91 protein-coding genes (1 of these 91 running past the window's edge) are annotated in these 115,343 nt (G+C 44.8%); 47 read left to right on the plus strand and 44 right to left on the minus strand.

The window, feature by feature from the left end; translation table 11 throughout:
- Nucleotides 1-531: 531 nt before the first annotated feature.
- A complete protein-coding gene (locus tag LZG73_RS12875; RefSeq protein ID WP_233849953.1) occupies nt 532-1,326 on the minus strand; it encodes a class I SAM-dependent methyltransferase in 795 nt (264 codons plus the stop codon).
- A gap of 217 nt (nt 1,327-1,543) precedes the next feature.
- Here LZG73_RS12875 and LZG73_RS12880 point away from each other — a divergent pair, with 217 nt between their 5' ends.
- The gene (locus LZG73_RS12880) at nt 1,544-2,686 is read left to right on the plus strand and encodes an acyltransferase family protein (protein WP_233849955.1); all 1,143 of its coding nucleotides are present in this window, start codon (nt 1,544-1,546) and stop codon (nt 2,684-2,686) included.
- Here LZG73_RS12880 and LZG73_RS12885 read toward each other — a convergent pair.
- The 4 genes from LZG73_RS12885 to LZG73_RS12900 form a co-directional block, all read right to left on the minus strand.
- Nucleotides 2,683-3,759 (minus strand): winged helix DNA-binding domain-containing protein, encoded by a 1,077-nt coding sequence (locus tag LZG73_RS12885; RefSeq protein WP_233849957.1) that lies wholly within the window; start codon nt 3,757-3,759, stop codon nt 2,683-2,685. The two genes, LZG73_RS12880 and LZG73_RS12885, sit on opposite strands and share 4 nt — an antisense overlap.
- A 27-nt stretch (nt 3,760-3,786) precedes the next feature.
- Entirely contained in the window at nt 3,787-4,461 is a 675-nt protein-coding gene (locus LZG73_RS12890; RefSeq protein WP_233851008.1) for a 2-C-methyl-D-erythritol 4-phosphate cytidylyltransferase, read from the minus strand.
- A gap of 83 nt (nt 4,462-4,544) precedes the next feature.
- Nucleotides 4,545-5,594: a tRNA preQ1(34) S-adenosylmethionine ribosyltransferase-isomerase QueA gene (queA, locus tag LZG73_RS12895; RefSeq protein WP_233849959.1), complete on the minus strand. Its 1,050-nt coding sequence runs from the start codon at nt 5,592-5,594 to the stop codon at nt 4,545-4,547.
- 194 nt (nt 5,595-5,788) lie between these two features.
- Nucleotides 5,789-7,294 (minus strand): acetyl/propionyl/methylcrotonyl-CoA carboxylase subunit alpha, encoded by a 1,506-nt coding sequence (locus tag LZG73_RS12900; protein WP_233849961.1) that lies wholly within the window; start codon nt 7,292-7,294, stop codon nt 5,789-5,791.
- Nucleotides 7,295-7,632: 338 nt separating this feature from the next.
- On the opposite strand from LZG73_RS12900, the gene LZG73_RS12905 reads away from it, so the two are divergent.
- The 3 genes from LZG73_RS12905 (at nt 7,633) to LZG73_RS12915 (ending at nt 10,722) form a co-directional block, all read left to right on the plus strand.
- On the plus strand, nt 7,633-8,706 hold the full coding sequence (locus LZG73_RS12905) for a hypothetical protein (RefSeq protein ID WP_233849963.1): 1,074 nt from the start codon (nt 7,633-7,635) through the stop codon (nt 8,704-8,706).
- A 309-nt stretch (nt 8,707-9,015) separates the two neighbouring features.
- The gene (locus LZG73_RS12910; RefSeq protein WP_233849965.1) at nt 9,016-10,287 is read left to right on the plus strand and encodes a pyridoxal phosphate-dependent aminotransferase family protein; all 1,272 of its coding nucleotides are present in this window, start codon (nt 9,016-9,018) and stop codon (nt 10,285-10,287) included.
- Between the two features lie 255 nt (nt 10,288-10,542).
- Nucleotides 10,543-10,722 (plus strand): histone H1, encoded by a 180-nt coding sequence (locus tag LZG73_RS12915; RefSeq protein WP_233849967.1) that lies wholly within the window; start codon nt 10,543-10,545, stop codon nt 10,720-10,722.
- 58 nt (nt 10,723-10,780) lie between these two features.
- Here the strand turns inward: LZG73_RS12915 and LZG73_RS12920 are convergent, their stop codons facing one another.
- From LZG73_RS12920 to LZG73_RS12930, 3 genes are all read right to left on the minus strand, one after another.
- Nucleotides 10,781-11,194 (minus strand): MaoC family dehydratase, encoded by a 414-nt coding sequence (locus tag LZG73_RS12920; RefSeq protein WP_233849969.1) that lies wholly within the window; start codon nt 11,192-11,194, stop codon nt 10,781-10,783.
- A 137-nt stretch (nt 11,195-11,331) separates the two neighbouring features.
- Nucleotides 11,332-11,709, minus strand: coding sequence for a ribosome hibernation-promoting factor, HPF/YfiA family (hpf, locus tag LZG73_RS12925; RefSeq protein ID WP_233849971.1), 378 nt, complete (start codon nt 11,707-11,709; stop codon nt 11,332-11,334).
- A gap of 229 nt (nt 11,710-11,938) precedes the next feature.
- Nucleotides 11,939-12,241 (minus strand): DUF4286 family protein, encoded by a 303-nt coding sequence (locus LZG73_RS12930; RefSeq protein ID WP_233849980.1) that lies wholly within the window; start codon nt 12,239-12,241, stop codon nt 11,939-11,941.
- Between the two features lie 107 nt (nt 12,242-12,348).
- On the opposite strand from LZG73_RS12930, the gene LZG73_RS12935 reads away from it, so the two are divergent.
- Entirely contained in the window at nt 12,349-12,768 is a 420-nt protein-coding gene (locus LZG73_RS12935) for a cytochrome B (protein WP_233849983.1), read from the plus strand.
- Nucleotides 12,769-12,821: 53 nt separating this feature from the next.
- Here the strand turns inward: LZG73_RS12935 and cysM are convergent, their stop codons facing one another.
- The 13 genes from cysM to LZG73_RS13000 all read right to left on the minus strand — a co-directional run bounded on the left by cysM (nt 12,822) and on the right by LZG73_RS13000 (nt 25,558).
- Nucleotides 12,822-13,694 carry a cysteine synthase CysM gene (cysM, locus tag LZG73_RS12940; protein WP_233849985.1) on the minus strand — a complete coding sequence of 291 codons (873 nt, stop codon included), beginning with the start codon at nt 13,692-13,694 and terminating at the stop codon, nt 12,822-12,824.
- A gap of 6 nt (nt 13,695-13,700) precedes the next feature.
- On the minus strand, nt 13,701-14,909 hold the full coding sequence (locus tag LZG73_RS12945; RefSeq protein ID WP_233849987.1) for a S9 family peptidase: 1,209 nt from the start codon (nt 14,907-14,909) through the stop codon (nt 13,701-13,703).
- Between the two features lie 77 nt (nt 14,910-14,986).
- Nucleotides 14,987-15,724 (minus strand): alpha/beta fold hydrolase, encoded by a 738-nt coding sequence (locus LZG73_RS12950; RefSeq protein ID WP_233849989.1) that lies wholly within the window; start codon nt 15,722-15,724, stop codon nt 14,987-14,989.
- Between the two features lie 115 nt (nt 15,725-15,839).
- Entirely contained in the window at nt 15,840-17,546 is a 1,707-nt protein-coding gene (locus LZG73_RS12955) for an AMP-binding protein (protein WP_233849991.1), read from the minus strand.
- A 142-nt stretch (nt 17,547-17,688) separates the two neighbouring features.
- On the minus strand, nt 17,689-18,198 hold the full coding sequence (locus LZG73_RS12960) for a GNAT family N-acetyltransferase (RefSeq protein WP_233849993.1): 510 nt from the start codon (nt 18,196-18,198) through the stop codon (nt 17,689-17,691).
- Between the two features lie 31 nt (nt 18,199-18,229).
- Nucleotides 18,230-19,621 carry a hypothetical protein gene (locus tag LZG73_RS12965; protein ID WP_233849995.1) on the minus strand — a complete coding sequence of 464 codons (1,392 nt, stop codon included), beginning with the start codon at nt 19,619-19,621 and terminating at the stop codon, nt 18,230-18,232.
- Nucleotides 19,622-19,701: 80 nt separating this feature from the next.
- Nucleotides 19,702-20,853, minus strand: coding sequence for a hypothetical protein (locus LZG73_RS12970; protein WP_233850004.1), 1,152 nt, complete (start codon nt 20,851-20,853; stop codon nt 19,702-19,704).
- Between the two features lie 97 nt (nt 20,854-20,950).
- A complete protein-coding gene (locus tag LZG73_RS12975; RefSeq protein WP_233850006.1) occupies nt 20,951-21,547 on the minus strand; it encodes a hypothetical protein in 597 nt (198 codons plus the stop codon).
- 21 nt (nt 21,548-21,568) lie between these two features.
- The gene (locus LZG73_RS12980; RefSeq protein WP_233850008.1) at nt 21,569-22,117 is read right to left on the minus strand and encodes a thermonuclease family protein; all 549 of its coding nucleotides are present in this window, start codon (nt 22,115-22,117) and stop codon (nt 21,569-21,571) included.
- 2 nt (nt 22,118-22,119) lie between these two features.
- Nucleotides 22,120-22,545 carry a hypothetical protein gene (locus tag LZG73_RS12985; RefSeq protein ID WP_233850010.1) on the minus strand — a complete coding sequence of 142 codons (426 nt, stop codon included), beginning with the start codon at nt 22,543-22,545 and terminating at the stop codon, nt 22,120-22,122.
- A gap of 19 nt (nt 22,546-22,564) precedes the next feature.
- Entirely contained in the window at nt 22,565-23,797 is a 1,233-nt protein-coding gene (locus LZG73_RS12990; protein ID WP_233850012.1) for a sulfite oxidase, read from the minus strand.
- Between the two features lie 215 nt (nt 23,798-24,012).
- A complete protein-coding gene (locus LZG73_RS12995; protein WP_233850020.1) occupies nt 24,013-24,804 on the minus strand; it encodes a ferritin-like domain-containing protein in 792 nt (263 codons plus the stop codon).
- 28 nt (nt 24,805-24,832) lie between these two features.
- On the minus strand, nt 24,833-25,558 hold the full coding sequence (locus tag LZG73_RS13000; protein ID WP_233850022.1) for a ferritin-like domain-containing protein: 726 nt from the start codon (nt 25,556-25,558) through the stop codon (nt 24,833-24,835).
- Between the two features lie 576 nt (nt 25,559-26,134).
- Here LZG73_RS13000 and LZG73_RS13005 point away from each other — a divergent pair.
- Both LZG73_RS13005 and LZG73_RS13010 read left to right on the plus strand, forming a co-directional pair.
- On the plus strand, nt 26,135-26,431 hold the full coding sequence (locus tag LZG73_RS13005; RefSeq protein WP_233850024.1) for a hypothetical protein: 297 nt from the start codon (nt 26,135-26,137) through the stop codon (nt 26,429-26,431).
- Nucleotides 26,432-26,562: 131 nt separating this feature from the next.
- Nucleotides 26,563-27,933, plus strand: a complete 1,371-nt coding sequence (locus tag LZG73_RS13010; RefSeq protein ID WP_233850026.1) for a sigma-54 dependent transcriptional regulator — start codon at nt 26,563-26,565, stop codon at nt 27,931-27,933.
- Here the strand turns inward: LZG73_RS13010 and LZG73_RS13015 are convergent.
- The 3 genes from LZG73_RS13015 to LZG73_RS13025 all read right to left on the minus strand — a co-directional run bounded on the left by LZG73_RS13015 (nt 27,921) and on the right by LZG73_RS13025 (nt 34,498).
- Nucleotides 27,921-30,461 carry a hybrid sensor histidine kinase/response regulator gene (locus LZG73_RS13015; protein WP_233850028.1) on the minus strand — a complete coding sequence of 847 codons (2,541 nt, stop codon included), beginning with the start codon at nt 30,459-30,461 and terminating at the stop codon, nt 27,921-27,923. The two genes, LZG73_RS13010 and LZG73_RS13015, sit on opposite strands and share 13 nt — an antisense overlap.
- Before the next feature lie 209 nt (nt 30,462-30,670).
- A complete protein-coding gene (locus LZG73_RS13020; protein ID WP_233850030.1) occupies nt 30,671-32,629 on the minus strand; it encodes a c-type cytochrome in 1,959 nt (652 codons plus the stop codon).
- Between the two features lie 24 nt (nt 32,630-32,653).
- Nucleotides 32,654-34,498: a family 16 glycoside hydrolase gene (locus LZG73_RS13025; protein ID WP_233850032.1), complete on the minus strand. Its 1,845-nt coding sequence runs from the start codon at nt 34,496-34,498 to the stop codon at nt 32,654-32,656.
- A gap of 195 nt (nt 34,499-34,693) precedes the next feature.
- Between LZG73_RS13025 and LZG73_RS13030 the strand changes: the two genes are divergently transcribed.
- From LZG73_RS13030 to LZG73_RS13060, 7 genes are all read left to right on the plus strand, one after another.
- The gene (locus LZG73_RS13030) at nt 34,694-35,458 is read left to right on the plus strand and encodes a DUF1080 domain-containing protein (protein WP_233850034.1); all 765 of its coding nucleotides are present in this window, start codon (nt 34,694-34,696) and stop codon (nt 35,456-35,458) included.
- Nucleotides 35,459-35,608: 150 nt separating this feature from the next.
- Complete coding sequence (locus LZG73_RS13035; protein WP_233850037.1) at nt 35,609-36,175, plus strand: hypothetical protein; 567 nt, start codon at nt 35,609-35,611, stop codon at nt 36,173-36,175.
- A 91-nt stretch (nt 36,176-36,266) separates the two neighbouring features.
- On the plus strand, nt 36,267-37,112 hold the full coding sequence (locus LZG73_RS13040) for a hypothetical protein (RefSeq protein WP_233850038.1): 846 nt from the start codon (nt 36,267-36,269) through the stop codon (nt 37,110-37,112).
- Nucleotides 37,113-37,260: 148 nt separating this feature from the next.
- The gene (locus LZG73_RS13045; RefSeq protein WP_233850040.1) at nt 37,261-37,416 is read left to right on the plus strand and encodes a hypothetical protein; all 156 of its coding nucleotides are present in this window, start codon (nt 37,261-37,263) and stop codon (nt 37,414-37,416) included.
- Between the two features lie 22 nt (nt 37,417-37,438).
- The gene (locus LZG73_RS13050) at nt 37,439-38,572 is read left to right on the plus strand and encodes a DUF692 family multinuclear iron-containing protein (RefSeq protein WP_233850042.1); all 1,134 of its coding nucleotides are present in this window, start codon (nt 37,439-37,441) and stop codon (nt 38,570-38,572) included.
- Between the two features lie 90 nt (nt 38,573-38,662).
- Nucleotides 38,663-40,309 carry an alpha-glucan family phosphorylase gene (gene glgP / locus LZG73_RS13055; RefSeq protein ID WP_233850044.1) on the plus strand — a complete coding sequence of 549 codons (1,647 nt, stop codon included), beginning with the start codon at nt 38,663-38,665 and terminating at the stop codon, nt 40,307-40,309.
- A gap of 77 nt (nt 40,310-40,386) precedes the next feature.
- Nucleotides 40,387-40,998, plus strand: coding sequence for a Uma2 family endonuclease (locus LZG73_RS13060; RefSeq protein WP_233850046.1), 612 nt, complete (start codon nt 40,387-40,389; stop codon nt 40,996-40,998).
- Here the strand turns inward: LZG73_RS13060 and LZG73_RS13065 are convergent.
- The 4 genes from LZG73_RS13065 to LZG73_RS13080 all read right to left on the minus strand — a co-directional run bounded on the left by LZG73_RS13065 (nt 40,995) and on the right by LZG73_RS13080 (nt 44,756).
- Nucleotides 40,995-41,903 (minus strand): sugar nucleotide-binding protein, encoded by a 909-nt coding sequence (locus LZG73_RS13065; RefSeq protein ID WP_233850048.1) that lies wholly within the window; start codon nt 41,901-41,903, stop codon nt 40,995-40,997. The genes LZG73_RS13060 and LZG73_RS13065 overlap by 4 nt on opposite strands.
- A 4-nt stretch (nt 41,904-41,907) precedes the next feature.
- Complete coding sequence (locus LZG73_RS13070; protein WP_233850050.1) at nt 41,908-42,615, minus strand: peptidylprolyl isomerase; 708 nt, start codon at nt 42,613-42,615, stop codon at nt 41,908-41,910.
- Nucleotides 42,616-42,620: 5 nt separating this feature from the next.
- On the minus strand, nt 42,621-43,214 hold the full coding sequence (locus LZG73_RS13075) for a hypothetical protein (protein WP_233850052.1): 594 nt from the start codon (nt 43,212-43,214) through the stop codon (nt 42,621-42,623).
- A 117-nt stretch (nt 43,215-43,331) separates the two neighbouring features.
- Complete coding sequence (locus LZG73_RS13080; RefSeq protein WP_233850054.1) at nt 43,332-44,756, minus strand: BamA/TamA family outer membrane protein; 1,425 nt, start codon at nt 44,754-44,756, stop codon at nt 43,332-43,334.
- A gap of 174 nt (nt 44,757-44,930) precedes the next feature.
- Between LZG73_RS13080 and LZG73_RS13085 the strand changes: the two genes are divergently transcribed.
- From LZG73_RS13085 to LZG73_RS13110, 6 genes are all read left to right on the plus strand, one after another.
- Nucleotides 44,931-45,161: a hypothetical protein gene (locus tag LZG73_RS13085; protein ID WP_233850056.1), complete on the plus strand. Its 231-nt coding sequence runs from the start codon at nt 44,931-44,933 to the stop codon at nt 45,159-45,161.
- A gap of 167 nt (nt 45,162-45,328) precedes the next feature.
- Nucleotides 45,329-48,709: a SusC/RagA family TonB-linked outer membrane protein gene (locus LZG73_RS13090; RefSeq protein WP_233850058.1), complete on the plus strand. Its 3,381-nt coding sequence runs from the start codon at nt 45,329-45,331 to the stop codon at nt 48,707-48,709.
- Between the two features lie 36 nt (nt 48,710-48,745).
- Nucleotides 48,746-50,389 (plus strand): SusD/RagB family nutrient-binding outer membrane lipoprotein, encoded by a 1,644-nt coding sequence (locus tag LZG73_RS13095; RefSeq protein ID WP_233850060.1) that lies wholly within the window; start codon nt 48,746-48,748, stop codon nt 50,387-50,389.
- A 79-nt stretch (nt 50,390-50,468) separates the two neighbouring features.
- Entirely contained in the window at nt 50,469-51,743 is a 1,275-nt protein-coding gene (locus LZG73_RS13100) for a hypothetical protein (RefSeq protein ID WP_409014336.1), read from the plus strand.
- 27 nt (nt 51,744-51,770) lie between these two features.
- Nucleotides 51,771-53,126, plus strand: a complete 1,356-nt coding sequence (locus LZG73_RS13105) for a PhoPQ-activated pathogenicity-related family protein (protein ID WP_409014337.1) — start codon at nt 51,771-51,773, stop codon at nt 53,124-53,126.
- A 65-nt stretch (nt 53,127-53,191) separates the two neighbouring features.
- Nucleotides 53,192-54,421 (plus strand): DegT/DnrJ/EryC1/StrS aminotransferase family protein, encoded by a 1,230-nt coding sequence (locus LZG73_RS13110; protein ID WP_233850064.1) that lies wholly within the window; start codon nt 53,192-53,194, stop codon nt 54,419-54,421.
- A gap of 36 nt (nt 54,422-54,457) precedes the next feature.
- Here LZG73_RS13110 and LZG73_RS13115 read toward each other — a convergent pair whose 3' ends face one another.
- A complete protein-coding gene (locus LZG73_RS13115; RefSeq protein ID WP_233850066.1) occupies nt 54,458-60,523 on the minus strand; it encodes an alpha-2-macroglobulin in 6,066 nt (2,021 codons plus the stop codon).
- A 277-nt stretch (nt 60,524-60,800) separates the two neighbouring features.
- On the opposite strand from LZG73_RS13115, the gene LZG73_RS13120 reads away from it, so the two are divergent.
- A complete protein-coding gene (locus LZG73_RS13120) occupies nt 60,801-61,868 on the plus strand; it encodes an efflux RND transporter periplasmic adaptor subunit (protein WP_233850074.1) in 1,068 nt (355 codons plus the stop codon).
- A 51-nt stretch (nt 61,869-61,919) separates the two neighbouring features.
- Nucleotides 61,920-65,027: an efflux RND transporter permease subunit gene (locus LZG73_RS13125; protein WP_233850076.1), complete on the plus strand. Its 3,108-nt coding sequence runs from the start codon at nt 61,920-61,922 to the stop codon at nt 65,025-65,027.
- Here LZG73_RS13125 and LZG73_RS13130 read toward each other — a convergent pair whose 3' ends face one another.
- The 4 genes from LZG73_RS13130 to LZG73_RS13145 all read right to left on the minus strand — a co-directional run bounded on the left by LZG73_RS13130 (nt 65,028) and on the right by LZG73_RS13145 (nt 69,461).
- A complete protein-coding gene (locus LZG73_RS13130) occupies nt 65,028-66,110 on the minus strand; it encodes an acyl-CoA desaturase (protein WP_233850078.1) in 1,083 nt (360 codons plus the stop codon).
- Between the two features lie 148 nt (nt 66,111-66,258).
- Nucleotides 66,259-67,539, minus strand: a complete 1,281-nt coding sequence (gene metK / locus LZG73_RS13135; protein WP_233850080.1) for a methionine adenosyltransferase — start codon at nt 67,537-67,539, stop codon at nt 66,259-66,261.
- 212 nt (nt 67,540-67,751) lie between these two features.
- On the minus strand, nt 67,752-68,630 hold the full coding sequence (gene lipA / locus LZG73_RS13140) for a lipoyl synthase (RefSeq protein ID WP_233850082.1): 879 nt from the start codon (nt 68,628-68,630) through the stop codon (nt 67,752-67,754).
- Between the two features lie 60 nt (nt 68,631-68,690).
- Nucleotides 68,691-69,461 (minus strand): hypothetical protein, encoded by a 771-nt coding sequence (locus LZG73_RS13145; protein WP_233850084.1) that lies wholly within the window; start codon nt 69,459-69,461, stop codon nt 68,691-68,693.
- 218 nt (nt 69,462-69,679) lie between these two features.
- Between LZG73_RS13145 and LZG73_RS13150 the strand changes: the two genes are divergently transcribed.
- Entirely contained in the window at nt 69,680-70,936 is a 1,257-nt protein-coding gene (locus LZG73_RS13150; protein ID WP_233850086.1) for a 3-deoxy-D-manno-octulosonic acid transferase, read from the plus strand.
- Nucleotides 70,937-70,977: 41 nt separating this feature from the next.
- On the opposite strand, the gene LZG73_RS13155 is transcribed toward LZG73_RS13150, so the two are convergent.
- Nucleotides 70,978-72,201, minus strand: coding sequence for an ROK family transcriptional regulator (locus LZG73_RS13155; RefSeq protein ID WP_233850088.1), 1,224 nt, complete (start codon nt 72,199-72,201; stop codon nt 70,978-70,980).
- A gap of 261 nt (nt 72,202-72,462) precedes the next feature.
- Between LZG73_RS13155 and rsgA the strand changes: the two genes are divergently transcribed.
- Both rsgA and mce read left to right on the plus strand, forming a co-directional pair.
- On the plus strand, nt 72,463-73,398 hold the full coding sequence (gene rsgA / locus LZG73_RS13160; protein WP_233850097.1) for a ribosome small subunit-dependent GTPase A: 936 nt from the start codon (nt 72,463-72,465) through the stop codon (nt 73,396-73,398).
- Between the two features lie 6 nt (nt 73,399-73,404).
- Nucleotides 73,405-73,809, plus strand: coding sequence for a methylmalonyl-CoA epimerase (gene mce / locus LZG73_RS13165; RefSeq protein ID WP_233850099.1), 405 nt, complete (start codon nt 73,405-73,407; stop codon nt 73,807-73,809).
- A 1-nt stretch (nt 73,810) separates the two neighbouring features.
- On the opposite strand, the gene LZG73_RS13170 is transcribed toward mce, so the two are convergent.
- From LZG73_RS13170 to LZG73_RS13185, 4 genes are all read right to left on the minus strand, one after another.
- Nucleotides 73,811-76,252, minus strand: a complete 2,442-nt coding sequence (locus tag LZG73_RS13170; protein ID WP_233850101.1) for a BamA/TamA family outer membrane protein — start codon at nt 76,250-76,252, stop codon at nt 73,811-73,813.
- Entirely contained in the window at nt 76,242-81,173 is a 4,932-nt protein-coding gene (locus LZG73_RS13175) for a translocation/assembly module TamB domain-containing protein (protein ID WP_233850103.1), read from the minus strand. The genes LZG73_RS13170 and LZG73_RS13175 overlap by 11 nt, the downstream gene beginning before the upstream one ends.
- A gap of 65 nt (nt 81,174-81,238) precedes the next feature.
- On the minus strand, nt 81,239-81,952 hold the full coding sequence (locus LZG73_RS13180; RefSeq protein ID WP_233850105.1) for a hypothetical protein: 714 nt from the start codon (nt 81,950-81,952) through the stop codon (nt 81,239-81,241).
- A gap of 277 nt (nt 81,953-82,229) precedes the next feature.
- Complete coding sequence (locus LZG73_RS13185; protein ID WP_233850107.1) at nt 82,230-84,659, minus strand: TonB-dependent receptor domain-containing protein; 2,430 nt, start codon at nt 84,657-84,659, stop codon at nt 82,230-82,232.
- 497 nt (nt 84,660-85,156) lie between these two features.
- Between LZG73_RS13185 and LZG73_RS13190 the strand changes: the two genes are divergently transcribed.
- From LZG73_RS13190 to LZG73_RS13205, 4 genes are all read left to right on the plus strand, one after another.
- Nucleotides 85,157-85,648, plus strand: coding sequence for a hypothetical protein (locus LZG73_RS13190; RefSeq protein WP_233850109.1), 492 nt, complete (start codon nt 85,157-85,159; stop codon nt 85,646-85,648).
- 87 nt (nt 85,649-85,735) lie between these two features.
- Nucleotides 85,736-86,767, plus strand: a complete 1,032-nt coding sequence (locus LZG73_RS13195) for a quinone-dependent dihydroorotate dehydrogenase (protein ID WP_233850111.1) — start codon at nt 85,736-85,738, stop codon at nt 86,765-86,767.
- 38 nt (nt 86,768-86,805) lie between these two features.
- On the plus strand, nt 86,806-89,331 hold the full coding sequence (locus tag LZG73_RS13200; RefSeq protein WP_233850113.1) for a DNA translocase FtsK: 2,526 nt from the start codon (nt 86,806-86,808) through the stop codon (nt 89,329-89,331).
- Nucleotides 89,332-89,425: 94 nt separating this feature from the next.
- Nucleotides 89,426-90,076 carry an outer membrane lipoprotein carrier protein LolA gene (locus LZG73_RS13205; RefSeq protein ID WP_233850115.1) on the plus strand — a complete coding sequence of 217 codons (651 nt, stop codon included), beginning with the start codon at nt 89,426-89,428 and terminating at the stop codon, nt 90,074-90,076.
- Between the two features lie 83 nt (nt 90,077-90,159).
- Here the strand turns inward: LZG73_RS13205 and LZG73_RS13210 are convergent, their stop codons facing one another.
- The 6 genes from LZG73_RS13210 to LZG73_RS13235 all read right to left on the minus strand — a co-directional run bounded on the left by LZG73_RS13210 (nt 90,160) and on the right by LZG73_RS13235 (nt 96,354).
- Nucleotides 90,160-90,627: a PA2169 family four-helix-bundle protein gene (locus LZG73_RS13210; RefSeq protein WP_233850117.1), complete on the minus strand. Its 468-nt coding sequence runs from the start codon at nt 90,625-90,627 to the stop codon at nt 90,160-90,162.
- Nucleotides 90,628-90,762: 135 nt separating this feature from the next.
- On the minus strand, nt 90,763-91,731 hold the full coding sequence (locus tag LZG73_RS13215; RefSeq protein WP_233850119.1) for a lipid A deacylase LpxR family protein: 969 nt from the start codon (nt 91,729-91,731) through the stop codon (nt 90,763-90,765).
- 29 nt (nt 91,732-91,760) lie between these two features.
- Nucleotides 91,761-92,861 carry a DNA topoisomerase IB gene (locus LZG73_RS13220; protein ID WP_233850127.1) on the minus strand — a complete coding sequence of 367 codons (1,101 nt, stop codon included), beginning with the start codon at nt 92,859-92,861 and terminating at the stop codon, nt 91,761-91,763.
- Nucleotides 92,862-92,984: 123 nt separating this feature from the next.
- The gene (locus LZG73_RS13225; RefSeq protein WP_233850129.1) at nt 92,985-95,264 is read right to left on the minus strand and encodes an ATP-binding protein; all 2,280 of its coding nucleotides are present in this window, start codon (nt 95,262-95,264) and stop codon (nt 92,985-92,987) included.
- A 3-nt stretch (nt 95,265-95,267) separates the two neighbouring features.
- Nucleotides 95,268-95,885, minus strand: coding sequence for a biliverdin-producing heme oxygenase (locus LZG73_RS13230; RefSeq protein ID WP_233850131.1), 618 nt, complete (start codon nt 95,883-95,885; stop codon nt 95,268-95,270).
- A 25-nt stretch (nt 95,886-95,910) separates the two neighbouring features.
- Nucleotides 95,911-96,354: a response regulator gene (locus LZG73_RS13235; protein WP_233850133.1), complete on the minus strand. Its 444-nt coding sequence runs from the start codon at nt 96,352-96,354 to the stop codon at nt 95,911-95,913.
- Between the two features lie 201 nt (nt 96,355-96,555).
- Here LZG73_RS13235 and LZG73_RS13240 point away from each other — a divergent pair, with 201 nt between their 5' ends.
- From LZG73_RS13240 to LZG73_RS13325, 18 genes are all read left to right on the plus strand, one after another.
- Nucleotides 96,556-97,119, plus strand: a complete 564-nt coding sequence (locus LZG73_RS13240) for a DUF4142 domain-containing protein (protein WP_233850135.1) — start codon at nt 96,556-96,558, stop codon at nt 97,117-97,119.
- A 259-nt stretch (nt 97,120-97,378) separates the two neighbouring features.
- The gene (locus tag LZG73_RS13245) at nt 97,379-98,887 is read left to right on the plus strand and encodes a sulfatase (protein ID WP_233851012.1); all 1,509 of its coding nucleotides are present in this window, start codon (nt 97,379-97,381) and stop codon (nt 98,885-98,887) included.
- 10 nt (nt 98,888-98,897) lie between these two features.
- Nucleotides 98,898-100,349: an NAD(P)/FAD-dependent oxidoreductase gene (locus LZG73_RS13250; protein ID WP_233850137.1), complete on the plus strand. Its 1,452-nt coding sequence runs from the start codon at nt 98,898-98,900 to the stop codon at nt 100,347-100,349.
- Nucleotides 100,350-100,359: 10 nt separating this feature from the next.
- Nucleotides 100,360-101,445, plus strand: a complete 1,086-nt coding sequence (locus tag LZG73_RS13255; RefSeq protein WP_233850139.1) for a formylglycine-generating enzyme family protein — start codon at nt 100,360-100,362, stop codon at nt 101,443-101,445.
- Nucleotides 101,446-101,469: 24 nt separating this feature from the next.
- Nucleotides 101,470-102,015: an alpha/beta hydrolase gene (locus tag LZG73_RS13260; protein WP_233850141.1), complete on the plus strand. Its 546-nt coding sequence runs from the start codon at nt 101,470-101,472 to the stop codon at nt 102,013-102,015.
- Between the two features lie 57 nt (nt 102,016-102,072).
- Entirely contained in the window at nt 102,073-102,681 is a 609-nt protein-coding gene (locus tag LZG73_RS13265) for a YceI family protein (RefSeq protein WP_233850143.1), read from the plus strand.
- A 77-nt stretch (nt 102,682-102,758) separates the two neighbouring features.
- Nucleotides 102,759-103,904, plus strand: a complete 1,146-nt coding sequence (locus LZG73_RS13270) for a glycoside hydrolase family 130 protein (RefSeq protein WP_233850145.1) — start codon at nt 102,759-102,761, stop codon at nt 103,902-103,904.
- A 223-nt stretch (nt 103,905-104,127) separates the two neighbouring features.
- On the plus strand, nt 104,128-104,682 hold the full coding sequence (locus tag LZG73_RS13275) for a fasciclin domain-containing protein (RefSeq protein ID WP_233850147.1): 555 nt from the start codon (nt 104,128-104,130) through the stop codon (nt 104,680-104,682).
- A gap of 278 nt (nt 104,683-104,960) precedes the next feature.
- Nucleotides 104,961-105,725, plus strand: a complete 765-nt coding sequence (locus LZG73_RS13280; RefSeq protein ID WP_409014338.1) for a DUF1080 domain-containing protein — start codon at nt 104,961-104,963, stop codon at nt 105,723-105,725.
- A gap of 39 nt (nt 105,726-105,764) precedes the next feature.
- Nucleotides 105,765-106,616, plus strand: a complete 852-nt coding sequence (locus LZG73_RS13285) for a sugar phosphate isomerase/epimerase (RefSeq protein WP_233850149.1) — start codon at nt 105,765-105,767, stop codon at nt 106,614-106,616.
- A 23-nt stretch (nt 106,617-106,639) separates the two neighbouring features.
- Entirely contained in the window at nt 106,640-107,704 is a 1,065-nt protein-coding gene (locus tag LZG73_RS13290) for a ThuA domain-containing protein (protein WP_233850151.1), read from the plus strand.
- Nucleotides 107,705-107,738: 34 nt separating this feature from the next.
- Complete coding sequence (locus tag LZG73_RS13295) at nt 107,739-108,566, plus strand: sugar phosphate isomerase/epimerase (RefSeq protein ID WP_233850153.1); 828 nt, start codon at nt 107,739-107,741, stop codon at nt 108,564-108,566.
- Nucleotides 108,567-108,648: 82 nt separating this feature from the next.
- Nucleotides 108,649-109,455, plus strand: a complete 807-nt coding sequence (locus tag LZG73_RS13300) for an alpha/beta fold hydrolase (RefSeq protein WP_233850155.1) — start codon at nt 108,649-108,651, stop codon at nt 109,453-109,455.
- A gap of 50 nt (nt 109,456-109,505) precedes the next feature.
- Nucleotides 109,506-110,573, plus strand: coding sequence for an aldose 1-epimerase family protein (locus LZG73_RS13305; RefSeq protein ID WP_233850157.1), 1,068 nt, complete (start codon nt 109,506-109,508; stop codon nt 110,571-110,573).
- A gap of 110 nt (nt 110,574-110,683) precedes the next feature.
- A complete protein-coding gene (locus LZG73_RS13310) occupies nt 110,684-111,898 on the plus strand; it encodes a class I mannose-6-phosphate isomerase (protein WP_233850159.1) in 1,215 nt (404 codons plus the stop codon).
- Between the two features lie 105 nt (nt 111,899-112,003).
- Nucleotides 112,004-113,065: a sugar phosphate isomerase/epimerase gene (locus LZG73_RS13315; protein WP_233850161.1), complete on the plus strand. Its 1,062-nt coding sequence runs from the start codon at nt 112,004-112,006 to the stop codon at nt 113,063-113,065.
- A gap of 20 nt (nt 113,066-113,085) precedes the next feature.
- Entirely contained in the window at nt 113,086-114,246 is a 1,161-nt protein-coding gene (locus LZG73_RS13320; RefSeq protein WP_233850163.1) for a Gfo/Idh/MocA family protein, read from the plus strand.
- 225 nt (nt 114,247-114,471) lie between these two features.
- Nucleotides 114,472-115,343, plus strand: the 5' portion of a protein-coding gene (locus LZG73_RS13325; protein ID WP_233850165.1) for a sugar ABC transporter ATP-binding protein. It continues 631 nt past the right edge of the window; 872 of the gene's 1,503 nt are visible here — the first part of the coding sequence; the start codon lies at nt 114,472-114,474; its stop codon lies off the right edge, out of view.

A 115,343-nucleotide genomic window follows, 5' to 3' on the forward strand; every position in this document is an offset into this window, starting at 1 on the left:
CAAAGACCATCTCAAAAGGATGGTCTTTTTTTGTGCCCTAGGCCTGGGCGGTGCCACGTTCGCTTCACCTCTTCCCAGGCTGGGCCGCACAGGCTAAGCGCCCCGTCCCGGAATAGAGAAGTTGAGCCCGGCTGCCTACGCAGGGCTGGCTAGGCCGGGGGCGCCCAGGTTGTTCGTAACCCCGGTCAGAACCGCCGATGATACTGCGCCGCACAGGCTTGGATCAAACCGGTAAAGTAGGTAGTCGCCACAATACTATTACAAAGCCTTACAGAAATGTTAGGCTTTTTTTGTGTTAAAATGACTCATGCTCACTTCCTAACGTCCGACACAGAGAAGTTAAGCGGGAATGTTTGAATCGGGGGGCGCCTAGTGCGCGACTTTCAGGCAATTGGCGATAAATAATTTGCTAAATCAAGCCATGTAAAGCAGTTTAGGTAGAATATCGACTTAAAACATTTATTTGAACAGGTTTTTAAATGTTAAGTCTTTTATAGTATACGTGATCACTCTACGCCTAACAACGAAGCATCACAATTGCAGCATTAGAATGCTTGTCCCGCCGATGTGTTTTAGATTTTTGAGTCTCAAGTCGTTGCTGTATAGTTCATTCATTGCCGCTCTTACGCCTTCCCAATTTGTATAATCATGCCAGATTATCAGTCCATTGGGGCGCATGATGCTTAAAATTTTCTCTGTGTCGTTGATGACGTAATCGTAGGCATGTGAACCGTCTATGAATGCAAGATCAATTGAATTTTTGTACTCATCAAAAGAAAATGTTGCAGAATCTCCAAAGACTTGCTTGATCTTATATGACATTGCGTGACCCATAAAGCGCTCGCCTGAGACCTCTTTGTCAACATACCTTACTTCTCCATCTTCTATTTCCATAAGCGTTGCCTTCAACTCCGATGCGGGAAGGTCCAGCGTGATTATTTCCGCATTCGCTTCGCAGTTGAGCGCCATATTGAGTGTTGTTCTTCCCTCAAAAGTGCCTATTTCAAAAATTCTCTGCGGATTAGCCTTCCTCACGAGATTGCTGATTACTTTCAATTCAAATTCTGTTGTATGCCCAAACCCACATTCATACACGCCTTCATACTCAGCATTATCGTTGCCAAACAACTCAAACACATCGGTCTTTGGAATAATGTAGGGATCGATTGGCGTGTGGTCGCTTGAATGATTATTCTTGTAATAAACATGATAAAGAGAAAGTAGCGAAGTTCGTCGGTCCGCATTGAGCATTCCCACTGTAAGTGTGTGGCTGATTCGTCGTAACACGCCAGCGTACAACCGAAAGTTGTTCATCAAGTTTTTCATATAGGGGATCTTTGAGTTTACGATGTTTCAAAATTCCATTAGTGAGTTCACAAAATCGGTCGCGTTGGTATCAGCAACATATTAAAGTTTCTTCGAATTATTTAATATTTACTAAGTATTATTAAAGTAATTATCCCGGCATGTCTACTGTCAGTCAGTTGATTATAGGTAAAAGAGGGATTAGTTTTACTTCTTCGTCTAATTGTCAATTGTAATTATGGAAACTGCCCGGGTTAACGTCACTACGGACGAGAAGAAGATTAACACCATCCATAGACTTGCGTCTATGGATGCGCTTCGTGGATTTGATATGCTGATGATTTCTGGTGGGGGAGCATTTATTTATCTACTTGGAGGCAAGACCGACATATCAGCTGTTGATGCTCTTTCAGCGCAATTCGTGCATCCTGAATGGCATGGTTTCACTTTCTTCGATTTTATATTTCCACTTTTCCTGTTTTTAGCAGGCACATCGCTGTCATTTAGTTTAACCGGAGGGCTGGTAAAAGGCATCTCACAATCTGAGCTGATCAGTAAGACATTCAAGCGAATGTTAATTTTGCTTGCTTTGGGCATTCTTGACAAGAATGCGCCAATAGATTTATTTGATCCAGCTCACATACGTTACGGAAGTGTGTTAGGAAGAATTGGCCTCGCCACTTTCATCGGAGCTATTCTTTACTTAAATATCTCTTTTACCAATAGAATTTGGATCGCGATCTCGGTGTTAATACTTTACTATTTAGCATTGATCCTAATTCCAGTGCCAGGTTACGGAGCGGGTGACTTCTCATTCGAAGGCAATTTGGTTGGGTGGATAGACCGAAATTTTATGCCGGGCAAATTAAAGCAGGGCACTTATGATGAGCTTGCGCTATTGACTCAATTTCCGGCTATTTGCCTGACACTATTCGGCACAATTGCTGGTGATATTTTGCTAAAAAACTGGCTGCCACGAAAGAAAGTCAACTGGTTGCTAATTTATGGTTTGATCAGCATTATCGCCGGACTGACTTGGAATCTTGCTTTTCCGATTAACAAACATCTCTGGTCCAGCTCATTTATCATGCTGACCTCCGGAATGTCTTTCATTATGCTCGCAATTTTTTATTGGATCATTGATGTGAAAGGATTAAAAAGCTGGGCTTTCCCTTTTCGGGTGATTGGCATGAACTCTCTCGTTATATATCTTGCCGTCCGTTTTATCGATTTCAACGCATCTTCTCGACTGCTCTTCGAAGGCTTTTACAAATACGCTCCGCAACCATGGCATGAAGTCTTCAATGCGCTCGGCGGTTTTATAATCGTTTGGTTGTTCCTTTATTTTTTATATCGAAACAAAATTTTTGTGAAGGTCTAATTTGATAACGTTGCGATTTTATCTAAGTAATGCCCGTAGTCTTTCGCCCTGGAAATGATCGCCTTCATCTTAGCATTGGTTATTTTCCCGAATGGAAAGATTTCAATCGAAATTTGATCCCTCTTTAAAGCCTTTTTCCAAAGTCCCTCTACTTTGCCGTTCACAACGATAGTTGGCATGAACATGCCATTATTGCCTGGGACGATTTTAGAAGCGTGCTGTGTGTCTAGAATCAATGTCCTGTCCGTGTAACCAAGCATATATTCGTCAAAGCCAGGCAGTAAGTAAGCCGATTCAAGCTCGCCCAATGGAGGGTGGTCAGGGTTAAGCCAAAAGATTTTGTCATTTAATTCAATCTTTTCGAGAAGGTCGGAAGCAGAATTCAAACCCAGGCGCGCATCTGAAATCCTGAGACCCGACCACCAGACAAAATCATTGAGCGTGGCAGGCCCGTGGCTCCTAAAATAACGCAATGCCAACTCACTCAAAGCCGCTTCCCCTTCAAGATTTTTAGAGCTGGGAATCCATTCATCCAGCAAAACATAGGTTGGTTGTTTGTCATTGTGAATGCCGTGACTTATGACTTGCTTCTGCGCGAGATGGTTTATAATGTGAATGCCGCGTTGTTCACCTGCTGAAATTCCATTTGCTTCCAACAATGCATAGACTTCGCTGCGCATCATTTGCTTGCCGCCTTCCAGAGCTCGGGTGATCACATCCCGACTTTTATTCAGCGCGTTTTCATCTAGTTCAAGTTGACGCCTGCGGCCTGCCGTTCCTGAAATGATCCTCGGCGTTAGCAGTTTTAATAACCATCGCACATCGTCCGCGGCAACGAAATGCAATGTGCCACGCATCGGCCAGGTTCTAACAATTGCTTTTTTGGCGATCGCGTCATCAATGTCGGTTTCTTTCTTTCCGGGCATTCTGAGCCCAATCGACCATTTCGCACCCGCATAATCCTGAGCTTGCATTGCACACATCCAGGATACGACCTGTTCAGGCGTTTCCGAGGGGTGATGCGAAATCTGCTGATTATAGAGTCGAAGCCGAAGTAACTCATCAATGGTCATGATTCGAGGCGACGGTTTAATGATTTTTTAACTAAATTCTTTCAAATAAATTTCTGCCCATCGCAGATCTTCCGGGGTCGTAATTTTAATGTTTTCATAAGCACCCGGAATAAGCTGGATTGGGAAACCAGCTGACTCGACTACACTGGCGCAATCTGTAAACGACGGATCATAATCTTTGTCAAATGCCTGCTGCATCCAGTCCAGGCGGAATGTTTGCGGAGTTTGTATCAGGTGAAATGTTGACCGGTCAACTGCCTTATTCCCCCCAGCTGCCACGCTTCTTATCGAATCTTTAAGCGGGACGCTAACCACGGCGCTGCCACTTTCGGCAGCTGTTTGGAAACTTGCCGCAATAATTTCTTGACTAATCACAGGCCTAACGCCATCATGAACGGCAACCAGACCAGCATTGGATTTTATGCTTTTTAACCCATTTTTTACTGAGTCAAAGCGTGTTTTTCCACCTGAAACCAATGCAAACATTTGCTGAAAAGCATATTTTTCGCAAAGTGCTATCCAATAATCAAATTGCTCCTGCGGGAGCACTAAGATGATTTTCAGGTCGGTGGAATATCTACGGAATGCAGAGATTGTGTGCATTAAAATGGGAAGTCCGTTAACCGGTAAAAATTGTTTCGGCACATCGCTGTTCATGCGCGTGCCCGAGCCTCCGGCAACTATAATGGCGTATTCTTGCATAAAGGTCATAAAAAAATGGTCATTCATGCATCAGGACATCGAATCCTTGAACATAAATGACCATTCAATCTGATGAATAAATCTTATATTATTAGCATTGCATCGCCATAAGTGAAGAATTTATATTTCTCCTTAATGGCAAGTTCATAAGCTTTCATAACCAAATCAAATCCGCCAAAAGCGCATGCTGACATCAGCAATATCGACTCTGGAAGTTGGAAGTTGGATAACAGCGCAGTTGCAATTTTGAAATCGTAAGGTGGGAAAACAAATCTGTCTGTCCATCCTTCAACGGCTTTAAGATGTCCGCTTGCTGAAACCGAAGATTCCACCGCTTTCAAAGAAGTTGTCCCAACCGCGCAAATGCGTTTTTTATTATTTATTGCAGCATTAACAATGTCAGCACTGCTTTGCGTGATCCGGTAATTTTCCGAATCCGTTTTATGTTTTGTCAAATCTTCCACATCAACCGTCCGGAATGTTCCGAGGCCGACGTGCAATGTTACAGGAGCGAAATTAACGCCTTTGATTTCAAGACGCTTCATTATTGCCTTCGTAAAGTGCATTCCTGCAGTCGGTGCCGCCACGGCTCCTACATGTTCTGCAAAAATCGTTTGAAAACGCTCTCTGTCTGATGTTTCAACTTTACGGCGTGAAATGATTTCGGGAGGAAGCGGCGTTTCGCCCAGTTCATCCACCAATTTCATGAAAGCGTCATTATCGCCGTCATAGAGAAACCGAATTGTACGTCCACGTGAAGTCGTGTTGTCGATCACCTCGGCAACCAGGTCGCTATCGCCGAAATAAAGCTTGTTTCCAACGCGAATTTTACGCGCAGGGTCCACCAAGACGTCCCAAAGACGCATTTCTCGATTTAATTCGCGCAAAAGGAAAACTTCAATTTTTGCACCGGTTTTTTCCTTTTGGCCAAACAAACGGGCCGGGAAAACTTTTGTATCGTTAATTGCCATTACATCACCGTCATCAAAATAATTGATAAGGTCAGCAAAGGTTTTATGTTCTATTTCTCCTGTTTTACGGTGAACAACCATTAAGCGGGATTCGCCGCGGTCTGAAGGATGAAGTGCAATTAAACTTTGGGGAAGATCAAACTTAAATTCGGATAGCTTCATAGCTGAATATTCTTGTAAATTTCTTTAGTCGTGTGACAAAAAGGTAATCGGTGTATTGCTTAAGAAAGAAATGATGTGGTCTGGATTACTTGCATAGCTTTTCCAAAATAGGTAATTTTTATGCAACCAACATTCCAAAAAATTAAGACCGCAAAAGTAGTCAATTTCCAGGAAAAATACAAGTGAGCCAGCGGTTAAAGATTATGGGTCCGGCGCAATTTCCACTTCGTTGCGTTATCCGATTCCGCCATTGTTTGGGATTCGTGATTTGATGTGGTTTCAAGCTGAATTTGAGCTGATATTAATGCTGCTAATGTGGCTGCATCTTTGTTTAAATCTGAATGCAGCATTTCTGGTTTAAAGTAAGTTGTGACAAAATTCGTGTCAAACGCGCCTGAGATGAATGCTGCATGATTCATTACAAAACGGCAAAAAGGGAGCGTTGTCTGCACACCTGAAATTTTGTATTCGTCAATGGCGCGCACCATTTTTTGGATCGCTTCGGCGCGGTCGGATCCATATGTAATTAACTTCGCGATCATTGGATCGTAATAAATTGGAATCTCCATTCCCAGTTCAAAACCATCGTCAACGCGCACGCCGTTTCCATCCGGCTTTACATAAGTGTTGAGCGTTCCCACATCCGGCAAGAAATTATTGGAAGCATCTTCTGCATAAACACGCACTTCGATTGCATGTCCGTGGATATATAAATCTTCTTGTTTCAATGTAAGCGGCTTTCCCTCAGCAATGTAGATCATTTGTTTTACCAAATCCACGCCAGTAATTTGCTCCGTAACAGGATGTTCGACCTGCAAGCGCGTATTCATTTCAAGGAAGTAAAAGTTGCTTTGCTCATCCAAGATAAACTCCACAGTTCCGGCACCATAATATCCGCAGGATCTTGCCACATCAATGGCGCAACGGCCCATTTCGGCCCTGATTTCATTTGTAATGGAGATGGACGGCGCTTCTTCCACCACTTTTTGATGGCGTCGCTGAATGGAACATTCACGCTCAAAAAGGTGAATGATGTTTCCATGCTGATCCCCCAGGATTTGTATTTCAATGTGCTTTGGCGATGTAATGTATTTTTCAATGAAAACAGAGCCGTCTCCAAACGAAGCCACGGCCTCGCTAACCGCCCGATCCATTTGTTCGTCAAACACTTCCTCGCTCTCCACGACACGCATTCCCTTCCCGCCACCACCTGCAGATGCTTTAATTAAAATGGGATAGCCAATGGCCCGCGCAGTTGTTTTGGCTTCTTCGCGGTCTGTAATGGCTGATTCTGTGCCCGGAACCATTGGGATTTGATAATGGCTCGCGGCTTGTTTTGCCGCTAATTTGCTTCCCATAATTTCGATAGCCTCGGGAGAAGGGCCAATGAAAATGATCCCTGCTTCCTGCACTTTTTTTGCAAAGCCAGCATTTTCCGACAAAAATCCATAACCGGGATGCACTGCGTCCACGTCAAGATCGAGACAAACCTGAATGATTTTTTCACTATTCAAATAAGAAGCCGAAGAAGGTGCCGGGCCAATGCAAACCGCCTCATCCGCGTAACGAACATGCGGCGACTTCCTGTCCGCCTCACTGAAAACTGCAACAGTCGCAATGTTCATTTCCCGTGCCGTCCGCATAATTCGCAAAGCGATTTCGCCACGATTGGCAACAAGGATTTTCTTTATTAATGACATGGGCATGGAGAGGATTAGTGAAACCTAGCGAGATAAAATAAGAAAAGCATTCTTTAACGCGCGTTACTCATGAAAAGTTAAGCATCTTTTTGCCGGGGAATAATTGATGCCAGCCGTTAAATTTTTAGGGCATTCACCGGTGAAAATGTTTATTGCATGTATCGTAATTTGGCTCAAAGCAGCTAGAAAGCACTTTCAATTGTTCCAAAATTACACATCACTATATGGTTGAGATGGCGTTCCGTTATTTCGCTAACTCGCTTGAGACTAAGAAAGGATCCGTTTTGGTCTCACTCGGTTTGTTCACTATTGTCCTAATGACGACCTACCCCATTTACGTGGAAAGTATCGTCTCGCCTGAAAAATATTCTTTTTTCTTTAATAAAATCAAGGCCCCGCTCCAAATCTCTGCCAGCCCACAACACACACATGCAGCAAAAGGAGCATTCAGGCTTACTATTCCGCTGATTGCCAGAGGACTTGACCTCGGCATAAACAAGGATGCCAGGAGGATTGTAATTATGTTTGTGATTCAATCTTTCCTTTTGTTGCCATTCTTTTATTTGTTGATAAACATTCTGAAAAGATATTTAAACAACATACAGACACTACTGTTCGTCTTAGGATTTGCTTTTGTTTATGTAAGCAAAGCTTTTATTTGGGATGCCGATTTTTGGTTTGATGGCTTTGCGTATTTTTTCTTGCTGCTGGGTATGTATTTCCGAAACCGTTCAGGAATTTTCCTCTCGCTAACTTGCGCGTCCTGGACAGATGAACGCGCATTTATCGCATTATCTTCTGTTTACCTTTTTCACCTACTTCACGAAAATAACTTTGATCTAGAGCGTCTAAGTCAAATTTTCAATATGCATTTTTTTCGAAAACTTTCTTTTATGCCCATTTTGGCAGGTTGCTGTTATTTGCTTTTGAGATTGTTTTTGGCAAAAAAATATTCGTTGCAAACGCCATACGGGGGAGGCGCAGGAGTCAGTATAGACATGATCCCGGACCAATTATCAAGCGGCCTGGCTGGAATATTTCTCGCTTTTGAAGGTTTATGGCTACTTTTCTTGATCGTTATCATTCATGCTTGTAATCATAAGAAATTCCTGATTCTTGTCTTACTTGCATTGATAGTTATGGTTCATATCGCCGTGGCTTATAGCGTTTTTGACTTTACGCGGAGCCTAACTTACGCGTTTCCGGTTTTAATCATAGCGGTGACTTACATTGCCAAAAACATCTCTCAAACAACAAACCAGATTTTCTTACTGACCACCTTACTTTGCCTTAGCATTCCTACGCAATACTTTATAAGTGTCCCCTATCAAATTCCCTGGCTAGTTCTGTCGTGGCACAAATTTGGTTCCGTAGTGCACTCCATCATTAGCGCACCGTATGTCAGCTTTTAATTTTTTAAGAGAAGTTCCTTTCGGCAAACCATTACAGCGCTTTCCCAATTAACTAGATGTTGCCAATTATTGTGAGCAACTGATTGCAAACAGACCGTTCTTATCCAAATCCTGTCCTTAAAACAGGATTTTTTGTTTGGTGGGAGAATACCCAAAATATAACGTTACTTGCAGGCGGATTTTTGTTATTTTACTAAATTACAGTTAACGACAAAAATATGATCGTATTAAAGTAACCGCAAAATTTTTTAATTTTGCATTTATCTAACATTTTTGTATTAATTGATTACCCACATTAAATAATAGCGAGTGGATATTTTCGAGAAATTGCGGAACAACTCAGGCCCCATCGGGACACCTGCCAAAATGCTGAATAGTCACCACTATTTTTCTTTTCCTATGCTGGAAGGGGAGTTGGGTCCGCGCATGAGATTTATGGGTCGTGAGGTGTTGAATTGGAGCCTTAATAATTATTTGGGGTTAGCCAATCATCCGGAAATTAGACAAGCTGATACAGAAGCAACTGCGAAATGGGGCTTAGCCTATCCAATGGGAGCCAGAATGATGTCGGGCAACTCCTCGCTTCATGAGACTTTTGAAAAGGAACTTGCTGAATTTGTTGGCAAAAAAGACGCTTTCCTGCTGAACTACGGATATCAAGGCGTAATGTCTGCCATTGAATGTCTCTGCGATCACCGCGATGTGATCGTTTATGATGCCGAATCACATGCTTGCTTGATCGATGGAATTCGCTTGCACAAAGCCAAATTGGGCGAGTATTACAAGTTCAACCATAACGACATGGCGAGCCTTGAAAAAAACCTGATTCGTGCCACCAAGCTGGCGAATGAAAAAGGCGGTGGCGTGCTTGTGATTACAGAAGGCGTTTTCGGCATGTCTGGTAAAATCGGTGATTTGAAAGCCATCGTTGAATTGAAGAAGAAATATGACTTCCGTTTGCTTGTTGACGATGCGCACGGCTTCGGAACAATGGGCGAAACAGGCGCGGGTGTTGGTGAGTTGCTAGGCGTTCAGAAAGAAGTTGACTTGTATTTCTCGACTTTTGCGAAATCAATGGCAGCAATTGGTGGATTCATTGCTTCCGACGATCCCGAGATCATCATGTTCCTGAAATATAACATGCGCTCGCAAACCTATGCGAAGGCGCTTCCGATGCCATATGTTGAAGGTTGCCGCAAGCGCCTCGAAATGGTTAAGACCATGCCCGAATTGCGTACAAAACTTTGGGAGAATGTCAAAGCAATGCAGGACGGCTTACGCGGAAGAGGGTTTAACATTGGTGAAACAGAATCACCCGTTACGCCTGTGTTCCTGCACAGCGAAGGAGGTGTTCCCGAGGTGACCAGAATGGTGCGCGACCTGCGTGAAAACATGGGTGTGTTTTGCTCGATCGTGGTGTATCCTGTTGTGCCGAAAGGACAAATCATGCTGCGCATTATTCCAACTGCCGCGCATACATTGGAAGACGTAGAATATACGCTGAACGCATTTACTACATTGGCTGACAAACTTAAAAACCGGGTTTATCAGATTGAGGACGTTCAGGAAGTTGTAGAATAGAAAATCTGCATTTTCTGCTTACAGAGGGCTTTTTTCAAAAAAGCCCTCTTTTTTTTGATTTTATATTGACGTTTTTCAGGCTGTTATATTATTGATTTACAGTGAGTTAGGTGTTTGCAATTAATTAATTGTATTTTAGAAGTGTTTTTTTTTGTTTTTTGGGTTGTGTAAATGCTTTTAATTACTAAATTTCGGTCATAACATGCGTTTTTAGCGTGTAGAAGGCATTTTTAAACTAAAAAACAAAACACAAACATGGCAAGATTTGATGAAGTTAAGGATCTGATCCTTTCACTGGAAGGCGATTTCGATAAGTTTTATGATAAAGGTAACCAAGCAGCTGGAACGCGCGTTCGTAAAGGTATGCAGGACCTTAAAACATTGGCACAGGACATCCGTGCTGAGGTTCAGAACAAGAAGAACACGACAGAATAGTCTGCGAAGAATTATAAGCGTAAAAAGCCCGGGCATTTCGAAATGTCCCGGGCTTTTTTTAGAACTTCTCTGTATTAATCATCGTCGCAACTCCTCTCGTCACAACCTTTTTAGTGTTCGCATCGACAATCTCCGTCGAAATCTCTGCAATGTGTTTATCTGCATTAATGGTTTTAATTGTAAACACAGCTTTGTAGTCCGTCTCCACAAACATTGGTCGCAGGAATTCAAGAGTTTGTTTCAGATAGATGGACCCGAATCCTGGAAATTGCGTTCCCAACACTTTGGTAAAAACCGTGGCACCCAACATGCCGTGAATGATTGGCTTCTTGAAAGAAGTTGTTGCCGCAAACTCGGCGTCGAGGTGAATGGGGTTGTTATCGCCTGTCAGGTCGGCAAAGCGTTGCACTTCTTCCTGTGTAAATTTAAATTGCTGCTCAAAACTACTGTCTACAACGGATTCAATGTTCATAGAATGCGGATTACTGTAAGAAATGCTCAAAATTCGCTCAATTATCCGATTGTTGCAAACTGCCTTTCTTAGTCTAGAAAAACAAAAAAGTCGCCCGTAACCGGACGACTTTCTTGCATTGAATGCTATATATGAGTTTATTCCTCAGTTTCCTCCGCTATAACCGTAACGCCATCTTCTAATGCAACACCCTCAATCACTTTCGGTGCCCTGGCATTGTTACGCTTGTCTTTGAATTTTTTAACCTGCATTTTTAAAGTATCAATCGCTAAGTCGGTCGCCTCTTCAAACGTCGTGCCCTGCTCTCTCACAAACATCGTCCCACCCGGAACATAAAGTTTAACTTCAAGAAGTTTGGTCTGTGTTTTGGCATTATCACTTTTATCCAATTTCAAAAACACCTCTCCACTGGTAATACGATCATAAAACGTGTCGAGTTTATCTAATTTTTGTTGAATGAAGCTCAACAACTTAGGATCGGCGTCGAAATGAATCGCTTGCATTTGCAGTCTCATAAGCACTTTGTTTTAAGGTAAAACATATTTAAAAACCGTTTTCACAACACATCCGTCGAGGAAAAGACTTTCAGTTTCGATCATCGCAATCCTAACTCCATTACGCGTTCCCAAGACGATTGTTGATCTTAACGATATATTAAATAAAAGGAAATAATGAGTTAATGTCAAGTAAACCCTGCTGTTTTTAAATTTATTTATTTCCCCTTAAAACAAGCAAAATACACCATTATGCCTCCTGCAAAAGTGTCCTGAAAGACACATATTGCCCGTTAAAAAGCTGATGGTGACGCTCCTGTATGTCTGCTTGAAAATGCGTTTGATAGGCCAGAAAATCTTCCATTGTGCGGAAAGAAAACTGACAAGTGTAAGTGGAGCCTTCGTTTTCTATTTCTGTCAGTAAGCGCAAAAGTTTGCATTCGATAGGCAGGGTCGTCGACAGGATTTCGGGAATCTGGACTGTCTTCATGTAATGCAGCCACTCTTTTTCCGCTGTATGACTGATGTTGACGGTGATGTTGAATATGATCATGATTTTTTGCTGTTCATGTTATGATTTGTTGTGCAAATATCAAGCATTATGCCCGATTGCGGGTTACATTTGCATGCTTTTACTTGTTAACCATAAACTGATTTGATATGAATGCGCTTATACGTGCCCACTCAGGCCTCCGTTATGTAGTGTTAGGGCTGTTGATTGCGGCAATATTTGTTGCTTATTCCAATTGGCAAAAGCGCTCGGAGGGCGACAGCAAAGTGTATTTATTTGCATTCATTGCAACCCACACGCAATTGCTGATCGGTTTGATCCTTTATTTCGTGAGCGCGAAAGTCGATTTTGATTTGGTAAGTGAGAAAGTGTTCCGGTTTTACACAATTGAGCACATTTTCATGATGCTTATCGCGATTGTGCTGATCACATTGGGACGGATCAGATCCAAGAAACTTACGGGTGCAGACAAGCACAAAACAGTGCTTTACTTCTATGCAATGGGGCTGATTATCATTCTGGCTGCCATTCCATGGCCTTTCAGAAATCTAGGAGCAGGCTGGTTTTAAGTCATATTTTCCAAGTCCGGACGTCTTGCCCGGACTCGGAAAATTCAATGTGATCACCCAAACAAGTCGCTTGAAAGATAACGGTCGCCGCGATCGCAAATAATGCAGACGATAACGCCTTGCTCCAATTCCTTCGCAAGCTCAATCGCCGCCCAGGTTGCCCCGCCGCTGCTCATTCCTGCAAAAATCGCCTCTTCCCGCGCAAGTTTCCGCGTCAACAGCACGGCATTGTCCTGCGTCACTTCGATGACCCGATCAACCCGTTCTTTTTCAAATATCTTTGGTAAATAAGCCACTGGCCATTTCCGGATGCCGGGAATGCTTGATCCGTCAGTTGGCTGGCAACCAACGATTTGAATGTCTGAATTTTGTTCTTTCAAATATCGCGAAACGCCCATAATGGTGCCGGTCGTTCCCATGGACGATACAAAATGCGTGATTTTCTGATCCGTGTCTTTATAAATTTCGGGGCCGGTCGTTCTATAATGCGCTTTCCAATTGTCCGGATTAGCAAACTGATTCAGCATAAAATAGCCTTCGCCTGCCGCCTTTTCTTCCGCAATGTCTCTCGCGCTTTCCATTGTTTCTGACAAAATCACCTTTGCACCATAAGCTTCCATGGTCAACACACGCTCCTTGGTTGAATTTTGAGGCATAATGATCTCAATGTCAAGGTCAAACAAGCGTGCAATCATGGCCAATGCAATGCCTGTGTTTCCACTCGTGGCCTCAATCAGCTTTTTCCCCGGCGTTATTTCGCCGCGGTCTAGCGCGCCTTTGATCATGCTGAATGCTGCGCGGTCTTTTACACTGCCGCCTGGATTATTGCCTTCGAGCTTGCCAAAGATCTTAACATTGGGATTCGGACTCAGTTTTTTTAATTCAACAAGCGGTGTGTTACCAACCAGATCAAGAAGTGAGGACATTTACTGCTATTTTGTATCGATAAAAAATTGACGGGTGCCTAATAAAAAGACGGACAATGAGCTTGAATGATCGCCTCCCGGAACTGTTATCAACTGCACATTTGCGCCCAAAGCCTTCATGGTCGTGTAAGCCTTTTCTGAATTAAAATAAAAAACCAGCTTGTCCGCATCGCCGTGATACAATTGCGTGGGCACTTTTGGTTTCCAGTTGTAGACGTCATTATCAGCAATGGCGGCAACAAAACCTTCGTCTTTTCCATCATTCAGATCTTTCTTGAAACTGTCATTCAGAATGGAATCAAAGCTTTGGTTTATAGGCGTGCTGATGCCCACGTCGGCAATGCTTTTTGCAAAAGGCTCTTTGAAATAATAAGATGCCGGACGGTTCAACTTGTAAATGCGGTCATACGTAAGCAAAACCCACAAATACAATGCATTGTAGGAAGCAACGCCGTGTGTTTTTGTATTGATTACATATTTCATGAAAGCCGTTTTGTCATACGCGCCAGCGCCACAGCTCGATGCCCTCAGGTTGAATTCCGATGAAGCTTCTTCCTCAATCATTTTTTGGAGAGACATTGTCGCATAACCGCCTTCACTGTAACCGGCAACATATAATTTTTCGTCCCATTTTACCGCAGTTTGGCCTTTTAAGAACTCTTTCGCCGCACGCAACATATCCAATGACGCCGATGCCAGACTGGCCCGGTGTTCATAAGGATGGGGGAGATCCTTGGAAGCGCCATATCCAATGTAATCAGGATAAGCAATAATGTAACCCATCGATCCGAACAATGCTCCGAATGAAGCGGCTTCGGCGCCGTCTTTAAAATTGGAAGGCGCAGACGAGTCGTCCCGGATCGTGCCATGCTGCACACTGATCATGGAAACCGCGTCTGTTGTAGCAGGAAGAATCAATGCGCCGGAAGCTGTGATTTCAGCTCCGTCAGTGTTTTTGGTTTTGTATGTGATTTTATAAACCTTGATGCCATTTTTTACATAACCGATAAGCAGTGGGCTTAGGGCGCCGGCTTTCTCGGCAACCTGCTCTTTAGTGAGTTCGGTGATGACATTGCTTTCTTCAAGATATTGATTCTCTTGCGGCGGGTCTACCGGATTTGGCTGGTCATCCTTGCAGGAATACAACAGCAGCAAACTCCAGACAAATAGGATCGTGTATCTTTTCTGAAATACTGCGAGCGTAAATTTTTGCATAATTTTTATTGGAAAAGGTCATCGTTCGAGTTTAGATAACGAACGATGACCTTTTTTCGATCACAAAAGCTTTGATTTTATGATTTAATTTTTCCCATATACCAGGCAATCATCCGCGCCGTGGCATCGGGCCGTTCAACCATTCCCATATGACCGGCCTCTGCGAGAATAAAAGGATAGCTCTGTTTCGGAAATTCAGACAAACTAATGAGGCTTTCGAAGGGAATGAGCTTGTCCATCATGCCAATGATAAATAACACGGGGAAAGTCATGCGCATGAACACCGCTGTTCGGTCGGGGCGATTGCGCATCGCGATGATTCCTGCAATAAGCGCCTCAGCGGGAAGCTTGCCATAGCGCACAATGTGTTCCTTGATTCGATCAGGATATAGCTCTTTGAATCGCTCCCCAAAAAGATTTCCAGCCGTATTTTTCAGAAATGCCTCGGTTCCATGGTTTTTTAGCAGTTCAATGGTCTGGTTACGCTGATGTTTTTTGGCTTCATCATCGGCATAGGCTGTGGAATGGAACAATCCGAAGCCTTCCAGCATGTCCATGTATTTATCTGCGAAAGCGAGTGCAATGTATCCGCCCATGGAATGCCCGATCAGGGTGCATTTCGTAATGTTGGCGTTGGTAAGAAAGCGGTGCAGCTCATCAGCATAGTCTTCGACAGACCGGCAAAATGTGAATAAGGAAATGTTGGGCCTTACTATTGTAAAATCCTCATTCAGCGCGGCATCAAGGTTGTCCCAAATCGTATCATCTATGCCATGCCCGTGCAGCAATACCAAAGTTTTACGGTGTAGATTCATATAGATTTGCGTTCAAGGTTGAGAACTTGTTTGGCTAAATATACATAAACCTTACGCTAAGCGCGCTTTTTTCGGCAATTGATTCAGTCGAAATGCCTTTGATCAGCGGTTATATTTAGGCCACTGCTTCCTCACGCAATGCCCGGCGGAGGATTTTTCCAACATTCGTTTTAGGCAATTCACTCCTGAATTCTATTTGTCGCGGACATTTGTAACCGGTCAGGTTTTCTTTGCAAAAAGCTTTTACGATTTCCTCAGTAAGCGCCGGATCTTTCTTTACAACATATATTTTTACCAATTCGCCCGACTTTTCATCCGGAATGCCGACGCACGCAACTTCCAGCACACCGGGACATTGTGCCACGACGTCTTCAACTTCATTGGGATATACATTGAATCCCGAGACGAGGATCATATCCTTTTTGCGGTCTACGATCTTGAAAAAACCGTCTGTATCTTCATAACCGATATCGCCTGTTTTGAACCATCTGCCGCTTTCGTCTTCAAAAATCACTTTCACCGTTTCGTCTGGGCGATTGTAATAACCGAGCATAATTTGTGGCCCTTTCGCACAGATTTCACCTTTCTCTCCCACCGATGCCCAGGTTTCATCATCACGCAGAATGCGCATTTCGGTGCTTGGGAATGGCAGGCCAATGGTGCCTTGCTTATGGCGCTCGTCCAATGGATTAACTGACAGCACGGGAGAGGTTTCGGACAATCCGTAACCTTCAACGAGCGGGCAGTTTGTGACTTTTTCCCAACGTTCGGCAACAACTTTTTGCAGAGCCATTCCGCCGGCAATGGTTATTTTGAGATCTGTAAAATCAACGGAAGCGAAATCAGGATTATTTAATAGGCCGTTAAACAGCGTGTTAAGCCCTGGAAATATGTTAAATCTATATTTTTTAATTTCCTTGATAAAAGCCGGAAGGTCCTTCGGGTTGGTGATCATCACATTAAGCGCTCCCCATTTTATGCCGCATAAGCCATTGATTGTAAGCGCAAAAACGTGATAAAGTGGCAAAGCTGCAATCAGAGTAAGCTGCCCTCTCGGAGGCGAAGTTCTTAATTTGGACATCAGCCATTCGTTAATGCCTTCAACATTGGCAATCAGGTTCCGGTGCGTCAACATTGCCCCTTTTGAAACGCCGGTGGTCCCTCCCGTGTATTGAACAAACGCAATGTCAATTCCTGAAATGTTAGGCCTCTTATATTCCCGACCCGCACCGATGGACAATGCTTTGGAAAATGAAACGGCTCCCGAGACTTGATATTTCGGGACCATCTTTTTCACATGCTTCACCACAGCATTAACGATCAGCTTTTTTGGAAAACCAAGCAGATCACCAATTTCCGTTATGATCACATGCTGAATGTTTGTATTTGAAATGATCCTTTCAAGATTCGCGGCGAAGTTTGCCAGGATTACAATGGCTTTTGCACCGGAATCCTTAAACTGATGCTGCATTTCCCTCGGCGTGTACAATGGATTGGTGTTCACAATCACCAATCCCGCCCGCAATGCACCCATCATTGCCACCGGATATTGCAGCACATTGGGCATCTGAATCGCTATTTTATCGCCCTGACTTAGTCCCAAACCTTGCAGATAAGCCGCAAAATTCCGCGATAATTCGTCAAGATGACCAAAAGTGAGCGCCTTGTCCATGTTCGTGTAAGCAGGCTTGGCAGCGTTCTCACGAAAGCTCGTCTCCATCATTTCGATGAGCGAGGAATAGGCGTCTGGATTTATTTCATAAGGAATGCCTTCGGGATAATTTTTCAACCATGGATATGTATCCTTTGATATCGCAATCATAGTATGGAAGAGTCAAGGGTGTAAAACGGGTGCTTTTTCAGTAAATCAAGATAATCATTAACGCTGCAAAGCTATTGTTTGAGTGCAATTATTTCTCAAAAAATAATAGTCTTTTAATGACAACGCAAAATTGCGCTGCGAATTATTTACGAGACACTTCCCAGCGCCAGAGCAGCCCGTCATCCGGATCGCTGACGTCTTCTGTTTGCTTAAAACCAATGCTTTCAAGAATGCGCACGGAGGCGTTTTCTTCTGCCAATGTATGCGCAGTAACTTTTTTCACAGCGCTATGAGCGAATGCATGATCGACCAGTCCCTTCGCTGCTTCCGCGCCGAGCCCTCTTTTTCTGTAAGCCGGAATAATTTCATAGCCGATCTCGACAACGCCATTTGCATCCGGCTCACCTTTGTAGCCGCAAGAGCCGATCAAAATGTTATCAGGGACATATATAATCAAATAAACCCACCAGTCTCTCAACGGAGGGTGGGCTTTCCAGCGATGGTAGGATGGCGTGAAAGTATCCCGGAAATCGGTCCACTTCTTTGGCACATTAACACCCATTACGCGGGCTAATGTATTGTTGCCCATGCGAATGGCATCAAAAAGCGTGTCGTCGCAAGGCACAATTCTTAATCGGGGGGTTATGATCATGGTATGAATTTAGCCCCCCAATTTAAGAACATTATGAGTTGTTTTCGTCAAATCGGTCAGTTATCGCTTTGCGGATGGCCTGGTGCGGGCGCATTCCAGAGCTCTTTGTCCGGGGCACGGCCCTGTCAGCAGATGCATTGGATTTCGCTCGCAAAGCAAGATTTGAAACGGATAAATGGCTGTTTCTCCAAGTGTCATATTCTTCTTCGCCCATCACATCGCGGCTCACTTGACCGTGCGCATAACCGTCGCCATAGGAATGGACCCGCGTGTCGGTAAGTGCTTTTCTGCGATCGGCTTCCAGGCTTTCGATCTCAGCTTTGATCTTGGCTTCTTCCTGTTTCAATTCCTCCAACGCGGGCATTAATGCAAGGTCATTTTCAAGAATGCTTTTTTGCGTCAAATGAGCGGTTAATGCTTGTTGCAGAGGCTCCATTTCTTTCAAAATGCGCTTTCTTCTGCGTCTTAACCGCCAAAGTTTCGGGTCAATCTGTAACCAGCGATACCAAAATCCCTGCAAAACCGGCAGCGCCATGCCCAACGAAACCGCACCTGCGATTGCGAAAAGCACGCCGCTAAGCACAAAAGAAAGCAACGCCCAAGGACTGTTCACCAGATCCAGATTCAATTGATCCGAGTTCCGAAGTGCTTCTTCAATTTTGTTCGTCAGTTCAGGACTGTTGATGGGGGCGCCCGTTAACGGATCAACCGCATTCAGTTGCAGATTTTTAACCGATTTGTTAATCGCTTCCTTCAACTTGTCTGTCCGGTAAGCTTCGTAACGGAACCAGCCGAGCACGACCAATGTAACAATCGCGAAGATGGACAGTGTGAGTTTGAAACCCGCATAACGCGATCTGGCTTTGGGCGTTTCGTTCTTATGGTAAGGCTCCTCAACCAAGCGGTCATAGGCCGGTTTTAGCAAAATAGATAACATGGCCAAGCCAATTGCAAATGCCCAGGCTTCATTCGAATTGCGAATGTTGAGCGCATAAGCCACAATTTCGTGTGAAATGATGAGGTCGCCTGCAATGAAAGAAATCCCGGCAGCCAAAAATATCAGCCCCGCAATCAATGAATAAGACGGCGCTTTGCTGCTCCGTTTTTCGCGGAGTTCCTCCGTTGTTGAATCAATGTCTGCAACAGAAGCTTCAATGTCCTGCATGCGCTTCGCGGCATTATTCAGACCCATCACTTCGGTTTGCAGCTTATCATAAGCGGTTTTATGCTCCTTAATCGTTTGCTGCTGCTTGTTTCTCACCGAAAAAAGCTCTTCCTTTTTCGTGTTTAGTCTTTCCATAACCCAGTCATGGTTCACATTACTGGATAAATATGCTTCATACACCTGGCGGTCGATGCCTTCAATTCCGCTGGAATAACCATGCTGAAAATCGCCGCCCTGATTTGGATTTTGCTCGTTCATGACGATTTATTTTTGTTTGATCAAAAATGAGTTCTTGGTAAATTATTAGGCATTAAGCGAAAAAGCCATGCCTGTGAGGGTTATTCCCTGCTTTTCCGGATCAGGTTAAGCTGTCTGCTCGTCAGCTCGTTTTTCATGCGACGGGCCAGATAAAATTCACTTTCAAAGAGTTTTACCAGCATATCCCTTTTCGCATTCAGCCTGTCGCGTTCGGTTTCGGCGGCGCTTTGCTCACGCAGGATCTGCCATTTTTTCACCCTAAGCTCGTCAATTTCCTGTTGCAAAGTCAGACATTCCGTTTCCCAGTTATAGTTGTTGTCTGTGAGGTTTTTGCTGTCCGTTTGAATATTAAGCCAAGCTTGCATATCGTTGCGAAGCACCGTAATGTTGCTCAGCAAAAGTTTTCCTGCGAACATGAAAAGGAAGAATACGAACACAAACAGCGCAAATGCCTGCCACCAGGTTTGGTGTGGGATGACATTGGCAAACACAAACAAGGCGGCAGCAAACGGAAGTCCGATTTCTTCCAATAACGATTTCCAGGTCACGCGCGATTCAGTGTCATGGAACAATGAGATTTTGCCAAACAAGCTGAACATTCCTGCCAGAAACACGCCCAGCGCAATCCATGAATTGTCATTGAACTCCGGTTTCAAAGATTCTCTGATCAGGAAGAAGTTGCCAATGCACATGGCAATGCAAAGCGTGATTCCGATCAATGTGCGGGGCAAGTGATGGACGCGTTCAGCGTTGGTGACTGGGCTTTTTAGTTTGTCCTTTAATTCCTCAATGCGGTCATTTTTCTGCCCTATAAAAAGGTTAAGTTCCTGAATGCGTTCGTTATGCTGCTCAATGTTGGCAATGTGTCCGGCTGTAAGGTTGGAGAAATATTTTTGAATAATATCGGTTTTCTCATTGGGGTCGGATTCCGAAAGTCCAAACAAAACGCCTTCGTCGCGCAATGTGTCTTCATCTTCCAGCCAATATGGAATGCTGACTTCTACTTTCTGGATTTCCGGCGTTTCTATGAAAACGGGTCGTTGCTGCGGCTGCGGTTGCGCCACAACAGGACGAAGTTCCTGAGCGGTTGAAGTGACGTTGTTTGGATAAGTAAGTTCGGGGGGAGAGTTAGGCGTTGTTTCATCTTCAACAGGCTCATCATCGTAGTATTGGTCCGTATCGGATGGCTTGGGGCGGAACCAGTTCGCAATCAGTTCAGTCAATTTTGACATAGTTTTTCATGGGTTAGCCTGCGATTATCCATGAAAACAGAGAAGATTGCTACATTATTGTGATGATCGGCCATTAAAAAAGCTAACATCCTCGCAATTAGGACATTTCAAACATCTTCTTTAAAGCCTGCCATAGTTTTTTCTTCAAATCACGATCTGCTTCAATGACAGGAAGCGGATCAGTCAAAAGGAACCAAACGCCTTCCACCAGTTTTGGTGTGTAAGGAATCAGTAGAAGGTCCAGATGGAGCTTGATGAGCGGGACGCCGAATGTGATAAAGAAATTGGTTTGCTTCTCGGACAGCACTTTTCTGGCGTCCGGGCCTTTCAGAAAACTGTAATTAATGATGTCAGCTTTGTCAATTGAATGTCCGACTGCTTTTAAAATATTATCCAAAAACACGGATTCAGACGAGTCAACCTGCTTTTGCTTCGGCTCATCGATCAAGATGAGAATGCTGTGCTGCAATGTTGGGAAAATCGCTGCTGGCGGCGGTGCGGGCGTTGGCTTGGAATCGGGTTGCAGAGTTGGATTGTCAGCGGTTAGGAGCGCGGGCGCCGTTTGCTTTGCCTGAGCTGGTTCTGCTGCAACCGTTTGCACTTCCGATTTTTCGCTGATTACGAAGTCTGAATCCAGTCGGAACAAAGTTTCGTTCTGGTAAAGAATTTGGTAAAGTGCAGCAGATGATGACATTAGGGAAAGTTTGATTAAATCTTAAAGCACACCAAAGATAGAAGTTGGCTGACTCCAAATGCCCACTTTTTGCTTTTTCGCCTGAATTTCCAAATTCGCGTATTCAATGCTTTTCGAATATTTCTTGAAATGAACGGCCAGTCCTTTCTTTACCAGTTCTTTATTCAAAATCCGTCCATTCGGCAGCACGACTTCGCCGAGTAACCTGCCATATTTATCAAAATCACCCGAATGCTTGATTGTCACCGTTTTACGAAAGCATAAGTCGCTGGTAAATTGTTTGGCGACTTTGTAATAAGGTTTGCCGCGCTCGGGGCAGTTTACATGCAAAAGTCTGATCCTGACTGGTTTTCCCATTCTATGACCGGCCTTTTTTCCGTTGAAAACAAATTTTAGTTCAATTGTATCACCATCCTGAATCCCAATCACTTCGGCCTTTAACGGGCTCGGTAACGTGTTGCTTTTCTGAATGATGTCATTTTGAAGACGAAGTGCATTGTTATTGGTAAAAGATGAAAGCGCGATAATCAGCGCAAGGGCAATCAGGCAATTGTATTTAACTCTACTCACTATTATTTTTCTTCAAGCTTGTACCATTTAATGTCTTTTAGCGGCTTTCTGCGCGCCGCTGAGGCGGTGGGGGCGTAATGTTTTTCGAGATAATCCAGAACTTGTTTTTCTGTTTCTCCCAAGTTCCACAGATTATGATTCGCCTGCATCCACCTGATTTTTTGCTTCCATCCGTCACGTGTAAAGCGGTTGGCAATAATCAGCTTGGATGAATGGCAGCTAATGCATTGCGCCTTGACCATATACAGGTTTTCATCTGCAACAAGTCCCGTTTCAGCATCCTTTTTGAGCGTGTCCGCCAGCATAGGAAGCGGCATACTTTGTTGTTGCGATTCCGGCAGATCGGCACGGAAAGCATTGGACATTAATCCTAATGACAGGAAAAGCGCCACGATGATGCCCACTTTTATATTTTTTATCAATTGCATTTCTTGGATTTTTACAAAACTAGCCCACTTTAACTGCAATGCGTTCGCAGGCATTGTTCAAATAACCACCCGGATTCCAGGTCGGAGTCACCATTGGCTGCGCATTGCCCTTATCGTCAGTCGCTTTTGCCCACACTTCGTAATAACCTTTGGAAGGGAATTTCAGTTTGGCAGACCATTGCTGCCAGGCCAGGCGGTTCGCGGGTGATTCGAGCTTACATTCTTTCCAGGTTGCGCCAAAATCAATGGAAACTTCCATTTTTTTAATTGAATGATCACCTGCCCACGCATGCCCACGCAAAGATAATTCTGCGTCAGTTGCAATCATTGCACCCGATTTCGGATAAGTGATCAATGACTTCACAGGCATTGATTCAATGATTTTGAAATATTCGTCCGTTTGCGGAACATCTTCACCCGGCGCAACCGGACTTTTCGGCATTTTGTAACTATGGCCTTCCATTTTCGCGCCGTCGTGCACTTTGTTACGCACCGAAATCCGGCTGATCCATTTTCCGGAAACCGAAGCAGGCCAGCCGCCGATTACCAATCTTAACGGATAACCGTGAAATTCAGGAAGATCTTTTCCATTCAATTGCCAGGCAAGCAATGTCTCGTCTTCCAATGCCTTTGCCATCGGCACACCTCTTGAAATCGCCTCTTTTTTCGGGTCTTTGCTCAAATGCAGATCTTTTCCGTGGTAACCAATGTAGACTGCGTCATCTTTAATGCCCGCATCGGCCAAAATATCTTTCAGCCTTACGCCCGTCCACTCCGCGCAATGCACCGCACCTTGTCCCCATTGATTTCCCGAAGCCTGCGGCTGAAATCCCGAACGGCCATTGCCGCCACATTCGAGCACCAGTTGATATGTGTGCGTTTTAAAGCGCTTTTTCAGATCTGCAAGCGTGTAGGTTTTGGTAGTTTTGACAGATTCGCCGTCAATCGTTAATGTCCAGGAACTCGCATCAATCTTTTCAGGAACGAGGCCATTGTTTCTGATAAACATTTTCTCAACCGGCGTAACTTTGTCATCCAGCAAATGCACGGGCGATTCCACATTCCAGGGCTTGTCTCCCTGCACGATCATTTCCGGGCTTTTGCCCTTCAACGCATCGTTCTCGTCCAAGAATAAAGGCACGTAGCCTTCCGGCATTCTGTCAGCAAACACAATGTTAGTCCCCAGTGCAGTGGCTAGCGCCGCAATGCTGCCTTGCTTCAAAAAGCCACGTCTGTTAAATGCAGAATTCATTTTTCGGTTCAGAAATAGTTCAGAATATCAACGGTCGAATTTACGTAAACGATATTGGTAAAGCATGTGAATGTCCCTATTTAAGGGATATTTAATAAAAAAGAGGCCGTCCACCGGACAGCCTCTCGCTTCACAATAATAGTGTGTACTGACACTTAGAACATTACGTTCACTTTAAAAAAGTGCATGCATACGTTCAACAGGGGAGAATCTACTTATGCCTTGATAAACGGACCTGCAATTGCAAGCACCGCTTCTTTTGTCAATGGTTCATCAAATGCTTCTGAAATAGCCGCATCCGATTTTGAAGCCAGGCCTTTCAGGTTCACACCGCCTTGCGTCAGGTTGTCTTCACCAGCGTAAATCGCTGGAACTGCGCCTTCTTTTCCTGTAATCCAGCCTTTCATAGCTGGGTTAGCAGTGACTGTTGCCGCCAATCTGCGTGCAATCGCCGCGTGGCGTGCTTCAACAGAGTGAACTTGCAATGCGTATTCCAAAATCTGCGGATCAGCAAGCAATTCGCCAGCTTGTCCTTTGTATGCACGCACACCTGTGTCTTCCAATGCGCTGGAAACGGTCACGAATGTTTTGTAATTGGTAAATACATCAGCAAATGCGCCGCCGTATTTGAAATCAAAAGTTGGTTTTTTGATCGCTTTTGCACCCAAAGCTTTCACAAGGAATGCAACGTGCTGTGTTTCGTGCTTGCCAATTTGTGTGAAAATCACTTTATCAGAAGCCGGGATCAAACCTGCGGCAGCGTTACCCGCTTTGTAAAATTCGTCTTCCAGATATTCGAGCGTCAAAGCGTAGTTCAACACGTCAACTGCCTTTGCAGACTGCGCATATGCTTTGTTTACGATCGAAGCAAATACAGTAGGGATTGCAACTGTTGCCAGTTTACTACCAATTCTGTTCATAAAATGACGGCGTGTGGCATATTCGATTCGGCCAGCTGCATCTCCGTCAATTTTTTGAAAATCATCTATTATTTTGAAAATATCCATTGTTTCTGAGTCAAAATTTGTGTTGAAATTATTTACCTACGTTCGCTCCTGTGATCGTATCTTTCACATAGCCCTTCACAGCTGCTAGAATGTCAGCAGGTGCAACAGCTTTGTCGAATCCGTCGCCGTTGATGATGTCATCACCAGCAAAATCAGCAGATTTAGGATTGATCAGGTCGCGAATAACCGCAGCGTGGCGCGCTTCTACGGAAACGATTTTTCCGGCAAGCAGTAAATATCCACCGTCTTTGATAAGCTTTCCTGCACCGTTATATGCAGCTACACCAGTATCTTCAAATAATTTGGCAGCGCCTAAAACCGCGTCGCGTTTTGTAAAATCAATGGCAGCAAAGTTTGGTGTCAGACCTTTAATCGCCTTGTCGCCCAATGCAGTTTTGAAAAAATCGCGGTGAATTACTTCGTGGTCACGGATGTCAGTAAGAATGGTCTTCTCAGCGTCCGTCATGCCAGCATATGGCGTTGCAATCACCTGTGTATAAAATGCAGCTTCCAATTGTTCAAGAGCGTATGCATAGTTCAATACACCAACATCTCCCGTTCCCAAGTCTACCGCATCGCCTGTTCCCGGGATCATTGGATCCGGATCGTCGTCGTTACAAGCAGCACTTAGTACGATTGTTCCCAGAGATGTGGCCAATCCGGCAGAACGCAAAAACAAACGTCTGTTGACTACTGACGTGATTTCTCCCGCTTTTTCTTCGGAGTTGTTTTTTGATTTCATTATTCTGTTCATAGCAATAAAGGTTTCTTAATGTTCCTTTCGTTTATCGAAAGATTTAACAGACCTACGACCTCATTTTTGCTTTAGATCAAAACAATTGAAAAAAGGAATGAAGAAGTTGCACTGGAGGGCAAACAAAAAGAGCCTATTGCTAGGCTCCTGATGCTTTCAGACTAATCGATATTTGATTAATAACGCTGAGTAAATAATGCTTGCAGAAAAATGAAAACCTATTGTTGACTTAGAGATGCTAATTTTGTCTTGTAGAATTTATTGTATATATGTTGTAGAAATAATCCTCTCAAATATAATGTAATTTGCGGGATACACGAAACATTATTGTAAAATAGTTCATATATATTTTTAAGTATTCCTGCCCGTTGTCAGGTTGATTTTCAGACTACATAGGCTCACAACTGACGCTTAATCGTACAGGTTGTAGAAATATTAAACAGCGAACTCTGAAACGGCGTTTATCATTCAATTTGTTAATATCTGATTATCAACTTAATTTGTCAATACTAAAAACACGTAATGCAGTGGTTCAATATTCATTTACACAGGCTTATAACGTATATTAATAAGATCATGAGAAAACTGATATTATCTGCAATGCTTTTAGGTCTGGCAGGAATTATAAAAATCAATGCCGCGCCCGTGACCATGACTGTTGTTGTGAAGCAAGATAAAGTCGCTGTGCGGCCCGATGATTTGCCCGAAGCTGTTAAGAATGCGTTGTCAAGCGACGCTTATTCCGGATGGCAGGTTACGAGCGCGTTTTTGGTCACCAGAGAGGACAATTCTCAATATTTTGAAATCAATGCAAAGAAGGCTGAGCAAACGACAGTCATTAATATGGATAAATACGGAAAGAAAGTTGATTGAAAGATTTCTGTTAATATTTGTTAGTTCAAAATGAAAAGCCGGAGAATTCTCCGGCTTTTTGGCGTTTGTTTTTATAATTTTACGTCCCCCGACTCGTTTATTAGTATTTATTTTTGATAATTTAAATTTCCATGGCTAACCTGCTCCTTGTTGAAGACGATACCACATTTTCTAAGCTGCTCAGTAATTTTCTCGGCAAGCATGGTCATCAGGTTAAAGTCTGCTCCAATATAAAAGAAGCCAGGGAAGCGCTCAGGACCAATGATTCCAATGAAGCTTATGAAGTGCTCATGCTGGATTATCGCCTGCCCGACGGCAACTCGGTCGATTTTCTAAAAGCACTCAGAAGCGAGGGCAACCGCACTGCCGCATTTATCATGACCAGCTTTCATGATGTCCGCACGGCCGTTACAGCCATGCAGATCGGCGCTTTCGATTACATTACCAAACCGGTGAATCCTGAGGAGTTGCTCATGGTGCTGCGGGAAGCGCTTAACAAGTCGGAAACAGGCAATGTCAAAGCCGCTCCGAAGTCCAAATCCAATGCGAAAGCAGACAAACAGGCATTGGAATTCATCGAAGGCAAGTCCAAGATTTCTAAACAATTATATGAATATGTCCGCCTGGTTTCCCCGACGGATATGTCCGTGATCATTCAAGGTGAAAGCGGAACGGGCAAGGAGCACGTCGCAAAATCCATTCACAGACTTAGCAAACGCAGCAGCGGACCTTTCGTGGCCATTGATTGCGGATCATTGTCCAAGGAACTTGCGGCGAGCGAATTATTTGGTCATAAGAAAGGTGCTTTTACAGGCGCATTGCAGGATAAGATCGGCCAGTTTGAAGCTGCTGACGGAGGAACATTGTTTCTGGATGAAATCGGAAACCTTGGTTATGACGTTCAAATCAAGCTTTTGCGGGCTTTGCAGGAGCGCATCATTGTCCCGATTGGGGCGACGCAGCAAATCAAAGTGGATGTGAGGCTTATTGCGGCAACCAATGAGGATTTAATGGTTAATGCTGCTAACGGCGATTTCAGGGACGACCTTTATCACCGTTTGAATGAATTTAAAATTGAAGTGCCGCCGCTTCGCAAGCGAGGTGAGGACCTGGGCATATTTATTCAACATTTTGTAGAAAAAGCGAACGAAGAACTGGGCCGCAATGTGCGGGAATTGTCAAAAGAAGTGATGGACGTTTTTCACAAATATGACTGGCCTGGAAACTTACGCGAACTGAACAATGTGATTAAACGCCTTGTGCTTTTGTCAAAAGAAGAGGTTGCGACGCTGAGTGCTTTGCCGGCAGAAATGATCACGGCAATGGAATATCAGCAAAAACCAACTGGCTCAGACCTCAAAGCATTGCAGGAAACACATGAAAAGGAAATGATTGAAAAAGTGCTTCAAGAAGTGCGTTACAATAAAAGCAAGGCCGCGAAGCTCCTGAACATTGACCGGAAAACGCTTTATTACAAAATCGAAAAGTATCACATTGAATAAGCAAGCGCTTTTTCTTCCACTTGCTCAATAACGGCAGCTGCGCTTTTGACAATCTGTTTCATCTCGGCTGCTGAAACTTTCGACGGATCTTCCCGCAATGCAATTTCAAACTGCCGGAATTTGTTGGAAAGCGCTCCTGCGCCAATCTGCCCCGTGCGACCCGCCATGCGATGCATGAGCTCCTGCACTTTATCGAATTCGTTTTGATCAATGTAAACATCAAGATCGGCGACGTCGTTTCTGGAATCTTTTACAAATTGTTCCAATATTTCCCTGAGCAGACTTTCATCGCCAAAAGTCATTTCGTTGAGTGTGGAAAAATCGAGCGCGGGCAAGTTATCAGATTGAGATTCTGTTAATATTGAAACATTAGAAGATGAAGCTTCGAGCAATTCAAGCAGCTCGTTAGAATGGAACGGTTTCATTAAAAGTCCGTCAAAACCCATCCCTAGCATCCCTTTTCGCTCTTCCGGCAGCGCCTGCGCCGTGATTACGAAAAACTTGACATCATCATTTGCTTCCTGACGAAGCCGCTTGCACAGTTCAGCGCCGCTCATGCCCGTCATGCGCATATCGGTCAATACGAACTTCACCTGCTGGTCCCAGGGGCGGCTAAGCACTTCCTCTGCTGAGGAGAAACATGTATGCGCGATGCCATTCATTTCAAGAACGGACGAGCACCATTTGAGAATAAACGCATCATCATCCACAAGCCAGACTTTCCCGGCAACGTGATAGTTTCTATTGTGGGTTTCGTCCGGCGCTATTTCAATTGTTTCCGCTTTTTTCATACGAACGGTTACAAAAAAAGTCGTGCCTTTACCTAATGTGCTTTTCACTTTAATATTCCCCGACATGCCTTCGACCAATGCCTTTACAATGCTGAGACCGAGGCCCGTGCCGCCATATTTTCGCGAAATGGATGGATCGGCCTGCTCAAACTGGTTAAACACACGCTGCACCTGATCGGGAGACAAGCCTATGCCCGTATCCGCAATTTGGAATTCAATTTCAAGGTCATTTTCACTTTCAAAATTGGTAACACGAAGCACAACTTCACCTGTTTCTGTGAACTTGATGGCATTGGTCAGCAGGTTATAGAGGATCTGTCGCAGCCGGAAGGGGTCCCCATTCAAATACAGATTTGAAGAAAGACTGTTTTCCATCGACAGTTTCAGCCCCTTCGAAGTTGCCGTAGGACGCAGCATTTGAATCACTTCATTGAGCAACGGCGTAATCGCAAATGTTCTTTCTTCGAATGTAAACCTGTCGGAAATGATGCGGCTGTAATCCAGCACTTCATTCACCAGATGCAGCAAATGTTCGGACGCAGAATGCAATGTTTCCAGATCTTGCCGTTTTGGCTTTTCATCCTTTTTCAGCGCTTCGGTGTAACCAATGATCGATTGGAGCGGCGTGCGGATTTCATGGCTCATATTGGATAAAAACCGCTGTTTGGCCATGCTGTGATATTCAGCTTCCTCTTTCGCTTCTTCCAACTGGCTTCTGTATTCATTGCTTTTGGAAATATCGGTGAAGATCAGATAAGCAAGCAGCGCAGTCAGGAAAAAGAATCCTAACATAATGTATTCCAATGTGTTAATGCTGCCGGCAACCAGATTTTTGGATCGTGAACCTTCCAGATTGGATTCTTTCAGCACTTCGGCTTCCACTTTTTGCATAACGTCCAGCAGCTGCTTCACCAGGGAATTGCCTGCGGAAGCAAGTTCCTGCTCTCTGTCAACAAAACTGGTTGTCCTTATCTTTTGAGATTTCTCAATGGCATGGACCGCCTCGCCGACCTTCTCAATCGTGCTGTCTTCCAGCGCAACGGTTAATGTGTCAACTTCGACGTTCACTTCCTGTTTTTGCACCACTTTTGGCGGTGGAGGCGGTGCATTTTTCTTGACCTTTTTTGAACCTCCAAACATCCTGCCGAAAAATCCCTTCTTCTCAATGGCTTGCTGGGATGAATCAGGCACTTCGGTGTAAACAGTCGTGGTTGTGGTCCTTTTTTCCGTTTTGACAACCGTGCTGTCCGGTTTCAGTTTCGTTGTTGTAATCAGTCCTGAAATGGATTTTACCTCTTCTTCAAGATCCTTGTTATTGACCAGTTTGGAGCGCACTTTAACATAATGTCCATATATTTTTTCCCGTTGCTGCAGGATTTTTTTCATGGAATCAATGCGAATGATCTGTTGCGGATCTTCAATGCTCATAATGCTCAGCGAATCGAGCGTGGCAATCAGCTCCTGCGACTGGGCGAGGACCTGTTCACTTCTTTCTTCGCCCTTTAATGTGCGTGTATTTTGTAAATGATCAAGCTGGAGAATGTTTTTGAAGATCTTGTTGACCATCCGGAGCTTATCGTTCGGGGTCGAAATTACTTCCAGCTTTCCAAGCATATCTTCAAAAGCATGTTTGCTAATGATCCACGAAGCACCCAGGGCAAGCGAAGCCAGGAGAAATCCCAGCAAGACTTTTCCCTTGACTGATTTTATGAAAGATAGGTCACGAAAAGCGGACATATTAATTATTGGGCTATGCAAGATCAATTAACGCATTTTGATTGCAAAAGTTACAATTCCAATGCATCTGTCTGATTTATAACGTGAATATACGGCATTATAAGTCAATTGTTACATTCCCACAGGCACAGAAAAAGGCTGCCCCGAACATGCGGAGCAGCCTTGATATTTGTATTGAAAGAACACACGCTGATGCGAAATGTTCTTGATTATTTGCCAAGGGAATTAATCCAGGCAGCGATTTTTGCAGCCTCAGCTTTTGGAACTTGTGGCATTGGAGCCATTGGTGTTGCAAAATCAGGCCAGTTTTCTGGCTTGGGATTGTAAATCAAATCAACGATTTTCTCATTGCTGTATTTGCGTTTCGCAACATCCTGGTAAGATGGTCCAACCACTTTTTTGTCAGCTGCGTGGCAGGCCAGGCAAGTATTTTTCTCCAAAAGCGGCTTCACTTCCGCCCAGGTTGGCGCTTTTGCAACAGATGCTTTGCCAGCAGGCGCTTTGCCTTTTCCGTCAGGAGAAACATGCTCTTTTTCAGGTGTAGTAACTGTCGCAGCAGCTGCACTTCCAGAATTTGCCGAGCCAGAACGGGTCGTTTTCAATTCGGAGACTTTCAGTTTTTCACCGTCAGGAATGTTATTCAATGTGTAGTAAGCATCAGCATGAACAAGCGACCAGCTGTTTGTGGCAGCACGCACGCCTTCCAACTGGATTTTATGCACATAATATTGACGAATGCCATCCAGCACAATCCTTACTTTTTTAGCGTCGTCAGAAACTTTCACACCCACCACTTTCACATCTTTCGTGTCGATAGGAGGACTTCCGTAAACAGGATAATGTTTGTATAAATAGCTGCTTACTTTATAAGAATCAAGATCTTCTGCTGATTTGCGATCAACTGGCATCGTGAATTCGATCTCAAAACCGTCAGGCTGCGCTTTTACGGTGTACATTTCAAATGGCATTTTACCATTCCAAACCAAACGCTGCAAGCCCTGATTCGCATCACCCGCCGAACCCCAGCCACGGTTGGTTTCACCAACGAACATAGAACCGTCTTTATCAAAAGCCATCCGCAAAACGCCAGACTGGAAACCGCTGCGGAAACCAATGCTCGCGCCTTGATATTCGCCTTTTACTTTTTCCAAAACAATGCGCATAATGTTGCTTTGTCCCTGATCACCCACAAAAACCTGTCCCGTAAATGGTCCGAAATTGCCTTGCGTGTTGTCCAGAATTAGCTCAGAAGTAGAGACTCCGTGCACACCATAAGGCAACCAAACAGCCGGAAGCTGCACCATATCGTATTTTTCTTTCAATTGATAAAGGAATTGTGGCGCTTCGTTCCCCGTGTTTTCCGGCTTGATCGCGCGTCCTTTGTCATCTTTGTTCTGGCGGTTGTCGCGCTCAGCGAAGAATTGTTTTTCAGTCAGCTTAACAGGCGAATTTGGCAAACCAGCCCATTTCAAACCAGCCGGGTGGCCCATGAAGCCGCCTTTTTTAACCTGGAAAATAGCGCCTGTTCCCATCCAGTCACCCTGGTTGTCTGTGTAAAACAATTCGCCGTTCAACATGCTGATTCCCGCAGGGGAGCGAACGCCTGTTGCGTATGGTTCGTATTTCCCGTCGTTTGTAATGTGAAAAATCCAGCCACGGCCTGGGACACGGCTTTCGCCTCTCCACCATTCTTCGTCACCAAATGCTACGTTACCACTCACAAAAAAGCTTCCGTCCGGCGCCAGTTTCGGGCCAAAGGAATATTCGTGATAATGTCCGGATAATGGCCATGCGTAAACGGTTTCGTAAACATCCGCTTTGCCGTCGCCGTTTTTATCAATCAGCTTGGTAAGCTCGCCACGCTGTGCGCAATACAATGCACCTTCTTTGTAAGCTAGCCCCAGAATTTCATGCAAACCGGTCGCAAATTTCCTGAAAAATGGCGTGCGACTTGTTGGGTTATCCACAATCCAGACTTCTCCGCGGCGTGTAGAAATAGCCAAAGAACCGTTTGGCATTGTGGTTAATCCGCCTACTTCCAGGATAATTCCTTCGGGAATGGGCGGGGTGATGATTTTATAAAAGTCTTCTTCTTTCGGTGATTCCTGCGCTTGAAGCATTGAAATCGTTGCCAGAAGAGCAAAGGCTATGTGAGCAATTTTTTTCATTATGTATTGAATAATAGGGATTTATCAGAAAAGGATCGAATATTTAACTTCACCGTTTGTAACAGGCACCAACAACTCCTGTGTGCCATCGGCGCTTCTGATCTCAGGTTTCACACTCTTGTCAGCCAGTTGAATGTAATAGGACTTGTTATCAACGGCGTAAAGTCCGTCGGAGATTTTTTCAATGTTCGCTCCGTCAGCCAGTCTTGCCACAAGATCTTTCGCCGGGTTGTTCACTTTAATGATCCTTTCGAAAAACTGATTGTTATTTACAGAAATGTAATCTGTCACAGTTGAGCCAAATGCCTGATATTGGAAAGTAGGCACATCCTGATCGTCCAGCACATAACCTTTTGGGCGGTAACCGCTGCCGGTTGTGTCTGCCTGCCATTTTCCTTTTGCAGATTTACCAAGGATCATGTCATCACCCAGCAATGTTACGCTTCCTCTTGGTTTCGAAGAACCATCGCCGCGGTCGTGCCACATTGGAGTTGCATCCAGGAATTCACCGCGCCAAACTTGCAAAACAGCGCCTTTGTCCAAATCATAAGTGTAATGCAAATTTGAAGGACTGCCCACTGACACCGCGTGTACAACACGATGCCCTTTTTCTTTGCCTTTTTTGAAATCCATAAAACTGCGCGTAACATTGTTTGTTCCGGCAGAAATCAGAATCGGATCATTCACACCGCCTGCCATTGCAGAGCTTTTAGAATGGTAAGCCACTTCTCTGAAACCAGGCCCATTGACCCAAAGTCCCAAAACCGGACGCATCCAGCCATCTTTTTTATTGTTGAAAATTTCAATGGTATGATCACCCGCTTTCAGGTTCACTTTGCCTTCACGAAAGTCACTGTTCGATTTCCAAGCTGCATCGATCACATATTTGCCATCGATTTTCAAATAAGAATTTCCTGAAGCTTGTAACTTGAAATTATATTCACCCTCAGTCGGTGCGTTGTAGCGGCCTGTATATACGTAAGAGTAATTGTTGTTCTCTTTTAAAATCTCCCAGCTCAATGATTCGGATTTGCCCGTTTCACTAGGAGTCAGTTTGGAAAGATCTGCTGTTTCCGACAAGTCTCCATAATATGTCTTGTAAGTCAGCTCGGACAGTGTTCCAGGCTTTTTATCAAAATTATTGATAATAATGTTTTTGATCGCCAAAGAACCATGGTCGCCCTGAATGCGGATAGGGCCCATGGCCACATCTTCACCCGTTAATGCACCGCGTGTAGGGCCGCTTACTTCTACATTTTCATGGATCGTAACGCCGTTTAACACAATCGAAAGAAACACTGCATTGGAAGTTTTCTTGCCGTTTGCATCAAAGCGAGGCGCTTGGTAAGAAATCTTGATGTTTTGCCACAAACCAGGTGCTTTGGCAACATTGAAACGGGGCGCATAACCTTCATAACCCTTTTCACCTTCCGGTTTTGAATCATTCCAACGTTCGTAAATTCCGCCGTTATCATTGTATTTGGCAGATTTCTTACCCCAGCTGTCGAAAAGCTGCACTTCGTAATTGCCTTGCAAGTAGATTCCGGAATTGGATCCTTTGGTCAACATGAAATCAAGCTCAATGTCCAGATCGCCGTGTTTGAAATTGGAGATCAGTTCATAGTCGTTGCCATATTTGCCTTTTTCATGTGTACAAGCCAGCACACCTTTTCCAGGCGTCGTGATCAGCACATTTTCTTTGGAAATATCAGCGGATGCGTTGCCAACGATCTTCCAGTTGTTAGACTTGGTTGTAAACGCACTGAGGTCGTTAAGAGGGACAGGTTGCTGTGCATAAGCGGATTGCATAGCAATTGCAGCAATTCCACCCGCAAAGAGCTGGAAAAATGAACGGTTAATTTTAAACATACGTGAAGTAAGCTTGTATCGGTTTATTTGAAACGCCGCGCAGCGAGGGGCATGCGCGGCTGCAAATTACGTGATAAGAATCCAAAAAATCGCATTTAATTAGGTGAGAACCGCGTTTGTTAATGCTTTATACTTAATGTTGTGCTTTGATATTATTTCAATAGTTATTAGACTAAAAACGATTACTTTTTAAAAATGAAAAAACTGATTCTTACCGCGTTCAGCCTTGCAACGGCTTTTGCTGCACACGCTCAATTGCAACCAACTAAGCAAACTCCCGAATCGAGTGAATTGTGGAGCCCGGTTCCTCGTGTTGTAACGCCTGGTAAACCTTCTACGGCTGTTTCAGGTTTTACTGCGCCTTCCGATGCAATCATATTATTTGATGGTAAAAATCTGGATGCCTGGGTTTCCGGCAAGGACGGCAAAACTGCTGCGCCATGGACTGTTGGCGACGGAGCGATAACTGTTGCACCCAAATCCGGCGACATTCAAACGAAACAAACATTTGGCGATTATCAGCTGCACATTGAATGGCGCACGCCTGCGAAAGTGGAAGGAAATAGCCAGGGACGCGGAAACAGCGGGATTTTTATGCAGGGAATCTACGAATTGCAGGTTTTGGACAGCTATAATAACCCAACTTATTCTAACGGACAGGCGGGGTCTATTTACAAGCAAACCATGCCATTGGTAAATGCAGCAGTTGGACCAGGCGAATGGCAAACTTATGACGTTGTTTACACAGCGCCACATTTTAACAAGGACGGTCAAATGACCATTGCTCCCTATATTACAGTGATTCACAATGGTGTTTTGGTTCAAAATCACACCATGATCCAGGGAACAACGCCTTATATTGGTCAGCCAGTGATAGAGCCACACGGCAAAGGCCCGATCAAATTGCAAGATCACAACAACACGACGAGCTTCCGCAATATCTGGATCCGCGAGCTGTAAGCGACGCGCAACGCCCGGCGCTCGACGCCCGGCGAATTTTAGGAACAATAATTGAAAGGCTTAAACGGTTTAAAACATCGTTTAAGCCTTTTTTCTATTTTAGGTTTAACATTATATTAGTAATTGTTTTAGGCATTTAGAATTGTTGACATGCAGGAGATTGAGCCATATTATAATTGGGAAAAGCATTATGTAGCCAGCCATGACGAAAAATCACCCTTCTATGGCCGGACTTATAATTTAGATTATTATGAAAATGCGATTTATGGCTATTACATTCATCCGTTATGGGACGAAATCGGCTCTGAGACGCTGTATGTGAAAATTATTTTCGCAGATTACAACAAGCGCTATGTCGTTATTGAAATGTTTGGCGAGTGGAATGATGCCCTGCATAACGACATTATGTTTTTCAAGCGACAGGTTGTTGATCCGCTTGTGGATGAGGGCATTAACCAGTTTATTTTAATGGGAGAAAATGTGCTCGACTTTCACGGAAGCGAGGATGATTATTATGCTGAATGGTTTGATGACATTGAAGACGGCTGGATTGCGGCAGTGAATTTTAGAGAACATGTGGAGGAACAATGGAAGAAGTTCAGGCTGGATTATTACATTAATTTTGGCGGAACATTGCAGCTCAACAACTGGCGGACAATGCAGCCTGAGCCATTTTATGAGCTCATTAAAAAATTGATGATTAGAAGGTTAGAGTAGGAGAAAGCTTCCTCATTGCTTGCAACGTTGCCAACTCCTTTGTAGCTTTCGAATCAACTGTTACAAATTTCCCACCTTAAATCCCTTTCCAATGGCTGAAAACGAAAAACCCACACCCGAAGAAGTGACCGAATCACTTCAGAAAAAATTTGATGAGCTGAAAGAAGAAGCTGCTGATACAAAGGAGGAGATCGTGGATGAGGCCGAGGAAGTGAATGAGGATGCGGCGATATTTGAAACAGACAAGGCTGATGAACTGGAAGTTTTGGCGGAAGAAAAATTGGAAGAAGCGGAAGTGGCTGCCGATGGCGTGAAATCGGAAGTGTATGAAACTTTGGACGATTTGAAGGCAGCAGGCGAATCCAAGCTTGACGCCACAAAAGATGAAGCATTGGAATTGGAAGCAGCAGCGGCCGACGAGGTGGAAGATCTTAAATTAGCAGCAGCTGACAAAGTAGAAGATGTGAAAATTGCGGCGGAAGAAAAAACGGAGGAAGCAAAAGGGGTTGTAGCAACGATTAAGGAAGAAGCCGCAGCAAAAGCAGCTGATGTTGAGGAGGCTGCAACCGAAAAAGTCGAGGAATTGAAATCGGGCTTCTCGCAAAAAACGGAGCAGTTGCAAAATGAAGTTGAGCTCAACATTGCTGCTGGAAAGGTGAAAGCTGAGGAATTTTTGGCTGATTTCAGTGAAAAAGCAGAAGAAGTTAAGGAAGCTGCCGCGGAGAAATATGAGGACATTAAGGATGAAGTGCAGGAGAAGTTCGAAGAAGCCAAGGCCATAGCGGCTGAGAAACTGGCAGAAGCGCAGATCAAAGCAGAAGAATTGAGAATGAAAGCAGCTGAGGAAATTGAGGATATCAAGGAAGTGGCTACTGAAAAATATGAGGAAACAAAAGTAAAAGCGAAGGGTTTCTGGGCCAGGTTGTTTGGCAAGTGATATTAGAGATTTAGCAAAAAGGGCCTGTCAGATTCAATTCTGTCAGGCTTTTTTTGTGGGCGAAAAAATTTAATGCTAACGGTTACAACCAAATGAATTTCAATTGAATCTTCTAAAAAAAGACCAATTCACCTTAGCCAAAAACATCATGAAAGTCTCAAAATCTGTTTTGAAAGCCGTTGCAGTTGCTGTTACTGTCACAACACTCGCATCTGCATGCTCGGACGGCCTGATTAAGCCAGGCGGCGAAAAGACAAGCAAGACAAAAACTTTTGATAACTGCCCCGCCTGCGGAATGGGTTGATTTCTTTTGACATTGCTCTATTATGCCTGAAATATACGCTTCCATAGCCTGTAACCTCGATGCGCACATTTTGCAGGCATCGCTTCCATTGTTTGAAGAGGAAAAAGTGGAGGCAATTGAATGGTCGTTTGACGCGCTGTTTAATTTCAATGAGATCCCCTCATGGTTTACGGAGCTTGTTCGCGAATTCAGCGATCACAATCGGTTAATCGGGCACGGCGTTTACTTTTCTCTTTTTTCAGGAAAATGGTCGCCCGAGCAGCAGGAATGGCTTCATAGGCTGAGGAAAGTTTCTAACGAGTTTCATTTCGATCACATTACCGAGCATTTTGGCTTCATGACCGGAGCCGATTTTCACAAAGGCGCTCCCATTGGCATTCCGTTTACTACGCAGACATTGGCATTGGGGAAAGACCGGCTGCGAAGGATTCAGGACGCTTGCCGTTGCCCGGTCGGACTGGAAAATCTGGCCTTTTCTTATTCCATCGAGGAGGTCAAAAAACATGGGGACTTTCTCAACCAACTGGTAGAAAGTGTCAACGGTTTCATCATTCTTGATCTGCACAACCTTTATTGCCAGGTGCATAATTTTGACATCGCATTTGATGAAATTGTTAAATTATATCCGCTTGACAAAGTCAGGGAAATCCACATTTCGGGAGGCAGCTGGGACAAGAATCCGCTGAGAGGGAATAAAAAAGTCAGGCGCGACACGCACGATGCATCCGTTCCGGAAGCTGTCTTTCAATATCTCCGAAAAGCAATGCGGTTCTGCCCAAACCTGAAATTTGTGGTGATGGAGCAAATGGGCACGGCGCTTCATACGGTCGAGAGGCAGCAAATGTTTCGAAATGACTTTCTGCGCATGAGCAGCATTATCGAGTCATCTAATCTAGATCAGCAACATCCGACCAACACGTTTGCTCCCGTTTCTAATTTTAACATCAACGAGCCTCCATTGGAAGATTTGTTCTTGCACAGCCAGCAAGTGCAACTGTCGCAGATCCTCGAAAATGCAAGCAATGTTGACGAGGCGAGAGTAATGCTGCAATCTTCTGATCTTGCCAACACGGCCTGGAAAGTGGAAAACTGGGCTCCCTACATGCTGGAAACGGCGATTTCTATTGCTCATAAGTGGAAAAACGGTTTTTCCTAAGCCGGTTCCTCCACGAATTGATAGTTGATTTTTAATGATTCATGGTGTGATTTTTTATCTTTATGTTTTACACTAAAAAATCTTCCATTAATGTCACATCCTTCCCTTACGCTTCCCTATAAGCATCCGTTTACGCCGGACGCAAACTATAAAAAATCAGTTGCCTATTTTTCAATGGAGTTTGCGGTGGATCAGGCTCTCAAAATTTACTCGGGAGGACTGGGTTTTCTGGCAGGCTCGCATATGCGAAGCGTTTATGCATTGAAACAAAATTTGATTGGCATTGGAATGCTGTGGAAACACGGTTATTACGACCAGGGCCGCAAAAAAGACGGCAGCATGGAACCGGAATTCCGGGAAAAGATGTATTCGTTTCTTGTTGATACAAATATCCGTTTCCAGATTCCTGTGATGGGAAAAGATGTGTGGGTTGCGGCTTATTATCTTCCGCCAGATGTTTTCCAATCCGCTCCCATGTTCCTGTTAACCACTGACACGGACGGAAATGATGATACGACGCGGGCGATTTGTTATTCACTTTATGATGCCGATGTGCGTTACAAAGTTGCGCAATGCATGGTGCTCGGCATCGGCGGTGCGCGGCTTTTGGAGGAATTGCAATATGAGCCGGAGGTTTACCATTTCAATGAGGCGCATGCGGTTTCTGCCATTTTCCATTTATTTAAAAAATATAAAAAAGTGTCTGAGGTCAAAAAGCGTGTCGTTTTTACTACGCATACGCCGGAAGAGGCTGGAAATGAGAAGCATGACATTAATTTCCTCAATGACCTCGGCTTCTTTTCAGGCTTGGATCTGGGCACTGTGCGTAAGATTAGCGGCATTAAAGACGACACATTCAACCATTCGCTTGCAGCATTGAGCCTGAGCCGAAAAGCCAATGGCGTTTCAAAACTGCACGGGGAAGTGTCGCGGATTATGTGGAAATCATATCCGAAAATCGCGGAGATCGGGCACATTACAAATGCGCAGAATAACACTTATTGGGTTGATAGTCAGTTGGAAGCTGCACGCATTGCAAAAGATTCGGCAAAAATCGCTGCGCGCAAGAATGAGCTGAAAACAATTTTGTTCAAAACGGTTGCTGACCAATGTGGTAAAATTTTTGATCCCAATGTGCTTACAATCGTTTGGGCAAGAAGATTTGCTGCTTACAAACGGCCGGATATGCTTGTTTGGGATCTGGAACGTTTTCGGAAACTGATGGAAAACAAGGATCAGCCAATCCAGGTTATTTGGGCTGGAAAACCTTATCCGAAAGATGAGGGAGCGATAAGCACATTCAACAAGCTTTTTTACATGAGCCATCATTTCTCCAATATGGCTGTGCTGACAGGCTATGAATTAGCGCTTTCTAAATTGCTGAAAGATGGTTCGGACGTTTGGTTAAATACACCTGTGGTTACCCGCGAAGCCTCCGGAACCAGCGGAATGACGGCGGCCATGAATGCATCACTTAACTTATCGACATTCGACGGATGGATCTGTGAATTCGCCAAAGATGGCGAGAATTCATTCCTGCTGCCAGTTGCGCAAGGTGACGATATCAACAAACAAGATTGCGACGCATTGATGGATAAGCTGGAAACAACCGTCATCCCAACCTATTATGGTAACAAGGAGAAATGGCAACAAATGGTCCTCAACAGCATGAACGACGTCAACGTCGATTTCAACTCTGACCGCATGGCGCGTGAGTATTATGAAAAGCTTTATTGAGTGGCCGTTCTCAATAATTTTAAGGTTTTATTAAGCGTTACAAGATTGCTAAATTGCATCCTTTAAACTTACTCATCATGGATACATCATTGATCACAATGCCCGTGACCCTGAAAGTTGGGGATATCATGAGCGAGGATGAGTTCTTTCGGTTTTGCCAGATGAACGACATGCTTAGCTTCGAACGGGATAAAAACGGAAATATTATTTTTATGTCCCCGACAGGCAGCTTTACTGGACGCTTTACTTTACGAATAGCAAATAAGTTTTTTAATTGGCTCGAGAATAATGATATACCGGGTGAAGTGTTTGACTCATCAACCGGCTTTACGCTTCCAAATGGTGCAGTAAGATCTCCCGATATATCATGGGTGCCCAAAGAAAAATGGGATGCATTGTCGTGCGACGAACAGGAAAAATTTGCGCCCATTTGCCCCGATTTTATTATTGAAGTGCGTTCGAAATCAGATGACCTGAAATACTTGCAGGACAAAATGCTTGAATATATGGAAAACGGATGCCAGCTTGGGTGGCTTATTGACCGTTTTGGCGAGCAGGTTTTTATTTATGCTCCGGGCAAACATGTAGAAACGGTGAATGGCTTGAATGTTCAGCTTTTGGGTGATCCGTTATTTCCTGGTTTCGCTCTCGACTTGTCTGCGATTGAGAAATTGAATCCTGACCATTAAAAACCAATCTGCTTTGCCACCAGGGCGATTCCTTCCCGGAATGTGTGCGGTTCGTAGCCAAGTACATTCCGGGATTTTTTTAGGTCAAAACCGGTTCTCGGCGGCCTTCTTGCTGGTTGCGTAAATGATGAGGCGTCGGTTGGGGAAATGAGGGATTTGTCTAACGAAAAATAGTCGGCAGCCATGATCGCCATTTCATAAGGAGTCAGAAAATCTTTTCCGGAAATGTGAAAAATGCCTTTGGCGCGCTGGTCGGCAATTAAAAAACAACCCATTGCCAGATCTTCCGCTAACGTCGGTGTGCGGAACTGATCCGTTACGACTTTAATGGCCTTGCCTTCCTCCAATGACTTTTTAACCCAAAGAATAATGTTACTGCGGCTCATATCATGGGCTATGCCGTAAACCAGCACGGTGCGCGCAATCGCCCAGTCAATGTCGGAATTCAATAAAGCCTTTTCAGCTGCATATTTGCTCCAGCCATAAAAACTGATCGGATTCGGCGCATCCTCCTCACTATATGGGCCTGATTTTCCGTCAAAAACGAAGTCCGTAGAAACGTGTTCCAAGAAAATGTTGTGTTTCCTGCAAGCTTCAATGAGGATCTCGACGGAAGTGACATTCAATTTCCAGCAGGCGTCTTTTTCCACTTCGCATTGATCCACATTCGTCATGGCGGCTGTGTGGATGATGACGTGGGGTTTAACCAAGCTTAAAACGTTGTCAACATCACTTGCATCTGTAACGTCCATTTCCAGATAGCGATAACCTTCCGAAACATCCAGGCGATTTGCGCCTTTTGCCGTTGCTATGGTTTCAATAGCATTATTTCCGGCAAGCAGCGCGACAAGTTTCTGGCCAAGCAGACCATTGGAACCGGTGATTAAAATGCGTTTCTTTTCCAAGACATTAAGCTTCGTAGTTCCAACCGTATTTCCTGGTGATCTTTTTCTTCTTCATTTTCTTGACGGAGATCTGCATCGAAACGTTTTTCTCTGGACGATCGCGTTCGTCTTTTTCGACAGAGCCAATTTTGTCAACTACATCCAGTCCATCAATAACTTGCCCAAAAACAGTGTAAGAGCCATCCAGATGCGGTGTTCCGCCTATTGTTTCGTAAACTTTCCGTTGCGAATCCGTCAACTTCCGGGCAGCACGCGCAGCTTGTTTGTCCAAATCGTTTTTACTCCATTTCCGGCCCTGAACAATGTAAAACTGACATCCGCTGGATTCTTTTGCCGGGTTGTTATCACGCGCGGCAGCCAATGCGCCTTTTTGGTGAAACAGCTTGGGGCTGAATTCCGCAGGAATTTTATAACCATTATCGCCTTTTCCCAGCATATCATCCGGTTTGGCATTTCGTGAATTCGGGTCGCCGCCCTGAATCATAAAGTCATCGATGACACGGTGGAAAAGCAAGCCGTCGTAAAATTTGTCTTTGGATAATTTGAGGAAATTGGCTTTATGCTTGGGTGTTTCGTCAAATAGGATCAGCCGCATTGTGCCTTGTTCCGTTTTGATTGTTACAACTTCATCTTTTTTAGATGTCTTTTGAGCAAAGGCACCAACAGAAAACAGGCATAATGCTGCCAGAAGCAATGATTTTTGGTTTTTCATAAAATTTATTTTGCAGCAAGAACATTTTTATCAGTCGGGACGAACTGGAATTTTAACCCATAATCCTTTCCTTTTGACACATCTTCCATATTGATGCGAATTGACTTTTTAGTCCAAGTAACCTTGTTGGACTCTTCTTTTGGAGCTTCATATTGCTCGGTAAAATGCTTTTTTGCAGCGTTCCAAAGCTGTTTTGTCGCTTCGGGACTGTTGAGATAAACGTCGACCGTTATTCTGTTGACCTTTTTGTCCGGAGTCAAAAAATACTGAACATCAATGGTTTCCAGCTGTGGCGTTTCAGCTGTATAACCCAGATGATCAGCCACTTCTTCGAACATTTCAAAGGTTTCGGACGCCTTAACCTTGCTAACGGCGTCGCCAAACGCGATGCCACGCAAGACGCTTCCCTCCGCATTGTTTTCCCCCAGAATGGTTTGTAAAAGTGCCGACTGGTCACTGTTCAATTCATTGGTAGGAGCAGGCGCTTCCGTCACTGCCGAATCGGGTGTGCTTTCCGTTTTTTCATTGGTTTTGGTGTCACAGCCGATGATCACCGCTGCAAATAGCAGGCTGGTAATTGAGGTTTTAAGACTTTTCATGCATGTAGAGGTTCTTGTCATTCGGTTTTGATGTGAGTGTTAAAATAGTCGTGCCTTTATTCGGGAAAGGCTTTCAGTTGTGCAATGTAGCCATATTTCCATTTTTCAAAAACGATTTTAGAACTCGCGTGAAATGTTAAAGAAGAATCGCCGCTCGCCTTTTGCGTTCAATGTGAGATTAAATCTTGCCAAAATATTGTAAAAAGTAACGATATCCAGACCAGCACCGGCGCCGTAAAGCATTTTGTTTCCAAGCCTGGTGTTGCTGAGTTCAGGATAACTGTTTTTCACATAACCCGCATCCGCGATAGTGTTAAGATATGCCGCCAATGGAAGTGTGTTAAATTGCTTGATCGGGATAAAAGAAAAGTGTTTTTGGAATGAAAACAGTTTGTATTTTAATTCATTTTTAAGCAATGCATAATCCTGTCCATCAACAACATACAGTTCATATCCACGCACAAGATCATTCCTGTAACCGAGCCCGATTGTCTGTAAATATGGTTGGCGCTTAGGCAATGAAACGCGCCCGCGGACGCCTGTGTTGAAAAACCACCGCTTTGAGATCGGAATGTATTTCCGGTAAGAACCATAGAAATAGGTCATATCAACGTCGTCAGTTGGCAAAAGGCCGATTTTTGACAGCTGCAATGCCAGACTTTGTCCCTGCAAAGCATATTGCACATTGTCACGCTTATCGTAACTGAATGTGTAAGTAAGCTGAAAATAGCGCTGCAATGTGCGGCCTTTGAGCAAATAATTCGGATTCAGATTGGCAATCGTGTCTGAAATTTTACTGTAACTCCATCGCAGGTCGGCCGTGTGGAATGTATAATATTTGTTTCGGCGACTAATGCTGACATAGGAATAAAACCTTTCGCGGTTAATGTCCTCACTGTTAAAATATTGCAGTTTGTCGCGCCAGGTTCTGAATGCCGTCGTTTTATTGACAGAATAAGATGACCCAATGGTAATTCCGGTTTTCTGCGCCTTGTCGAGATATGGCAATGTGTAAGCAATCTCAAATTTTGGAATGAAACCGAACTCAGCTAAAAAACGAAGCTTGTCGGACCGGCCTGTAACATTGCCGTAACTCATGTAAACGCCGTAAGTTGTTCGTGACAAATCGCGTTTCCTTTCATACCACCATTCATTAAAATTACGGTCGGCAAGCTGAAAAACCGGGACAATGATCAAATACCAACGTTCCTTAACCACAATGCGAATATCCGTCCTGACCGAATCTGCATTGCTTTTTGGAATGAGGTCAACGGTGATGAAAAGGTTGGTGTTGATGATTTTGCGACGGTCAATTTCAAGCGTTTCGGCAAGCAGGTTAGCCTGCAAAGTGTCGCCCGTTTTGATTGCCATTTCACGCAAGATAATGCCCGTTCTTGTGCGGTGGTTGCCTTCCACTACAATGTCTCCCACCACGATTTTTCCGATTGTGTCAGTCTCAATTGTTTGAGCGTAAGCAGTTTGTAACAAGAATAAAACGAATAACGGAAAACAGCACTTCTTGTAGGGTATGATTAGCTTCATTCTTCACGGCCAGGTTTCAGTACAGAAACGATACATTGATTGAATATGGTGAATTTTTGGTAAAAATAAGGTTATCTAAATTCAGTTGCGGAAGCATTCAAAAAAACATATTCTGGCGAATAGTCTTTTCCCAAACCCTGCGAGTATCCCTACAAAGACTAAACGGCTATTACTATGTCACTTTCCCGGGCTGAAACTTTGATTAATAAACTGATCAACAACAAACTTTCCGGGGAAGAACTGTCTGAGCTGCTGGAAGGCATTAACAGTGCCGAAGATCAGCAAAAATACTCTGACGCCCTCGAAATTTACTTTGACTATCTGCTGAAAGAAAACCAGAATGGACAGGCTGGAAATGGTTTTTCTCAGAACGGAAATTCGTCCAATGGCCATGATAGTACGTAATGCTGCATTCCAAGTACACTACATGAAAATCGCCTTATGCTGCTCCTGTGCTGACACCCTCGATATGTGATTCAAACTTCTAACGCTTACAGTTTTTTCTCCTGTTATTATGACCAATGATAATCACCTAAAATTCAAAGATTATGAATCCAATCTCTATTATTAGTATGCGACGAATACTTTGGTGTTTGCTCGCGGTGGCATTTTTAGTTGCGCCTGAATGTGCTAAGGCGTTGAATACGCAAGTTTTGGACAAAACAATTACCGGAAAAGTATCTTCAAAAACAGACGGCACGCCAATGCCAGGTGTAAACATCATTGTTAAAGGAACACAGGTTGGAACTTCAACGGACGCTTCGGGAAATTACTCGATCTCCGTAAACGAGCAAGCGAAGCCGATTCTTGTATTTTCTTATATCGGCCATGAAAGCCAGGAGGTTGTCATTGGTAATCAATCGGTTATCAATGTTGATTTGGCAGAAGGCGCTGAAACATTGAATGAAGCTGTCGTAACCGCTTTGGGAATATCAAGAGAAAAGCGCTCGCTGGGATATTCGGTTGGGGATGTTGATGGTAAAGAAATCAGCCGTGTTGCTCAGGAAAACGTTTTGAATTCACTTTCAGGCAAAGTTCCTGGGGTGACGATCAGCTCTACGGGCGGCACAGGTTCGTCTGTAAGCATGGTTATTAGGGGAGCAACCTCGTTAAGCAATGATAATCAGCCCTTATTTGTTGTGGATGGGGTTCCCATTTCCAACACATTGAACAACATCAGCCAGATTGGTAACGATAACCGTGTGGATTATGGTAATGCAATTTCAAGCATTAACCCGGACGACGTGGAAAGCGTTTCCATCCTGAAAGGCCCGAATGCAGCTGCTTTGTACGGTTCGAGAGCTGGTCACGGCGTTGTGCTGATCACAACAAAAAGTGGAAGCAAATCCAAGAAAATGACCGTTTCGATCAACTCCAACACGGTTTTTGACAAGCCTTACAGATTTTTAGACATGCACTCGAAGTTTGCAACCGGCATTCTGCCATTCACACCGGAAAACAATCCTTATCCGGGCGGCGTGCTGCTTATTGACGAAAACTCGGCGGGTGGCGTTGGTCCGGAACTTGACAAAGGTTACAAAGCCGTGCAATGGAACAGCCCGAAAGACGAAAAAGGCAATCCAATCCCAACAGAGTTGATTTCGCACAAGGATAATGTGAAAAACTTTGTAAGAACGGGAATTACGACAACCAATGGTGTCTCCGTTTCAAATAGCAGCGAACTGGTCAACTATCGTTTGTCGTATTCCAATATGTCAAACAGAGGGATAATCCCGAACTCTGATTTGTTTCGTAACTCGCTAAGCATCAACTCATCATTGAAGGTGAGCAAGAAGCTTACGATCGGGACAAACCTGGATTTTAGTCGCAACAACTCCAACAACAGGCCCGCCACAAACCGCGGAACCAATCCCTTGCAATGGGCTTATGCTGTGTCTCCGCATATCGACATCAGGGATTTGAGAGATTATTGGGTGCCTGGCCAGGAAGGCTTGCAGCAATTGTCGCAGGGGCCAGGGGATTACAACAACCCTTATTTTATGGCTTATGAAGTAAATAACAGCTTCGTCCGCGATCGTTTGTTTGGTAATCTTAGGGCCGATTGGCAAATCACACCATTCCTGAGCGTAATGGGACGTTACTCGCTCGATACGTATAATGAGGATCGTGAAACCAAAATCGCCAATAGTTATACGAATGACAGCCGCGGCGCATATGGGGTCACCAATTTGTCAAGATTCGAGCGGAATGCTGATTTCCTTATCACTTATAAAAAGGAAATTAACGATCTGAGCTTGTCCGTTTCCGGTGGTGGAAATACGCGTTTTCAGAAAAATACGGACATTACAACTGCTACGAAAAACGGAACAGGGCTGACCATTCCGGGCTTGTTTAACATTGCCAACATCGCTCCCGCTAACCTCTCATTCAACAGTTATTTGTCACAGCGAGCCGTTTTCAGTGTTTACGGATTGGCTAATCTGGGCTTCAAGGACATGATTTATCTGGATTTGACCGCACGAAACGACTGGTCGAGCACGCTTCCAAAGGCGAACAGATCCTATTTTTATCCTTCGGCTTCTTTGAGCTTGATCCTCAGCGAAATGTTCCACATGAACAACCAGGTCAGCCTGCTGAAACTGAGAGGTGGCGCTGCTCAGGTGGGAAATGATACAAATCCTTACAGCCTTTTGGCAACGCTCGGCAATGCTGGGGCGTGGGACGGGGTGACCAGACTAAGCAAATCTGGGCAAATACTTTTACCAGATCTTAAACCAGAAATCGCGACTTCATATGAGGCGGGTCTTGATCTAAACCTGTTTAGCAACAAAGTGCGTTTGGCCGCAACTTATTATCAGGTTGAAAACAGAAACCAGATCATTCCAACCAAATTGCCAGGATCAAGCGGATTTACTTCGAAAAATATCAATGCAGGTTTGCTTGTGAGCAAAGGACTTGAACTTTCGCTGGGTGGAACGCCAATTGCGAAAAACGGCTGGAAATGGGATATCAATGCAAACTGGTCAAGAAACCGGACGACCATCAAGTCGCTTTCCGAAGGTCTGGAATTTTATACATTGTGGACGGATGCGAAAGGTGGTGCCTGGACGTATGTGGGCGATCAGATCGGCGACCTTTATGACTCAGAAATCGTGACGGTGAAGGATAAAAATTCTCCATATTACGGCTATCCGATCCTGGATGACGACGGTTCATGGCAAAGCATCAATGCTTCAAACACACGTAACAAGATCGGAAATTTCAATCCCGACTTCATTTTGGGCATGCAAACCTCCCTTAATTACAAAGGTTTCAGCTTGAACATGACTTTTGACTGGAGAAACGGCGGGGAGTTTGTTTCGCAAACTTATCGCTATGGCGAATCAGATCTTAAATCGCAGCGTTTCCTTGACAATTTGATTAATCCAAATGGCCTTTCCGGCGATCAGCTGCGCGATTATCTGGTTAACAATGACAAGGTTATCATTCGCGGCAACAACTTTCCGATCGTGGGCGGCCCTACCAAAGAATATGGTGGTTTCCCATTTGAATATGGCGGCAACACCTACGATTATGCTGTTTTCAATCCCGGTGTGATCGCGGAATATGATTCGGAAGGTGAAATCACGAGTTATGTTGAAAACCTGGGAGGCCCCGGCACTAAATACATTCCTTATGGTGATAACTATCCATGGAGCTTCACGCGTGCAGCAACATTCGACGCTTCATTTATCAAAATGCGTGAAATTTCCTTGGGTTATGACCTGCCAGCGGCTTTTGTAAAAAGAATTGGTTTGCAGAATGCCAATGTTGCCGTTTATAGCCGCAACATCATGCTTTGGACGAAGGCGAAGATCGGCATCGACCCGGAAATGGCTTTCCAGCAGGAAGCCAATGCGCAAGCCGGAACGCAGTTCAAGCAAGGAATTGAACGTTACAACGTAACGCCTTGGGTTATGCCAATTGGTTTCAAGCTTGGATTAACCTTTTAATTCTGAAAGACATAGTCTATTTAAATAAATAAACTCATGAGAAAATTTAGTATAAAATCGACCATATTCCCGCTGCTGCTGACTTGTCTGATGTTTTCGTGCAAAGACCTTTCAGAGCTGAACGAGAACCCGAATGGTGTAGGCCCTGAGACAGTGAACCCTAATTTGGTGCTTCCGACTGTGCTTACCGAGGCCGCAAAACTTTACGTGAATCTTGGTTATCAGGACATTGCCGGAGTTGTGCAGCACACACAGAAGGACGCCTGGTCGAGCGGTCACAATGATTATGACTGGGGTGGTGATCAGAGCTGGAATGCGTATTACGACATTTTGAGAAACAACGACTTGCTATACAAACGGTCTGTGGAGACGAATTTTGAGTTTCACCAGGGCGTGTCATTGGTCATGAAATCATTCATCTTCGGATTGATAACGGATCTCTGGGGCGACGCGCCCTATACCAATGCATTAGAAGGCGAAAATGGTGGAACCGACAATATTTTACCCGCCTTTGACAGTCAGGAAAAAATTTATGCCGGGGTAATTGCAGATCTTGAAAAGGCAAACACCATGCTTTCAAAAGGCAAGGCAGATTACAGCGGAATCGTGGACAATGTAGACGTCTTTTATGGCGGCGATCCTACAAAATGGCGAAAAATGGCAAATTCGCTGTTGCTGCGTTATTACATGCGTTTGTCCGCCAAGCAGCCAGAAATCGCAAAAGCAGGCATTGAAAAAATAGTCGCCAATGCAGCCCAGTTTCCAATTATTACAACAAATGCGGATGACGCCACCATGTCATTCCCAGGAAACAGCGAGGCAGATGCTTGGCCGGCAAATGCAGTCATAGATGCCAGCGGAAGCAACTATCGCCGTATAAAAATGGCAGCCACTTTGGTCGACAGACTGCAAGCGCTCAAAGATCCGAGACTCGCGATTTGGGCAAAAAAAGTGGAGATCCCATTGGTTGTAGATGCAAAACTTCCGGCTGGAACGGATAAGATTGTGGACGGCAAAAGATATTTGTCTCCGGACAAAGTTGGAAAAACGGTCGTAGACACCGATCCTGATTATGTAGGATTGCCAACAAGTTTCTCAGCGCTTCCTTCGGCCTACAATTTGAACCCCACGCCCGGGCAAACTTCCTTCAATCCGCACGTGTCGTTCTTGAACGAGATCTATAAAGAGGCAAAAGGTCCGTTGCTGAAAGCCAGGTTGATTTCTGCTGCTGAGGTGCATTTTATTCTCGCCGAAGCAGCACTCAAAGGCTGGGCTGCGGGCGTTGCCAAAGAGCATTATGAGGCAGGCGTGAAAGCATCATTGGGAACGTGGACTGTCGGCGATGATTATGACAAATACATTGCGCAGCCAGGCGTGGCTTTTGACAAATCGATCAAGCAAGTCCTTGAACAGAAATGGATTGCAAGCTGGACAGCGGCAACCGAAGCCTGGTTTGATTTCCGAAGAACCGGTTTCCCTGAATTAAAGGCTGGCCCGGCCGCAAAAAGACAAGTGCTTCCGTTGCGATTCTATTATATGCAGGATGAGCTGAGAATTAACAAAGCCAATGCAGAAGGAGCCGTTAGCAAGCTCGAAATTACTAGCTATTCGCAGGCCGACAAGGGAAACAGTCCTTGGTCGAAACAATGGCTTGTACAAGGAACCGGCAAACCCTGGTGATAAATCTTTGAATCTGGTGATGTAATCCAAACCGGGGCGTTCGTGTGATCGATAGCTCCGGTTTATTATTGGAAAGCCCGTGAAATACAAACTATTCCTAATCCTTACATTCTTCATAGTGCAATCGCTGGCTGCACAAGATCAGCCATTTAAGGCTGGCGCAGCATTGCGGGTCATTACACCTGATCCGCTCTTGCCCGTTTCAGGCGGCATTGGCACACCCAAAAAAACGACGCAAAAGCAAGGTGACCTGTTTGCCAGAGCACTCGTTCTGGAAAAAGGCGATGTCCGCATTGCGATAGTCAATGTTGACAACCTGGGTTGGCCAGCGGCATTAGGAAACAAATCCCGGGCCTTCATCAAAGGAATTGCGCCCGAAAACATCCTGATCGGTGCTACGCACACACACAGCGCACCCGATGCCTATGGCTTTCAAAATGAAAAAGGCGAGTCGGCGGTCGATCTGAAATATCTGGACAAATGTGTGCAGCAAATTGCAGATGCGGTCAATGAGGCCGTCAAAAATCTCGAAGAAGCTTCGCTTAAAATTGCGGTTGGAGAAGCCAAGGGTAAAATCGCTTACAACTATTATGCAGACCAATTGTATGATCCGCGATGCGGCGTGATTCAGGCGATTTCAAAATCCGGCGTAAATAAAGGAAAGCCAATTGCAACGTTGGTCAATTATGCCATTCATCCGGAGGTTCTTGGGTCGGGAAGAGGCATTTTAAGTCCCGATCTATGCGGACCACTTTATGAAAGAATTACCGCGCAGGGTGGCGGCATTGCCCTTTTTATGAATGGCGCGCAAGGCGGAATGGTTACGGCGGACGTGAGATTGCCAGACGGCAAGGAGGCCAATGACTGGGAGGAATGCAAACGGATCGGAACATTACTTGCCGACGAAGCAATGCGAATAATTAAGTCGGCCACTTTGCAGGATAATCCGACAATATTTTGTTCTTCCAAAAAGATAGAATTTCCCGTTGACTCCGAAATAATGCGCTACATTCTCAAAAACTCACCTATTAAAAATGAAATGGCGGGAGAAAACCGGATTGCAACGCGGCTTAATTTACTAAACATTGGAACCGCACAAATTCTCACGATCCCGGGAGAGGCCTTGCCGAATATTGGTTATTATGTCAAGCGTCACATGAACACCGAGCAGCCTTTTCTTTTTGGACTTACCAATGATGCATTTGGCTATATGCTAACGAAAGTGGATTTTAATAGTTTCAAACGATATGAATATGTGAGCAGGACGAGTCTTGGTGAAATGACGGGAGAAATCTATATAGAAGAAGCGCTGAGATTGATCAAAGAAAGTCCCGCCGCACAGCATGAAAAATAACATTTACAATTACTAAACGCAATGAATATGTCTTTTAGAATAAACCTTTCTTTCAAAATCATTTTATTCCAATTGCTTTTAATAACCGCCGCCTCTGCGCAAAAAATCACACCTGAAACTGCATTAAAAAGTTATCTGGATAACGGCGACAAAACCTTCAAGTGGGAGCTGAAAGAGACATTCAAAAGGGGCGACGTCACTTTTTACAATCTTCTGGTAACCTCTCAAAAATGGCGCGAATTTGTCTGGACGCATCAATTAACGGTTATCGTTCCCAAAGAAAATAAGCATGATGATGCATTGCTTTTTATAACCGGCGGGTCCAACACGAAAGAACTTCCCAATTGGAACACCAAGCGCGATGACAAACTTTACGACCCGCTAGCCGACATGGCGACTACAAATAAAGCAATTGTAGCATTGCTGAAACAAACGCCTAATCAGCCGTTTTTCGATGATCTGACGGAAGATGCGCTCATTTCTTACACGCTTCATAACTTCAAAAAAGACAAAGATTACAGCTGGCCGCTGCTTTTTCCAATGGTAAAAAGTGCAGTGAAAGCAATGGATGTGGTTCAGCAGTTTTCCAAGCAAAAACTGAATCATGAGGTGAATAAATTTGTGGTAACCGGTGCCTCTAAGCGAGGCTGGACCACTTGGCTCACCGGAGCAAGCGACGCACGCGTGGAGGCCATTGCACCAATGGTTATTGACGTTTTGAACATGCCCGTAAGTCTTGATTATCAGATCAAATCCTGGGGTGAATACAGCATTCAGATCGAAGATTATGTCAAATTGGGAATCCCGCAATCAACCGGCTCACCAGACGGCGAAGCAATTACAAAAATGATTGACCCATATTCTTACCGCGATAAACTGACCATGCCGAAGATGATTTTCATGGGCACCAATGATGAATATTGGGTGGTGGATAACATCAAAAATTATTTGGATAAAATCCCGGGTAAAAACATGTTGCATTATGTCCCGAACGCTGGCCACGACCTGGGCGACGGCAAGCAAGCCATGGAAGCGTTAAGCGCATTCTTCGGTGCCACGATCACAAAAACGCCATATGCCGAATGTAAATGGACACAATCCGCTTCAAATAATGGTGTAAATCTGGACATTAAGGCAAGCGCGGATGCCTTGGTGGATGTGATTTTATGGTCTGCCCAATCAAAAGATCAGGATTTGCGGAATGATGTCTGGACAAGCAAAAGTCTGGGGATCAAGAAAAAGTCAGATGTAAAAATCTCTGAAACATTCCCCGCAAGTGGTTTCAGGGCATTTTATGTGGATCTGAAATATCAAACGCCTCAGGGTAAGACTTATACGGAAAGCACCAGGGTGTTTTTGACAAACGATAAGGCTGTTTTGTAAATAAAACCTGCCAAGGGTTTTGGTAATAGTTGATAAAATTCAGGCGCAACAAACCAGGAATAATCGTGCAAAGCATTGACAAAAAGCATCAACTGGCGATAAACGGAGGTCCGAAAGCGGTTGATAAAGAATTTCCATGGCCGATCTTTGACGCGCAGGATGTAGATGCCGTTACAGCAATTGTGCAGAGCGGTAAATGGGGAAACCCGGATTGCGGCGACGAAGTGGCAAGGTTTGAAAATGATTTTGCGGCCTATTGTGGAAGTAAATATGCCATTTCGTGCGTGAATGGTTCGGTTTCGCTAAGACTTGCGCTGATTGCCTGCGGTATAAAACCCGGAGACGAGGTGATTGTTCCGCCTTATACATTTATCACAACAGCCTCATCTGTAATCGAATGCAACTGCGTTCCGGTGTTTGCGGACATTGATCCCGATTCTTACAACATCAGTCCTGCGGCGATTGAAGCGGCGATTACAACCAGAACAAAAGCCATCATTGCCGTTCATTTTGGTGGATTAGCCTGTGACATGGACGCAATCCAAGACATCGCCAAAAGATACGGGTTAAGGGTGATTGAAGATGCCGCTCATGCGCACGGAGCATCATATAAAGGAAAAAAACTCGGCTCGATTGGCGATATTGGCAGTTTCAGTTTGCAATCGTCCAAAAACCTGACTGCTGGCGAAGGCGGCATTGTGGTCACCGACGATGAGAAGTTGTATGCCATGATGCGGTCGTTGCGAAATGTGGGCCGCATTGAAGGCGGGCAATGGTATGATCATTATAATCCAGGCTGCAATTACCGGATCACGCAAATGCAAGCCGCTTTGCTTTCGCAGCAGCTGACAAGATTGGAAGCGCAAACGCAAAAGCGCAATGATAATGGTTTGTATCTGAATCAATTATTAAAAGATATTAACGGCGTTACGCCGCTTGAAAGGGGAGCGGCGATCACCATGCATTGTTATCACATTTACATTTTTAAATATGATTCCGATGCCTTTGGCGGTTTGCCCAAGAATGATTTTGCGGCCATATTAGCCGCGGAAGGCGTCCCCTGTTTCAAAGGTTATCCGCATCCATTATATCAGCAACCGCTATTTCAAAACAAGAACTTCATGTGTTACGCCATCCCGGACCACGTTGATTACAGCAACGTCCATTGCTCCGTCGCCGAGCAAGCCTGCGAAACGGATGCAGTTTGGATTTTACAACACGCCATGCTAGGCGAAAAGGAAGACATGGAAGCATTTGCCAATGCGATTCTGAAAATTCAGGAGGCGGTTGTGTAACTCAAAAGCTGCCTCCTGACCATTCTCATTGTCCGATCACTTCCCAACTCGAATCCTGATTCCCTCGCTGTGGGCTGTGAACTCTGGGGCGTACATGCATTGGATGGTTGTGATGCCGTTGCTAAAATTGCCTTCCTGATTGATGAATAGTGCATATTCGAAGACGTAAGTGCCCTTGCGCAATGAGTTGAAAAAGAAATTGGTGCTGGCGTCTTTCGTGCTTTCGTAGTAACCGAGTCCGTCTTGCCATTTGTAACTGCTGAGCACATTGACAGGTTCCAGTCCCGATGCCCGCATATCTTTCATGTGCACATATTCCATGTCTCTGTCTGCCCGCAGCTCGATTCTAACTTTGACTTTGTCGCCAACATGTAGCATATCGCCCTCATTAACAGGCATCAATACAGGGCCACGGTCTGAATTTCTCTCAATGAATAGCTTTTTGGACAATTTGAGTGGCGTTTCTGAAAACGTTATTTTATCCAAGTCTTCAAAATATTGCCAATAAACAGCGCCCCAGGACGGCGCGCTTGCATTGTCACTTTCGCCACTGACATTAACTTTGATGTCACCCATTGCAGCAGTAATCTTTTTTCCGGCAATGGCGGTTTTGAAATAACCCGTTCCCGCTTCGACATCGCCCGCATCCAGTTTCGTTTCAGCAAGACTTACCGTAACTGTCCGGTTTGCCGCGAGCCAGTTGCTTCCCGTCATGAGCAAAGCATAGCAGGCCTCCGCGGTGGCTTTTGTGCTTTCCCAATTGTTGGTTTGTTTGTTTTTCAACAACCACGTTTTCATGCCATCAACGGCGGCAACATCATTGCCGATTTCCTGAAAAGCCTCAATCAGTAAGGCCTGGCGCTCAATTGGCGCTTCATACCACCACCAACCGCGCTGGTTGTTTTTCCAATACATGCCCATTTCTTCATGGTTAATGGCAGTTTCTTTCAGCGATTTGAGAATCGCGGCAGGCGTGGCTTTGTCATTTGCGCGGTGCAGAACGATCGCACTCATTCCTTGCATGTATTTGGTTTGCACCGTCCAGCTGAGCCTGGTCCGCTCCATAAAATATTGAAAAGCTTTCTGAGCAGAGGCCGCTACGGATTCTTTGAAAAAGCTGCGCATATATAAATATTGGATCACCAGCTGGGATGGATTATACGCTTTCATATCCTGCTTGTGCTTCAAAAGATCATTGTAGTCATCCGCAATTCGTGCATCAAGATAGGGCAGGGCAGCCTTAATAATCGCTTCCAAATCCGTTTCCTGACCTTTTTGAACAGCATTTGATTTGCGTAAATGTCCTATGCCGGTCAAAATGTATTGCGTCATGTAACGATCATCCGGCCCGCCTTTGAACCACACGAAACCGCCATTTGAACTCTGCAACTGCCGCAATTTTTGCGCTGCATTACTCAGCTCGTTTGTCATTCTGAGGAGGTCAAATAATAACGCAATGTTCTTCTTTTGCTCCGATTCGGTTTTTGCTGCAAGCACCCAAGGCGTTTCCTCCAAAACAATCACTTTCAATTCCAGATTTTTTTGAAGATTGCTTAGCAATGCAGTCGTATCGCTTTTACGCCATTTCTCGAAAATCTGCGCAATCCGCGGCGAACTCGTCACAACGGTTGCAGCCAGCGAATTGGCATAATAACGGTTCCACGTCTGCTCCGCACAATCATATGGATATTCCATTAGGTAAGGAAGCGCCTGCACGGCAAACCAGGCTGGATTGCTTGCGTATTCAATTGTTAGTGAATGATTTGTCAGCGTATTTGCAGTCTGTGAATCAAGGAGTTTTTGGAATTTGAACTGCTTGCTGCCTGTTCCGCGCATCGACAATGGCATGGTTTCGGTTACCAGCATGCGATTCGATAACACGGGCAAGATGTTTTCCTCTGCGTCCGAAAAGTTGCCGGCTTTTGCCGTCATCCGCCAGGTGATCGTTTTGGAATAATCCTTCGGGATTTGAAATGCAAACCGCGCGGCTGTGCTTTGCCCGGCTTCAACGGAAAAATCCTGCGCCAATGTATTGTTTGCAAACAGCGCGTCAATCGGCTCATTCGTTTCTGTGTCAAAGAGTTGCAATGCGATTTTTCCGCTTAATGCCTTTTCTGACAAGTTGGCGACTTTTCCAGAAAAAACGATCTGATCGCCTTCGCGCAAGAAGCGCGGCGGATTGGGCTGAATCATTAAATCCTTTTGGGTTAAAATTTCTTTGCTGCTATAACCCAATGCCATGTCTTTTGTATGCGCCAAAGCCTGGAACTTCCAGCGCGTCAATGCTTCCGGCATTGTAAAAGAAAACGTAATCGCGCCATTCTTATCGGTTTTGAGATCAGGTAAGAAGAATGCTGTTTCATTGAAATTTTTACGGATCGTCGAAGCCAGTGGCTCATTTGCGGGTTTAGAAGCGGCGCTTGACTTTACGCCATAGCCTATTGTAACAACCTTGCTCAATTCCGCAGCATCTTGACCAATTGGGACAGTTTCAGCAACTACTGATTCCTCAATTTCCTTGTTAGATAAGTTATCATCGCTTGCCTTTTGTGTCACACTGCCTCGCAACTGGATTCGTCTTCCACCGCCGCGTGGGGATCGGTTGTAAGGGATGTGCGTCCCCATTAATTGGTCATATCTTTTTTCAAAACTTTTATATTGATCAAATGTATAATTGATCATTTGGCCGTCTTTTGGTGCGAAACTTAGCCCATTGCTCCATCTCGCTATTCCAGGGTAAATCGGCCAATGTTCCGGCTTACTCCATTGATGCGGGTAAAACTGATCCAGCGATGCATCGTACATGCCTGCGAGCATTTCTGCTGCGACTTTGTCCTTTTTGTAGCCTGAAATCCTGACTTTCCATTGCTCCTTGCTGCCCGGTAAAGTTTTGTCACGGAATGTTTCGTACTCAATTCTCAGGTCCTTATTTGTCCACGGAACATCCACGAGCTCCTGATGCTGGTGCACGCGATTGTGCTTTACAAACATATAATCGATGCCATAGCCGCCCCGGTCCGCCTCGTTTGCAGAAATATCGAATGTGCGCTTTTCGTTGCTTAGTCTAAAAAATGAGAAGCTATCCGGATTCCGTTTGCGGCCTGCACTACTGATGACAAACACGTCACTGGCGGAGGTTGCCAATTTCACAGTCGTTTTCTCACCAGGTTCAATGGCTTCGCTGTTTTCCGCTGAAATATATTGTGGATAAGCTAGCTTAGTTGCTTGTATATCAGTAATTTCTGTAAATTTTACGTCTTTAACTTCGGCGCCGCTATCGTCTTTTGTAATTAATTCAATTTTGTAAAAGCCTGCGGTCAATGTCCATTTTTCAACTAGAAATTTCTCATTTTCAGTAAGCATGGCCGTCTTTTCGAAGATTACATTTTGCACCGGCCAGCTCTCCTGCTCGGTTTCGTTATCATATTCATCGTGCGGAAATGCTGCAATAAACTCGGCTTTTGTCATGACAAACAAATCCGGATTCTGCCAGTAACGCGGGCGGATTAGCCTGTTTTCGGGTGTAATGCGGAATATTTTTACAGTTATTGGCGCCGATACAAACTCGCCGTTCATATTTTCCGTCCTTATTTTAAAGGCATTGAGGCTGTCGATGGCGATCTTTTCAGGAATATCCGCTTTGAGCATAACTGACTTATAACCAACCGAAATATGGGTTTGCGCGCTTCGTGTTTCACCATTGATGTCAGTCACATCCGCGTAAACGGTGAAATCAAACACTGGCTCAATGTTCTTGTTTGTTTTAGCATTGGGAATGGCTTCAAAATCAATGTGAAATTTTCCGGAAGCATCCGTAATCGTCTCGCCGTGGACAATTTCCTGCGGTTCAGCAGTCGGGAAATATCTTGACTTATAAAACCAGGGATACAAAAATCTTTCGCTGCGCACAACGCGATAAGTAACTTTCGCACCGTTAATAAAATTTCCCGAATAGGCAGTTCCAATGCCGGTGACTTTGATGGTGTCGCCCAGTTTGTAAGTGCCTCGTAATGTGTCAAATTGGACCGCAAACTTGGGTTTTTTGTATTCTTCCACATGAAAGAAAACGGTTTGTCCGTCTGCGACGATGGAAAATTGTCCGTTCAATGTGCCTTGCGGAAGCACGAATGTTCCGTTGAAGCTGCCGAAAGCATTCACAGTTTTGCTGGCCTGCTCAATTTGCTCATTATTAGCGTTTTGAAGTGCAATTTTGAAAGCTTTTGTTTGATCCTTTAACACATTTTTCCCATCCGCAACAATTGCTTTGTAATAGACAGTCTGGCCGGGGCGATATAAACTTCGGTCGGTGAAAAGGTAAATTTTTGACTCAACATCCTGTTCAGCGTCATTGTAATAGGTGCTGGATTGCTCCTCAATAAACAATTTGTCGTTTCCGCGCATGATTTCCAGCATTTGATTTCGCTCCTCCCACTTGCTTATCACCGTTTTGTCCTTGACATAGCCATTTTTGTCAGCTTGGAGCGTTGCGCTTTTTGTGGATTTATAGGCACGTGTCGCATAGTCGTATTTCGAGTTCCAGATTGTGACATTGGCGCCTGCCAGCGGCTGTCCCGTTTCTCTGTCCAGAACAAAAATGTCGCTGTGCCTTTGCAAGTAACTGATGTTGCTCACATAAAACATTCTTACACCCTGAATGCCTCTTTTCTCTGCAAAACTGCCTTCTGAGCTTGCAAACAGCACATATTCGCCCACCGGCAGGCCTTCGACCTTAATTTCTACACCATGTTGCTGATAGTCTTTCGTGTCTGGCAGTTGCTGTTCCCAAGTCCGGATCGGCGTAAGCTTGCCTACGGACTTGAAAATCTCCTGCATGTCATATTTCTGAAAGCTCATCTTGATCGCATCTGTTGTTTTTACGATCCGCAAATGCAGTTTTCGCAGGTTTTTATATTCCAGAAATGTCAGAAATGGTTTCTCAGGAATGTTCACCTGCTCAGTTGTAAACTGCAAATCTTGCCTTTTAATGCTGTTAAGCAGATTGAATGCATTGATGCCGCCCTCTGTTTCCGGATTCTCCGCAATGATTTTTTCGCAAATCGAAACAGCTATTTTTTTCTCAAAACGATGTGTCGAATCGCCACCGGCTTTATATGTATTTCCATTTTCGTCATGATATGCAGCTTTCAAATACCAGGCTTGCGCTGCTGCCGGAGTTTGCTGATATTGACCCGCTAAGTGGCTGATTGCCATGTAATAAAGTGAATCAGCATCCGGATGAATCGATTTTTGCCTCACAAACTGCAAGCGCATGATGTCCACATCGATCAATGCATCCGGCTGCGGATCGTTGATGTGGAATGCGATTAGTTTTTGATACAATTGCAGGGCAAAGAATTCCAGTGAAGTGCTGTCTTTTGTTTCAAATTTCCGGTGAATGAAGTCTGCTGCCGGATCAAATGCGGAAGCTTTATCAATTACAAAAGCATAGGACGGCTTTTTGATGTCGCGCTCGTCTGACGCGAAATAGTTCAATGCCTTTTGCGTAAGCAAGTCGTATAATGTCGGGCGCAGATTCCGGGCATTTCCTTTTGCAATAATGGCATCATAAGGTTCGAGCCGGGTCTGCTTTAATAATGTTTCGTTGGCAATCGATTCCAGATATAATGTGCTGATTTTCTGGTGAAAATCTTCCGTTGCCCACGTGCTAATGTCGTCTTTATTAGACCCGATTGTGGCGGTGCGCTCATAAATTTTCCAGCGAACATTTTGATAATAACCATAATAGCTCAATGCGAGTAAATTGCTGAGAATGGATTTGGCTGGCTGACGGCTCGCTGCGACTTCCTTTTCCAGTTCCGCAATCAAACTTGCACCATCGTCTTCCCGCGTTTCAGTTTGCAGGTTGATCATGAAAACAGCCGCCTTAATCACCTGCGCGTCCTGATTTTCCTTTTTAGCCAAATCATAAATCCGTTTCACCTCCTCGAGTGCCGACTTGGGCAGGTTGTTCTTTTGGTGACCCGCAACGACCTTCCATTGAGCGTCATACGTTTTGATCTTGTCCTGACCTTGGGCGTGCATAGGGGAATAACACATTAAAAAGATGAGAAAATAGCGGAGGTTATGCGAGAATATTTTCATGTTATAGGGTCAAGAATGCAGCTTATTAGGAACGAATTGCTGCCTGCTCATTGTCGGCAGGAGTTGTGTTAAATATAGTTGAAAGCCCAAATGTTTAACCAATTAATTACCCGCCGGTTTCTGTTAATGTGCAATCGTTAACTGCAAATTAACATTCGGTCAAAGTAAAAAAGTAGCCGATTGTCACTTTGTACAATATGAACTATCTTTAATAAAGACATTCGGAGAAATATAATTTATTAGTATTTGAATTGAACGAAATTTATCTGATCGATTTATGCGTACAATAATGCTGGTTGGCGGGATAATCATTGTGCTGGTGCTGGGGAAGCTTTTTGTTTTTTCAAAACCCGGAAGTGACAAGCCTGCGGGAACGGGAAGCAAGGGAGCAGCTGGAAGTTCATCGGCTGGCGCTGCGGTGCCTGTCAACGTGTACGTTGTTCGCCAGGAAGCAATCGAAAATCAAATATTTGCGTCTGGAACGGTCATTCCAAATGAGGAAGTGAATGTAATGGCAGAGGCATCAGGAAGGCTGATCAAACTCGACATTAAGGAAGGCGCTTACATTGAAAAAGGCCAGCTTATTGGCAAAATAAATGACCGCGAGCTGAGAGCGCAGCTCCAAAAAGTGACTTATAACCAAGAGCTTAGCAAGAAAATTGAAGCGCGCCAGAAAAAACTGCTGAATGTAGAGGCGATTAATTTGGAAGAATATGATGTGACTTCGAACAACATCAGGGTGCTGGATGCCGAGCGCGAAGTCATAGAAGCGCAGCTGGCAAAAACAGAAATCCGCGCGCCATTTAGCGGCAAGATTGGACTGAAATACATTAGCGAAGGCGCATATCTTTTGCCGGGTACGTCCATCGTAACCATCGTGCAAAGCAATCCGGTTAAGGTTGATTTTACAGTTCCGGAAAAATATTCGCCCAATATTAAGGTCGGTAATGTAGTCAAATTCAACCTGGACGGGGATCAGTCGACATACAATGCTAGAATTCTGGCCGTGGATCCGAAAGTGGATGAAAGTCTGCGAACATTGAAAGTGCGGGCGGTTGCATCCAATCCCAACGGCCGTTTTGTGCCAGGCATGTTTGTCAAAATATTGGCAAATCTTGATGCGAACAGATCAGCAATGATGATCCCAACCGAATCCATTGTGCCTGTTTTGAAGGGTAAAAAGGTTTTTCTTGTCAAAAATGGCAAGGCGCAGGAAGCAATGGTCGTGACCGGGTTGCGGACGGATAAGAAAATTCAGGTGATCGAAGGACTGCAACCGGGCGACTCGGTGATCACGTCCGGGATCATTGCCATCAAGGCCAATGCCGCTGTGAAGGTGAATTGAGCAGGAATGTGGTTTAGTCCAAATGTTGTCAGCCGACACTAATCTCCAACTATGAGTATATCAACGCTCTCTATCAAACGGCCGGTTCTTGCGATTGTCATGAACCTGCTCATCATACTTTTCGGGTTTCTGGGATACAAGTTTCTCGGGATGCGCGAATTCCCATCCATTGACCCGCCAGTGGTTTCCATCCGGACCAGTTACACCGGAGCCAATGCGGATATCATTGAATCCCAGATTACGGAACCGCTTGAAAAACAGTTAAATAGCATTGAGGGAATCAAGTCGATCAACTCTACGAGTAGCCAGGGAACAAGCCAGATCACCGTTGAGTTCGACATTGGCGTCAACATGGAACGCGCTGCCAATGACGTGCGCGATAAAGTGGGCTCGGCTTCAAGGACATTGCCATTGGACATTGACGGGCCTCCCGTTGTTGCAAAAGCGGATGCCAACTCGGAACCGATCATTGTGCTCACCTTCAAAAGCGACACGCGATCCCACCTGGAAGTAAGTGATTATGCTGAAAACATTATCGCGCAACGCTTGCAAACCATTGAAGGCGTAAGCGAAATCAGGATTTTCGGTCAGAAAAAATATGCCATGCGCATTTGGATGGACCCAATCAAAATGGCATCATTGGGCATCACGACGCAGGATGTGAAAATTGCACTGGACAAGGAGAATGTGGAATTGCCGAGCGGAAAACTGGCTGGCGATAACACAGAACTTACTGTAAAAACCATTGGCCGTTTCAGGACTGAAGAAGATTTTAACGAAATGATTGTTAAAAACTCCGCCACGCAAACCATTCATTTAAAGGACATTGGGCATGCAATGCTCGGACCGGAAAATGAAGAGACCATTTTGCGATTGGACAATGTACCCATGATCGGGCTCGCCATTTCACCTATGCCTGGCGCCAATTATCTAAACATTGCCGAGGAAGTGAACAAGCGAATGGCGGACATTAAAAAGGAACTGCCGAAGGATTATGAGCTTGATACACTGATTGATAACACCATTTTCGTGGAGCGCTCCATAGAAGAAGTGGGCGAAACGTTGCTCATTGCGATCATTCTAGTGGTGATCATCATTTATCTCTTCTTCCGCGACTGGCTTATTGCATTCCGTCCGCTGATTGACATTCCCGTGTCGCTGATCGGGACGTTTTTTGTCATGTATATCATGGGATTTTCGATCAATGTGCTTACGCTGCTGGCCATTGTGCTGGCAACCGGGCTCGTGGTCGATGACGGGATTGTAGTTACGGAAAATATTTTCAAGAAAATTGAGCAGGGCATGGGGCCCATCGAAGCGGCCATCAAAGGGGCAAACGAGATCATCTTTGCAGTTTTGTCCACTTCCATCACGCTGGCTTCTGTGTTTCTTCCGGTGATTTTTATGGAGGGTTTTGTCGGGAAGCTTTTCCGGGAATTTGGGATTGTGATTTCTGCGGCGGTTCTGATTTCAGCATTCGTTTCGCTTACATTGACGCCAATGCTTAATGCATATCTAGTTCGTAAGACGCACAAAAAGAGCTGGTTCTACGAAAAAACAGAGCCTTTCTTCGAAAGCATAACAACCAACTACGGCACTGCATTGGGCAAATTCCTTAAAATGCGCTGGGTTGCAATTCCGATTGTGGCGGCGACTGTGGGTATGATATGGTTTTTTGGAAAAGGCCTGCAATCAGAACTTGCGCCATTGGACGACCGCAACTGGTTCCGGATCAATATGACCGCTCCCGAGGGCTCTTCATACGAGTTCACCGATCGTTATGTGCAGGAAGTGGGGCAAATGCTGATGGATTCGATGCCTGGAAAAAAAGGCCTGATGCTTATTACATCGCCCGGAAACTCGGGCCTCGGCGCTGCGAATACAGGAAGCGGCAGGATTGCTTTGGTGGATAAAAAAGACAGAAAGGAATCGCAGCAGGAAATTGCGGATTATATCAATCAAAAATTAAAGCAAATGCCTGATGCAAAATCATTTGTGGTGCAGCAGCAAACGATTTCTGTGGATTCGCGCGGCGGCTTGCCGATTCAGTATGTGATCCAGGCGCCGGATTTTGAGAGATTGCGCTCATATCTTCCACGGTTTATGGAAGAAGCTTCCAACGACCCGACTTTCGCAATCACCGACGTCAATCTCAAATTCAGTAAACCTGAGATTCAGATCACCATTGATCGGGAAAAAGCGAAGTCATTGGGTGTGACGGTTCAGGATGTGGCGCAGACGATGCAGCTTGCATTTGCCGGTCAGCGCTTTGGTTATTTTACCATGAACGGCCGTCAATATCAAGTTATTGGACAATATGACCGTGTGAACCGGGACGAACCATTGGATTTGAAAAGCATGTTTGTGAAAACGGCAAACGGCACGCTGGTGCAGCTGGACAACATTGTGAAGGCCGAAGAAGAGAGTAGTCCGCCGCAGCTTTTTCACTACAATCGTTACATGAGCGCCACTGTGCAAGCTGCCTTGGCTCCTGGCAAAACAATCGGGGACGGCATTGCAGCTATGGACCGCATTCGCGACAAGTTGAAAGATGAGGCCATTCAAACTTCGCTCAGCGGTTCTTCAAGGGATTACGCGGAAAGCTCGTCCAACACAATGTTCTCTTTCTTTTTGGCGCTGGTGCTGATCTATTTTATTCTCGCAGCGCAATTTGAAAGCCTCATTGATCCGTTTATTATCATGTTTACTGTGCCATTGGCAATCGGCGGGGCTGTGTTCTCACTGTGGCTTTTTGACCAGACGCTGAACATTTTCAGTCAGATCGGAATGATCATGCTGATTGGTTTGGTAACGAAAAACGGGATTTTGATCGTAGAGTTTGCCAATCAGCTCCGGGAGAAAGGACTTGGCATTCAGGAAGCTGTGCTGGAAGCGGCGACGTTACGTTTCAGGCCGATATTAATGACGAGTCTTGCGACGATCCTGGGCGCATTGCCGATTGCGATGGCGCTCGGATCGGCCGGAAAAAGCCGGATGTCCATGGGAATTGTGATCATGGGCGGCTTGCTGTTTTCGCTCGTGCTCACGCTTTACGTGATCCCGGCGATTTACACATTCTTTTCCAGACCAAAGAATTTCGAAAAAATGAAAATGATAGACCAGGTCGCGCGCGAAAGTGAGCTGCTCGACCCGGCTTGATCAGGCTCTTCCCATACTTTTTAACATCCGGATGTGTGACCCCAGTGCGTTGGTAAAATTGGCCTTCGCATTGTAGTCCAATCCAAATTCCTCCGCCGTTGCCTGCACAATCGGAGACAATGCGTGGTAATGAATGTGTGAAATAGAAGGGAACAAATGGTGCTCGATCTGATAATCCAGACCACCGATATACCACGATAAGAAGCGGTTTTTGCCAGCAAAATTTGATGTTGTCTGCAACTGATGCACGGCCCAAGCATTCTCTACGCAACCCACATGATCAGGCTCTGGCTGATGCACGCCTTCAACCACGTGTGCCATTTGGAAAACAGTGCTCAGAATCATTCCGGCTGTGCAATGCATGGCCATGAATCCTATAAACCATTGTCCGAATGTCAGTTCCGTGAAATACAGCGGGATTACGCAAATGAAAACAACGTAAGCCACTTTCGTAATTATCAATTTAATGAGTTCTTTCCTCGGGAACGGCTTCGTCATGCCCGATTCAGCCATTTTATTGAATAGGGAAATTTCTTTAAAGTCTTTCCAAAGGAATGACAGCGTCATTAAGCTATATAAAAAGAATGCGTAAATGTGCTGGAAACGATGGATTTGCTTTTGTTTTTCGTGAAATGACAACCGCAGTAAAAATTTTCCGGTTATGTCTTCGTCCACTTCGTGAATGTTGGTGTATGTGTGATGAAGCCTGTTGTGCTGCACTTCCCAATTGTAAGCATTGCCGCCAAGCAGATAAATAGATGCGCCAAAAATCTTGTTCAGCACATTGGAAGTTGCCAGTGAACCGTGAATCGCATCATGCATGACGGACATGCCTACGCCCGCAACGCCAAATCCCATGACGATGGCCAGCAAGAATATGGTCAGGTAAGAAAACCCGCCCGTTAAGATCAAGAAATAAGGGATCAGATAGAGGCTCAGCATGAATAATGCCTTGAAAATAATTTCTTTGCCTCCCGATTTACAAATGTTATTGGCAGTAAAATATTGGTCAACCCGCTGTCGGAGTGTTGGGAAGAATGTGCTTTTGCCAGCGTTGGTAAACTTAATTTTTTGGTATTGCATACAAAAAAGGTTAATAAAAAAGTCTCTAGTAGATTGATTTACATAGCCCCTTAGGAACGGAAATGTGCTTCTTTTATTAGTTCAAAGATAGGTTTTAATCAAATAAGGCCGGCAACTAGCCGGCCTTATTCTTATCAGAAAAATATGATTACAATGCAAACTTCTCTTTGATTGCATCTACAAAGTCAAGTTTTTCCCAAGTGAAAAGCTCCACTTCAATTTCTTTTTCCTCACCGTTAGCGCCTTTGAATGACTTGGTTACCACTTCATTCTTGCGACCCATGTGGCCATAAGCAGCTGTTTCGGAATAAATCGGGTTACGCAGTTTCAGGCGTTGCTCGATTGCATAAGGACGAAGGTCAAAAATCTGGCCTATTTTCGAGGCGATTTCCCCATCGTGATCAGATACTTTGGCAGTTCCGTAAGTGTTGATATACAAACCGCAAGGCTCAGCCACACCGATCGCATAAGAAACCTGAACAAGCACTTCATCACAAAGTCCTGACGCCACCATGTTTTTAGCAATGTGACGCGTCGCGTATGCAGCAGACCGGTCCACTTTCGAAGGATCTTTTCCAGAGAAAGCACCGCCGCCGTGCGCGCCTTTTCCTCCGTAAGTATCCACGATAATTTTACGGCCCGTAAGACCAGTGTCGCCGTGTGGCCCACCAATTACAAACTTCCCTGTCGGGTTAATGTGGAAAGTGATATCGCCAGTGAAAAGCTGCTGCAATTCTGCAGTTAATTTTGACTTCACACGCGGGATCACAATATTGATCACATCCGATTTGATTTTGGCAAGCATTGCTGCTTCTGCATCAAAGTCGTCATGTTGTGTAGAAACCACGATTGTATCGATACGCAACGGCACATTCTCATCGCTGTATTCAATCGTCACCTGAGATTTCGCATCGGGGCGAAGATATGGGATCAGGTTTGACTCGTTGTTTCTGATATAAGACATTTCTTGAAGGATCTTGTGGGCAAGATCCAATGCAAGCGGCATGTAATTTTCGGTTTCGCGCGTGGCGTAGCCAAACATCATTCCCTGGTCACCTGCACCTTGCGCGTTTGCTTTTTCTTCGAAACTTTCGGAAGCAACCGCACGGTCAACGCCCTGGTTTATATCTGCGCTTTGATCATGAATGGCAGACAAGATTCCGCAGGAATTGGCTTCAAACATGTATTCACTCTTTGTGTATCCGATTTTTCTGATAACCTCGCGTGTGATTTTCTGAACATCCAGATAAGTGTTGGTTTTCACTTCGCCCGCCAGAACAACCTGTCCTGTCGTTACCAAAGTTTCGCAGGCTACCTTACTGTTAGTATCCCAAGCCAAGAAATTGTCAATTAAAGCATCTGATATTTGATCGGCGACCTTGTCAGGATGTCCTTCAGATACGGACTCCGAGGTGAATAAGTATGGCATAAATTGAAATTGTTAATTCCTCAAAAAGTGAAGTTAGTGTATGGATTAAAAAACAAAATTGAACTTTTTTAGGACATTAACCAAATATAATCACCTGAAAAACCAGACAAGAAAACTGTATTCGGCATCATTACCACAGGTGTCATGAAAACAGAAAAGCCTGCTTCTCTCGGAAAAGCAGGCTTTAACTTACCTTATTATATGTGTTGGAATCAAATCGGCACGTTAACGTGGCGCTCTGCATGGTAACTTGACCGCACAAGCGGCCCGGATTCAACGTATTTCAGTCCGCGACGTAAACCTTCTTCTCTGTAGTTATTAAACATTTCGGGCGTGATCCATTCGATCACTTCGTGGTGCATTTTGGTTGGCTGCAAATATTGTCCTAATGTAAGAATATCAAGACCATTGGCTGCCAGATCGTCCATTGCTTTGTGAACTTCATCCTGCGTTTCGCCCAGGCCGAGCATGATGCCTGATTTGGTGCGCTGACCGAATGCCTTCGTTCTTCTGATCTGTTCCAAACTGCGCTCATACTTTGCCTGCGGACGCACTGAACGGTATAAACGTTCAACGGTTTCCATGTTATGCGAAACCACTTCCTGGCCAGCCTCGATCATGTGGATCAATGCGTCCCAGTTGTTTTTTACATCAGGAATCAGCGTTTCGATTGTTGTTTCAGGCGTGTTTTCTTTCACTTGCCGCACAGTCTGATACCAGATTTCAGCGCCGCGGTCTTTCAACTCATCACGATTTACGGAAGTAAGCACCGCGTGTTTCACTTGCATGAGCTTAATGGCTTCCGCAACACGTCTTGGCTCGTCGGTGTCATATTCGTTAGGGCGTCCGGTTGCTACTGCGCAGAAACTGCAGCTTCTTGTGCAAACATTGCCCAGGATCATAAAAGTGGCGGTTCCTGCACCCCAGCATTCACCCATATTAGGGCAGCTTCCGCTTTCGCAGATTGTGTGCAGTTTATAATTATCAACCAGCTGTCTTACTTTCCGGAACTCGGGCCCTGCGGGAAGTTTCACTCTCAACCAATCCGGTCTTTTCTTGCGCTCTGAGGGAATAACAGGTAATTCAATCATATTTATTGGTAATCTCTGGCAATGCAACCTGATCAGCCGACATTGCCAATGGGGAATTTATTATTTCTTTTTACTCCCAAAATATAGGGTTAAATAGCCGGAAGTGAAAAAGCTTCTGTTTTCAGCGAAGGCCATTATCTCAACTTTTCTTGTAAATGCCTCAGCAATAAAGCCAATTTCTACACCCGTTACATTCTCACGAAAAGCACTTAATTCAAAACTCATCGCTGTTTTAATGTGTAATCCCGGGACGATTTTGGTTTGGCCAAATCCTTGAAAGAAACTTCCTGCACCTACAATTCCCGTCGTTTGCGTGCTTCCTGCATGTTTTACGGGATCAAAAGGCTCCGTTACAACACGGCCGTCGGCGCTTTGAAACTGCACCATATAAGGTTTTTCCAATCCAAGGGAAGGTCCTGCGGCTACAATCCCGCTGATGGAAATTCCTTCGTCATCTTGTCTGCTGAACAATGTGAGTTCCCTGCCATATTCTGGTCTTAGCACAAACAAGTAATTTTGCTTGCCGTAAACCAAGCGCGCTCCTGTAACAAAATCCTGCTGGGAAAGCTCCTTGGGATGCTTCACATTCACGAGTTCAAGTGCGAGATAGCGATATTGATTTTTACCAAAAAGCTTTGAGCCAAGCGCGGACGACTGTCTGAAAACAGCACCGCCCAAGATGCCTGAATTGGTGTTTGTAGTTACGCCAAAAGAAGTGAAAGTTTTATAGCTCTCTTCACTATCTTCAACCTTCGCCCGACGCTGGGCATATATATCTGTCGATAGTGCAAACAGAATAGATACAGACAGTAAAAATTTTACACGCATCATATATTTAGATCTAATTCTCTGTTACAGAAAGTGTCGTATGAACAGTGAAAGTACAAAATTATAGCGTAAAGCCACTGAATGTCGTCACCACTTTAACGGTTTTTTGTACATTTATGTTCTTTGATCGGGCAAAGAAATAAAAAAGCCTGCCAGAGATTCTTCGCACTTGCGATTTTCCCAAAAATATTTTTCTCTAATCTCCTTTTAATCAGAATCTTTTGTCTGAATTCATCTATCAAAGCGCAATCAGCACAGTCGCCTCTTTGATGAAGGTTGCGGCTATATTTAACAGTAAAATAAGGCTTGGTGTTGAGGGAAGAAATGGATTGCTTGAAGCAATGGAGGATTCGTTTCCAAAGCTTGTAAACGGTCGCGCAGTGGCTTGGTTTCATGCCGCTTCCCTGGGTGAATTTGAACAAGGAAGGCCGGTTATTGAAGCTTACAGAACGCACTTTCCGGATGATTTTATTCTACTCACATTCTTCTCGCCGTCCGGCTATGAAGTGCGCAAAAATTACACAGGAGCCGATTATATTTGTTATCTGCCCATCGACACGGCCTCCAATGCAAGGCGTTTTGTCAAAATTGTAAACCCAAGAATTGCGTTTTTCATCAAATACGAATTTTGGCATAATTACCTGAAAGCGTTAAAAAAGAACGAAACCTACATCATTTCTTTCTCCACGATCTTTCGCCCAAATCAGGCATTTTTCAAAAAAAGCGGTTCGTTTTTTAGGCAAATGCTTATTGCATTTGATCACATATTTGTACAAAATAAACAGTCGCTGCAATTGCTGGAAAGCGCTGGAATACATCAATGCAGCATTGCCGGTGACACCAGGTTTGACCGCGTGGCAGCCATTGCATCCAATACGAAGTCGTTTCCGGAAATTGCGGGGTTTCGCAACGGACAAGTTTGCCTGATTGCGGGCTCGGTCTGGGAGGCTGATATGCAGGTGCTTATTCCCGCTTTGAACAGTTACGAGGGCAAATTGAAAGCCATTATTGCGCCGCACGAAATCCATAAGGAGCAAATGGAACAATGGCGCAAAAGTTTGACAGGAAAGACATTGTTATACTCCGAACTGGCATCTGAAAATAACATTAGCGCCTTCGATTATCTGATCATTGACAACATTGGAATGCTTTCGGCCTTGTATCAATATGGGAATATGGCATTCATTGGAGGCGCTTTTGGTTCTGGGCTGCACAATATTTTGGAGGCTGCGACTTTCGGCATTCCGGTTGCATTTGGCAATAAGCGTTATCACAAATTTCAGGAAGCGCTCGATTTGACAGAGCAGGGTGGGGCAGTTGCAGTTGCCGGTCGGGAAGAGTTAATTGCGACAATCGGTCAATGGCTTAATGATCCTGAAAAACGGAAAATGGCCGGGGCGGTTAACAAAAATTACATTGCTGCCGGAATCGGATCGACGGATATGATCCTGAATGAAGTGAAGAAATTGCAGAGCTGAACGCCGCCTGAATCAAGCCTGCGCTCAGCTCTGAGCGTATTTTACGAAAATTCTTTTGCAATCAAATGTTCAAACAAATGCGCTTGTGTGCCTAACAACCTGGCTTTTGCGCCCAATTTGGAAATATGGATCGATAGCGAATTTTTAAAGTCGGATAAGCAATATTTATTAATCGCCTGCTCAATTGGATTTGAAATAAATGGCCCCGCTTCAGCAAGTAACCCGCCGACAATGATCACTTCGGGATTGAAAAGATGAACAGCCGTGGCCAGCCCTTTGCCCAATTCAGTGCCGACCGTGCTTAGCAAATCAATCGAAAATTCGTCTCCGGCATGCACAGCTTCAATGATGTGCGTGGTGTCCAGCAAGTCCAGATTGTTGTTGACAATTTGCGATAAAATCGTGGCTTTGCCGCTGTTAATGCCTTCTTTCGCTCTCCTTATCAATGCAATGGCAGACGTTATGGTGTCAAGGCAACCGACTTTTCCGCAATGACATAACAGACCATCCGGCTTTACCTGAATGTGCCCAAGTTCACCCGCAAATCCCGACGCGCCATTGAAAACTTCCCCATTAATAATAATCCCCAAACCTACGCCCCAGTCGATGTTAATGGTCAAAACCTGCGATTTTTCCATCGCGAATCCAAATCTGTGTTCGCCAATGGTCGTCGCTTTTGTATCATTAAACAGGCAGACAGGCAACTTAAAATGTTTCCGCAAATGTGAAACAAGCGGAACGCCGGGAGGAGTCAGGTTGAGATAAGTGAGGTTAATGCCTTGTGACGAATTGATCAGACCAGGCATTGAAACGCCAATTCCCCATAACTTGCTTACATTGATATTATTAGAAGTCAGGAAGTCGTCGGTTGCAGCAAAAAGCTGTTCGAGAAATGTAGCAGAATCATCAAGCCGAATATCCACTTTGCTCTTTAAAATCAGCTGATTATGCAGGTCAAAAATGACAAGCTGGGTGTCATGGCGGTTAATGTCCATGATCAGCGTCATATATTTTTTGGCATTGAGTCCGTAAAGCACAGGCGGCCGTCCTGCACGGGCCGGTCCGGTTCCGGTTTCTGTAATCCATCCTTCGCGGATCAGCTCGTTAACAATGCCTGTCGCGGACGGAATGCTGGCATGGAACAACCGCGCCATTTTGTTGATTGAAGTGTCACCGGATTGATATAAATGAAGCAATAAGTTACTTCTAATGCGGTTTTTTCGAATATCAATAACCGAATTTGGTTCTTCTACAACTAAGTCCATTCTGTGGAGTGTAAATATTGTGTTATGCAGTTCTTTTTAAAAATTCTTGATAATTGAGGCCCACTAATGTATACAAAAACCCCTAAACTCGCCGAGGATATTAAAAAATATTATGATTTGCCACCTAAGTCACTCCAGAAAACAAATATCATTTCAAAAACTACTTAATTTTAATCAGGTGATTTTTTAACGGTCAATTATATTCTATGAAACGATTGACGAAACTCCTGTTAAATTCGCTACTTGTAAAAAAAACGAAGCATGGAATTAGTGAGAGGGTTGGTGCTGCGTTCGACAGGTTCTTGGTACGATGTGCGGGACAGCCGCGATGGCCATATCTGGCAATGCAGGCTCAAAGGTAAGTTTAAGGCGCTCGGCTTGAAGGTGACGAACCCGATAGCGGTGGGCGATTATGTGCGTTTCGAGGCCGAGGATGAGACGCAAAATTTCGGGATTATCCATGAAATTATGCCGAGGGAAAACTACGTGGTTCGGCGTTCGGTGCATAAAACGGCACATGCGCATTTGATCGCAGCGAATGTGGACCAGGCTATTTTGATTGCAACGCTTGTTTTTCCTAGAACTTCCCTGGGTTTCATTGATCGCTTTCTTGTTGCCATTGAGTCGTTTCGCATTCCCGGTGTGCTCATTTTTAACAAGCAGGATTTACTGAATGATGATATGATCGATTTCCAGTCCGAACTCATGGCATTATATGAAAGTTTGGGCTACACTTGCATGGCTACAACCGCCGTGAGTGAGGAAGGACTGGAAGATTTTGCTGCCTTATTAAAAGGCAAAGTTTCGCTGCTCTCCGGCCATTCGGGTGTTGGTAAATCTACATTGGTGAATGCAATCGCTCCGAATCTGGACATTAAAACACAGGAGGTTTCCACATTTGCCAACAAAGGCGTGCATACGACGACATTTGCGGAAATGTTTGAATTGGAACCCGGCACATTCATCATTGACTCTCCGGGAATTAAGGAACTGGGACTTTCGGACATGAAACAGGAGGAAATAAGCCATTATTTCCCCGAAATGCGTGATCTTTTGAATCAATGCCGTTTCAATAATTGCCAGCACATTAACGAACCCGGTTGCGCTGTCAAAGATGCCGTTTCGGAGGGCAACATTGCGATCAGCCGTTATGAGAGTTATCTGAGCATGGTTGGCGGAGCAGACAATCGCAAATAAGCTTTTATGAAAAATGTGGAGCACATTGGCATTGCGGTTAAGGAGCTTGAAGCGGCTGAAAAATTGTTTTCAAGCTTGTTTCAAACCAATCCTTACAAGCGTGAAACCGTTGAATCGGAAGGTGTTTCCACCTTATTTTTTCAAATCAATCAAACAAAAATTGAGCTCTTGCAGTCCATTGCAGACGATGGCGTAATTGCGAGATTCATTGAAAAAAAAGGCGAAGGATTCCATCACATTGCATTCGAAGTGGAGGACATTGTGGCGGAAATGGCTCGTTTAAAAAAAGAGGGTTTCACTCTTTTAAGTGAAACCCCTAAGCCAGGCGCCGATAATAAACTCGTTTGTTTCCTGCATCCCAAAGCCACAAACGGAGTGCTTATTGAGCTTTGTCAGGGAATAAAGTCATAAGTTAGAACGGCAATCCGACCGCGATATTCAGGATCAGATTTTCCCTCCTCCACGCTTTATTTCGGAAATTGACCTCATTAAACACCCAAGGATTTTTGTAAGTAATCTCGCCTTCCGGTGTTTGGGATACGATTTCCTTTGTATACCAAGGCTTACGGAATGGCGTTGCAAGATCTATTCGGAAGATCAGAAACGAAAAATCAAATCGTAAACCAAATCCGCCGCCGACAGCAATTTGTTTTATAAAATCCTTGCTGATGATTGCGGAAGAATCGTAAGATGCTCGTTCCGGACTTCCAAATGACCAGATGTTTCCGGCATCCATAAACAATGCACCATTGATAACGTTAGTGAATTTCAGACGAAGCTCTGTATTGAATTCCATACGGATATCCGCAAAGTTTTGATAGCCGATCAGGCTTATTGAAGTCGTATCAGGCGTATAAGCACCAGGTCCCAGCGCCCGTGCTCGGAAGGCCCGTATTCCCGTACTTCCACCACCAAAATATTGCTTAAACTGAGGCGTCGTCATATTTTTTGAATTACCATAAGGCTTAATGGCTCCAAGCAAAAGCCGGTTGGCCCACTTGATTCCTGGCGTAAGCGTGCGATAATATCTGACATCCCCGTCCAACTTAACGTATTGCAAAACAGGAACTTGCAAAAATTCTTTTGCATAAATTCCAAGCGAATCACCTTTGGCTCTTTTCGCTAGAAGACTTAATAAATTGCCTCCGTAGTCAATGCCACCCGTGAATGCATATTGATTTTTAGCAAACGGTTTAGGTCTAGGACGGAAAGATATCGTGTAATTCGAGCTGGCTATAAAGTATTTCTGATCAACGAGATCGAGTAACCTCTTAATGTCAACAGGATTCGTATTGGGATTTTGCGCAATCGCACCTAGTCTTTCAGTGTTTACATTGCTGGGTTGAATGTAATTCAGCGAAATGGGCGTTAAGGTGTGTTCAACTTCGGAATTTTTGCTCCAAATGTAAGACCAGTCCCCACGAATGGAAGTGGTCGTGTAAAGCCCTCGCTGTATCCGGTTTTCGTAATTCACCGAAAGTATCGTTTTTGGCAAAGCCTGACTTTTCTCCGGACGAATGCGGACAAATGGGATGATAAATCGAGGGAACGAGAGATCTGCCCCGATCCCATAACGAATGTATTCATTTCCAATCCGGTTTGGATTTGCCTCACGATTGCCACCCAACTGCACGTCGAATCCAAAAAAGGCCTTGACGGCGAGCATTTCAGCCCCTTTAAAGGTGTTTCGGTTTCTCCACGCAACATCCAGCTGAGATCCGCCCAAATTGTTTGATTTTGTGCTCGCGCTGATCGTCGTTTGCAACGCCTTCTTTTTCAATGGTTCCAGATCATAACGCACATCGAGCAATGCGGAATCTGAGCGTGGGACAAGGTCAAATTGATTTTTTACGAACTTGAAATTTTGGAGGTTGATGAGTCTTTGCAGCGAAACATTATGCATTGTATTCGTATACATATTGCCTCTACGGAACCCGATCGCGTCGTAGAAAATCCTGCGTTTGTATAAATTTCCCGGATCTTTAATGTTAAGCCCTCTCCGGAGCGGTTCGCGTCCTTTGGTTGTATCAGCCAACAGGTTTTCCTGGCTTCCGGTGTTGACGTAAATCTTGTTAATAAAATATTGTTTCAGTGAATTTTGCGCAGTTTGCGGCTTCACTTCGAGGAATATATTGACTTGCTCAGCCTGCAATGTGGAGTCCATTTTTCCAATGGTCGAATCCACTTTAATGATCAGATAATCCGGATTAAAAAAATAATAACCTTTCCCTTTCAATTCCAGGTCAATTCTGCTTCGTTCGGCTAAAATTACGTCCAGGCGAGGTGGATCACCTTTTTTCAAAAGTGTTTTCTCTTTGGCCAAAACCAGATCCCGGTTGAATAACGAACTGTCCCGAACCACATAATTGATCTCGTTCATCACATAACGAGGCATGATGTAGGTGTCAAATTCATAAATAGCGGTTCTGCGTTTTTCTTTTTTGCTGGGAATGAGTTTGCCGGTTGCTTTGGAACGATAATAAGCCTCATTGTCCAGATGGGAAACCATATTGGCCGCATTAATGTCAGCCACGCGCTGCGTTGCAAACTTAGGCGCCTCACCGAGCTTGTTACGGAACCAGCTGCGCAAGCCGCCTTCGTCTTTTGGCTCTCCGATAAAATACCACCACCACACTTTCCAGGGGAAACCCAGCAGCGTCTTATTAGGCGGCGGTTTGACAATCGCTTCAAGCTCGGAGGCAAGGCCTGACACATTTGGCTTGGTAATGCTGTCCGGTTGCACTTTTACTTTGCTGCCCACATAAAGACTTTGGCCTTCCGGAATATATTTATTCACTGAACAGCTGCTCAGTGTCACCAAAAGAACCAATATGCCTAATAAACTATTTCTCATTTTTTTGCCTTTCAAAAAATTCACGCAGCAGGTCATAATCTGCCGTCACTATAAAACTCACACCGGTTTCAATGATAAAACCTTCCAAAATCGACTGATATTGGTTTTTACGGAAGCCCCTGAATAAATATCGGCCATCTTTTGTAATCGCGTAATCCAGTGCAATGTTGTCAAAAACCTCTGTGGAAGCGGCAGAGCTGGTCTGGCTTTCGATTTCGAAGTTTTTACCAACCGAAATTTTAAGACGGTCATTTAAAAATGCTTTGCTCAAACCAAGATTCAGGTCCGTGCGCGCACCGGTTGTCTGATCCGCTGTTGAGTTAACCCCAATGTTCAGATCAACGCCTTTTACCAGATCGGACGCCAGATTGTTCAGCTGATCGCTCAAAAGCTGGCTTACGCTTTGACGTGCAACGGCCTCGGCGCTTGATCCCAGATTGAAACCGGGAGATGACTGATTTGTGATAAATTTATTGGTGATCAAAAGCGCAAACGCCTGCTTATTCATTTCAGACGGGTTGTTCTTCATATCCTCCCAGAATGCCTGGCTGGTAAGTTCATTGGTCACCTGCTTGTCAATGGTCTCATCCGGCACAATGTTGAATGTAATGTTCGGCGTCGTCAGGTTTCCTGTAATGACCACTTGCACCTGAATCGGCACTTTACTGGCGCCCTGGAACTTCGCACTGATCGATCCCGGATCAACTTCCACCGTGTAACCGGCAGTAATGTTCAGCTCAGCATTCATCACGTCACCAGTCCAAAGCAGGTTGCTTCCTTTGAGAATATCGAACTTCCTTTTCAGGATCTGCAATGTCAGGTCGTAAGAGCCTTCGGTAAGATCATAGGAGCCAAGCATAAAAAGCTGCCCGTTGGGCGCGATTCCGGTGTTGAGCTGCGCATTTCCTTTTAATTGAATGTTATCACCGTTCAACTCGTCAATCACAACTTTGAATTGCGACTTGTCGTCCACATCCACGTCCAGTGATATTTGCGAGGCAAATGCAACTGCAGGAAGCTGGGACGCAGCAGAATCAACTTTTGCGATTTGCGTCGAATCGCTCATGTCTACAAACTCGATTACGCCCTTGGTCGCGTCGCCAGCTTCGGTGGCGTCGCTTGGAACCACAAAAGTAATGTCACTGCCAGGATCAACTTTAACGCTGCCATCAATTACCGAACTTGTGCCCTGTCCTTTTACAGTCAGGTCGGCATCGATGTTTGCTTTACCGTAAAAGAGCTCATTTTGCTTTTGTGTGGAGTTGAGCACATTGAAGTTCTTAGCATCGATTTTCAGGTTGTAGCCGACATCCGGAATGTTCGCAATGTTCACATTTCCGTTGATCTTCATCTGCTGATTGATCGAATCGGCAATGATGAAATTGTTGAAATTGATGTTTTGACCGTTAAAATTGATTTTCTGGTTTGCCAAAGAATATCTAGCGCCTAGCTGGGTCGCATTAAAGGCAACATCATTGAAATTGATCGCCCCGTTTAGATTCGGGCTCGTCGTTGAACCTGTTATCGCAATGTCGCCAGTAAGGTTTCCGGTCGCCTTTTGGAGTTCACCAAAACTAAATGCTTCAATCGTCTGCGCACTGAATCTTTCCAGATCAAGCTTGAAATCCATCGGGCTATCCTCGGATTTGAGATTATAACTTCCGCCCAGCTTGATATTATTTTCTCCGTTCGTCAGCGACATTGCCACCCGAATCAGATTTTCCGTCTCATTGGTCGATTTTAATGCAAGATTACCAACAGGAATTTTTGTGACAGCCAGATTGTCGATTGTCAGTTCGCCTGTATAAACCGGCGCTTTCATGTAGTCGCTTAATAATATTTTTCCATTCAAAATCCCCGTCGCCAATGTCGAATCGCGGGTTGCAATGGCAATCATCGGACCGATTGAAATGTTCGCGATGGAAATATCGAGCGGACTGTTTGGCGCTTCGCTCGTGGAATTGATGGTTAAGGACTGATCCTTGCTTTTAATTACAAAGTTTTTGACATAAAGACTGTCTGTCGCATACTGAATGTAACCCGAAGTGTCCGTTTCCCAGGTCAGATAATCCAGCAATAAATCTTCTCTCAAATTCAGCTTGTAAGTGTTGCCTGCAATCGCAAGGTCGCCTTTGATGGCATGCCTGTCCGTGTTAACCGAATCTTTTACAATGAAGTCAAACTTCACATCATTGTTTACGATCTGACTTTTCAATGACGCGTTTTGAAGTCTGAAACTGCCTGTGTTAACAAGTCCGACGTTAGCATTCAATGCTGCATTTGCCTCTGTGCTGATGAGATCAACCGACACTCTTTCGGTGCGAATGCTGTCGTAATTGACCATTGGAATGCTTAATCTGGCCACAATCGACGAATCTTGCTGATTATTCACTCTTGCATGGAAATCAATGTCATTCATTTCTTTAAGCTCGGGAACGAACATGGCAATTGCCGGGTGGTTCCGCATGGTTGCATCAAGCGTAAAGTTTACGGGTTTTGTAACTGTGTTATAAGTGAGGTTCGGCGCTTTGAAATGTTTGCCAACTTCGGTCAAAAGTGCGTCCGCGATTTCTGTGTAAACAAAGTCGCCCTTCATGCGCGCTTTCAGGAAAGGCGATTTGATGTTGGCCTGCCGCTGTCCGCTTGAATCCGTCAATTGCACATTAATGGAATCCAAAGTGATTGGTTTGCGGTGGTGCGTAAGCGTAAAGTTGTTGATATCAATTGTTCCAAGCGGATTCGCCGGATTGGTGGAAGGCATGTCCACCTTAATGTCTCCTTTGATCTGCAATGAATCCGCATATAAATTCAATGCGGTCAGGTCCAGTTTATCAATTGAAACGTCCGCTTTTACAGAAGGATATTCTTTGGAAAGATCGGCTTGTGCAGTCAGATCAACATCAATGTTCTGATCATTCATGGTGGCAGAAACATTTGCCAATCCATTGTCTACATCGCCTTTTAATGTAAGATTATTATAAACGTATCCTTTAATATCGGCGCTGGCAACTGTTCCGTCAAGGCGTGCTCTCATTGTGTTGGGTGCATAACCTGTGCCTTCAAGGTCCGTGCGAAGTGTCAGCTTGCCCATTTGCTCTGGCGGCTGCTTCATTAATTTACCCAGATCAAAATCATTGAAAGCGAGCGTGCCATTGTATTGCGCGCGCATGCTGTCAGTAATATTTTTAAGATTTCCTGAAAACGTGCCAATCCCGAACGACGTGTTTATGGTCGTTGTCATGGTGATATCTTCCATCGATCCGTTTACTTTCCCAGTAATTTTAATGTTCTCGGGAAGTTCGATGGATGCAGGCACTGCGCTGTCGGGCAGCATTTTCATCAGATCTTGTTTGGTCGAGGACAGCTCATTAATCGTCATGTCCACTGCCACTTTATTGGCATCGGGCAAGCCCTTCACGCGTCCATCCAGGCTTAGCACGGTTCCATCGAGCATACTGAATCTGGCTTTGGAAATGAACATATCATTTACCGAACCACTTATCACACCCGAACCCTGGACACTGCCGTTTGGCTCTTTGTTGAATGGCGGCGTTTTGGCGAGATCAGGAACCAGTAAGAGCACGTCAGAAAAAGCAACTCTGCTGTTGGTCAGTTTCAGGTTGATTTTAACTTTTGCAATGTCCTCTGCAAGCTCGTCCAGGTTTTTATAACGCAGGCTCAATTCATCGCGCAATGTGGTCTGTGGCGTTCTCACCAACAGATTTCTCAGATACGTTTCCTGTGCGCCATATTTGAAGTTTGTCCGGAATTCAAGTAATCTGAAACCACTTTTCTCCTGAAATGATCCTGATTTCAATGAACCAGCAATGTTTTCAGGCGAGAAAATGAAGTTCTGTAAATTGATATTGAGGTTTTTTACATCCAAATGGGCAAAATCAAGTCCTTTTGGTTGCCTGGCTGTGTTAAAGTCGTCATAGCGAATGTCGTTATCAGCCAGTTTTATTTCTCCCACTTTGACATTCCAGCCGGGCGTTGCGGGTTCCTCGGAAGTGGTGTCTTTCTTCGCTTCTGCTTTTGCCTTTTTGGCGAACTCAGCGTAAAGCGTCATTTTTTCAAGATTCAGGTTGCGCACATCCACGCGCTGGCTGCCCATGTAAATGTAATTGATGTGGCCATCCAGCTTGCCAACGTCAACGCCGTTTTTCAATCCTGAAATTTCATCTTCAAACACCCATTTGAACTGGCGAATGTCAATGTCACCCACTTTAATGTCAAGCGAATCGGCAGGGTCGGGCACGGTGGCCGGAGTTGTTTCCGTTTTGAGCGGCTCATACATTCTCAACTTCACCTGGCTATTCAGCAACGCAAGTTTGGAAGGATGATATTGGGAAATGGTTGGGTTGAATTTATCAAAACGAACAAGTGCCGAATCAATGTTGGCACTTGCGTCCGTTCCAGTTACTGCGTCGCGGTAGGATAATCTTACGTTTTTCAGAGAAATCTGATCAAGGCGCATTTCCAATGGCTTGGAAGTTGTGTCCACCTGAGCAGTTGAGTCGGTGCTGGCGAATGCGTCAACAATGAATTGGAAATTGAAAACCGTGTCCGGCAAAACCCTGTTAATGTTCGCATTAACACCTTCAACCTCTATTTTATTAATGCCTACATTGCCTTTGATGAGACTATACATGTCCAGATCGACATACAATCTTTTTCCGGCAACCAATGTATCGCCTTTTTGATCCTCGAAATAAACACCTTCCAGTAAAATCCAGTCAGGAACGTCGAAACGCACTTTCTCAATATTGACCTTTGTTTTAAGTTTCTTACGCAGAAATGAGTTGGCTTGTGATGTCAGAAAGTTTTGTCCAAATGGCGTTTGAATGCCCCAAATCAAAACCCCAACCAGAATCAATAGCGCCAGAATTACAATTGCTAATACTTTTAATGCTTTCTTCATCCTTTTCTTTTAAGCCTGGTCCTTGTGGATGGCGGCGATGTTTATTCAGGTGCGGCAGGTTTAGCCTATCGTTTAAATAAATCGGGACTTACCGGGCTGTTGATCACGGCGGTGGACACGATTGTAACGGGCTTTTTGTCTAATGTGTTGATTTCAACCAATTTGGTCGGATACGAAATGCCATAGGCCGACTTGGTGTAATTGGACATGTCGGTCGTTGTTTCCACGCCGGCCGCATTCTTTCTTACGCGGGAAAGCAAATTCGTTTTTGTGTCAAAATATAGATTGTATTTCACACCCTTGCCTTGCAACTCGACCTGCATAACAGGAGTGCCGTTAATGGTTTCAATGCCCACTGTTGTGGCGATCAAACCTCTGTTTTTGTAATCAATGAATGGCAAAAGCGCGTCATACATTTCAAAACGCATGTTTTGCTGCTCCGCCTGGCTCAGGTCTTTCACATCCATTTTTTGTCCGATCGGCACTTTAATCCAACCTTCGCTGCCCTTAACGGTGTACACAAAATTACGTTTCATGATCGTCTTGGACTTCGTAATGGACTGGTCAGGAATTGAAATGGTAAAATTTGCATCGTATGGCGCTGCCGAGGCGGCAGAATAGCTTCTTTTCAGATTGTAAGATTTTACGCCATCCCATAGGGCCTTGCCACCCGTCGCTTTCATGTAATTGTTGAAAATAGAGTCAGCAGGCACTTTTTGTCCGAAAGAATACACGGAGAGCAGCAGCAATGCAACCAGAATGTTCAATGATCTTTTCATATCAAATGTTTTTATGTTTATTAAATCAGTTCTTAACCTTTTTGAAAAAGCCTTTATCATTTTTCAATAGTTAGATCCGATTATGGGTTCGGAGTTTAATCACTTCAAAAAATTACCACTGCACGCATATACGTGCAAAAACCATTCCATCTGATAACAATACGCAAAATCCGTGCAACATCGAAGGCGGTCAACGAACTTTTCTGTGAATAATCTAAAACGAAAAGGGAAGAGCAAAAAGTTACCCTTCCCTTTCGGTCAAATTTTATTCCTATGATTAGGCATCGTCGCCTCCGCTTGCGGAAATCTTGCCAAACCTGTATTGGAAGGTGAGGTTAACCAAACGGTTGGTCTGCTGCCAGAGTGAATGCTGTGAATAAGTCGCCGTGTTAAGTTGGCTTTTGTAAGCTCGGGACAAAAATATATCCTGCACATTGAAAGAAATCGTGGCCTTTTTTTCGAGCAATTCCTTGCGAATCCCCATATTCGCAACGAACACGCCCTCGCGCGTGCCCTGCGCAATGGCTCTTGGGCCTTCATAGTTAATATAAGCCGAAGCGCGGAAGTCGGCTGGCAATGTTACAAAAGCATTCAGGTTCCCAGAATAACTCCAAGTTCTGTTGTCAATCTGCGCAATTTGTGAAACGACTTCGCTACGGTAAATCCGGCCGCTTCCGTTGATTTTGAGCACTTCTCCAATTGACTGGGAAAAATCGGTTTCGAGTCCGTAGGAGAGCTCGCGACCGACATTCGCAAACTGCGTCAACGAAATGCCGCTTTCGTCAATCGTGCGAATGCGGGTGATTGCATTGTTGGAATAATCCATAAACAAGGAAGGTCCCCATCCTCCGGAAGCTTCGTAATTGGAATAACCCATTTCGGCTTTGTGTGTAAATTCAGGTTTCAATGAAGGATTTCCGGATTGAATGTTGCGCGGATCAGAAACGTCCGTGTAAGGGTTCAGCCAATCGGCTTCCGGGCGCTGCACGCGGCGACTGTAATTCAGTTTCAGCTGAGCCGTTTCGCCGAGTTTGCGTGTAAGCGCTAAACTTGGAACCAATGTCAGGAAGTGGACGCTGAAATCGCGCTTAATGCTGATCTGATCAATATCCTGATTGTAATCCGTCACACGAAGGCCAACCCGCATGCCCCATAGATCGGTTTTTTGAGAATAAGTCATGAAACCTGTGTAAGTCGCATCCTGATAACCAAATACATTGCTGATGTTGGGATCAAAAACATAACTGCCTGTTTCCCGTGACATATTGTAAAATGCATTGGTGTTATCATTAGAGCTCATCCGGGAGCGAAGACCCACTTCCAACATAGATTTTGGCGTGATCGGCCAGGTGTAATCGGTGTTCAGGAAAAGGGAGTGGCGCTTGTTATCGCGCAGGTTTTGCTGGTTACGCATTAAACTGTCGATTTCACTCTCCTGATTGTAGTAAGATTCGCCATCAGACGCGCCAAGCGAATAACTTGTCGTGAAATTGAACTGGTGATCCTTCTCGGAAAATTTCCTCCGATAATCAAGGTTAAAGTTCAGGTTATCCCCATTTCCTTTGCTGTTATTCAGTCTTGTAAAACGCTCGGTTACGCTACCGGAAGCAATGCTGGTTTCATTGAGCAGGCTGCTGTTGTTACGGTTCTGGTCGCGAGAATAATTTACGCCAAATTCCAGCGCATTCTTGTCGTCGAAGTCATAGTTAACGCCAATCCGCCCAAAAGCATTTTTCCCTTTATTGCCACCCGTTCCCGATTGCTCCAAATGTGAAGTGTTTTCAGAAATAAAATTATCACGGCTCAATGTCCGTTTCCAGGTCGTATTGCGTGTCTGACCGCTAAGCGAGGCATTGATTCCTAATTTCCCAGCCTTGTAACTCAGGTTTCCGGATGCGTTATGGTTGTTTTTGTTGCCAAAGCTTGCGCGAAGTCCGCCGTTTGTTCCGCGGATTTTGGTCTTTTTTGTAATAATATCAATCACACCCGAAGCGCCTTCGCCCTCATATTTCGCGGACGGCGTAGTCATTACATCAATGCGTTCGATCAGGTTAGCTGGGAAAGATTGGAGAATCGTTGGCAGGTCGCTTCCATATAAATTGGAAGGTTTTCCATCGATTAAGACAACGACATTGCCCTTTCCGCGCACCTGTGGATTTCCATTTTCATCCAAAGATACGGCAGGCACTTTTTCAAGCAGATCACTCACATTATTGCTCGTAGCGAGCATATCTTTTCCAATGTTGACGATCTTCTTGTCAATGTCATCAACGATCATGCTTTTCTCGCCTTTCACAAGCACTTCATTCAGCTTCTGCGCCTCAGGCAGAATTGTAATGTTGCCCACATCAAGCAGATTGGCCTCAGCGGAAATACTAACATTTGGCACAAAAAGTGTTTGATAACCCATGTTGGTAACCCGCAGCAGATATTTGCCGGGAGCCACATTCAGAATAGTGAATGCGCCATTTTCGTCCGCCACACCTCCGCTTGCAAGCGAAGAATCCTTTGCCATGAGCAAGGCGACTGTTGCAAAACTGACGCCCGTATTTTTGGGAGATTCAACAACTTTGCCGATCAGCTTGCCGCCATCCGCTTGTAAGGATTTTGCACCAATCGTAGGAGAGGCATTTGCGTCAGATAAAGTAAAAAGGGGAATATTGATGGTTAAGAGCGCTAAAAAGCTAAGAAACGGAGTTCTTTTCACGGGTATAGGTTTTAGATTTTTGTTAGGAGTTTAGTCATTTAAATGATTTTTTAGCGTGTGGTGTATGACAAAACCGGGTTCCATAAAAATAGCATCAACCCGAAAGGCAGGAATATTTTTAACGCCGTTTTTGGTGGATTAATTACATAAAATTATAAAAAAATTAAGAATTGGAGTATTTTTAAAGGGATTGAAAGTATTATGCCAACAAATCTATTTAGTTAGCACGAGTGCATGTTGGAAAGGCTTTATCTGTAAAAGATTATATTTGTTAAGGAACGGACTGCAATGGTTATGAGAAAGAAAGAACTAAGAATTTTCGAATCGTTCGAAGAAATGAATGAATATCAACTCAATAATCGGATCAATTCCTCTTTGCAAGATCGTTGGGAGACATTTTGGCGTCTAAGAAGATTTCATAAGCAGTTCTTCCATGGTGAAAATGCTATCGACCATGCACAGCCGACGAAAAAAAGACTGATAATCTCGAAGCCAGAATGGATTTAGAAGATAGCGAATTTTTAAAATTTGTAAAAGCTGCCGGAGACAACGATTTGGAATATCTGTTGATTGGCGGGCTGGCTCTCGCTATGCACGGAATTCCAAGATATACGCAGGATGCTGATTTGTGGATAAAGCCCACCAATGAAAACAAAGAGAGTTTTATTAGAACGTTGCAGTCCCTAGGTTATGACACTGACGACTTGGACAATGTTCGAAAACTTGATTTTACGGAACCCCAGAAGTTTGCCCTCGAAGGGCCGATTGATATCTTAACAGTTGTGCACTTTCGGATGGAATACAATATCTGTCGATCACGTGCACGTGAATTCACCTCAGCAGTTGGTCACAAGATCTATTTTATCCACATCAATGACCTCCGTGAATTTAAGATTTTGGCAAGAAGACCCAAAGATTTATATGACGTGATCATGATCGATCAACTTCTGGAGGGAATTGCGAAAAATCAGGAGAACAAGCCGCTCTAAACTTGTTTCAAAGTGATTTGAAATGATCTGTTAAATAAAAATCCTGCAAGGGCGGACGCTTCTTCTGAAAGATCATATTTTTGCAGGATGTATAAAATTCTTATTTCTCCTATACTTTTCCTGTTCGATGCTGAACGCATTCATTACTTTGTTTGCGAAGTGCTTCGTTTTGCTTTCAAAATCCCTTTTGTTCCTCAAATTTTAAGATCGCTCTACACATTCGAACATCCGGATTTGGTTCAGGAAGTGGCTGGTCTGCGGTTTCGGAACCCTGTTGGACTGGCGGCCGGATTTGATAAGAATGCGGAAATGGTTGACGAGCTCGAAGCATTGGGATTCGGTTTTATTGAAATCGGAACAGTAACCCCACGTCCGCAGCCCGGCAACGAAAAGCCCAGATTGTTCAGGCTCAAAAACGATAAGGCGCTGATTAACAGGATGGGATTTAATAATAAAGGCGCCGCAGTTGCAGCTGCGAAGCTTGCGCATCGGAAATCTAAAATCCTGGTCGGCGGAAATATTGGCAAGAACAAGGACACGCCCAATGACCAGGCGCTAAGCGATTATCTGATCTGTTTCCGCGAATTGTTTGATGTTGTCGATTATTTTGTGGTCAATGTGAGTTCACCCAACACACCCGGTTTGCGGGACTTGCAGGAAAAAGCGCCTTTGACGGCATTGCTTCGGGAATTGCAGAAAAAGAATAAAGAGAAATTCAATCCAAAACCCATATTTTTAAAAATTGCGCCCGATCTAACGCTTAGCCAGCTGGATGATATTATTGATATTATAAAAGAAACTCAGATCGCGGGCGTTATCGCTACTAACACCACGATTAGTCGTGCAGATCTTCGGACCAGCGCGGCGGAAATTGAAAAAGCCGGGGCGGGAGGGCTCAGCGGAGCGCCACTTGCACAGCGCTCGACGGAAGTTATTCGTTATATTTGTGATAAATCAAATAATGCATTTCCGGTCATTGGGGTAGGAGGGATCGATTCACCGAGTGATGCCAAGGACAAGAAAAATGCAGGCGCAAGCCTTTTACAATTGTACACAGGATTTATCTACGAGGGGCCAGGATTGGTGAAAAGCATTTGTAAATCGCTGGTTAAGAGATAGATTGATTACCACTTCACGCATCCCAGAATTGAAGATAAATGTCAGTAAATAAGATCAGAGGCAACACTCAGCGTCAGAAACCAGAAGAAACAACGAGTCCCGGCCTTCGCATATCCTTCGATTGGGACAGCATTTTTTCCAATCCAAAAAACATTCTAGCCTGGGGCGCATTTTTTATTGTCCTTGGGCTGATCATGGAAATATCTTTCCTGTCCTACATCATTACCGGTCTGTCGGACCAGAGTGTGATTGACGGGCTGGGGCACGAATCCATTCGCGACGCGGGCCGCCAGACGCGGAATCTCATTGGCGTGCTGGGCGCCGTGGTTTCGCACTTTTTTGTTTATCGCTGGTTTGGAGTCGGGGCACTTTTGCTGCCGCTCGTTCCGTTTGTTGCCGGATGGAAAATGGCGTTTGGGAAAGAGCTGCTGCCATTAACCAGGACGACCAAAGAAGTCATCTTCTTTACTTTGTGGATGAGCTTGATGATGGGTTACGTGGTGCTGATGAGCGACAAGGAAAATACGCTCAGCTTCGTTTCAGGCGGCATTGGTTACATGATTAATGTTGCGCTGTTTGACTGGCTCAAATGGGGAAGCGTCATTCCTATCATTTTTGCATTATTTGTGTTTGCGGTCTTCTTTTACGATGCAAAATCTGCTTATGAATCGTGGCAATTGAAGAATGCACGGCCTGAAATAATTCCTGATCCGGAAATAAAAGGAGTTGAAACGGTGCCCGTTTCGGAAGAAAAAGCAGCTGCCAAAGAAAGCACTTTTACATCGGTTGTCAATGACACTTACGATGACGATGAATTGGTTTTGGGAGCGGAAGAAGAAGTCGAGGAAACGCCAATTGTTCAGTCGGACGCGAAATTTGAAGTCATTAAACCTGAACCGGTTCCGGTTATCATTCCTCCTACGCCTGCACCCGTCACGCCGCTCAAACTTGAATTGGAAGTGGAGGACACAACTGTTTTTGCCAGCGCACCTGTGCAGGAAGATTTTGAGGATGAAGACATTAATGCTACCGTATTGCGTGAATTCGGGCAATATGATCCAATGCTGGATTTGCCAACTTATCAATTCCCGAGCATTGGCCTGCTAACCGACGCGGTTGACAACCAGCACGAAAAAGTAAGTCAGGAAGAGCTGGAAGGCAATAAAACCAGAATTGTTGACACATTAGGAAGCTACGGAATCAATATTTCCAAAATAAAAGCGACCATTGGCCCGACGGTGACTTTGTACGAAATCATCCCGGAAGCGGGCGTAAGAATCTCAAAAATCAAGAACTTGGAAGGCGACATTGCGTTGAGTTTGGCCGCGCTCGGAATCCGGATCATTGCGCCAATGCCTGGCCGCGGAACCATTGGAATTGAAGTGCCGAATAAGAACCGCGAGACTGTTTTTATTCGTTCGGTTTTGTCCAACGAGAAGTTCCTGAAAGCGAATTACGATCTTCCTATTGTTTTGGGAAAAACCATTTCGAATGACATTCACATTGTCGATCTGGCAAAAATGCCCCACTTGCTCATGGCCGGTGCCACGGGACAAGGAAAGTCGGTTGGGTTGAATGTGATCCTGGCTTCTTTGATTTACAAAAAACACCCTGCCGAGCTGAAATTTGTGCTCGTTGACCCGAAAAAAGTGGAGTTGACGCTTTTCAACAAACTGGAAAGACACTTTTTGGCCAAGCTGCCGAATGCGGAGGAAGCCATTATAACCGACACTAAAAAGGTAATTTTTACCCTGAATTCATTGTGTATTGAAATGGATCAGCGTTACGATCTGTTAAAAGAAGCTTCGGTAAGAAACCTGAAAGAATACAACGCAAAGTTTGCGCAAAGAAGGCTTAATCCCGAAAAAGGCCACCGTTTCCTTCCATACATTGTGCTCGTGATCGATGAGCTTGCCGACTTGATGATGACTGCCGGAAAAGAAGTGGAAACGCCGATCGCGCGTCTTGCACAGCTGGCCCGTGCAGTCGGGATTCACCTTGTGGTTGCCACGCAACGTCCTTCGGTTAAGGTTATTACAGGTTTGATCAAAGCCAATTTCCCGGCGCGTTTATCTTTCCGCGTTACATCCAGCATTGACTCCCGGACCATTCTCGATATGGGCGGTGCCGAGCAGCTGGTGGGCCAAGGTGATATGCTTTTGGCGATTAATTCCGAAGTGATCAGGCTTCAATGTCCTTTTATTGATACAAGAGAAATCGAAGATGTCTGCGAATTTATCGGTGCGCAACGCGGCTATGATGATGCGTATGCATTGCCTGAATATGAAGGCGAAGATGCAGCGGAAGGCCGCAGCGACATTAATCCCGACGATTTTGACGGCTTATTGCCCGACGCGGCAAGGCTTATTATTACGCATCAGCAAGGAAGCACTTCATTGATTCAGCGAAAAATGAAGCTTGGTTATAACCGTGCGGGGCGCATCATGGACCAGCTTGAAATGCTCGGCGTTGTTGGACCATTTACCGGAAGCAAAGCCCGGGATGTGATGTTCCACGATCTCAATATGCTCGAAGAACATCTTCGGGTGATGGGCGTCAATTAAGCGTTAAACCTTCCCACTCACAGTTGGTCTAAAAATTGTAGCAAAGCTGTATCAAACAGTTTTAATTAAACTATTAAGAACCGAAACGTTTCATATGAAAAGTTTAAAATTCAATGCTTATTTCTTCGCGTTTGCTGTGATTTCAAGCTTGGCAATAGCGCCCGTTAACGCTCAGGGAGACAAGAAATCATCGGCTATTTTGGAAGCGATGAGCAACAAATATCAGAAGGTTAAATCCTTCAAAGCAACATTCACTTACACGCCGGAAGGCGGCAAACCGCTGAAAGGCGAGGCGACCGTAAAAGGAATCAAATTCAGGCTTAAAATGGCTGGACAAGAGATTTTTAACGATGGTAAGCTGATGGCGACTTACATTAAGGAGACAAACGAAGTGAATTTGCAGGATTTCGATCCAACGGCAACAGGCGATCTGGATCCGACCAAAATTTACACGGCATATAAAAAAGGATTCAAATATGCATTCCTGAAAGAAACAAAAGCAGGTGCGAAGGCTTTGGAAGTGGTTGAATTAACGCCAACCAAGAAAGACAGCCAGGTTAACAAGGTTCAAATTGCCGTTAATAAGGCCGATAAATCGATCAATAGCTGGACAATTTTCCAAAAAAACGGGCAGGAAGTAACTTACACAGTTAACCAGTTCGAACCAGATGTGGCAGTGGCGGACAGTTACTTTGCATTTAATTCAAAACAATATCCTGGCGTTGAAGTGGTGGATTTGAGATAATCATCAATATTTATTTCAACAAAAAAAGCAGCGAAGCCAATCGGTTTCGCTGCTTTTTTTGTGTCCAAATGCTGGAATAGATCTTAATTAACAGCCTGATGCAAATCTCTGTATTTCTTAATCAGATTGTGTGATGCGAGCAGTTCTGCTTTTTGATTCGCAATAATCTGTCTGATGTCAACTGGCAAGTCTGCGTCGGTCGCCAATGCATCGTCGTAAGCTTCCTGAGCCGCATCTTCGCCATATTCGCAGCTTTCCAAAACCGAAGTTCTGTCGTGGCCAGTGAATGTGGCTTTAATGTCCATCCAAACGCGGTAAATTTTACCGGAATTCGTTGTCCCTGTCGCAATCTCTCCACCCAGATTGTGAATCTCTTTGCTTAGTTCATTGATATTTTCACGGCTTTCGTTGGCCATTTTTTGGAAAATCCCTCTTAGGTCAAGGTCAATTCCTTCCACCTCATTGATGGCTCGCTCGTAACCTTCAATGCGGTCGTTATTGATTTTTATCAGATCATTGAGCACTTCAACAAGACTTTCATTCGGTTCCATATCTATGTTTTTTTAGATTGTGATGATTTCTAAATTGTCGATGGGCAGGTTAAAAATGCTATGCCAATTAGCCAGTTATGATGTCAGCAAAGATTATTGCCGTTAAGAAGACGTATATGTAGTTCTTTTTGCCGGTCAGAGCACAAAGCCGATCTTGGCGCCGCCCCAGCGATGATCGAGTCCTGTTTTAAATTCTTTGGTCAAAAAGGTTTGATAATATTCAAAATTAACACGCCAGCAATGCACGACAATGCCAAAACTGTCCTGGAATGTTACCCGTTGAATTTGCTTTGCTGACAACTTGTAAGGACTATTTCTTGCAAAAACACCACCTTGAAGTGATGCGTCGTAGGCATTGAAACCAATCAATGGTTGATTATAAAGATAAAGTTGAAGGTTTCTTCCAATCGGCTGCTTGGTGGCTTCAAACGGAGAAATAAATTTGCCGAGTTTGAGGGTCACACCTGCCCGCGCTTTATTGTTGAGCGTTCCAAGTTGCAATTGCGTGTCCGTGTTTAATGAAATCAGATTGCGCACATTGAAAATCAGCTTCTCGAACTGCACTTCATAATTGATCGCCACATCATTCCTGATCTGATATTGCCATCCTTTTGGCTCGCGGTCGCCAATCCATTGGTGGATCTTTGTTTGCATTCCGCCGGCAAATGCAGCCGGACCGATCATTCCCGTGCTAAGGATTGCAGACAACCTGGTTTTATTAGTTGTATCAACAGAAATACGAAAGGATTTGAGCATGATAACGCCCGCAAACGGCCTATCGTTGTACAGAATAGCATTGCTTGAAATGCTTGTTGGCGTGAAACCGTAATGTTCGAATGCCAGCCCATTGCGTTCCGGGCCGTTATTTAATCTTATCAAAAGCTTGTTAAGCGGATTCTTTTTCAGTCCCGGGTTGACAACTTCAAAGCTGTAACCTTGTGTGTAGTAATAATCACTTTTGGCAAAGAAATCATTGTCGTAATGAAGTCTTACATAATTATCACCAGCTGGCGAGCGAAATGACGCAGTTTGGTCAATTCGCTGAGCCTTGCCGGTTAAGGATATAATTAGGAATGCTAATAGCAGAAATTCGGAGTATCGCATGATGCAACATATACGCTATGCTGCCAGCTTCAGACCTGATGCGCGAGCAAAGACTTGACATGCTGTTCGCTGCCCGTAAAGAAGGGCACTTCATCAACCTGCTTATTTAAAAAGCGCTGAATCTTCCCGTTTTCATAAGCCCGAAACACTGCCGGATGCACGTAATATTTTTTACAAACCGTACGCGTGTTTCCCAAATGTGCCGCCACGACGTCCAAACACGTGTTAAGCGTCTTTGTAAGCTGCTTTTTGGTTTCATATTTTGCCTGGTTGCTCAGATATTCAAATGCAGTGACCGTTCCCATCCAGGTGCGGAAATCTTTTGCAGAAAAGTTGGCTCCCGTATGCGTCCGAATGTAGTCATTGACCTGGCTTGCATTTAGTGAACAGCGGCCGCCATTCTCCATTGTGTATTGGAAAAGTCGCCTGCCGGGCATCTCTTTATATTGCTTCACAAGCCTGGACAACTGTGTGTCTTTGAGCGTAATGTCTTGCTTAACGCCCTTTTTTCCAGTGAACATAAATCGGATGCGGCTTCCTGTCACCGTGGCACATTTAGAATCCAGCGTGGTTATTCCGGATGAACCGTGTTTCAGTTTATAGCGCTGATTTCCAACTCTAATGCAGGTTTTGTCCATGATCTTGATGACCAATGCAATGGATTTCTGCAAATCAAAATCGCGCTTGCGCAAATCATGCTCCACTTGTTCTCTAAGAAGCGGAAGCGCCTCCGAAAATGTGAGCAGTCGGTAATATTTGGTCTGATTGCGGATTAAATTCCAATGCGGGTGATAGCGATATTGTTTCCTCCCCGCCTCATCGATCCCGGTCGCTTGAAGGTGCGCATTCGGATCTTCACTGATCCACACTTCGCGCCATGCGGGAGGCAAAACAAGGGACCTTATTCTTCTGATCTGCTCTTTATCCTTGGCTCTGTTGCCCGCTGAATCTACGTAATGAAATTTTGGAGACTTGCCTTTACGCATAAAACCGGGCGCATTACCGGACTGGATATAATTCAAACCCGCAGCTGCGGCTGTGAGTGCAGGATCCTTTTTTAACTTTTTAATCTGTTTTGCAGTGATGACCGGTGCTTCCGTCAACGTTCCAACTGCTACGGCTACTGACATATTGATAATTTTAGACTGTTCCACCCATCATAACAAAGTGATACCAGCTAAAAGTAAATCACAATTGCCGCTCCGATGAGGAACAATCTACTCATTTTTTGAAACGAGCTTAATCGCTTTCCGCTATTCAATCGGCAGATATAAAGTGAAAACCGAACCCTTGCCTGGCTCAGACCGGGCGGTGATTACGCCTCTGTGATTTTCAGCGATCTTCTTGCAAATGGCGAGACCAATGCCCGTTCCGGGATATTTATGTGCAGGATGTAATCTTTGGAAAACATCGAAAATCCGGTTCTCATATTCCTTATCAAATCCGATTCCATTGTCCACAAAAGCAATGCTGTGATAACGCTGATCGCGCGGGGCACCCGGATTTACAGAGCTGGCTTCAACGCTATTTACTTTTATTTCAATGTTCGGCTTTGTGCCGCTTTCGGTGAATTTGATTGCATTGCTGATCAAATTGACGAACAACTGATGGATCTGAAAAGGAATAATCTTTACAGTTGGAAGCAAGTCGGAGTGAATGGTTGCATTGGTTTCTTCAATGTTATCCTGCAAGTCATCCAGCACTTTTTCGAGCACAACGTTCAAGTCAATTTGCTCAAAAACCTTCTCCATATTGCCCGCTTTCGAATATGCAAGAATGTCCTCAATGAGATGCTGCATCTTCTCGGCAGAAAACCGCATACGCTCCACGGAGTCCTTCACCTGCGCTGACAAGTCAGGATCTTCTCGGTCAAGGACTTTTGAAGCAAAAATCTGAATCTTCCGCAATGGCTCTTTCAGGTCATGGGTGCTGATCCAGTTCAGATTTGCCAACTCCTGGTTGGCCGTTTTTAATTCCTCGTTCAATGCGCGGTTTGCATCCTCCTGGGTTTCAATAACCTGAAAACTAATGTGTTTTTCCAATGCAAAAGAAAAGTTGGAAGCAGCATTGATTTCCGACTTTCTCCACATTTCACTTTTTCCATTTAAAATTTCCTTCCAGCGCTCAAATGATTTTCTCGGCGAAAGCCTCAGGCCGTCCTCATTAGGCAGCATTGCCTTATCCGGATTGCCAGCCCAATTGATAGTCTCGACTTTTTCCTTGCGCATCCACACAATCCCGTCGGGACTTCCGGACGAAAGCGGATGATAAATGATCCCCGCCGCCTGATGTGAAATCGCACTTCCTTGCGGATAAATTTCACGTAGGCGATCAGTCACAAGGCCTTGTTTTTTATAATTTTGGGCAAGAAAATGAAACAGAGAGGTTAATTCCTCGTCAGCCGGTGTAACGCCGTTTTTGTAAAGCGCTCCGTTCTGAAAAATCGCAGCTCCGGTGGCATTTGCCACGGTAAGCAGCAATTCCGACTTATAATAATCTTTGGATTTTTCGCTTTCGTAAAGTTTAGCAAGCAAAGCAGCCAGTGATTTGTCGACCAACTGGCTCACTTCAAACTCTTCCGCAGCTTCCCTAACTGAGATTTGAGAGGTTAAAAAATGACCTTGCAACAAAGCGGAAAGCCGGGTGTAATGCGGCAATATTTTGGGAGAATGATGATGGCAGGCGATCAATCCCCAGAGTTTTTGATTTTGCAATAATGAGATCGTCAGCGTGGCACCGACACCCATGTTTTTCAAATATTCAATGTGGATAGGCGATACGCTCCGCAAAATGGACAAACTCAGATCGAGCGATTGATTGCTTTTATCAGGCGCATCCAATGTGAGCAAAGGAACCGGCTTGTAATTGATATCGGCGATCATGCGCAGCGAATTGCGGATATAAAGCTCGCGCGCCTGAGCGGGAATGTCGGTGTGCGGATATTTTTGTCCTTCAAATGGTTGTAAATCTGCACGCTTGCTTTCAGCGATGACTTCACCGTTATAGTCCGGGTCGAATTTGTAAATCATAACCCGATCATAACCCGTCACGGCGCGCGTTTCATTCGCGATTTCCTGGCATAACTCAGGCAAATAAGTTGTTCTCTCCATCATTGACATGAATGTTCTTGTCTGATTATAGAGATTGGGCAAATTCACATTCCCGTCCGGAAACGGCTCAAATTCAAGGATTAATGTTTCGTTGCTGAGGTGGACAGTCGTGTTATAGAAAACGTCGTCCATCGAAAAAACGAATGGTCTGGCTGTGTCGATAAACGCTGCGGAAGCATATTTATCAAATTCCTCCGGTTGAAGTGTTGGGAAAATGGCTGATAATGATTTCCCCAAAATTGCATCGGCAGCTAAATGAATATAATCGACGCTGTTTTCACTGCAAAACTCAATAATATAGGTCTGTTTATTAACGCCCAGCAAAAAGCCATGCGGTTGAATGCTTCCTGGAATGTGAATGGGTTCACTTTCGCAATTGGTCAGGTTGACAAGATCGCGATTGACTATGTTCTTGATATTCATTTGTTACTTTTCATTTTCCGCTTCATCAAGCCATTTGTCTATGATCGTGAATGTGTGAATGGCGCTGTCAATGATTGCTGCGCTTTGCTCCGTTTCCAATGCGAATTGTGTAAAAGCAGTTACAAATAATTTCCACATCGGGCCGGTTTGCTCACCATATCCCCAAAAGTAGGAAGCGCCATTATTTTCCGTAAGCCCCAATGTTTTGTTAATGTGCTTGAACAACATGCGCCCGCCGAGCGTAGAACCCTCCAAAACATACATGGCACCCATCGCCTCAGCAACATTCGGTAACGTGAAAGTATAAACGGGCAATGCGTCGATCTGCGTTTGGGGAAAGCCCGTGGCACGCAGGTCATTGGCAATCAGCTGTGACCGGAAGCGCTGGTTCAAATCAGGAATAACATTCTGAATCAAAGGGAATACGCACTTTTCGCAGCCGAGCGTCACGCCATACAATGCGGACAGATAAGTTTGATAATCCGCCAGGGTGACATTGGCCTCAAGAATTGCTTTCGAAAGATGATTATCTTCTAATTTTTGATGGCTGGCTGCTGTTTGCTTTCTTAAATTCTGAACAAAAAACTCCGGACCGGAATGAACACTGCGCACTTCACTCATAGACGGTATATGAAATCACTAAAAGTTAATTGGGTATCAAAAATTGTTCCATTCCCAGCAACGGTTCGTTCGCTGACTCCGTAGCAAGACATCTCCTGAGTATATCAATCAGCGCGGCGAAGCTTGTAGGTTTTTGAATATACAAATGCGCACCGCCCGCATAGGCCGAATCTAATAAATGTTGCGCAATGGAAGTTGAAAGAATAATTACTTTAATATCCTTAAAGGCTTCCAGCTGCTTGATTTCTGCTAGACATTCCAGACCATTCTTAATGGGCATGTTCATATCCAAAAAAATGAGGTCTGGCTTGAAGTTGCCGCTTTTAAGAATTTCCATGAGCCGCATGCCGTTCTCGGCCACAATAAGCTGTATTTGAGCCGGAATCTGGTCAAGTGCTTCCTGGAAAAGATAAGCATCATCTTCGTCGTCGTCCGCCAGAAGAATCCGGAGTTGTTTGTCGTGGGTCATCAATATTCTTTTGCTGACGGAGGAAGGTCAGCAGGTTAAACTTATAGTATTTAAGAAAGAAATATTGAAACGCCATTTCCAACCCATTATGCAAAAATAATACAAACTTTTATAAATGAAGATATATCGTCCGATTACACCGGGCATGGCACAGTTTTTGTTCTGTAAATATCAAATCATCACGAAAAATTGAAAACTATTATGAAAAAGATAACATTAAGTGGTTTGCTTGTAGCAGCCATGCTAACATTCTCAGCTTGCAACAGTAATAAGGCAGAAGACAGTAAAGAGGTGGCAGAAGAGCAAAATGATGCCAAATTAGACGACACGAAGCTTGAAGATGACTCTGAATTTGCCGTAGCGGCTGCTGATGGTGGAATGTTGGAAGTTCAGCTTGGCGAATTGGCCCAAACAAACGCTGCAAGCGCTGATGTGAAGAAATTTGGTGCAACAATGGTCACTGAACATGGCAAAGCAAACGAAGAACTGAAAGCATTGGCGCAAACAAAAAATATTACTTTGCCGATGTCACTAAGTGATGACAAGACGAAGAAAGTAGAAGAATTGTCTAAGAAAAAAGGCGCAGAGTTCGATAAAGATTACATTGCTTTCATGGTCGATGATCATAAGGAAGATATAAGTGAATTCGAGGAAGCTGCGAGCGATGCGAAAGACGGAGAGGTGAAATCATGGGCAGCTGGAAAAGTGCCTGCCTTGAAGCACCATCTGGAAATGGCTCAGACATTGAAAGATAAATTGAAATAAGCTTAACCGCTTTGTATATAGGCCGGAACGCACATAGCGTTCCGGCTTTTTTGTTTTTATACCATTGGAAAACAAAAAGAAATCCTGAATTTGTGATGCAGGAGCTGTTTCCCCTCGTTCACGAGAAGTATTTCTGACAAACATTTGTTAAATACTTTTCTGATAGCTTATTTTGTCTACCAATTATATAGAGTAAATGAAAATGCGTTACAAGTTTGCCTTAACCCACATTTCTAAATTTTCATTTTTATTGGCGCTGATGGCAATCAGCAGCAGTGTTATTGCGCAAACGCAAAGTCGGCCAAACATTATTTTCATCTTTTCGGACGATCATGCATATCAGGGAATTGGCGCTTATGGAAACAAAATTGCCAAAACACCCAACATTGACCGCATTGCGCGAGAAGGGGCGTTGCTAACTAATAATTTGGTAACCAATTCGATATGCGGCCCAAGCCGGGCAACATTACTAACCGGAAAATACAGCCATATGAATGGCTACAAACGCAACGACCGGACAAAATTCGACACCAATCAGACATTGCTTTCAAAGACATTGCAGCAAAGCGGTTATCAAACGGCCTGGATCGGTAAAATGCATTTGAACAGCCTTCCGGCAGGATTTGATTATTGGAACGTGTTGCCAGGACAAGGTCAATATTACAATCCTGAATTCGTAGGCCAGCCGAATGATACAACAAAATATACAGGTTACGTTTCTGACCTCATCACTAAGTTTTCGGTGGACTGGCTCGAAAAACGGGAAACTTCCAAGCCATTTTTCCTCATAGTCGGGCATAAAGCTACCCACCGCGAGTGGCTTCCGGATTTGCAGGATCTTGGTGCTTATGACGATGTAACATTTCCATTGCCTGCCAACTTTTATGACGATTATAAGGGTCGTACGGCAGCATTGCAGCAGGATATGAGCATTGAAAAAACAATGCGGTTGAAGCAGGATTTAAAGGTGGATGTCGATTACGAAAAAGACTTTGCATATAACCGCTTCAACCCCGAGCAAAAGAAAGTTTTCACGGCATATTACAACAAGATCAGCAAGGAGTTAGCTGACAAAAAGCTGACTGGCAAAGCATTGACCGAATGGAAATATCAGCGTTATCTACGTGATTATTATTCAGTTGCCAATTCGCTAGACCGTAACATTGGCAAGTTGCTTGACTATCTGGACAAATCAGGATTGGCTAAAAATACGGTCGTTATTTATGCATCTGACCAGGGATTTTATCTGGGTGAGCACGGCTGGTTTGATAAGCGTTTCATTTATGAGGAATCATTAAAAACGCCATTTGTGATCCGCTATCCAGGCGTGATCAAGCCAGGAAAAAAAGTTGACGATCTCGTTGTAAACATTGACTGGGCGCCCACAGTGCTTGATCTTGCCGGCGCGAAAGTGCCGACTGATGTGCAGGGCAAATCATTTTTACCATTATTAAAGGATTCGCAAACAGCAAAAGTGCCCTGGCGCAAGGAAGCCTATTATCATTATTACGAATTCCCCGAGCCGCACCACGTTTTTCCGCATTTCGGGTTACGCACCAGTCGCTATAAGCTCGCTTATTTCTACGGGGGAGCAGATTCCTGGGAATTATATGATTTAGAAAAAGACCCAACGGAAGGCGCCAACATTTACGGAAAGCCCGGAACAGAAAAGATTATAGCCGATTTGAAAGCAAAATTGAAGGTGCTGATGCAGGATTACAAGGATGACGAAGCGCTGAAACTTCTCGCGGGAGCCAAAAATATTTAATGATCGGGTTGTGCGAAAAGTAGAATATGATGCAGTCGTGGTGGGTTCTGGTCCGAATGGACTGGCAGGAGCGATCACCTTGCAGCGCGCCGGGCTGTCGGTTCTGGTGGTGGAAGCAAAGCCGACCATTGGCGGCGGAATGCGTTCTGCCGAGCTTACGCTTCCCGGTTTTGTGCATGATGTTTGTTCGGCGATCCACCCGATGGCAATGCTTTCGCCGTTTTTTAAAAGTGTGCCATTGAAGGATTTTGGATTAGAAATGATCCAGCCGGAATATGCCGCAGCGCATCCATTTGACGATGGCAATGCGGCCGTTTTGCACCAGTCGTTGGCGGAGACAGCAGATGGTTTAGGAATTGATAAAGGCGCTTATCTCGATTTTATGCAGCCGCTCGTCGAAGATCTCCCGGGCTTGCTGCCGGATTTGCTCGGGCCGCTGGAATGGCCAAAGCATCCGGTCGATCTGGCAGCATTTGGAATAAAAGCGCTTCCACCGGCCAGCTGGACGCGAAAGTTTTTTAAAACAAAGGAAGCAAGAGGCCTTTGGGCAGGAATGGCGGCGCATGCGATTCAACCATTGCAGAATGTTGCAACATCTGCATTCGGAATTATGCTCATGGCAGCCGCGCATTTGAAAGGCTGGCCTATTCCAAAAGGAGGCAGTCAGTCCGTGGCCAATGCATTGACGGATTATTTTAAAACAATAGGCGGGGAAGTTGAAACAGATTTTGAAGTAAAATCGCTGGATGAGCTTCCGGCTTCAAAGGTTGTTTTGCTTGATGTGACGCCCAAACAATTGTTAAGCATTGCCGGTGAAAAGTTAAGCGCATCTCACCGCAAAAGGCTTGAAAGATTCCGTTATGGAATGGGCGTTTTCAAAATTGATTGGGCATTGGAAGAGCCGATTCCTTTCAAGGCCGAGGCTTGCAAAAAAGCAGGAACTGTGCATTTGGGAAATACATTCGAGGAAATTGCTTACAGTGAAAAGAGCCTTTCAAATGGCAAGCATATAGAAAAACCATTTGTGCTTTTGGCGCAGCAAAGCCTGTTCGATCCGTCTCGTGTGCCCGCGGGGAAGCAAGCAGCCTGGGCCTATTGCCACGTCCCGAATGGTTCGACGAAAGATATGACGGACATAATCGAAAATCAGGTTGAGCGTTTTGCGCCAGGGTTTAAAGACGTTATCAAAGGAAAGCATGTGATGAACACGGTTCAAATCGAGGCTTACAACCCGAATTACGTTGGCGGGGATATCAACGGTGGCATCCAGGATATTTTTCAACTTTATTCAAGGCCAACATTGCAGTTTTCACCTTACCGCACTTCGGCAGAGGGCGTTTACTTGTGTTCGTCATCCACACCCCCGGGAGGAGGCGTGCATGGCATGTGCGGCTATCATGCTGCGAAACAAGCATTAAAGGATGTTTTTAAAATCAAAACGACCCAATTTGCTCGGGTTTAATAATCAGGTTATGAATTTTGTTAAAACAATTAAAATAAGTTTTTTACTAGGCATAGCAATTCTGTCGACGACAGGTTGTGAAAAAAAGCAGACGGCCGAAGAAAGAAAAGCCGACAGCCTTGCGCATTGCATTGCCGACGGGATGCCGTCGCGCGCAGCAGCGATCAAGAATGCGAGTTACGTGACAGAAGGAAAAGGCAATACAACCGGAATGGCGTGGATTGGCGGTGGTAAATTTCTGATGGGCGCTGATGAATTTCCAGACTCGCGCCCCATGCATGAAGTTTCTGTCAACGGTTTTTATATGGATAAACACGAAGTTACGAATGCAGAATATGCAGCATTTGTAAAGGCGACAGGCTATAAGACAATCGCAGAACGGCCCTTGAATCCAGCCGATTATCCGGGTGTTCCTGCCGACAAACTGGTGCCGGGTTCAGCCGTTTTTACACCAACCAAAACACAGGTTTCACTTGACAATCCATTGCAATGGTGGAATTACGTTCCGGGCGCCAGCTGGGCTCATCCCGAAGGACCGTCTTCTTCTATTAAAGGACGTGAAAACTTTCCTGTGACGCATGTTTCCTATGAAGATGCGGCCGCTTATGCAAAATGGGCTGGCAAGCGATTGCCAACCGAGGCAGAATGGGAATATGCCGCGCAAGCCGGAAGAGGCAATCACACTTATTATTGGGGCGATCAATTAAAGCCTGGGAACAAGTGGGTTGCAAACATTTATCAGGGCAGCTTTCCGGATAAAAACACCATTGAAGATGGGTTTCAGGCCGCCGCCCCTGTGCAGACATTTCCTGCCAATCCTTACGGCTTGTATGATATGGATGGCAATGTGTGGGAATGGTGCGAAGATCTTTACAGACCAGATTATTACCAAAAAAGCCCAAAGGATAATCCAAAAGGCCCATCTGACAGTTACGATCCAGAAGAGCCGGGTGCAGTGAAACGCGTACAACGGGGCGGTTCTTTCCTTTGCAGTGACGATTATTGCATTCGCTATAAGGCAGGAAGCCGCGGAAAGGGCGAAGTCACAAGCGGCAGCAACAACTTAGGATTTCGCTGCGTGAAGGATAAAATATAGTTTGTTTACCAAATAAAGAGGCATATGCAGTTTATAACCGTTCCTGGCTTGGCCAGTTCAGGGCCGCAGCACTGGCAAACCATCTGGGAGCAGCAATATCCGCATCTTTTCAGCAGAGTGCAGCAGGAGAATTGGGACTGGCCGGTGAAGGAGGATTGGGTCGGGCAATTGGAAAAGCAGATCAATGCATTGACCGGGCCGACGGTGTTGGTAGGTCATAGCCTCGGATGCATGACCATTGCACATTGGGCTGCCAGTCATGCGTCGGATCACATTAAGGGCGCATTGCTTGTGGCGCCGGCAGATGCAGAAATGTCCAGGCGTTTAAATTTTGTGATCGGGTTTACGCCCATCCCCATTAAACCTTTTGCATTTAAAACAGTCGTAGTAGCGAGCACCAATGATATATACGCAACCATAAGCAGATCAAAGACTTTTGCTGAGGATTGGGGCAGTGAATTTGTAAATATTGGAAAGAAAGGTCATATCAATGCAGTCTCAGGATTGGCGGATTGGAAAGAGGGAAAGGCGATATTGGAAGGTCTGAGTGGTGTTAAACTAGCTGAATAAAATTTAATTATATCTTCTTATCTTTCAAATCAATTTAACAATAACAATCGAATGACTATGAAAAAGATGTTTGTTTTCCTTTTTGCAGGTGTGCTGTTCAATGCTGCTGCAATCGCTGGCGGTCCTGATAAAAAAGCTGCAGACAAAACCCTCGCAGTGGACGCAAAAAGCAGCACAATAACATGGGGCGCGAAAAAAGTAACTGGCACACACGCAGGTTCGGTGCCCGTTGAAAGTGGTTCATTGATCGTCGATGGCGACAAATTGAAAGGCGGAACATTCGTTGCTGATGTAAAATCGCTTGTGGTTACGGATGTAACCGACAAAGATATGAATGGCAAACTGACTGGTCACTTGAAAAGTGATGACTTCTTTTCAGTAGAAAAACATCCTCAGGCTAAGCTTGTTATCACTTCGGTTACACCAAAAGGCGGCGACGCTTACGATGTTGCAGGTAAATTGACAATCAAAGGCATCACACAGGATGTGAAATTCCCGGCAACAGTAAAAGCAGATGCGAAGAAAGTGACTGCCAATGCCAAAGTAACAGTTGATCGCACGAAATATGACATCAAATTCCGTTCGGCCAATTTCTTTGAAAACCTTGGAGATAAGGCAATTGACAATGATTTCACATTGGATGTGAACCTTGTAGCCAACAAATAAGATAAGGTAATTTTAAGAAAAGTTTGTATAATCCGGCTCGATTCGTTCGAGTCGGATTTTTTAATTTCATTTTGTTTATGAAAAAAATATTTTCTGTGCTGGCCATAAGCCTCACCTTATTTTCAGGAAATGCATTTGCGCAGCAGGAAAACAAACTTCCAGAATGGACATTCGGAGGTTTCCAGCGTCCCGCCGGCGTAAATCCCGTCATTTCCCCTGACTCCACTTCCACATTTTTTTGTCCAATGAATAAGAGGCAGATCGATTGGGAATCCAATGACACTTTTAACCCTGCTGCAACCATTAAGGACGGAAAGATCGTGGTGCTTTACCGTGCCGAAGACAAGGCCGGCCGGGCCATTGGAAAACGCACTTCCCGCATTGGTTATGCCGAAAGTGAGGATGGAATCACATTTAAAAGGCGTAAAGAACCCGTTTTATTCCCGGCAGAAGACAACCAGAAAGCAATGGAATGGCCGGGCGGGTGCGAAGATCCGCGCGTTGCGGTCACTGAAGAAGGATTATATGTGATCATTTACACACAATGGAATCAAGACAAAGCACGGCTGGGCATCGCAACTTCGAAGGATTTGTTAAAATGGGAAAAACATGGCCCGGCATTCACCAAAGCATTCAATGGCAAGTTCAATGAAATCTGGTCGAAATCCGGCTCTCTAATCACAAAACTCGTTGGCGACAAGCAGGTTATCGCGAAAATCAATGGCAAATACTGGCTTTATTTCGGCGAAGCGAATGTAAATCTGGCTTCATCCACAGACCTCATTAACTGGACGCCGGTTGTTGATAAAAATGAAAACCTGGTCAATCTGATCTCGCCAAGAAAAGGCTTTTTCGACAGTAATTTAACAGAATGCGGCCCGCCAGCCATCGTTACGGACAAGGGAATCGTCCTTTTATATAATGGTAAAAATGACAAGGGCGAGGACGGTGACAAGCGGTTTACACCCAATAGTTACTGCGCAGGTCAGGTTTTATTTGATAAAAATGATCCTTCGAAAGTGCTCGCCAGACTCGATGTTCCGTTCTTCCGGCCGATGGAATCGTTTGAAAAAAGCGGTCAATATGTTGCAGGAACCGTCTTTCTTGAAGGAATGGTCTATTACAAGAAAAAATGGCTCCTCTATTACGGCTGCGCCGACTCGCGCGTAGGCGTTGCCATCTACGACCCCGCCAAGAAAACCCCCGGCGACCCACTCCCGTGATGTGCTGGTGCGGATGGTGCGAAGCCCCAGCTTCGTACCCACTATTCGCAGGCCTCCGGCCGACCAACCTCCGAAAACCGGCCGGAGGCCTGAAAATAAAAATCACGAAGCGAAGCTTCGCGCTAGCCAAAAAAGACAAAAAAGACAATAAAATTTCCAGCATCATCGATCCATCAGAATTTCAAAGGCGTATATCTGGTATTAAAAAACAAACTTATTACCTATGAAAACGTCAATGAAAATTACAAGCTTTTTGGCAGTGGCTTTGATGACTGCCTTCAGTGCATTTGCGCAAGAAAAAACAGTAACAGTGGGTGGAGCACCAATGTATCCTTCCAAAAACATCATTGAAAACGCTGTCAATTCCAAAGATCACACAACATTGGTTGCAGCTGTAAAAGCTGCGGGATTGGTTGAAACATTGTCTGGCACCGGCCCTTTCACTGTGTTTGCACCGGTTAATGCAGCATTCGACGCGCTTCCAGCAGGAACGGTTGACAACTTGCTGAAACCAGAAAACAAAAGCACATTGACTTCGGTTTTGACTTACCACGTTATCCCTGGAAAAGTTGATTCCAAATCAGTTGCGAAAATGATTAAAGACGGAAAAGGCAAAGCAATGGCAAAAACGGTTCAGGGAGCTGAGCTTACTTTTTCGATGGACGGAAAAGACCTGATCGTTACAGATGCGAAAGGTAACAAAGGAAAAGTAACCATCGCAGACGTGTATCAATCTAACGGCGTCATCCATGTAATTGACAAAGTTTTAATGCCTTAATAATTGAGTTATGTGAAGTTGGTGAGTGAAGTTGGTTGTGATGTGGCGGGGAAGCTTAGGCTTTCCCGCCTTTTTTTGTGCGCAATGCAGACTTTCCAGATTTTCGAAAACGTGGAAAGTCTTGTTCAGGCAGGTTAGTACAGGACAGTCGCCCGGATATTTTTAGGAATTTTTGGATATTAATTTCTGCTTTTTTAAGAGTAGTTATCAAAAAAATTCCCGTTGTTGTAAGGGAAGCCCAATTTCAAGAAGTCACTAAACCAATAAATACAATCCAAATGAATTCCAGATTTATCAGCGCCGGACTTATGCTGGCCGTTTTAATGACCATTGGAAGCCAGATTTCATGCGTGGCGCAAAAGAAAGAAAAAGGGTTCGTTTCCATTTTTGATGGTAAAACATTGAAGGGATGGGACGGCGATCCGAAATACTGGAGAGTTGAAAATGGAAATCTTGTAGGAGAAATCACCCCGGAAACCCTTTTGAAAACAAACTCTTTCATCATTTGGAAAGGCGGCGAGCCCGCAGACTTTGAACTGAAAGGTTCTGTTAAGATCGCAACAGCCGGTAATTCAGGTGTTAATTACAGAAGCGAGCAGTTGACGGACGTTCCATTTGCATTGAAAGGTTACCAGGCCGACATTGACGGAAAAAACAATTATACAGGCCAAAATTATGAAGAGCGCAAAAGAACAACGCTCGCATATCGCGGTCAAAAAACGACAATTAAGCCTTACACAGGAGAAAATACACCAGAGGCCGTTCGCGCGGGAGTAAAAGGCAATGCCTGGACGAGTTTGGAAGTGACGGGCTCATTAGGAAGCTCTGATTCGCTGAAAACGTTGATTAAGAGCGAAGATTGGAATGAGTTTCACATTGTTGCCAAAGGAAATCGCCTGCAACATTACATTAATGGTGTATTGATGAGTGATGTGACTGATAATGATACAGTTAATGGCAAGAAGAGCGGATTGTTAGGCGTGCAGGTTCACGTTGGCCCACCAATGAAAGTGGAATATAAAGATTTGAGAATCAAACAATAATACGATTGCCGACAGCAGGCAGCAACGAATTTTAGTGAAATGAATAAAATAGGATTTAATGTGCTTGCCTGGACGGCGGCGGTTTCTGACGACCTTTTTCCAATCCTTGATCGATTAAAGGGGATCGGTTATGACGGAGCGGAATTTTATTTAGGCCCTCAGGAATCGGCTGCTTATCAGCGCGTTGGAAATTATACCAAAGATCTCGGGCTCGAAACGACGGCTGTGGTAACGGTCGGCGCAAATGAAAATCCGGTGAGCGAGTCGGCGGAGATACGGCAAAAGGCTTTGGATAAGATCAAATGGGCAGTGGACCGGGCGCATGATCTCAATGCAAAAGTGATTTGTGGCCCATTCCATTCGGCGCACACAGTTTTTGTTAATCGGCCCGCATTGGATCAGGAATATGCATTGGCGGGAGAAGTTTTGCACGCAGCCGCAGATTATGCAGCACAAGCCAACATTACATTCGCATTAGAGGCGCTCAATCGTTTTGAATGTTACTTATGCAACACGATGGAGCAATTGCTCAAACTCGTAAAAGCAGCCGATCATCCCAATGTGCGCGCCATGTTCGACACGCATCATTCCAACATTGAAGAGAAAAAATATTCCACGGCGCTCCAAACCATTGCACCCGTTTTAGCTCATGTGCACATCAGCGAAAACGATCGCGGAACACCCGGTGACGGACAAGTGCTTTGGGACGATGCTTTTTCATCATTGGCCGCAATCAAATATCAGGGTTGGCTTACGATTGAAGCGTTTTCAAGGAATGATCCGGATTTTGCCAATGCAATCGGGGTTTGGCGGGAGTTTTCAGACCCTTGGGACATGGCCGAAAATGGTTACAAGTTTATCCGCGAAATGAGCCTGAAACACGGCCTTTGATCCCAACAAAAGATTCCTGAACCATGCATAAAGTCTTTAAATTATTGCTGATCAGTATTGTTGCATTTGTTTTCAGCTTCAAAACCATCAATGCAAAAGCGCAGGGTTTCGACGCCGACAAATATCGTGTCGTTTATAAAGGCGATAAAGGTCCGGGAGCAGGCAAGAACATTGTTTTCATTGCCACAGACCACGAATATAGAGGCGAAGAGTCGCTGCCCGCATTGGCAAGAATTCTGGCAAAAACTTATGGTTTTACTTGCACCGTCGTATACGCACTCGATTCCGCGGGCAACATTTTCCCGGGCGGCTCTGACATTAAGGGCTTGGATGTCCTAGACAAAGCCGATCTGCTGGTTATGTTCATGCGCTTCGCCAGCTTCCCCGACGCGGAAATGCAGCACATTGACGATTACATCAAACGCGGCGGGCCGGTCGTCGCTTTCCGCACTTCCACCCACGCTTTTGACACAAAAAAGAATCCCAAATGGGCACATTACGGCTGGGATTACAAAGGCGACAAAACCAACTGGAAGGATGGCTTCGGCGAATATGTGCTGGGCGAAACGTGGGTTTCTCATTACGGGACAAATCACAAGCAGTCTTCCAAAATCATTATTGAAAAATCGCAGGAAGCGCATCCAATCATGCGTGGTGTGAAAGATATGTGGGTGCAGTCGGGTGGTTACACGGCTGAGCCTAAGGGAACTGTGCTTGCCAGAGGCCAGGTTTTGAACGGCATGACGGCCTCTTCTGAGCCCGATAAAACAAAAGAATTGCTGCCCGTTGCCTGGATCAAGGATTATCAGGTTGAAAATGGCAAAAAAGGGCGCTCCTTCACAACTACACACGGCGCGTCCGAGGATTTATTAAATGAAGGCTTTCGCCGGATGGTGCTCAATGCCACATTCTGGGCCTTGGGCATGGAAAAGGACACTAAGCCTGACAATAACATTGCTTTTGTGGGCCCTTACAAACCTACAACATTCAATTTTAGCGGTTATAAGGCCAATGTTAAACCTTCCGATCTGGCAGGCTGGGATTCGCTCATTATGCCGGGTGAAGTTGTCAAAAAGAAAGCCAAATAATTTTTGTTTTGATCAATAATTAAAAAATATTTTAATGTCTCAAACACTTCCATTTCGCTTCGGGTCAGAGGTTTACACCTGGTTTATGAGCAACAACGGGCAAACGCATCAGGGCCGGCTGGGGCATATGATTGAAGTCATCGCAAAAGCCGGTTTTACCGGAATTCAACCCATTTTTACCTGGATGGGCGATTTGATAGATCCAGACAAACTCGAAGCAAAATTGCAGGAACAAGGCATTGAACTGGCAGCATTGGCACTCGCATTGGATTGGAACGAGGCAGAAGAAACCGAGCGTGAACGTGAAGTTGCCGACCACGCGATCCAAGTTTTGCAACGCTTTCCAGGCGCGGTTCTGAACACAGTCCAGATCCCCACTGGTCGCCATGATCTTGCGGAACGTCAAAAGCGACTTGTCAACATTGTAAACACCGTTTCAAGACGCGCGGCGGATAAAGGTGTCACATGCAGTTACCATCCCAATTCACCGCACACATCCATTATCCGCACAGCCGAAGATTACAAAATCGTGCTGGAATCGCTGGATTCGACGGTTACGGGCTGGACGCCGGATGTGGGTCACATTATCAATGGCGATATGGACCCGTTGTCGAAAATGAAGGAATATCAATCGCTCATCAACCACGTGCATTATAAGGATTGGGACGGAAATCCTGAATTTACATTAATGGGCAAAGGAAAAGTTGATCTTCTGGGCGTGACACAATGGTTGAAAGACATTAGTTATAGCGGCTGGATCATTTGTGAAGATGAGGGAAAAGAAGCTTTGGAAGATCCAGACTTCGTAACAACCCACGATGGCAACTGGATTCAAAACGACCTGATCCCAGCGTTAAAATAAGCCCCAGTGGGACTCCCTGTTTCTAGCAACAAACATTTTAATTGGTTTTAGGCCCCAGAGGGCTCCCTGTACCATTCCACGTATGCCAACAATCAAAACCAACGGAATCAACATGTATTACGAAGAAAGGGGCTCGGGCGAGCCGCTTTTGCTGATCATGGGCATCACGGCGCCCGGAGCAGTCTGGAATGTGCATGTGGCTGATTGGAAACATCATTTTCGTTGCATAATCGGGGATAACCGCGGCGTAGGGCAAACCGACAAACCAGCCGGACCTTATTCAAGCGAGCAAATGGCCGATGATTACGCTGGCCTGCTCGATTCGCTCGGACTGGAAAATGTGCAGGTCGTAGGCTGTTCCATGGGCAGCACCATTGCGCAGCAGCTCGCGATCAGGCATCCGAAAAAAGTGAAATCACTGGTGTTAATGTGCCCCTGGGCGCGCTGCGACAATTATGCAAAAGGATTGTTTCAGCACATTATGAACAGCAAAGCCCGTTTCCGGCCGGAGGAGTTCAGTTTATACATTCAATTATTGATCTTTTCAAAATCTTCCTGGGATAACCCGTTGAAGCTTGAAGAGCTTGAATTGGGCAGGAAGCAGGATGCTGTAAATCCGCATCCGCAACCGCTGCACGGACTCGAAGGCCAGGCCGCGGCCTGCATCAATCACAACGCATTGCCGCATTTGGGTCAAATTGATAAGCCAACATTGGTGATAGGAGGCCGGGAGGACATTTTCACACCAGTTTGGATGGCGGAAGAAGTCGCAAATGGCATTCCCAATGCTGAATTGTTTCTTTACGAAAAATTGGGACACGCATTTCATTTTGAAAATACAGATGATTTCAACCTGAGGGTGAGGGATTTTTTGTCGAAAACACATTAAAGAAAGGTGGTTTAAGCCTTTTTTATTTTTGAATTGACCTAAGTAAAAACATGGAAAGTGCGGAGCATATAAATCAGGACTGGCGGGATAAGGTGTCCAATCACTTGCAGATCGGAGGCATTGAAACGTCTGTTCTGGACAACGGCGCCGGAAGAGGCACGCGGATCGCCTGGATTAACACAGGAGCTGGATTTCGCTTCAAAGTGGTGATTGATAGAGCGATGGACATTGCAGATGCGTTTTATAATCAGCATAGTCTGGCCTGGCTCAGTCACGGCGGCATTACTTATCCGCAACCATTTTCAGATAAAGGCATTGACTGGTTAAGAACATTTGGCGGTGGATTGCTCACAACCTGCGGACTGACGCACGTCGGCGGACCTGAGTCGGACAGTTTCGGGGACAGAGGTTTGCACGGATTGATCAGTAATTCGCCGGCAGAGATCGTGTCCATCATTCAGCCGGACCCGAGAGCGGGTAAGCTGGAAATGAGCATTACGGGCATAATCAGGGAAACAAAACCATTCGGGCCCAGTCTGGAACTCAGAAGAACCATTTCAGCCACATTGGGACAACCCGGCCTTCGCATTCACGACGAAGTAACGAATAAGGGCAACACGCCTTCGCCGCACATGCTTTTGTATCATTTCAACTTCGGCTGGCCACTGGCTGAAGAAGGCACTGACATTCTTTGGCGGGGCAAATGGCACCCAAGGCACGGTGAAGCAAATGCAAAGATTTTCAAAGAAGGAAACGATTTTAAAAAATGCCCCGCGCCACTGGACGACCATTTGGGAAGCGGCGAAGAAGTGGCTTTGGTTGACATTGAGGCGGATATTTTCGGCGACAGCGTTTGCGGACTTCATAATGAGAAAATCGGCATGGCTGTCGGACTTAAATTCAAGAAAGAACAACTTCCCTGGATGGCGAACTGGCAACATTGGGGCAAAGGCGAATACGTTACCGGCCTGGAACCCAGCACGCATCCATTGAACGGTCAGGCCAAGGCGAGAGAGGATAAAACCTTGATTTTTATTGAGCCGGAAGAGACGAAGGTTTATGATTTGGAATTGAATATCATGACTGATAAGGAAGCGATTAACGAATACTTTTTATAATGAATACTTGCTAAGTCTTTAAGACTTAGCAAGTCTGAGCGACCCATCTTGATACTAGGGAAGTCTAAGCAGAAACAATAATTTACTAAACCAATTTTTTCAACACAACAATGGGACTTTCGAGTATAGCTGAAAAGGCATTAGAGCAGGGTAAAGGGATTTTGCGTTTGGCGCCGACATGGGTGCCGCGTTCATTTTGCGTTCCCGGCCGCAGGATAAAATTACATCCGGACGATTATTATGTGCTGGGTGGCGTGCGTGGTGGGATCGACGAGCGTTGGTTATCATCCACAACACCTGCAAAAAATGGCCCCTTGACCGGTGAAAATGAGGGATTAAGTGCCGTTGTTTATGATGATGGAAATGGCGAGCAGCAGATTTTGCTCAAAGATGCAGTCGACGAGCTGAAAGGTGAATTGATCGGTGACCGGCTGTGGAATGAATATCAAAGCTGGCCAATGTATTCTAAGTTTTTTGACAACATGGGCCCATTGCCTCACCACATTCACCATAACGACGAACATGCTGCATTAATCGGCCAGAACGGCAAGCCTGAGGCATATTATTTCCCTCCGCAATTGAATAACCACGGCGGTGATTTCCCTTACACATTCTTCGGCATTACACCGGGAACGACTAAGGAGCAGATCAAGGAATGTCTGATGAATTTCAATAAAGGCGATAACAAGATCACGAATTACTCATCCGCATTCCGCCTTGAACCCGGAACTGGCTGGGACGTTCCTCCTGGGATGCTGCACGCCCCGGGAAGCCTTTGCACATATGAGCCGCAAAAGGCTTCTGATGTTTTTGCAATGTATCAATCGCTTGTGAATGAAGCAATTGTTCCAGAAGAGTTGCTTTGGAACGGAACACCCGAAGACCGCAAAGGCGATTATGACCAATTGATGGAAGTGATCGATTGGGAACTGAATACAGATCCTAACATGCTGGAAACCCGCTTCATGCGTCCAAAGTCTGTTCGTGACGATGCCGAAATGGAAGCAGCAGGTTATAGTGAAAAATGGGTTTGCTATCTTAATGAAGCATTCAGCGCAAAAGAACTGACTGTTTTCCCTGGTCAAACTGTAACGATTAAAGATGCAGCGGCTTACGGAATTATTGTGATGCAAGGCCACGGCAAATTTGGTGTTTGGGACATTGAAACACCAGCATTGATCCGCTACGGACAACTGACTAATGATGAATTTTTTGTAAGCGAAAAAGCTGCAACAGAAGGCGTTGTGATCAGCAATCCTTCCAAAACAGATCCTATTGTAATTCTGAAACATTTCGGTCCGGGCAATCCGGATTTGGTGTTGTAAAAGTTAAAAGTTTATGAGTCGATGAGTTTAAAGAATTTATAAACTTTTAACTCTAAACTCATAAACCTTGAACTATAAACTTCTTAAACTTTAAACTTCTTAACCATGCCTGAAAATAATTATCCTAAACTTCACAATGCCACCTGGCCTGGGATTGTGGGGAAAGGTTCTGATGAGGAGCCGATTATTTCTTTTGATACAATGCTTGAAAAAACCGCCGCTGCGGAAGTGGATGGCGTGCGTTTTGATGGCGTTGATCTGGGCCTTTTCGATCCGCATGTTGGCATTTACATGAACCAGGACGGCGGTGCAGAGCGACTGGCTGAAAAGTTGAGCGGCCTGAACCTCGAAGTGGGGAGCCTTGTTGCCAATGTATGGGCTGGCTCCGCAATGGGGACTAAGGAAGCGCGCGATACATTCATCGAGCAGGTGCGCCAGGCGTGTATTTTCGGCAAGCAATTGCGCGATCTGGGCATTCGACAGGGCGGCGTGATCCGTGTGGATTCTGCTGCTTCACCGGAAGTTTGGTCAGTTGATCCGGCTGCAAATACGAAGCAAATCGCTGAGACATTCCGACGAGCTTGTGACGTTGCAGCTGATTTTGGTGAAAAAATTGCTGCCGAGGGAGAGATTTGCTGGGGTGGCATGCACAGCTGGAAAGCAATGCTCGACACGCTAAAAGCTGTTGATCGCCCGAATATGGGTTTCCAAGCCGATATGTCGCATACATTCCTTTATTTATTGGGTTATAACGCGCCAGAACATCGCATTTTGCCTGTTGATTTCCAATGGGGCGATCGCTTCGCTTTGGAGGAAGGTTTGAAAAAAATGACTGCTGAGCTGCGTCCATATACATTCGATTTCCACGTTGCGCAAAACGACGGAACCGTGCACGGAACAGGATCGCACGATAAAACCGGTCGTCACTGCCTGGCAACGGATCCAAACGGGAAACTGGACATTACAAAAGACGCCGGATACTGGCTTCGCGACGAAAACGGAAACATTACCAAAGCATTCCGTCACATCTGCTGGGATGGCTGCATGTTCCCGAATGAGGTCATGACCAACCAGCAAACCTGGAATGACATCCTTGCTGCGCTGGTGAAAGTGCGTCAGGCGCATGGCTGGTATCAGGAAGATAAAGTTGTTTCTCCCATTGTTTAACCCGATTTGGATTCAATAATATGTCAAACAAAAAAGAGATCAGGATTGCGTTGATCGGAACCGGATTAATGGGCCGCACGCATTCCAATGGATATAAAAGAATTGGTGACTTCTTCCCTGAGCTGGAATATCGTCCTGTTTTGAAGGCAGTCTGCTCGCGTAATGAAGAAAAAGTGCGTGCATTTGCTGAGCAGTGGGGTTACGAAAGCATTGAAACAGACTGGCGAAAAATTATTGAGCGTGACGATATTGATGCAATAGACATTTGCACGCCCAATGATACGCATGCCGAAATCGCGATTGCCGCCGCTGCCGCAGGTAAAATGATTCTTTGCGAGAAGCCTTTGGCAAGAACATTGGAAGAAGCAAAAACAATGGTGGATGCGATTGAAAAATCGGGTGTTAAAAACACAGTCTGGTATAATTATCGCCGCGTTCCTGCCGTAACATTAGCAAAGCAAATCGTTGATTCGGGTAAATTGGGTCGTATTTTTCACTATCGCGCCAACTTCCTGCAAGACTGGACGATCAATCCGGATGTTCCGCAAGGAGGCACCGCAACATGGCGCCTGGATGTGGACGCAGCCGGTTCTGGTGTAACGGGCGACTTGCTCGCACATTGCATTGACACAGCCATGTGGATTAACGGAGGCATTAAGGACGTTTCAGCTGTAACTGAGACATTTATCAAAGAACGCGTGCATGCCGCAAGCGGTGAAGTGCAAAAAGTGGGCATTGACGATGCTTGTATTTTCCACTGTCACTTTGATAATGGTTCGTTAGGCCTCTTTGAATCAACACGTTATGCGCGCGGCCACAAGGCGCTTTATACATTTGAAATCAATGGTGAGCACGCGTCCATCCGCTGGGATCTGCATGATTTGAACCGTCTAGAATATTTTGACCATAATGATGAATCCATCGTCCGCGGTTGGAGATCCATTCTGGTAACCGACAGCGATCAGCCTTATATGAAGCGTTGGTGGATTCCCGGAACGAGCATTGGTTACGAACATTCATTCATCCACCAGGCCGCTGACTTTTTCGAAAGTCTGCAAACCGGCGACCCTTGTCGTCCAACTTTCAAAGATGCTTACGAAACTCAGAAAGTTTGTGAAGCTGTGTTGGATTCGGCAGCTTCCAAGAGCTGGAAAGACACTAATGTTGTCTGGGAAGGCTGAGATTTATATTCAGTTCAACTTCTTCTATTCTACATCATTTATTATGAAGCCCAGGGTTGAAACCCTGGGCAATGTTTTGTTTTTGAGGGTTTTTCGTGTGGGATGGTTTTCAACTTTTTTCGGAAAACAATAGTCATTTGATTTAAATAAGAGAATATTCATTATTTAAACTAACATCCAAAAAAGCATCAATTGCCCCCCGGTTTCAACCGGGGGATAAATAATATGATTGAATCAATCCTCAAAGTTTCAAATCTCTCAAAGTCATTTTCTGGTGTGAAAGCACTGGATAATGTTCAGTTTGAGCTGCAAAGAGGAGAGGTTCATGCCTTAATGGGAGAAAATGGCGCTGGAAAGTCCACTTTCATGAAAATCCTGATTGGCTTGCTCGCGCCGGATTCGGGAGAGATTATTTTTGAAGGGGAAGCTTTGCGGAACAGCAATGTGAGCGACACATTGAAAAGAGGCATTTCCATGATCCATCAGGAGATATTGATCATTCCCGAGCTGACTGTTGCGCAAAATATTTTTTTAGGAAGAGAAAGAGAAATTTCTGGTAAAAAAGGCTGGGCGTTCGACTTGCTCGACGATGCTGTTATTGATCAGAAAGCGGCACTTTTACTTGAAGAAATGGGAGTCAACATTGATCCCAAAGCTAAAATGAAGTATTTGAGCATTGCTCAAATGCAAATGGTGGAAATTGCAAAAGCGATTTCCAATGATGCAAAAGTGATCATTATGGACGAACCGACGTCGGCCATTTCTGATAAAGAAGTTGATACACTTTTCAATATCATCAAAAAATTAAAAGCCAAGAGCGTAAGCATCATTTACATTTCGCACAAAATGGACGAGATCTTCAAGATTTCGGACACCATAACGGTGCTGCGCGATGGCAAATACATTGCAACCAAAAGCGCGGCAGATCTGGATAAGCATGCGCTGATTGCCATGATGGTTGGCCGTGAAATTGATCACATGTTTCCTGAATCAAACGGCAAAAAAGGAGCGCTGGCGATTTCAGTGAAAGGTTTGAGCAAGAAAAATCATTTCACTGATATCAATTTTGAAGTTTATAAAGGAGAAATTCTTGGATT

Origin of the sequence: Dyadobacter sp. CY326, assembly GCF_021390515.1 — a bacterium.
GTDB lineage: Bacteria > Bacteroidota > Bacteroidia > Cytophagales > Spirosomataceae > Dyadobacter.

Coding starts and splice junctions, on each gene's coding strand:
- LZG73_RS12890 (WP_233851008.1), bottom strand. CDS start 4,461: ATGCAAGAATACGCCATTATAGTTGCCGGAGGCTCGGGCACGCGCATG.
- LZG73_RS13105 (WP_409014337.1), top strand. CDS start 51,771: ATGTCTTTTAGAATAAACCTTTCTTTCAAAATCATTTTATTCCAATTG.
- LZG73_RS13195 (WP_233850111.1), top strand. CDS start 85,736: ATGTATAAAATTCTTATTTCTCCTATACTTTTCCTGTTCGATGCTGAA.
- LZG73_RS12950 (WP_233849989.1), bottom strand. CDS start 15,724: ATGAATCTACACCGTAAAACTTTGGTATTGCTGCACGGGCATGGCATA.
- LZG73_RS13260 (WP_233850141.1), top strand. CDS start 101,470: ATGCAGTTTATAACCGTTCCTGGCTTGGCCAGTTCAGGGCCGCAGCAC.
- rsgA (WP_233850097.1), top strand. CDS start 72,463: ATGGAATTAGTGAGAGGGTTGGTGCTGCGTTCGACAGGTTCTTGGTAC.
- LZG73_RS13030 (WP_233850034.1), top strand. CDS start 34,694: ATGAAAAAACTGATTCTTACCGCGTTCAGCCTTGCAACGGCTTTTGCT.
- LZG73_RS12920 (WP_233849969.1), bottom strand. CDS start 11,194: ATGAACATTGAATCCGTTGTAGACAGTAGTTTTGAGCAGCAATTTAAA.
- glgP (WP_233850044.1), top strand. CDS start 38,663: ATGTCACATCCTTCCCTTACGCTTCCCTATAAGCATCCGTTTACGCCG.
- LZG73_RS13280 (WP_409014338.1), top strand. CDS start 104,961: ATGAATTCCAGATTTATCAGCGCCGGACTTATGCTGGCCGTTTTAATG.
- LZG73_RS13020 (WP_233850030.1), bottom strand. CDS start 32,629: ATGAAAAAAATTGCTCACATAGCCTTTGCTCTTCTGGCAACGATTTCA.
- LZG73_RS12930 (WP_233849980.1), bottom strand. CDS start 12,241: ATGATCATATTCAACATCACCGTCAACATCAGTCATACAGCGGAAAAA.
- LZG73_RS12985 (WP_233850010.1), bottom strand. CDS start 22,545: ATGCAATTGATAAAAAATATAAAAGTGGGCATCATCGTGGCGCTTTTC.
- LZG73_RS13025 (WP_233850032.1), bottom strand. CDS start 34,498: ATGTTTAAAATTAACCGTTCATTTTTCCAGCTCTTTGCGGGTGGAATT.
- LZG73_RS13045 (WP_233850040.1), top strand. CDS start 37,261: ATGAAAGTCTCAAAATCTGTTTTGAAAGCCGTTGCAGTTGCTGTTACT.
- LZG73_RS13235 (WP_233850133.1), bottom strand. CDS start 96,354: ATGACCCACGACAAACAACTCCGGATTCTTCTGGCGGACGACGACGAA.
- LZG73_RS13245 (WP_233851012.1), top strand. CDS start 97,379: ATGGCAATCAGCAGCAGTGTTATTGCGCAAACGCAAAGTCGGCCAAAC.
- LZG73_RS13005 (WP_233850024.1), top strand. CDS start 26,135: ATGAGAAAACTGATATTATCTGCAATGCTTTTAGGTCTGGCAGGAATT.
- LZG73_RS13305 (WP_233850157.1), top strand. CDS start 109,506: ATGGAAAGTGCGGAGCATATAAATCAGGACTGGCGGGATAAGGTGTCC.
- LZG73_RS13035 (WP_233850037.1), top strand. CDS start 35,609: ATGCAGGAGATTGAGCCATATTATAATTGGGAAAAGCATTATGTAGCC.
- LZG73_RS12875 (WP_233849953.1), bottom strand. CDS start 1,326: ATGAAAAACTTGATGAACAACTTTCGGTTGTACGCTGGCGTGTTACGA.
- LZG73_RS12990 (WP_233850012.1), bottom strand. CDS start 23,797: ATGAATTCTGCATTTAACAGACGTGGCTTTTTGAAGCAAGGCAGCATT.
- LZG73_RS13125 (WP_233850076.1), top strand. CDS start 61,920: ATGAGTATATCAACGCTCTCTATCAAACGGCCGGTTCTTGCGATTGTC.
- LZG73_RS13300 (WP_233850155.1), top strand. CDS start 108,649: ATGCCAACAATCAAAACCAACGGAATCAACATGTATTACGAAGAAAGG.
- LZG73_RS13265 (WP_233850143.1), top strand. CDS start 102,073: ATGAAAAAGATGTTTGTTTTCCTTTTTGCAGGTGTGCTGTTCAATGCT.
- LZG73_RS13220 (WP_233850127.1), bottom strand. CDS start 92,861: ATGTCAGTAGCCGTAGCAGTTGGAACGTTGACGGAAGCACCGGTCATC.
- LZG73_RS13080 (WP_233850054.1), bottom strand. CDS start 44,756: ATGAAGCTAATCATACCCTACAAGAAGTGCTGTTTTCCGTTATTCGTT.
- LZG73_RS13000 (WP_233850022.1), bottom strand. CDS start 25,558: ATGAACAGAATAATGAAATCAAAAAACAACTCCGAAGAAAAAGCGGGA.
- LZG73_RS13180 (WP_233850105.1), bottom strand. CDS start 81,952: ATGAAAAGATCATTGAACATTCTGGTTGCATTGCTGCTGCTCTCCGTG.
- LZG73_RS12935 (WP_233849983.1), top strand. CDS start 12,349: ATGAATGCGCTTATACGTGCCCACTCAGGCCTCCGTTATGTAGTGTTA.
- LZG73_RS12965 (WP_233849995.1), bottom strand. CDS start 19,621: ATGAACGAGCAAAATCCAAATCAGGGCGGCGATTTTCAGCATGGTTAT.
- LZG73_RS13255 (WP_233850139.1), top strand. CDS start 100,360: ATGAATTTTGTTAAAACAATTAAAATAAGTTTTTTACTAGGCATAGCA.
- LZG73_RS13240 (WP_233850135.1), top strand. CDS start 96,556: ATGAAAAAGATAACATTAAGTGGTTTGCTTGTAGCAGCCATGCTAACA.
- metK (WP_233850080.1), bottom strand. CDS start 67,539: ATGCCATACTTATTCACCTCGGAGTCCGTATCTGAAGGACATCCTGAC.
- LZG73_RS13155 (WP_233850088.1), bottom strand. CDS start 72,201: ATGGACTTAGTTGTAGAAGAACCAAATTCGGTTATTGATATTCGAAAA.
- LZG73_RS13075 (WP_233850052.1), bottom strand. CDS start 43,214: ATGAAAAGTCTTAAAACCTCAATTACCAGCCTGCTATTTGCAGCGGTG.
- LZG73_RS13205 (WP_233850115.1), top strand. CDS start 89,426: ATGAAAAGTTTAAAATTCAATGCTTATTTCTTCGCGTTTGCTGTGATT.
- queA (WP_233849959.1), bottom strand. CDS start 5,594: ATGAAGCTATCCGAATTTAAGTTTGATCTTCCCCAAAGTTTAATTGCA.
- LZG73_RS13085 (WP_233850056.1), top strand. CDS start 44,931: ATGTCACTTTCCCGGGCTGAAACTTTGATTAATAAACTGATCAACAAC.
- LZG73_RS13120 (WP_233850074.1), top strand. CDS start 60,801: ATGCGTACAATAATGCTGGTTGGCGGGATAATCATTGTGCTGGTGCTG.
- LZG73_RS13090 (WP_233850058.1), top strand. CDS start 45,329: ATGCGACGAATACTTTGGTGTTTGCTCGCGGTGGCATTTTTAGTTGCG.
- LZG73_RS13320 (WP_233850163.1), top strand. CDS start 113,086: ATGTCAAACAAAAAAGAGATCAGGATTGCGTTGATCGGAACCGGATTA.
- LZG73_RS13285 (WP_233850149.1), top strand. CDS start 105,765: ATGAATAAAATAGGATTTAATGTGCTTGCCTGGACGGCGGCGGTTTCT.
- LZG73_RS12970 (WP_233850004.1), bottom strand. CDS start 20,853: ATGTCAAAATTGACTGAACTGATTGCGAACTGGTTCCGCCCCAAGCCA.
- LZG73_RS13015 (WP_233850028.1), bottom strand. CDS start 30,461: ATGTCCGCTTTTCGTGACCTATCTTTCATAAAATCAGTCAAGGGAAAA.
- LZG73_RS13060 (WP_233850046.1), top strand. CDS start 40,387: ATGGATACATCATTGATCACAATGCCCGTGACCCTGAAAGTTGGGGAT.
- LZG73_RS13270 (WP_233850145.1), top strand. CDS start 102,759: ATGAAAAAAATATTTTCTGTGCTGGCCATAAGCCTCACCTTATTTTCA.
- LZG73_RS13310 (WP_233850159.1), top strand. CDS start 110,684: ATGGGACTTTCGAGTATAGCTGAAAAGGCATTAGAGCAGGGTAAAGGG.
- LZG73_RS12900 (WP_233849961.1), bottom strand. CDS start 7,294: ATGTCATTAATAAAGAAAATCCTTGTTGCCAATCGTGGCGAAATCGCT.
- LZG73_RS13145 (WP_233850084.1), bottom strand. CDS start 69,461: ATGATGCGTGTAAAATTTTTACTGTCTGTATCTATTCTGTTTGCACTA.
- LZG73_RS13050 (WP_233850042.1), top strand. CDS start 37,439: ATGCCTGAAATATACGCTTCCATAGCCTGTAACCTCGATGCGCACATT.
- LZG73_RS13210 (WP_233850117.1), bottom strand. CDS start 90,627: ATGGAACCGAATGAAAGTCTTGTTGAAGTGCTCAATGATCTGATAAAA.
- LZG73_RS12945 (WP_233849987.1), bottom strand. CDS start 14,909: ATGCAAAAATTTACGCTCGCAGTATTTCAGAAAAGATACACGATCCTA.
- LZG73_RS13315 (WP_233850161.1), top strand. CDS start 112,004: ATGCCTGAAAATAATTATCCTAAACTTCACAATGCCACCTGGCCTGGG.
- cysM (WP_233849985.1), bottom strand. CDS start 13,694: ATGTCCTCACTTCTTGATCTGGTTGGTAACACACCGCTTGTTGAATTA.
- LZG73_RS13230 (WP_233850131.1), bottom strand. CDS start 95,885: ATGAGTGAAGTGCGCAGTGTTCATTCCGGTCCGGAGTTTTTTGTTCAG.
- LZG73_RS13130 (WP_233850078.1), bottom strand. CDS start 66,110: ATGCAATACCAAAAAATTAAGTTTACCAACGCTGGCAAAAGCACATTC.
- LZG73_RS12955 (WP_233849991.1), bottom strand. CDS start 17,546: ATGATTGCGATATCAAAGGATACATATCCATGGTTGAAAAATTATCCC.
- LZG73_RS13225 (WP_233850129.1), bottom strand. CDS start 95,264: ATGAATATCAAGAACATAGTCAATCGCGATCTTGTCAACCTGACCAAT.
- LZG73_RS13010 (WP_233850026.1), top strand. CDS start 26,563: ATGGCTAACCTGCTCCTTGTTGAAGACGATACCACATTTTCTAAGCTG.
- LZG73_RS13095 (WP_233850060.1), top strand. CDS start 48,746: ATGAGAAAATTTAGTATAAAATCGACCATATTCCCGCTGCTGCTGACT.
- LZG73_RS13115 (WP_233850066.1), bottom strand. CDS start 60,523: ATGAAAATATTCTCGCATAACCTCCGCTATTTTCTCATCTTTTTAATG.
- LZG73_RS12915 (WP_233849967.1), top strand. CDS start 10,543: ATGGCAAGATTTGATGAAGTTAAGGATCTGATCCTTTCACTGGAAGGC.
- LZG73_RS12975 (WP_233850006.1), bottom strand. CDS start 21,547: ATGTCATCATCTGCTGCACTTTACCAAATTCTTTACCAGAACGAAACT.
- LZG73_RS13215 (WP_233850119.1), bottom strand. CDS start 91,731: ATGCGATACTCCGAATTTCTGCTATTAGCATTCCTAATTATATCCTTA.
- hpf (WP_233849971.1), bottom strand. CDS start 11,709: ATGAGACTGCAAATGCAAGCGATTCATTTCGACGCCGATCCTAAGTTG.
- LZG73_RS12880 (WP_233849955.1), top strand. CDS start 1,544: ATGGAAACTGCCCGGGTTAACGTCACTACGGACGAGAAGAAGATTAAC.
- LZG73_RS12885 (WP_233849957.1), bottom strand. CDS start 3,759: ATGACCATTGATGAGTTACTTCGGCTTCGACTCTATAATCAGCAGATT.
- LZG73_RS13175 (WP_233850103.1), bottom strand. CDS start 81,173: ATGAAGAAAGCATTAAAAGTATTAGCAATTGTAATTCTGGCGCTATTG.
- LZG73_RS13070 (WP_233850050.1), bottom strand. CDS start 42,615: ATGAAAAACCAAAAATCATTGCTTCTGGCAGCATTATGCCTGTTTTCT.
- LZG73_RS12960 (WP_233849993.1), bottom strand. CDS start 18,198: ATGATCATAACCCCCCGATTAAGAATTGTGCCTTGCGACGACACGCTT.
- LZG73_RS13040 (WP_233850038.1), top strand. CDS start 36,267: ATGGCTGAAAACGAAAAACCCACACCCGAAGAAGTGACCGAATCACTT.
- LZG73_RS13290 (WP_233850151.1), top strand. CDS start 106,640: ATGCATAAAGTCTTTAAATTATTGCTGATCAGTATTGTTGCATTTGTT.
- LZG73_RS13275 (WP_233850147.1), top strand. CDS start 104,128: ATGAAAACGTCAATGAAAATTACAAGCTTTTTGGCAGTGGCTTTGATG.
- lipA (WP_233850082.1), bottom strand. CDS start 68,630: ATGATTGAATTACCTGTTATTCCCTCAGAGCGCAAGAAAAGACCGGAT.
- LZG73_RS13190 (WP_233850109.1), top strand. CDS start 85,157: ATGGATTTAGAAGATAGCGAATTTTTAAAATTTGTAAAAGCTGCCGGA.
- mce (WP_233850099.1), top strand. CDS start 73,405: ATGAAAAATGTGGAGCACATTGGCATTGCGGTTAAGGAGCTTGAAGCG.
- LZG73_RS13170 (WP_233850101.1), bottom strand. CDS start 76,252: ATGAGAAATAGTTTATTAGGCATATTGGTTCTTTTGGTGACACTGAGC.
- LZG73_RS13295 (WP_233850153.1), top strand. CDS start 107,739: ATGTCTCAAACACTTCCATTTCGCTTCGGGTCAGAGGTTTACACCTGG.
- LZG73_RS12995 (WP_233850020.1), bottom strand. CDS start 24,804: ATGGATATTTTCAAAATAATAGATGATTTTCAAAAAATTGACGGAGAT.
- LZG73_RS13200 (WP_233850113.1), top strand. CDS start 86,806: ATGTCAGTAAATAAGATCAGAGGCAACACTCAGCGTCAGAAACCAGAA.